The organism is Rhizobium sp. LC145 (genome assembly GCF_001005825.1).
GTDB lineage: Bacteria > Pseudomonadota > Alphaproteobacteria > Rhizobiales > Rhizobiaceae > Neorhizobium.
Genome location: NZ_LBHV01000002.1, coordinates 514,094 through 629,436, shown reverse-complemented (window position 1 = coordinate 629,436; position 115,343 = coordinate 514,094). Strand labels below are relative to the sequence as shown.

The window sequence follows — 115,343 nt, the reverse complement described above, 5'->3', positions numbered from 1 at the left end:
TGAGAATCGAAGTCGTCATACCCTGTCCTCCCTTGGCGGCCACGCCTCCTCGCGTGGCCCGTTGACGTTCATACTGCCAGTGCGCGGTCCCTCGCGTTGCAGATATGTGCCGTAAGGCACCAGACCGCATCCTCTATCGATCGGCTTTCGATCGCTTCGAGAACCAAAAGATGTTCCTTCATGACGGGTCCCACCCGGCCCTCGATGCGGAAACGCTCCTGATTGATCAGCCGCATCTTGATCGAGTTGACCCTATAGGCATTGGAGATGATCGAATTGCCCATGGCATCGATGAACGCATCATGCATCCCCCAGTCCGTCACCTGGGCGCGCTGTTCCAGTTCGGCCGAGGGGCCGGCGGCGGCAAGCTCCTCGGCGATATCGCGGTGCTGCTTCAACAGACGCTGCACTTCGGCGTCGCTTGCATTGCGGGTGAAGAGCGCCACCGCCTCCTTTTCGAGAATCAGGCGGAACTGGAATGCCTCCCGGATGAGGTGAATATCGATATGGGCGATCTGCAGTCCGCGCTGGGGCACGGTCTTGATCAACCCCTCGGCCTCAAGCCTCGGAATGAGTTCACGGATGGCCCCGAGTGTCAGGCCGGTCAGCTCGACAAGACGGCGCTGGGAGATGAACTGGCCGGGACGCACATCCCGCGCCAGCAGGTGGCGCGTGAAGCTTTCATACGCCTTTTCCCTCAATCTCACCTGCTCGCCGGCTTCATCCACGCGATGCGCTCCTATTTGACCTTAGGCCGCCTTGGGCGAGAACGCCTTTTCGAAGGAGCGCGCAATCCGCTCGCGTCCTTCGGATGGAATCGTTACCAGAGGCGGCCTCACATTCAGCCATACTTGGTTGCCGCTTGCTTGGGCAACCAGGGCCTTGACGGCCGGCGTCACGGGGAGGGTCAGGAGCTCCTCGACCAGGCTGATGACGCGCTCGTCGTCCCGGCCGTCGACCGCCATGGCGCCGATCTCCCGCGGGAATATGTTGGCCATTCCCGAAATGGCGCCCTGCCCACCGAGACGCGTGCCCTGCGCCAGATGGCGCTCGTCCCCAATGAGGATGGTGAGGTCGCCATGCTCCTTGAGCAGTCGTTCCGTATAGGGCCAGTCGCCACCTGAATCCTTCACCCCGGCAACTGCCGTGGGAAAGGCGTTGCGCAGGCGGCCGACCAGTTCCACGGAGATCCCGACCATCGTCACCGAGGGGATGTTGTAGAGGATGATGTCGCGCGCCTTGGCGCCGAGCAGGGCGAACACTTTCGAATACCATTCGAAGACGCCGTCGTCGGCGACGTTCTTGAAATAGGATGGCGGAGCCAGAAGAATATTGCGCACTCCGGCGTCCAGCGCCTGGGCGGCCTGTTCGGCCGCGTCGTGCGCGGCATCGACCAGAACGCCGACGACCAATCTTTCCGGCGCTATGCCGGCATGGGCGAACGCCTCCAAAGTCGAAGCGCGTTCCCTGTTGCCGATCGAGCTGCCTTCACCCGTGGTGCCGAACAGCGTGATGCTATCGCAGCCGGCTTCCAGGCAACGCTTCGCATGCTCCGTCATGAGGGGCAGGACGATCTCGCCCCCATCATCAAAAGGGGTCGTAAGTGCTGCCGATAGGCCGAATCTCGTTTTCAATGCCCGCTCCTCCCAACTGACATCGTCACCCTATATCACTAACATGTTAGCTGTAAACAGGCATAATGTCGGAGGTGGCGACAGCGTCAGGCGCTCTTGCCGTACCTCCTGCTCGCGCCGAGAAGCCGCTGGGAATAGGGATGCGTGATGGTGCCTTTCCGGAGATTCTCGATATCAGTCTCCTCCACCACCTCGCCGGCTTCCATGATCGCGATGCGCGAGCACATGTGCGAGACGACAGCGAGATCATGGCTGACGAGCAGGTAGGTAAGACCACGCTCCGTGCGCAGATCCTGCAGGAGATTGAGAATTTCCGCCTGGACCGAAACGTCGAGCGCCGAGGTCGGCTCATCGAGCAACAGGATCGCTGGATTGAGAACGAGTGCACGAGCGATGGCGACGCGCTGCCGTTGGCCGCCCGATAATTGATGTGGGAAACGGTAGCTCAGCACCGGATCGAGGCCGACCGCCTGCAGGGCATCATCAAGGCTCGTCGATTTTGCCGAAATACCCTGATTGCGTAGAGGCTCCTTAAGCTGGGAGCGGATCGTCTTGCGAGGGTGCAAGGAGCCATATGGATCCTGAAACACCATCTGAACCTGGCGGAAGAATGAACGCTCCCGCCGATGGTCCAATATCTTGCCGTCCAGCTTGATCTGCCCTTCGTAATTCGGGTTGAGGCCTGAGATCGCACGCAGGACCGTCGACTTGCCGCAACCGGATTCCCCGACCAGGCCGAATGCCATGCCTGGCTCGATGGCGAGATTGAAATTGCTGACGACCGGCTTCTTGCCCGCACCAAAACGTATCGTGAGGTTTTCGACTTCGATCATGCGCGCGTCTCCGTGGCGGTATCGTCCAGCCAGGAGCGCTCACGCTTCAAGACCGGCAGCCGGGCAGGGGGCTCCTCGATCGATGGAAGCGATGCAAGCAGGCCCTGCGTATAGGGGTGTTTCGCGTTCACGAGGTTTCTCGCCTCCAAGGTCTCGACGATCCGTCCCGCATACATGATGAGCACGCGATCGCAGAAATGCCGAACCAGGTTGAGGTCGTGGCTGATGAAGATCAGGCCGAGATTGCGCCGTTCGACGAGCTCTTCCAATAGGCCCAGCACCTCGAGCCGAACGGTGACATCGAGAGCCGAAGTTGGCTCGTCGGCGATCAGAACATCGGGTTCGGCGATCAGCATCATCGCGATCATGACGCGTTGGCCCATGCCGCCCGATATTTCATGCGGGTAAAGCCGTGCTACTCGTTCGGGATCGCGGATCTGTACCGCGGTTAACATCGACAGCGTTTGCTCGGCCGCTTGCTTCGCGCTCGCCTTGGGAGCATGCAGACGGTAGGTTTCTGCAATCTGTTCGCCGATGCGCATGACGGGATTGAGCGAGTATTTGGGATCTTGAAGGATCAATCCGATCTGTCGCCCGCGCACGGTCATCATCTTCTGCTCGCTGGCGCTCAACAGGTCCACGTCCTTGAACATCATTCGTTCGGCCGTGACCTTCGCGGTCGGGGGCAACAGTTTCATGATCGCGCGGCCGACGGTGGACTTGCCCGATCCGGATTCGCCGACGATCCCGAGTTTCTCCTGGCCGAGAGTAAAACTTACGCCGCGCACGGCTTTCACCGCGCCGCCGCCGAAGGCGATCTCCAGATTGCGGATATCGATGAGTGAATCTGTCATTCGCCACCCCTTGGATCGAGTACGTCGCGAAGGGCGTCGCCGACGAGGTTGAAGGCTAGGCTGACGAGCGCAATAGCGATACCGGGCGCCGCGATGACCCAGGGGCTGTCCAGCATGAATTCACGACCGGTGGCGGCCATGGCGCCCCATTCCGGCCATGGCGGCTGCGCGCCGAGGCCGAGAAAGCCAAGGCCAGCGGCCGTGATAATGATCCCGGCCATGTTCAGGGTCACACGCACGATTACCGACGGAATGCACATCGGCAGGATGTGACGGGTGATGATGGCCATGGATGACGCGCCCTGCAGGCGGACGGCTGCGATGAAGTCGGCATTGCGCAGGCTGAGCGTTTCGGCACGCGCGAGCCTGGCGATCGGCGGCCAGGCCGTCAGTGAAATCGCGATGATCGCATTGGTGATGCCGGGACCGAGGGCGGCGGCAAAACCGAGCGCCAGTACCAGGCCTGGGAAGGACAGGAAGATATCGGTGATGCGCATCAATATCTCGTCGACGACTCCGCCGAAATACCCTGAACAGGTGCCGATCAAAAGGCCGATCGGGGCGACGATCACGGTGACGAGGATGATGATGTAGAGCGTCGTGCGCGCGCCATAGATGATGCGTGCAAAGACGTCGCGACCGAAATTGTCGGTGCCGAGCCAATGCTCCGCCGATGGAGGCGCCAATCGGCTCGCCATATCCTGGACGATCGGGTCGTATTGCGTCAGCACCGGTGCGGCAACGGCCACGAGTATGAGCAGAATGATGACCGCCAGGCCGACGAGGCCGAGCGGATGCAGCCGGAACTTGAGCCAGCCCTGGTAGAACTGCTGGACGGACGATTGAAACAAACCCTCGGGTTCGGGCGCCAGCAGCCATTGGCGAAAGCCGCCAGGCTCGGAACGGTTCGTCTGTTCGATCGGAATTGTCATCTTGTCACCGTGTCCTCGGATCGAGAATGCGATAGAGCACGTCTGAAATCATGTTGATGGTCAAAAAGACGGCGCCGATGGTCAGCACCGCACCCATCACCACATTCATGTCATTCATCTGAAGACCACGTGTGAGATATTGCCCGAGCCCCGGCCATCCGAAGACGGTCTCGATCAGAACGGCTCCCTCCAGTAGGCCGCCGAAGGTCAGCGCCATGATCGTGAGCAACTGGACGCGGATATTCCTGAAGGCATGCCGCCACACGACCTGGCGTCGCCCAAGCCCCTTCGCCTTGGCTGTGAGGATGTATTCCTGTCCCAACTGCTCCAGCATGAACGAGCGCGACATGCGGCTGATATAGGCGACGGAATAATAGCCGAGGATGGATCCTGGCAGGATGATGTGGCTGAGCGCATTCCTGAAGACCTCCCACTGGCCCTGAAGGGCCGAGTCGATCAGCAGAAAGCCGGTAACCGGGGTGACGAGGCCTTCGTAGAACACGTCGATGCGTCCGGAAGCTCCGACCAGGCGAAGTTTCGCGTAAAAGATGAACAGAGCCATCAGTCCGGTCCAGAAGATCGGGATGGAATGTCCGGCCAACGCCAGAATGCGGACGATATGGTCGATGATCGAGCCACGGCGGACCGCGGCGATGATGCCAAGCGGAACGCCTACCACGATGCCGACGACCATGGCGACCAGGGCAAGCTCGATGGTTGCGGGAAAAATGGTCAGGAGATCGCTGAGGATCGGCTGGCCGGTGGTCGTCGATCTGCCGAGATCGCCGGTTGCCACGTTGCGCACATAGGTCAGGAACTGCATCCAGATCGGCTGGTCGAGGCCTAGTTCTCTGTAGACGCGGTCATAGACCTCCTTGCTGACCTCGGCTCCCGTGATGGCGAGGACGGGATCGGCCGGGAGCAGCCGTCCCATGGAGAAGGTCAGGAAGAGGAGCCCGAGCAGCGTGGTGACGATCGCCACCACGCGCCCTGCCAGGCGTCGCAACGTTATCAGGATCGGGTGTGGCGACGCCGCTGCGAAGGCGTCGATGTTCCGGTTCGGATCCCGTTCCGATTGGAGATCGGCGCTTGCCACGTCGCTTACTCCTTCGTCACGTCATGCCAACGCGTCGACCATGTCGTATGGCCTTGGTAACCTTTGACATTGGCGCGCATGACATAGGGGTCGGTGCGCTGGAAGAAGATCATCAGCGGTGAATTCATGCCGCCGTAGATGGTGTCGATCTTCTTGAAGATCTCCGTGCGTTTGGCGGTGTCGCGTTCCTTCATCGACTGGTCGACCAGCCCGTTGAGCTCATCCACCTTCATTGCCGTGCGCCAGAGATAATAGCTGCCAAGGCGGGCCTCATCGCTGTTGTCCGGGTTATAGGCATATTGCGTCGCCACCGCGAAAGGGTCGGGAAGGCGGGCACCGGAATTGCCGAGCAGGACTTCGTATTTCCGCTCGCGGAAGGCCGGCGTGAACTCGCCCGGCACGAGATCGAGCTCTATGCCTGCGGCTCGCGCGCTGGCCTGCAGGGCCTCGGCGAAGGGCAGGGTCGGAGCGCCGGACGGATTGAGCACCTTTTTCAGCCCATTCGGATAGCCCGCTTCAGCCAAGAGCTGCTTGGCCTTGGCCGGATCGTAATTGTACCGATCGACCACCTCGGTCGGAGCTCCGATCATGCCGCGCGGGATCATCGACTGCCAGGGGAAGCCGGTATAGCGCATGATATTGTCGGCAATGGCCTTCCAGTCGAAAGCGTGCTGGAAGGCTTCGCGGACCTTGGGCTTCTGAAGATCGGGGTCTTTCTGGTTGAGGGCGACGTAGTAGAAACCGAGGCCCGGAACACTGTCGATAACGATATCCTCGCTCTTGGAAAGCGCATCGAGATCGCCGCTGGCGAGATAATGTCCGACGTCGACGTCGCCGGCTTCGAGCTGTAGGCGAAGATTGCCCGATTCCGGGATATGGCGGGCAACGACGCGCGCCATTTCCGGCTTGCCGCCCCAGTAATCCGGCTGGGCGTTGAAGATTGCAACGTCGTTCGGGCGCCACTGGGCGAGCGTGAACGGGCCGCTGCCGGCGGAATTGGCCGACAGCCAGGCGCCGCCGAAATCGCCATTGGCCTCATGTGACATCGCCGTCTTCTTGTCCACGATGCCGATCGAGGAACCGGCGAGCGAATAGAGAACCAGGTCGCTGCTGACCGGCTGCGGCAGCTCGATTTCCAGCGTATGATCGTCCTTTGCCCGAACCAGCTGATCGACGTTTTCAGGCGTAAAGCCCCAGAGCGCGATATCGGTCGAGCCGACCTGGCCCATCTTGATGACGCGCTGGATGGACCAGGCGGCATCTTCCGCGGTGACCTTGTTTCCGCTCTGAAAGACCGCATCATCGCGCAGGGTGAGGGTGATGAGCTTGCCGTCCTCCGAAACCTTCCATTCGGTGGCAAGCATCGGCTTCAGCGTCTGCAGGTCGTCCGGCGAGAGCTGGACGAGATTGTCATAGAGGTTGGAAATCAGCTCGGAAACGGTACGGGCATTGTTCTGCGCCGGGTCGAGCGTGCGGATGCCCGTCAGGTTGGTGCCGATCACCAGCATATTGGGCGGGGAAGCCGCCCATGACGGCAGGGCGGTGAACATGGCGGCGGTGACCGCAAGTGTTGCGAATAGGTTCTTCAGCATCGTTAAGACCTCCCAATCTTATCGCGCGGCCATCACCGCGCATTCATGCTCATTCATGCGAATATGCGAACCTGAAAGGTTCTCAGCCGCTCGCTCCTACGGCTGCCTCTCGAACGTGTCCGGTCTCCTCCCATCCCTTGAGCAGGGCAAACAGCTCCTTACGGTCCTCCGCATCGAGCCGTGGCAGGCCGGGAACGCGAACGGGACCGACATCAAGGCCTGAATGCGTGACCGCTTCCTTGACGACGGTGACGTTCGCGCCATTGCGGAACTTCGTCCGCATCCGTTCGAAGGGCTCGATCTGGTTGACGATCGCGCGCGCCGTTTCGTAATCGCCGCTCGCCAGTGCGCGGTGCACGGCAAGCGATAGATGAGGGGCGACATTGACGAGGCCGGATGTGAAACCCCGCGCCCCGGCCGACGTGAAGCTGGGCGCCCAGCTTTCGGCAAGGCCACAGACGAACAGGGCGCCGGCAGGGTCAGATGCGGCGATTGCGCGCGAGAGAAGCATCAGGTCCGGCGTGGCAAACTTGATGCCGGCGATATTGGCATGGCCTGCCAGACGGACCATGTCGGGAACGCTGAAGCCGTCGGCGCGCACATAGGCGACCAGCGGCAATGACGAGGCATCGGCGAGATTGCGGAAATAGTCGATCTGGGCGGCCGGCGCCGCAAACGGATCGACCGGCTGATGCGCCATGACCGCCGTTGCGCCCATGGAAGCGGCATCCTTGGCCATGGAGATCGCTTCGCGCAGGGATCGGCCGATGGCCGCGGTGACCGGGGCTCTGCCGCTCACGCCGGATATGGCAGCCTCGAAAACCTTGCGGATTTCGCTCGGCGTCAGGGCATAGAACTCGCCCGTGTTTCCGGCGGCGACGATGTTGTGGATGCCGGCAGCCGCCACGCGGGCATAGACCGCTGATGTGACCCGCGGATCGACCTCGCCGTCCGCATCATAGGCTGTCACGGGAACGCCCGACACACCCGTGAGTGCCTGACGAAGATTTGCGATACTCATGTTCATTCCCCTCCCGATCGAACTCAGACGCCTTGGAACATGCGGGCCCGAGCGTTCAATATGTGCGCCTTCATCGCCTGGTAGGCCTCGGTTTCCTGTCGTGCGAATATCGCCTCGACGATCACCGCATGCTCGTCCTGGACGCTGCGTATCTGGTCCGGCGTCCGCTTGAGGCTGAGGCTGCGGGTTACCGAATGGCCGATGGCAAAGTGTGGGCGGAACCACTCCCTTACCGTTATGTGGAACTGGTTGTCCGTCGCTCTTGCGATCGCGTCATGCAGCGCCTGATCCTCTTCCGCCCCAAGCTTGCCGCTCCGCAGACACTGCTCGATCGCTGACAGGGCAGCGCTTATCCGGTCCTTGTCGGCAGGCTGCCAGTTTCGCGCCGCCAGCAGTGCGGCCTCGGCTTCCAGCCCTGCGCGGAACTCGAAGAACCGCTGGACATCGGCAAGCGAGCCGACCGGCACCATGGTGAGCATGGAGGAGTCCGGCCGTTGCCTGACATAGGAACCGGATCCCTTCTGCGACACGACCAGACCATCCGCCCTCAGACGCTCGAGCGCTTCGCGGACCACGGGTCTGGAAGCCCCGAAGGTCTCGGCAAGCCTGGCTTCTGCCGGCAGTCTCTCGTTTACCGGAAAACTTCCGTCGACGATCATTCCCACGATCTTTTCGTAGATGATGTCGCTGAAGCGCGTTGCGGCCCTGCCCATGTCGGTGCCGGTTGCCAGTCTCATGATCGTCCCTTCTGCTGCCGGTTGCGGCGGAATTTCTGCATCCGATTTCTCGCCTGGCAGTCGGGAGGCAGGTGTCGCCCGGTTCTTAACTTTCGGGCATGAGGGCTACTAAATCTGTTAATATCTGTCAACTCTTGTAATTATCTGAGAACGTGTCTATCGTTCTTCGTGACGTCGAGGAGGGCGTTGCGCGGCGGTTTGGGAGCCGTCGTCATTGATCAAAGGACGTCCGTCCTTTCGGTCCAATATGGGGAGGAAATCAATGCGCGATGAAATCTTGTCTCGCGGCGTGACACGCCGCGCGGTGCTCGGCGGCATGGCTGGCGTGGCGGCGCTGTCCCTTGCCGGGCGTGCGGCCGCGGCCGGCGGCGAAGCGCCGGCCTTGGCGCAGCTTGCCAAGGAGGGAAAGCTGCCTCCGCTTGCGGAGCGCCTGCCGAAAAAGCCGATGATCGTGACGCCCTACGAGAAAGTGGGGACCTATGGCGGAACGCTGCGGCGCGGGCTGAGGGGGTCATCGGACCATAACGGCATCCTGCGCATGGTGGGCAATCAGGGGCTGGTGCGCTGGAACATGGACTTCACGGAAGTCCTGCCTAATCTGGCCGAGCGCTGGGAAACGAACGAAGACGCATCGCAATTCACCTTCCATCTGATCCAGGGCGTGCGCTGGTCGGACGGTCATCCGTTCACCGCCGACGATGTCGTCTTCGCCATCGAGGATGTCGTCAAGAACAACGAGCTTTACAGCGCGCCGCCGGCCCAGATCGTGGTGGCCGGCAAGCCGGTCGTGGTCGAGAAGATGGATGACTACACCGTCAAATTCACCTTCGCGGCGGCCAATGCGCTCTACCTCGAAAACCTGGCCACTCCGCTCGGCCAGCACCCGACGCTGTTTGCCAAACACTACTGCAGCAAGTTCCTGCCGAAGTATAATTCCAATCTCGATGCGGACGTGAAGGCAGCGGGCGCCGCTGGCTGGACGGAACTTTTCCGCGCCAAGTGCGGCGACATCGAGATCCCGTCGCGCTGGAGCAATGTCGAGAAGCCGACGCTCGATCCCTGGGTGGTCAAGGAACCCTATTCCGGCGGCGCGACCCGCGTCGTCATGGAACGTAATCCCTATTTCTGGCAGGTCGATACCGAAGGCAATCAGCTTCCCTATATCGACGAACTCAACTTCGGCATTTCGCAGGACGTCGAGTCGCTGATGCTCAACGTCATTTCCGGCAAGATCGACATTCAGGAACGGCATATCAACAGCCTTGCGAACAAGCCGACTCTTTCCCAGAACATGGAGAAAGGCGACTACCGGCTGTTATCGCTGGTGCCGTCGGCGGCCCAGCAATGCTCGCTTTATCTGAACATGACCCACAAGGATCCGGAGCTGCGAAAGATATTCGCGGACAAGTCCTTCCGTCAGGCGCTGTCGATCGGCATTAACCGCCAGGAGATCATCGACATCATCTATTTCGCGCAGAGCGAAGGTTATCAGACCGGGCCGCGCCCGGGGCATCCGTGGTATCACGAGCAACTGGCCCGCCAGTTCACCGAATACGATCCGGACAAGGCGAATGCCATGCTCGACCAGATCGGGCTGGACAAGAAGAACGGCAACGGCATCCGCCTTCGCTCGGACGGGCAGCCCATATTCTTCGCGATCGACGTCATCCCGACGCTTTATCCGGATCTTGTCGACGTGTTGGAGCTTGTTAAGTCGCATTGGACGCAGATCGGCATCGACATCAAGGTCAATACGATCGAGCGCGCCCTCTACTATACCCGTGGCGATGACAATGCCCATGATGCGCAGGTCTGGCCTGGTCCGGGAGGGCTCGATCCGATGCTCGATCCGCGCGACTATTTCGCCTTCCATCCGCAAGGCTCGCGCTACGCCATACCCTGGACGCTCTGGTACACTTCAAATGGCAAGGAGGGCGAGGAACCGCCCGAAAGCCAGAAGACGCGCATGAAGCTCTTCGACGAGGCCCGCTCCACCGCCGATCTCGACAAGCGCGGGGCGATCATGAAGCAGATCTTCGATCTTGCCGCGGAAGACTTCGAGGTCATGGGGATTTGCATGGCCGTCGGCGGCTTCGGCGTCATCCGCAACAATCTCCGCAATGTGCCGGAGAAACAGCCGGATAGTTGGTCCTGGCCAAACCCGGGTCCGGCACTCCCGCAGCAGTTCACCTTCACAAGTTGATCTTGTTCACGGGCGCCGTCGCAACAACAGTGGCGGCGCCCGTGAAGTCCGTTGCGGCCCGTCGAGCAGGCCTCCTGGTCCCGTTTGATGCGCCGTGCAAACCTGAATGCGGGTGTGCCCATGCTGAAATTCATCATCAAGCGACTTCTGTGGATGATACCGTCGCTGTTTGCCGTGAGCTTCCTGGCTTTCGTGCTGATCCAGCTTCCGCCCGGCGACTTCGTCACGACGTACATAGCCACGCTTGCCTCATCCAACGAGGTTGTCGACCAGAACACCGCGGCACAATTGCGCGAACGTTTCGGGCTCGATCAGCCGATGCTGGTGCAGTATCTCAAATGGATATGGGGCATCGTCACGAGCGGCGATTTCGGCATCTCCTTCGAATGGCAGCAGCCCGTTTCCGGCCTCATCTGGGAGCGCATGGCGCTTACCCTCGTCCTGGCGGTGGCAAGCCTACTCGCGACATGGGCCATCGCCTTGCCGATCGGCGTCTACTCCGCCGTGAAGAAATACTCGATCGGCGATTATGCATTCACTGCCTTCACCTTCTTCGGCCTGTCCATTCCGTCCTTCTTGCTGGCGCTGGTGCTGATGTACGTCGCTGCCGTCGAATTCGGACAGGATGTCGGCGGTCTCTTTTCCCCTGAATACGAAACGGCTTCCTGGAGCATCGGAAAGATGTTCGATCTGCTTACGCATTTGTGGCTGCCGGTGGCGATCCTGGCGGTTTCCTCCACGGCAAGCCTGATCCGCGTCATGCGCGCCAACATGCTGGACGAGCTGCCGAAACCCTATGTCACGACGGCGCGGGCCAAGGGACTGTCGGAATTCCGGCTGCTGACGAAATACCCGCTGCGCATCGCGCTCAACCCGTTCATTTCGACGATCGCCTGGCTGTTGCCGAACCTGATCTCGGGTTCGGTGGTCGTGGCGATCGTCCTCAACCTGCCGACAGCGGCACCTCTGCTGCTGCAGTCGCTGATGGCGCAGGACATGTACCTTGCCGGTGCCTTCGTTCTCCTGATCTGTGCGCTCACCCTCATCGGCTCGCTCATCAGCGACATTCTGCTTGCGCTGGTCGATCCGCGCATCCGGCTCGAATAGGAGGGCATCCGATGGTCGACGTCTCCATTGCCAATATCCGTCCCGATCGCGCTGCCGTCGCCTCGCAATGGCAGCTCATCTGGTGGGCCTTCAAACGACACAAGCTCGCCATGGCGGCGCTGGTCGTCACGGTTGCCATGTATGTCGTGGCCCTGGTGCCCGGTTTTTTCGCCATCAACGATCCGACCGCGCAGAATGCCCGCGCGACCTTCCACCCGCCCCAGAAGATCCATTTCTTCGATACGTCGAATGGCATCGAGTTCGGGCCGCACTACTATCCGATGCGGCTGACGCGCGATCCGAACACGCTTGCCGCGATCTATATCGAGGACACGTCGAGGAAGGTTCCGGTCACCTTCTTCGGGCGCGGCTACACCTATTCGGTGCTCGGTCTGTTTGAAACCGACATCCATCTCGTCGCATCCGCCGACAAGGCGAGGCCTCTCTTCCTGTTCGGGGCCGATCGCCTTGGTCGCGACGTCTACAGCCGCGTTGTGCAAGGCGCCCAGGTGTCGCTTTCCATCGGTCTCGTCGGCGTCTGCCTGTCGCTGCTGCTCGGCATCGTTCTCGGCGGCATTTCCGGCTATTACGGCGGTCGCATCGATTTCGTCATGCAGCGGGTGATCGATTTCGTGCTGTCGCTGCCGACCATTCCGATCTGGCTCGCGCTTGCTGCGGCCCTTCCGCAAGGTTGGCCGGCGACGCTGCAATACCTGATGATCACCATCATCCTGTCCTTCACCGGCTGGGCGCAGCTCGCCCGCGTCGTGCGCGGGCGCTTTTTGTCGCTGAGGACGGAGGAATTCGTCGCTGCAGCCCGCCTCGACGGGGTGCCCGAAAGCCGCATCATTTTCCGGCATATGCTGCCGAGCTTCTCGAGCCACGTCATCGCCTCCGTCACCCTCGCCGTGCCGGCGATGATCCTTGCGGAAACGTCGCTTTCCTTCCTCGGTCTTGGCCTGCAGCCTCCGACCATCTCCTGGGGCGTGCTGTTGCGCGAGGCGCAGAACATCCGTTCGATTGCGACTGCGCCATGGCTTTTCATGCCGGGGCTCGCCGTCGTTATTGCCGTCATGGCGCTCAATCTCCTCGGTGATGGTCTGCGCGACGCAGCCGATCCCTACAATAAATGAGGTGCCGATGACCGATATCCTCACCCTTGCGCCGCGCAAGCCGCTGCTCGAAGTCAAGAACCTGGTGACGGAATTCCCGTTGCGCACCGGCATCTTCAAGGCGGTCGACGATCTCTCCTTTTCCATCGAGCCCGGCAAGACGCTTTGCGTCGTGGGAGAAAGCGGGTCGGGCAAATCCGTAACCGCCCGATCCATCCTGCAGATCATCGATGCTCCCGGCCGCATCGCCTCAGGCTCGATCATGCTCAATCGTCAGGACGGCACCTCGCTCGATCTGGCCAAACTCGATCCGCGGGGAAAGGCGATCCGCTCGGTTCGGGGACGGGACATCGCCATGATCTTTCAGGAGCCGATGTCGTCGCTTTCGCCGGTCCATACCGTCGGCGATCAGATTACGGAGGTACTTCGCCTGCATCTGAACATGAGCAAGGCGGAGGCGCGCAAGGAGGCTATCTCCCTGCTGCGCCAGGTCGAGATTCCCAATCCGGACAAGGCGATCGATCGCTACGCCTTCCAATATTCCGGCGGCATGCGTCAACGCGCGATGATCGCCATGGCACTGGCTTGCAAGCCCCAGCTTCTCATCGCCGATGAGCCCACCACGGCGCTGGACGTCACGACGCAGGCGGAGATCCTCGATCTCATTTCGCGGCTCCAGAAGGCACATGGCATGGCCGTGCTGTTCATCACCCACGACATGGGCGTGGTCGCCCAGATCGCTGACGACGTTCTGGTGATGCATCATGGGGTGGCCAAGGAATACGGACCGGTGGATGAGATCTTCCATGCGCCGAAGGATCCCTATACGCGCATGCTGATAGGCTCGGTGCTGAAGCTGGAGCAGAAGGCCGAAATCCGCCTCGCCCGACCGCCGCTTGATACCAGCGCAGAGCCGATCCTCGACATTCGTGGGCTTTCCATGCAGTTCGGCGACATGAAGGCGCTGGACGAGGTGTCCATTTCGCTGCTCCCCGGCGAGACACTCGGCATCGTCGGCGAAAGCGGCTCAGGCAAGACCACCATGGGCCGCTCGATCATGCGGCTTTACGACCCGACCGCCGGTGAAATTCGCTACCGCCGGTCCGATGGCAAGACCATCGATCTTGCCAGGATCGAAGGTGCGGAGTTGAAAACGGCACGCCGCGAGCTGCGCATGGTCTTCCAGGACCCGTTCGGCTCGCTCAACCCGCGCATGACGGTTTCCCAGGTGATCGGGGAGCCATTGCTGGTCAACGGCGTCGCTAGGGGCAAGGAACTCGACGAGCGCGTCTGCCATCTCATGGAGCAGGTAGGCCTCGACCCGGCCACGCGCGAGCGTTATCCACATGCCTTCTCGGGCGGCCAGCGCCAGCGCATCGGCATAGCGCGCGCAATCACCCTCAATCCGCGCATCATCGTCGCGGACGAGGCGACGTCCGCGCTCGACGTTTCCGTGCGCTTCCAGGTGCTCGATCTCCTGATGCGTCTGCAGGATGAGCTCGGCCTCGCCTACATCTTCATTAGCCATGACATCGGCGTCATCCGCTATATGTGCGACCGCGTTGGCGTCATGTATCGCGGCAAACTGGTGGAGGTGGGCGAGGCGGACAAGGTCTGCAACGCGCCGGATCATGCCTACACCCAGGCGCTCATCTCGGCCATTCCGCGACCTGATCCTCGGGACCGCGATCGTTCACGGCGGTTCCGTTACGTCGAACCCGCCGCGCCGAACGTGGCAGCCATCACGAATGGAGGAGCAGCACGATGAAGATCACCGGTATCCGAACGTTTCTGATGCGGGCGGGAGCTCCGGACGTGGGCGCACGGCAAGGGGTGCCGCTTTCCAAGGCCGAGCAGCCGTTTGCAGGAACCCGCAACTGGCTATTTCTTAAGATCGAGACCGACGAAGGCATTACCGGCGTCGGGGAGTGCTCGGGCTGGCCGCGCGTGATCGAAACCGCGATCAAGGACCTCGCACCGCTCTTGATCGGGGAAGATCCGCTCCACACGGAAAAGATCTGGCAGAAGATGCAGGTGGCGATGATGGGGCATGGCATGCTCGGCACGGTCGGCGGAGGCGCCATGACCGGCATCGACATGGCGCTGTGGGACATCAAGGGCAAGGCGCTCGGCGTCCCCGTCTGGATGCTGCTCGGCGGCAAGCTGCGCGATCGCATCCCGATCTATTCGCATGCCAATTCCGTCGAACGGGCGCGAGAGCTCAGGCAGCGCGGCATTAAGGCGATCAAGTGCAGCGGTCTTGCCGATCCGGTGGAAAAGGTTGCCATGCTGCGCGAAGGTTTGGGCGACGACATGGATATCGCCATAGACCTGCACGGCCCGCCATGGCTGACGCCGGCCGACGCCGCGCGGCTGACGCGGGCGCTTGAACCCTATGATCTGCTCTGGGTGGAGGAGCCGCTGGCGCCGGAAAACCTCGAGGGTTACCGCCGCATCCGCGATGCCGCTCAGGTGCCGCTGGCAGCGGGCGAGCGCGCCTCGACGATCTTCGGCGAACGCCAGCTCATCGAGGAGGAACTCGTCGACGTCATCCAACCCGATACGGGTCGAGCAGGTGGCCTCACCCAAATGAAGAAGATCGCCGCCATGGCGGAAGCCCATCACATCCAGATGGCTCCGCATTCCGGCTCGCTCGGTCCGGTGGCGGAATATGCCGCCCTGCATCTGATGGCTTCAATCCCCAACGCGCTGATGCTGGAACGGCTCGACGATGATTGGGAAGGCCGGCAGCTCACGATCGTGCCGCATCCTGTGCAGCAGGATGGGTCGCTCGCCGTGCCGGACACGCCTGGACTCGGCTGCGATATCGACGAGGAATTCGTCGCCCGTTTTCCGAGCGAAGGCAATATCCCGATCCCGGCGCCGGAAACCGCAGGCTCCCATCGCGAGCGCCTCTATGTGCAGATGCGCCTGTCGCGGCGCAGCTACTTCAATCCCTAGAAATCTGGGCAAACCACAAAAACTGACTATCTGAGGATAATTGAAAATGAAGATCGATCGGATGCGGGTTTTCATGACCCGCGACAAGGACCGCCCGCGTGTCATCCTCGCCCTCGATACCGACGACGGGCTGACGGGGTGGGGCGAATGCTACAATCACGGTCCCGACAAGGCCCTGCCGCCTCTGCTCGACTATCTCTATGCATTCATTGCCGGCCAGGATCCGACCCGCATCGACTATCTGATCAATCTGCTGATCCAGCAAAGCCGCTTCCCCCCGGGGGCGCTCGGCCTTGCCGCTATCTCCGCCCTTGATCATTGCCTATGGGATCTTGCGGCAAAGGCTGCCAATGTTCCCGTCTACAAACTGCTGGGTGGCGAGGTTCGCGATCGCGTCAAGGTCTATGCGGGCGTATATACGGCACCGGACGCACCTGCTGCCCGAGACGAATTCGATCGGCTCAACGCGGATTGGGGCTTCACGGCCTTCAAGCTCAGCCCTTGGCGGATCGATATGCATGCCCATCGTTGGGGCAATGTCGTGAAGGCCTCGGCCGATTATTTCCGGTCGCTGCGCGAAACCGTCCGGGACGATTATGAGATCGCCTTCGATGCCCATGCCAAGATATTCGAGCCGGCGGCTGCCCGCCAGCTCGGCAACGCGCTTGCGCCCTATGATCCGCTCTTCTTCGAAGAACCGCTGCGTCCGGAAAACATCGAAGCCTGGGGTGATCTGAAGCAGGGTTTGAACTGCACGCTGGCAACCGGCGAGTCGCTTTACAGCCGCTATGAATTCCTGCGCCTATTGCAGGTGAAGGGCGCGGACCTGATCCAGCCCGACATCTGCGTCGTGGGCGGCATCAGCGAAATGCGTCGCATTGCGACGCTGGCCGAGGCCTTCTTCGTCGGCGTGGCGCCGCACAATCCCATGGGGCCGTTGGCAACGGCCGTCAATGTCCACTTTTCCGCCGCCACGCAGAATTTCAAGATCCTCGAATATCGTCTGCCCGTCGGCCAGGGCTATGTCTATGGCGGCACCGAGGTGGAGAAACGCATCGATGCAACCCGCTATGTCGCCGATCCCTATCTGCCGAAGGACGGCTATCTGGAGCTGAGGCCCGATCGGCCCGGCTGGGGCGTTGAAATGGACGAAAAGGCGATGAACGAGGACGGTTATGTGCATTGGCAGCGACGCGTGCCGAAGCGGCCGGACGGATCGTATGCCTTCGCCTGAGGGCTTGGTCGTTCTGGAAAACGGCCCGCTGACCGCCGTCTTTCAACCGAAAGCCGGCGGTCGAATGCTTCGCCTTTCACACAGGGATCACGGCGAGGTCCTCGTTCCCCTGGGAACGGATCCTTTCGATCCCCTTTACTGGCCGAAGGGTGGTGCCTATCCCCTTTTCCCGTTCCACAACAAGCTCGAAGGCGGAACCTTCAGCTTCGAGGAAAGAGCGTTCCAGGTGATGCCGCATCCCACGAGCCCGCCGGATGCCCTTCACGGTCCGGCTCACCGGCGGCCATGGTGCGTGACAGCGCATGAGCGGACGTCGTTGACGATGGTGCTGGACTATGCGGCGGATGACGACTGGCCGTTTGATTTCCGGGCGGAGCAGAGTTTCACGCTTGACAGCGCCGGCCTTGCCCTTCGGCTTTCGCTTCAGAACAAGGCGAAGGCAACGATGCCGGCCGGTTTCGGATGGCATCCCTATTTCGCGGCGGACTTGTCGCGCCCGGTTTTTTGCGACGCGCTTGTGGAGCACGCGAGCGATCGTGCCAGCCTTCCGACGCACGAGACAAGACCATATGCTGCGGAATGCAAGCTCTTGGCAGGCGAATTCACGCGGCATTTTTCAGGAGCCCGAAGTGCGGACGTTCTTGTCGATTGCGGTCTCATCGTGCGGATGAATTGGCAATCGCCACTGGATTATCTCGTTGTCCATCGCATGCCGACCTATCTGTGCCTTGAGCCGGTCTCGCATCTTGGCGGCGCCCTCCGCTATCCGGACAGCGAGAAGAAAGCTTTCGGCTTGGCCGCGCTCACTCCGGGTGCGTTCATCCAAGCCGATGTAGCGATGTCGATTCGCAAGGCAGACTGACGGCAGCAGCCATGGGCGAGCGGGAGCGCCTGTGCGTTCAATTTTTCGACTGAAGCGCTGTTGTTTCGCGCATGACCAGGTGGGTCTCAAGCACATAGCGCACATCGCGGACGGCGCGTGATTGCAGCATGTCCAGGAGCAGGAATACGGCAACCCGACCGGCCTCCATCGAGCGGTTCGAAACAGAGGTGAGTGCTGGATAGGTAACGGCACCGAGCACGTCGTCGCAGCCGATCACGCTAAAATCTAAGGGTACTGAAATGCTCTTTTCCGCCAGCCCTGCAAGTACGCCCTGCGCCGTCAGGTCGTCGAAGGCGACCGCCGCCGTGGCGCCGGTGGCGAGGATGGCGCCCACCGCGTTGCGGCCGGAATTATAACTAGGCAGCACCGCAGGCACGGTTTCGACTGCGACCCCGAGGCCGGAGGCGGCCGCACGCATGGCCGAACGCCGCTGCTTGTTGGACCAGGAGGTCGAAGGGCCGCTCACATAGGCGATCTTGCGATGGCCGAGCTTGACGAGATGCTCGACCGCTTCCCGCACACCCGAACCGCTATCGATCAGCACACGCGGGATCCCGTCGAGATCGCGGTTGATCAGCACGAGCGGCAGCTTGCCGGCATGGGCGCGGATGCGTTCGTCGGAAAGCCGGGAGGAGGCCAGCACGAGGCCTTCCACCTGGCCCGCGAACCGGCCGACGAGTTTGTCTTCCTGCTTAGGGTTCTCCTCGGTATTGCCGAGGAAGATACAGAAATCCGAACGGTCGGCTTCGAGCTGGGCCGCCTGGATCATCGGCGGAAAGAACGGATTGGCGATATCCGGCACGATCAGCCCGATATTGCCGTGCCGGCCGGTGCTGAGGGCGCGCGCCGTATGGTTCGGCACATAGCCCATTGCCTCGGCGGCTTTCATGATCCGCTCCACCGTTTCCGGGCTCAGCATGTCCGGCCGGGTGAAAGCGCGCGAGACGCTGGAACGCGCCACCCCGGCCGCTTCCGCGACCTGGCTGATGGTGACGCCCTTGGTCCGCTTGATCATGGATTCTGGAAACTCGCCCTTTTTTGCTTCGACTACCACGAATTCCACGGAACCTTCAATTTAAGTTGGCACTTTGAGACGGAAGACTGCCATTCATCCACTTGACATGCAACCGGTTGCATGGAACTCTTTCACCAATAGAAAAATGGGGATCTGCAACGGGGCGCGGCGAAGCCGTCCGATCTCCCCGCATGCGCCATGGAGACTGCGTTGAACCTCGCAACCACCCTTCGTCCTTCGCCAAGCACACGGCGGATCTTCGACCGGCTCGTGGTCGAAAGCTTTGCCACACGGGCTAAGATGGGGGCGGCCGCGGCGGCGGATATCGCGGCTGCACTTGCCGAGCGTCTCGGCAAACAAGCCAATGTTCGAATGGTATTTGCGGCAGCACCCAGCCAGGCGGATATGCTTGCCGCCCTTTGCGCGGTACCGGGCATTGAGTGGAACCGCGTCACCGCTTTTCATATGGACGAATATATCGGCCTTTCGCCGTCCTCACCGGCCCGGTTCGGCAATTGGCTGGACGTGCATGTCTTCGGCAAGCTGCCTTTTGCCGCCGTCCACCGCATCAAGCCGGAGCCGGATGCGATGGCAGAGATCCGTCGCTATTCTGATCTTCTGAACGCGGCGCCGATCGATTTTGTCTGCCTCGGCATCGGCGTCAACGGGCATGTCGCTTTCAATGATCCGCCCGTTGCCGATTTTTCCGATCCCCTAGACGTCAAGATCGTCGAGCTTGATGAAACCTGCCGTCAGCAGCAGGTCCATGACGACTGTTTCCCGGATCTTGCATCCGTGCCCCATGAGGCAATCACACTGACGGTGCCGCGACTGCTTCGGGCGAGCCGTTTGTTCTGCGTGGTGCCGGGCATCGTCAAACGTGATGCTGTTCGCAATGCGCTCTACGGCCCGCTCAGCACCGACTGCCCGGCAAGCGCTCTGCGTACTCACGCCGCCTGCACTCTCTATATCGACAAGGGGTCCGATCCCGATGCCTGAACTTGAAGCCCCTGGGCCTGTCATCGATGCGGATGCGCTCTGCGAAGGTTATTTCGCCTCCACCCAGGCCTTGATGCGGCGGGTGCTGGAGGAGGAAAAGGCTTCGCTCGATCAGGCGGCCCTAAAGCTGGCCGGGCAAATCGCCGCCGACCGGCTCGTGCATATCTACGGGCCTGGCGGCCATTCCAATCTGGCCTCGCAGGAAGTCTTCTTCCGCGCCGGCGGGCTGATGCATATCAGCGCGATCCTCGACGAGGGCACGCTGCTTTCCAACGGCGCGCTGCGCTCCATGGCGATCGAGCGCACGCCCGGTTACGGCAAGGTGGTCATCGCTAACCAGCGGCTCGGCGAAACCGACCTGCTCATCCTGGTGAATGCCTACGGCATCAATGCGGCACTGATCGATGCGGCTTTGGAGGCGCGCCGGCGCGGCACGTTTCTCATTGGCGTCAGCTCTCGCCTGCACGCCTCGAGCACGTCGCCGGAACACCCCGCGCGCCATCCGACCAGGCAGAACCTGCACGACATCGTCGATATAGCCATCGATACAAAGGTACCGGTCGGCGATGCGGTGGTAACGGCGCCGGGGATGAACGAGAACATTGCGGCGATCTCCACCTTCGCCAATGCCTTCACGCTGAACTGCCTCGTCATCCGCACGGTCGCCAAGCTCGTGGAACGCGGCGTCGAGCCGCCCGTCTGGCGCAGCGGCAATGCGCCAGGCGGAGACGAGGCGAACAATCGCTTCATCGCTGATTTCCAAGGCCGGGTGAGGGCGCTCTGATGACGACCGTCGACGGTATCGATCCGCGCACCGGCAAAGGTATTGCGATCGACATCGCCGAGGGCAAAATTGCCGCTGTTCGTGCGGCCGAAAATACAAGCGCTCATTTTCTCTCACCGGGGCTGATCGACCTGCAGATCAACGGTTTCCGGGGCTTCGATCTCAATGACGGCGAAGTTACGCCGAACGTCATGCTGTCGCTCTGCGAGGAGTTGCTGAGTGTCGGCGTAACCGTATGGCTGCCAACCATCATCACCGCGTCGGAAGCGTCGATCCTCCAGACGCTGGAGGCGATCGGCAAGATCCGCGCCGGGCATCGGCTGATCGCTGAGATGGTACCGGGCGTGCATGTCGAGGGACCATCGATCTGCGACAGGGATGGTCCGCGCGGCGCCCATCCGCAAAAGCATGTCCGGCCACCCTCGATTGCGGAATTCGATCGCTGGCAGAGGGCTTCCGGCGATCTCGTTTCGATGGTGACCATCGCACCGGAGCATGAGGGCAGCATTGACTATATCCGTGCCTTGACTAAGCGCGGGGTGCATGTGGCGCTTGGCCATACGGCGGCGACGCCCGGGCAGATTCACGCAGCCGCGGAGGCGGGTGCGGTGCTCTCGACGCATCTCGGCAACGGGGCTGCGGCCATGCTGCCGCGTCACCCGAATTTCATTTGGGCGCAACTTGCCGATGACCGTCTGATGGCGAGCTTCATCGCCGACGGCTGGCATCTGCCGCCGGATACGTTCAAGGCCATGTTGCGGGCCAAGGGCATGGAAAGGGCAATCCTCGTTTCCGACATGGTAGCGCTTGCCGGCATGCCGCGGGGCCTCTACGAACAACCGGTCGGCGGACAGGTCGAGGTTTCGCCGGAAGGGCGCATCAGTATTGCCGGCACGCCCTATCTCGCCGGCGCCAGCTTGCCCCTTTCCGCCAATGTGGCGATCGCCGCTGAGATGGCCGGCTTATCCCTGGCCGACGCCTTGCTTCTGGCAACACGAAATCCCGGCCGCTTCGTGGGCAGACGAGGGCGGCTGGAGGTGGGCGCGCGGGCGGATATCATCCGTTTCGATTGGTCGCAGGGCGATCGCGAAATCAGGGTTCGCGAAGCCTGGGTCCATGGCGAGAAGGCGTTTTGCGCATGATTGAAGCCGGGGCAGCCGTCGTCGATATCACGCCGCCGCCGGGGCTCTTGATGTCCGGTTTCGCCGCCCGCAGCCTGCCCGCAAAAGGTATCCATGATACGCTGACGGCACGCGCGGTGGTAATCGGAGATACGGCTGTCGTCGTGGCCGACGTGATCGGCATCGATGCCGGCATGAGCGCGCGCATCCGTGAGCGCTGCATGCTCCCTGCCGAAAACGTGGTCGTCGCGGCACTCCACAATCATGGCGGGCCGGTTTCCATGACCGGCAGGCTCAGTATGGCTGCCGATCCGACCTACCTGGAGCGGCTGGAGGATGCGTGTGTGGCGGCGATCGACAAGGCCGCCGCAGCCCGCCGGCCGGCCAGGGCGGCGGCGGGGCAGGGGAGCGACCCGGGGGTAGCGCGCAACCGGCGTCATCCCGGCGGACCGGTGGACGCTTCCCTGCCGACGCTGCGTATTCGCGACGAACGGGGTGACATGATCGCCGTTATAACGGCCTATGCCTGCCATCCGGTGGTGCTTGCCGCCGACAATCTTCTATGGACGGCGGACTATCCGCATTTCGTGCGCCACGCGCTGGAGGAAGCCTATCCCGGCGCGGTCGCTCTCTTCATGACCGGCTGCGTCGGTGACGCCAATACCGGCCATTCGGCCCACGCATCCATCACGCTCGCCGCCAGTGCGGGCCGGACCTATGAGGCCGCCGAGCGGATCGGCCGCAAGATTGCCGAAGCAGTCCTCGCGACCTCGGAGACCCTCGCATCGGAAACCGTCAATGCGCGAAACGGCACCGTTGCGCTGAGCTTCCGGCGACGGGAGACGGATACTCCGCAAATCCTCGAAAAGCGCTGGCGGGAGGAGGTCTTGGTCGCCGAACCCGCACGCAAAAATCTGCTCGGCTACTGGGCCGACTGGGCGCGCGATATCGCTCCCATCGAGCCGGAGCCGCTTGCCGCGCGAGTGACGGTGCTCGATTGGGGCGGCGTTCCGATCGTGGCGCTGCCAGGCGAGATTTTTGCCCAAACGGCTCTGTCGATCCGCGCAGCACTCGGCCCGGAAAGACCCGCCTTTGTCATCGGCTTTGCCGATGACAATCCGGGCTATATCCCGCCCGCCGGTGAGTTTACCCATGGCGGCTATGAAGTCGACGAAGCGCACCGCTACTATGGTCTGGCCGCGAGCTTCGCGCCCGGCTCGGCCGAAGCGCTTGCCGCCTGTGCGATCGAACTGGCAAACGACAGCGGAGGAGGCGTGAAGCGGTAGAATCCGCGACGAGCAAGACTGATCCGATGCTTGACACGCAACCGGTTGCATGAGAGCTTTTTATCAATAACAAGAGGGAACAGGGCCATGAAAAACGTATCAGTGAAAAACAGGATTTCCACCCGTGGGCGGCTTCTGGGTATGGCATTCGGCGCCGCTATGCTTTCCGGCCTCTCTTCCGCTTCTGCGCAAACGCTGACGGTGTGGAGCGGCTATCCGGAAATGGCGCCGTTTTACGAACATGTTGCCCAAGGCCTGAAGGCCAGCCATCCGGATCTCGAAGTGAAGGTCGAGGCGATTGCGCTGCGCGAGCATGAAAAGCGCGTAGCGCTCGGCCTGACGGGTGGCCAGGAAGGTATCACCGTCATCGAGCTTTCCGGCTCGACCGCCACCCGCTATCTTGAAAACGGCCTCCTGCCGGAAGCGCCGGATGATGTCGCGGCCTTCGTCACGGATCCGCAGAACTTCGACACGTTCTTCCGTGACACAGCAAGTTACGACGGCACTGTCTATGGTGTGCCGCTCTTCCGCGGCCAGGGTGCACTCTATTACAACACCGACATGTTCAAGGCCGCCGGCCTCACCGAGCCCCCGAAAACCATGGAGGACTATTCCAGATATGCCGAGAAGCTGACGCAGCGCGACGGTTCCGGCAAGGCGACGGTTTCCGGCTGGAGCCTGCGCCTTTCCGGTGGCGGTCAGGGCATTGCCGAAAAATTCTGGATCAATATGCATCAGTATGGTGGGGCGATCCTGGTGCCCGCCGGCGATGGCAAGTGGAAGGCGGATTTCGCCAACGAGGCTGGTCGCAAGGCGCTGAAACAGTATCTCGAAAACATCTACACATTGAAGACCGTCACGCCGGAAATGCCTGCCGATGCCGATGCTTTCGAGCGCGGCCAGACCGCCATGTTCATCCGTGAATCCTGGGTGATCGGCGATATCGCCAAGAAGGCGCCCGATCTGAAATACGCAACCGCGCCGCTGCCGAAGGGCTCGATCGCGCTGCCGACCAATCTCTATGTCGCTGGCGATGATGCCGATATCGGCTGGGAATTCGCCCAGGCGGCCAATTCGCCGGAAAATCTCGTCTGGCTGCTTGAGAACGTTGGCTGGCTGCCGAACCGATCGGGCGTCGATTATTCGAGCGTTACGACCAAGCAGCCGGCCTTTGCCGCTTTCGTCAATTATCCGCAGGGCTACGAGTTCTTCACGCTGCCGTCGATCGGCCCGATAGAGGAGATCCTGACCCGCGTCGCGGCCCAGCTCGTGGTCGCCTTCGGTGACGCCTCGATGGCTAGCGACGATGCCAAGATCGACGCTTTCCTGAAGAAGGCGAGCGACGAAGTGAACACCATCCTCGATCGCGAAGGCTTGGCTGCGAAATAATCCGCCATAAGCCTCGCCAATCGCATCTGCCCGGGGCATCGTTCGTCCCGGGCTCTCCGAGGATCAGGGTCGACCCGCTTCGCGGCCGAACCCGCTTATCTACAGGCCATGACATAATGCTGAAGCGCAAAAGATTTATCTTTGCGATCCTCGCGATCCTGCCGACGCTGGCGATCTTCGGCTATGTGCGGCTTTATCCAATCGCCGATACGCTGAGGCTCAGCCTTTTCAAATGGGATATTCTGTCCAGGAACAAGCCGTTCATCGGGCTTGCCAATTTTCGCGAGCTGATGGGCGATCACCTGTTCCTTGATGCGCTTGTCAACACAACGATCATCGCCTTCGGCGTGCTTCTGCTGACCATCCCCATGGCATTGGTCATTGCCGCTTTGATCTTCCATCGCACGCGCTCGAGGATGGCCGGCTTCTATGAGACAGCCGTATTCATCCCGCATGTCGTCTCGCTGGTGCCGGCTGCCATGGCTTGGAAGTGGATCTTCGATGCCCGGCTCGGGCCGCTCAACGCGCTTTTGAATTTCTTCGGAATTCCGGCGCAGAACTGGCTGTTCGACCCGGTACTGTCTGTCATCTGCATCATCGTCCTCTGCTCCTGGCAGGCGCTGGGTTACGCGGTGCTGATCTACATCGTCGGCTTCAAGAACCTGCCGGTTTCGCTTTATGAGGCGGCCAAGCTCGATGGTGCTTCCGGTCCGCAGAGTTTCTGGTTCTTGTCGATCCCGATGCTCAAACCGATCACGCTTTACGTCTCGGTCGTAACGCTGGTCTCCGGCTTCAACGTCTACGCCCAGGCCTTCGTGCTGGCATCGGATGCTCAAGGCGCGCCGGGAAGGCAGGTGCGTGTGCTGGTTCTCGACATGCTGGAAAACAGCTTCCGCAACTATCGCGTTGGTTACGCCGCATCTGAAGCGGTGGTGCTGCTGGTCATCGTGCTGGTGTTGACGCTCATCCAGTTCTCGATGCTGCGGGAAAGGGGCAGGATATGACCGCCGAAATCGCGACCGTCGATATCGGACCGACTGCGGACGAACTTGCCGAGGGCCGCCGCCTGCGCCGCAGAAAGCGCCTGACCAATCTCGCGATCGATGTCTTTCTTGTCATCGTCTCTCTTCTGATGCTGCTACCGCTCGTGTTCCTGGTGGCGAATGCCTTCAAGACGCCCGCCGAAATGCTCGCCTGGCCGCCGACCATCCTCCCTCGTGACCCGACGCTTGCCAATTTCTCGGCGGTGCTTGGCGAAACGCCGCTCATCCGCTGGATTGGCAACAGCCTCGCCTTTGCGGTGCTCTCGACCGTCGCGATCGTCGCGACCTCGGCGATTGCCGGTTATATCTTCGGGAAATTCCGCTTCGGAACCTTGAACCTCATCTTCGCGCTGTTTCTCGCGACCGCGATCGTGCCCTTCGAGGTCTACATGATCCCGCTCTATTTCCAGGCAAAAAGCCTCGGCATCCTGAATTCCGTCTGGGGCCTGCTGCTCGGTTACCTGGTGATGAGCTTCGGCATTTTCCTGATCCGTCAGAACGTCATCCATTCGATCCCCGATGAGCTTTTGGAGGCGGCGCGCATCGATGGCGCCGGCGAGTTCTGGATCTTCCTGCATATCGTCCTGCCGCTCCTGCGCGGAGCGCTCGGTGCGCTGGCAGTGCTTGCCTTCTTCCAGGCTTGGACCGCGTTTGCCTGGCCGATGATCGTCGCGACCACGCGGACGAGCTACACGATCGAGGTGGGGCTGGCGCTTTTCCAGACAGGCTTCACGGTCGATCTTGGCCGCTTGAGCGCCGCCTCCGCCACTGTGCTCATTCCGTCGATCCTGCTCTTCGTCATCCTGCGCCGCAATTTCGTGCAGGGCGTCGCCAGCACCGGCCTCAAGGAGTGACGGCGATGGAGTTTATCGAGGAGGCGCGCACCACCTATGCCGCGGCCAACGCGGGAACACTCTATTGGATGTTGCAGCGGCGGGTGCTCGGCGGTGGGTTTTTGAATACCAAGCAGAACAGTGTAACGTTGAGGGATTATGGGACGCAGGACGGCGTACGCGGGCCTGATTATACCTATGGCTGGATCCAGGGCAGGGCCCTTGAATCCCTTGTTGCCCATGCGGAATTCTTCGAGCGGGAGTTGCCGCCGCTCGCCGTCAAGCTCGATATCGCGGGCCGCCGTCTTTACGATCTGCTCGCCGCTCTTCAGCAATCGGATGGCCATGCCTATTTCTGCTACGATCGTGACATGGTGCCGGTTTATGCGGACGAGGCCGGCGTCTTGCGCAAGCAGGAAATGCCGGCGGTGATCTATACCTATTCCGACGCCTTCGTGGCGAAGGGACTAGTGGCCGCGGCGAGCCGCTACGGTCTGCCAGGCGTGGCCGACCATCTTGCCTATCTCGCACAGGTCGTGGCGTCGATCGGTAACGGTCGTTTCCAGATGGACGAGCGCCGGCCTCTGTCGCTCGAAAATCTCGCCACCCAGGCGGACGATTTCGGGCCGCGCATGATCCTTTTAGGCGCAGCAGGCATGCTGAAACGCTTTGGTCACACGGCCCATCTTGCCTTTGCCGATCGCTTCATCGCTCACGTCATTGACCGGCATTACGATGCCGGAACCGACCTGCTCCGCAATGTGCCGGGCGAAGATGCCTGCAATGTCGGCCACGGCATCGAGTTCGTCGGCTTCGCGCTTGACTATCTCGACGGCAATGCCGAGCCAGCGCTGATCGAGACGCTGGAGCGCATTTTAGTTTCGTCCTTCAAGAAAGGCTTCGTCGGACCGGGCATCGCGCTTACGGTATCGATCGCGTCCGGTAGGCCGCTGAGCCCCTATTGTCCGTGGTGGTCGCTGCCGGAGACGATCCGCGCCGCAGCCCTTTGTCATCAGCGCACGGGCAGTGCCGAGAGCCTGGGGGTCTGGAAGGCGGCGCATGCGGTGTTCTTTGAGGGCTATTGGCGTGGCACCCCGCCGATCGCCTACCAGACCATGTCGAAGGACGGACCGGTCGACTTCGTGCCTGCCACACCGGATCTCGACCCCGGTTATCACACTGGCCTCAGCTTGCTCGCAGCCATCCATGCGGCCGATCGGCTCAAGCCCCAATCACACGCTATTTCGGGATAGTTTCATGGCTTCCGTTGAGATTCAGAACGTCCGCAAGGCTTATGGTGCTTTCGAAACCATCAAGGGGGTTTCTGTGGATGTACCGGACGGCGCCTTTGTCGTGCTGGTCGGCCCCTCGGGTTGCGGCAAGTCCACACTGCTTAGGATGATTGCCGGACTGGAAGAAATCACCGGCGGCACGATCCGCATCGATGGCCGCGTCATTAACGAGGTCGAGCCGAAGAACCGCGACATCGCCATGGTCTTCCAGAACTATGCGCTTTATCCGCATATGACGATCGCCGAGAACATGGGCTTCTCGCTCAGGCTTGCGAAGAAATCCAAGGAGGAGATCGCCTCGCGAGTGGCGGATGCGGCACGTATCTTAGGCTTGACCGACTACCTGCAGCGTTACCCGAAGCAGCTTTCGGGCGGCCAGCGCCAGCGCGTCGCCATGGGACGCGCCATCGTGCGTAACCCTAAGGTCTTCCTGTTCGACGAGCCGCTATCGAATCTTGATGCCAAGCTGCGCGTACAGATGCGCGCGGAGTTGAAGGACATCCACGCTCGCATCCGGACGACGACGGTCTACGTCACCCATGATCAGATCGAGGCCATGACAATGGCCGACCGGATCGTGGTGATGCGGGACGGCATCGTCGAGCAGGTCGGCGCGCCGCTGGAGCTTTACGACAAGCCGGCCAACATGTTCGTCGCAAGCTTCATCGGTTCGCCTTCGATGAATTTTCTCTCGGCCAAGGTTTCGGAGGACCACAAATCGGTGGTGACGGAGAACGGCGTTCGGCTGCCGCTGGGAGCCGAAGCCTCCGCTGCGCCCGGTACAGCGGTGACCTACGGCATCCGGCCGGAGCACTTGACGATTGCGGCCCCCGGCGAGGGCATTCCGATAACGGTTACCAATATCGAGCCGACCGGCTCGGAAACCTTCGTGCAGGGCGCGGTGGACGGCCAGAAGATTTCTGTGCAGCTTCGCGAGCGTCTCTTCATCAAGACCGGCGACGTACTTAACCTGACGCTTGCATCCGCCAACAGCCATCTCTTTGAATCCGTCACAGGCCAACGGCTCTGAGAGGGCAAGGACATGGCAGATGCGCCGACGCGAGGCGTCGGCGCATCTAGCGTCAAAGTCGTCAGGCGCCAGTGTCTTGCAGATAACGCTCGGCAAGCCGTGCCCACATCGCCGCTCCTGTCGTGAGGCTGCCATCGGCAAAGTCGTATTTCGGGCTGTGGAGGATCGCCGAATCCACGCCATTGCCGAGCCGTAGGAAACTGCCGGGCTTGTGCTCGAGGAAATAGGCGAAATCCTCACTGCCCGGGATGAGATGGCAGGTGGAGACCCTGTCCGACCCGACGAGCTCCTCCGCGACGGTGCGGGCAAAGGCGGTCTCGGCTTCCGAATTGACGACCACTGGATAGCCGCGCTCGTAATTTATCTCGATCGTCGCCCCGAAACCTTCGGCAACCGATTGGGCGAGCCTGGTGATCCGCTCCTGCAGGAGGTCGCGAACCTTTGGCTCGAAGGAGCGGACGCTGAGCGCCATCCGGGCATATTCCGGAATGACGTTGACGGCTTCGCCGGCGTGTATGGTGCCGACCGTCACGACGGCGGTCTGCGTTGGGTCGACATTGCGCGAAACGACGGTCTGCAGCGCGACCACGAGGTTGCAGGCAACCACGACCGGATCGATCGTCAGATGGGGACGCGAGGCATGGCCGCCCTTGCCCTTGATGGTAATGTTGACCGTATCGGAGGAAGCCATCATCGGGCCGGAGCGCAGGAGCAGTGTGCCTTCGGGAGCGCCCGGATGGTTATGCAGGCCGAAGATGGCATCGAAGGGAAAACGCTCGAAAAGGCCGTCGGCGATCATTTTCTGAGCACCGCTTGGCTTGCCCGCCTCTTCGGCAGGCTGGAAGATCAATGTCACCGTGCCGTTGAAGCGGCGTGTGCGCGACAGATATTCGGCCGCGCCGAGAAGCACCGTCGTATGTCCATCGTGGCCGCAGGCGTGCATCTTGCCCGGAGCCTTGCTGGCATAGGCAAACCCCGTTTCTTCCAGGATCGGTAGCGCGTCCATGTCGGCGCGAATGGCGATCCCCTTGCTTCCTGTGCCGGCGCTAAGGCGCGCGACCACGCCATGGCCACCGACATTGCGTGTGACGTCCCAGCCCCAGCCTTCGAGCTTCTCGGCGACGAAAAGCGCCGTTTCGGCTTCCTCGAAGGAAAGCTCGGGATGGGCGTGCAGATACTGCCGGGTCGCCTTCAGCTCGGCTTCCATGGCATCAAAATCGGAGACGCGGGCGTAGAGATTGTCTTGCGAGGGCATTGGAGGTCCAGACGTTTCGAAATCAAAAAAGACCCCGGCCTTTGGAGCCGGGGCAAGGTGGGGAGTTTATAGGAAGCGCGACAGGAAGGCCTGGGTGCGCGGATGCTGCGGATTGCCGATCACATCCTCAGGCTTGCCCATTTCGACGATCTTGCCGCCATCCATGAAGACCACCCGGTCGGCGGCTTCGCGGGCAAACCCGATTTCGTGGGTGACGACGATCATGGTCAGGCCCTGCTTGGCAAGATCCCGCATGGTCGAAAGCACTTCGCCAACGAGTTCGGGATCGAGTGCCGAGGTCGGCTCGTCGAACAGCATAAGCTTCGGCTTGATCGCCAGCGCCCGGGCGATCGCCACACGCTGCTGCTGGCCGCCGGAGAGCTGGCGGGGATAGGCGTTTGCCTTTTCCGACAGGCCGACGCGCTGCAGAAGCTGCCTAGCATTTTCGATCGCATCCTTGCGACTTATCCCGTGGACGCCGACGGGCGCCTCGATGATGTTCTGCAGCACCGTCATATGCGGGTAGAGATTGAACTGCTGGAACACCATGCCGATCTTGCGGCGCTGGCGGGCAATGCCGTTTGGAGAAAGTTTTTCCAGCCGGTCGTTGCGGACCCGGTAGCCGATCTGTTCGCCATCCACCTCGATATAGCCCTTCTGGATGGCTTCGAGATGGTTGATGCAGCGCAGGAAGGTCGATTTGCCCGAACCGGAAGGCCCTAGGATGACCACTACCTCGCCTGGCATGACGTCGAGGTCGATGCCCTTCAGCACCTCGAGCTGGTCGAAGGCCTTATGGACGTCCCGGGCCTGGACGAGAGGCTTTGCGTTCTCGCCCTTTGTATTCACGGCTGCGATCAATGGCTTGCCTCCTCTGTGGCGGCGGCAGGCTTGGTAGCACCGCCGTTGCGGCGGTCGCTACGCCCGTAATAGGCTTCGATATAGCTCTGGCCGACATTGAGGATCGACGTGATGAGCAGATACCAGATGACGGCAACCATCAGCATCGGGATGATCTCGAAGGTGCGGTTATAGATCGACTGCACCGAATAGAGCAGGTCGGCCATGGCGATGACGCTGACGAGCGAGGTGGCCTTGATCATGCTGATCAGCTGGTTGCCGGTCGGCGGCACGATGGAGCGCATGGCCTGGGGAATGATGATCCGCCGCAGTGCACGCGCCTTGGTCATGCCGAAGGCTTCCGCCGTTTCGGATTGGCCGCGATCGACGGAAAGCAGGCCGCCGCGGATGATCTCTGCCATGTAGGCCGCTTCGTTGAGCGCAAGTCCGACGATCGCCGCCGTCATTGGCGTGATTACCGAATTGGTATCCCAGCTTGCCAGTGTCGGGCCGAAGGGAATGGCGATCGACAGCTGCGGGAACAGGGTCGACATGTTGTACCAGAAGATCAGCTGGACCAGCAGCGGCGTGCCGCGGAAGAACCAGATGAACAGTGAGGCGAACGAACTGGCCAGCCGGTCGTTCGACATGCGGGCGATGGCGATCAGCAGGCCAAGGATGACGCCGAGCACCATGGCAACGACGGTCAGGCCGAGGCTGACGTAAAGGCCCTGGATGACGGTCGGGTCGAAGAAATACTGGGCGACGACCGGCCAGCCGAAATTCTCGTTGTTGGAGACGATCCAGCCGAAATCGACGACGATGATCGCGACGATCAGCCAGAGGGCGAGACGACCGAAGCGGAATGGCGCATGGGCCGTCGCCACATCGCGGAAGTCCGCAGCGCCAGGAGGCGCTGCGCGTGTTACGGTCGGCTGGCTCATTTCGGCAACTGGCCCCCGAGATTGATACCCGGCTCCTTGAGCATGTTGTTCTCAAGGCCCCACTTCTTCATGATCGCGGCATAGGTGCCGTTGTCCATCAGAACCTTGATGGCGTCCTGAAGGACCGGACCGAGCGGCGAACCTTTTGGGACGACGGCGCCCTGATAGAGGTCGTCGAAGCCGTTCTTCTGGCCGACGCCGGTCAGTTCCAGCTGGCCATTGGCCTGCGATACGAAATAGGTGAGCGGCGCCTGGGAGGAGAAGAAGGCGTCGGCGCGCCTCGAGCGGACCGCCAGAATGGAGCTCGGCTGATCCGTATAGGACTGAACCTCGATGGGATCCTTGCCGTCGGCCTTGCATTTTTCTGCCTGCACCTGGATCACCCGCTCGGCCGAGCCGCCGGCCATGACGGCGATGCGGTTGCCGCAAGCGGTATCCAGCGATGTTATGCCCTTGGGATTGCCCTTCTGCACCGCGAAGACGACGAATTCCTGAACCCAATCCACGAAATCATTGGCTTCTTCACGGCTCTTGAAGTCGCCGACCGGCCCGAAGGCGAACTGGTAGCGGCCGGAATTGACGCCGGCCAGCAGTGCCGGAAGGCCGCCGACGGTCGCATGCTCGATCTTGACGCCGAGCACCTGCCCGAGCGCGTCGGTAAGATCGGCGCTGGCGCCGGTCATCTCGGTGCCGGTGACGATCTCATAGGGAGGAAAGGAGCCGTTGTTGACCGAGATCATCTTGCCTTCGGTGCGGACATTTTCGGGTAGGCGCGCGCGCAATTCCTCGTTGACCGAGAGCTTCGGGATGGCCGCATCCTGTGCAAGCGCGGGGCTTGCGAGCAAGAGGCCGATGAAGGCGGCGGAAACGATCGATTTCGATGGCATTGGTATTCCCCTTTTTGGTTCTGCCAGCTGGTTCATTCAATGGCGAAGGATAGAGGTGTCACCCGGCTTTCGCGTGCCAGGGAAAGAGTTCGGCGGGCGTCAACCGTCTCGGAAGGATCTTCTGCTCGAAAAGCTCGGTGGCGAAGTCGCCGATCATCTTCTCGTTTGCCTCCAACCCGCTGATATTCCAGGATGGGGGCAGATCGGAGGCACAACGACGTAGCTCGTCGATCATCCAGGGCGTGGTGTCCGCGTATTTCTCGCGCTTCTCCAGCCAGACGCGCTGTGACTCATCGATGAGGGCGCTGAGCTCGTCCATGATCCACGGATGCTCCGACACGATCTCGGCCTTGAAGCCGATCAGGTGCATGCCCGGCACATAGCCGACCTCGTTGAAATAGGTAACTTCGGCCGCGCGGAAATCGTCGAGCACTTGGCGAAACGGAGAATCCTGATCGAAAAAGCCCTTTGGCATGAACGGGGTGAAGACGGCATCCAGTCCCCCGTCCAGCAGCAGGTCGGCCATCGGGCGCTCGCCGGGCGCGGCCTCGATGCGGCCCGGCCGACCGAAACCGTCAAGACGATCGGTGACGGGATGCGCTTCCGTCAGGCGTCCCGCATACCACATGGCATCTTCTACGCCGACCCCTTCGCGGCGCACCGCCGCACGGGTCCAGGTATTTCCGGAATCGCGCCAGCCGGTGACGCCGATCTTCTTCCCGGCAAGGTCCGAAAGCTTGCGGATCGGGCTTTCCTTGGTGGTGATGATGCAGCGATGGCGGAAGCCGCGCATGACGAAGTTCGGCATGCCGACAACGCTTTCATCACCATCGTGGCGCAGCTGGGAATAGCGGCTGAAGGACATTTCCGCCGCGTCATGCGCTTCGTCCTTGGCGATATTGGAGACGAGTGTCCCGACGCGATCGACCTCTATGTCGAGCCGGGGCGAGGAGACGTCTCCGAGAACCAGCGGGGTCATATAATCCCAATCACGGAGGGCCAGGCGAAGCTTCACAGTCATGCGGAAAATACTCACAAAAATCTTTGACGGGCCGGAAGCTAAATGTTCAAAAATTGAAGCACAAATGTTATTACGTTATTGAACATTTAACATGCTAGAAAATGAGCGACACCATCGAAGCCTCTTGGTTTGCCGAAAAAATAGCCAATCGTACCATTCGCGGAATCGCGTTGGGAACAAGGGCGCTCATTCGCGCCGGAGCCCTGCCGATCGGCACTCGGCTGCCGCCCATTCGGGATATCGCCTATGAAATGCGGGTCAGCCCGGCGACCATTTCTGAAGCCTGGAGCGAACTCAGGCGCCAGAAAATCATCACCGGCCGCGGCCGGAACGGCACCTGGGTCAGTGGCGACCGTTTCGTCGCCAAGCCGGAACGGCTTGCAAGTTCGGGCAATTATGGGCCCGGAGCGCTTGATCTTACCAAGGCCGTGCCCGACGCCACGCTTCTGCCGGGGCTTGCTGAGGCGATGGCCTACGGCGCTTCCGTCCAGAACCTCAACAGTTATGAGCGTAGCCGCATCGTAAAGGAGCTGGAGGAGGTCGTCTCGCCGCGATGGCCCTATTCGGCAGAAGCGTTTCTCGCCACCAACGGCGGTTACAATGCCGTCTATACGGCCCTGCATGCCCTGGTTTCACCAGGCGCCCCCGTTGCCATCGAGCATCCGACGGCAATGCGGCTTCTTGATATTCTCGAAGATCTCGGCGCGAGGATCATACCGGTGGCCTGCGATGAAGAGGGGCCTTTGCCCTCCTCGCTAAGCGGTGCGCTGCAGCAGCGCCCGACCGTGTTTCTCTTTCAGCCACGACTTCATTCCGTCACAGGCACCACGGTCAGCCCCCGCCGTCTCGATCTGCTTGGAGATATTCTGGCGGGAAGCGACGCATTGATCATCGAGGATGACGGCACAGGTGACATTTCCGCCATGCCGCCCATCTCGTTGGGAAGCCGATTCCCGGAGCGCACCGTCCACATCGTTTCCTACTCCAAGACGCTCGGTCCGGACCTTCGCCTTGCCGTGCTTTCCAGTTCGCCCGCCATCGTCGATCAGATACAATCCTATCGCAGTTTCAGCGCCGGCTGGACCAGCCGTATCCTGCAGGCGGCCGGCGCGTGGCTGCTGCGCGATCCGTCAACGCAGCAGGTGATCGCCGAGGCCCGCGATATCTATCAGAAGCGACGTGACGGCCTTGCGCAGGCGCTCGCGCACAAGGGTATCCATATACCGCCCGGCAGCGGGCTCTGCCTGTGGGTTCCGGTTGCGTCGGAACAGTATGCCATGGTGACGCTTGCCGCGCGCAATATCGCGGTCAATCCGGGCAGTAAGTTCTCCATCATGCAGAGCAACCATATACGCGTGGCGACCGCCACGCTTTCAAGCCGCTGCGAGGAGGTGGCCGATGCAATCGCCCTTGCCAATACTCTTTAGGTGAGCTCTCGGCAAAGTGTCGTCACGCCGTTCCGTCGACCAGAATGAACCTCTGGCCGCGTGAGCAGGTCTCGATCCGGGCCGAAACCCTGTAGACCTCACGCAGCATTTCCGGGGTGATGACGGTCGCGGTGGAGCCGCTCATGGCCATCTCGCCATCCGCGATCACGATTGTGTTCTCGCAGTAGCGCAGGACATGGTTGAGGTCGTGCAGCGCGATGAGGACGATCATGCCGCTTTCCCGGGCAAGCCGGGAGATGAAGTCCAAAACCTCCACCTGGCGGTGCAGATCGAGCGCGGAGGTCGGCTCATCCATCAGCAGGATTTCTGGTTTCCGCACCAGTGCCTGCGCGAGCGAGACAAGCTGCCGCTGGCCGCCCGAAAGCTCGCCGAGCCCGCGGAATGCGAGGTTCTCGATCCGCAAGGCCTTCAATATGGCATCGATCTCGAAAAGCTCGTCGTCATGGACGCGCCAACCGCTGCCCTGTTTGGAAGCCAGCAGGATGGATTCATAGACCGTCAGCACGGCGTTGGCGCCGGTATCTTGCGGCATATAGCATATGGTGCGGTCGCCGCCTGCGGCATTCGAGAGCTGTACCAGTCCGGGGCCGGAAATGAGGCCGGCGATCCGTTTGAACAGCGTGGACTTGCCGGCCGCATTGGGGCCGATGATGGCGGTTAGGCTACCGCTCTGCAGCATGTCGATGCTGACGTTCGAAAGGACGGTGGTGCGCCCGTAGGATGCGCCGACTTGCCTAAGCGCGAGGGTTACCATGCGCGCCTCCTGTTGCTGAAGATGAGCACGAAGAAGAAGGGCACGCCGACAAGCGCGGTTATCACCCCGATGGGCAGGACGGCGCCGGGAATGAGCATCTTGCTGACCACGGACGTGACGGAAAGGAGAAGGGCGCCACAGATCACCGAGCCCGGCAGGAAGAAGCGTTGGTCTTCGCCCACGACCATGCGTGCGATATGCGGCCCCACGAGCCCGACAAAGCCGATCGTTCCGACGAACGAGACCGGAATGGCCGCCAGCAAGCTGACGGTCAACATGGTCTGCAGCCGAAGGCGTCGCACGTTGACACCCATACTGGCCGCCTTGTCGTCTCCCAGGCGCAGCGCCGTCAGTGCCCAGGCGTTTTTCATGAACAGCGGAACCGTGAGGAGGAGGATGGCTCCGGTGATGTAGACTTTCGGCCAGGTCGCCTTGGTCAGGCTTCCCATGGTCCAGAACACCACGGCGGCAAGCGCCTGTTCCGAGGCCAGATATTCGAGGAGTGAGAGCGCCGCGTTGAAGGTGAAGACCAGAGCGATGCCGAGCAGGACGATGGTTTCGACTGTGACGCCGCGCATCGTCGAGGCGAAATGAATGAAGAGCGCCGCGACCATCGCCATGAGGAAGGCATTCAGCGGGACCATATATTGCACGGCGCCGGGGAAGAGCGCCACTCCGCCGACCAGCGCCAAGGCCGCGCCGAAACTGGCGGCCGCCGAGATGCCGAGCGTGAACGGGCTTGCCAGCGGATTGGACAGGATGGTCTGCATCTGCGCGCCGGCGACCGACAGGGACGCGCCGACCGTGACTGCCATCAATGCAATCGGCATGCGGATATCCCAGATGACGACGCGAAGCTGGTTACCCGCCGCTGCGGGATCGAAGAGTGCGGAAAGCACCTGCGACAAGGGGTAGTTCGCGGGACCGAGCGCCATATCGACGGCGATGCTGACACAGAGCGCGACAAGGAGGCCGACGAGGATCAGGATTCTTCTTGCCGCAAGGGCGCGATACCGATCGCGACCGGCCGTCTCGAAGACTGCTTCCGTTGTCGAAGCCATCAGTTCAATCCCTTATCGAGAGAAACGAAGTAACCCGGCTTGTAAGTGACGGGAAGGAATTTCTCGTGAAATTCCTGGAATGTCTGCTGGGGATCCATATCGGCAAAAAGATCGGGATGGAACCACTTGGCGAATTGCTGGATCGGATAAAATTCGTATGGCGCGCCATAGAATTGATGCCAGACTGCATGAACCTGACCGGTCTTCACAGCCTGCAGTTCAGGAAAGGGCATGCGCGTCATCAGCTTTGCCAGCCGCTCTCGAGCAAGCGCCAAATCGGCGCCTCTCCCAACGGGAACGAACTGGTTGATGTCGGACTCCGCCGCCCAGTTGGAGCCGGTAACGATCACCTGATCGGGATCGGAGACGACCAGTTGCTCGGGGTTCAGATCACCGAAGGTGGTCTTGATGACATCGGCAGCAATGTTGTGGCCGCCGGCCTGCTCGACCATTGCACCGAAATTGACCGGACCGAAGGTGCGGCAGCAATTGTTCTCGCCCGAAATGCCTGGGGCACGTTCGATGAAGACCCTGGGCCGCTTCAGGTCCTTGATCGCGGCGAGCCGATCAGTGACCCGCGCAATCTCGGCACGGCGGTAGGCAATGAATTCCCTTGCGCGCTCCTCCGCGCCGAAAAGGCGGCCTAGAATTTCGATGGAGGTCTCGCTGTTCCTCTCCGGATCAAGACGGAAATCGAGGTAGACGACTTTGATCCCCGCTGCCGCCGCCTTTTCCTCGAAACCGCTTTCCTCTGCAGCTTTCTGCGCCTCGAGATTGAGCGTGATGACATCCGGCGAAAGCGCGATAGCCGCCTCCAAGCTGAAATCGCCTTGGGGTACATAGCCGAAACGCGGCAGGTTCTCGATCTCCGGAAAGCGTTCGAGATAGGCTGCGTAGCTGTCCGGGTCCTTCTTGATCAGGTCGTCGCGCCAGCCCACCACCGTCTCGAAGGTCTTGTCTCCCTTGAGGGCGGCAATGACATGGATCTGACGCGCTTCGCCGACGATAACGCCCTTGGCCGGCAGGTCGATTTCGACTTTTCGGCCGGCGACGTCGGTGATCTCCGCCGCCATGACAGGTCCCGCGGCGAGCGAGAGCAGGAGGACGGCAATGCGATGGAACGCGACAAACCGCATGAAGGGGCCTTTCAAAAGATAATCCGGCAGGTCCGGAAGTGGTGATCCTGGGCCTGTTCACGGGAAATTCCGGCCGGCGGATATGACGCCGGCCGGATGCTCTTAATGATCCGCCTTCAGCGAGACGAAGTAGCCGGATTTGTATTCAAGCGGCAGGAAACGGGCGTGCAGTTCCTTGAAGGTCGCTTCGGGATCGAGATCCTTGAACAGATCCGGATGCAGCCACTTGGCGATCTCCTGGATGGCGACGAACTGATACGGATTGTTGTAGAATTGATGCCAGATCGCGTGGACGTTACCCTCGTTCACGGCCTTGACGCCGGTGAATGCGGGACGTTTTGTGAGGTTTTCCAGTTTGCGGCGCGCTTCGCCGATATCCGCGCCGTAACCGACGCCGACCCAATCGCCGCCCGGTACATAGGCCTCCCACTTTCCGCCCGTGACGATGATCTGGTCGGGATTGGCCGCGATGACCTGTTCCGGATTGACCGTGCCGAAAGTGCCCGGAATGATATCCTTGGCCATGTTGATGCCGCCGGCGATCTCGACCATCTTGCCGAAATTCTCGTCGCCGAAGGACATGCAGCAATCTTCGGAATAGCCGCCGGCGCGCTCGACGAAGACGACGGGCCTTTCCGGATTATTCTTCTCAAGGACATCGGTCACGCGGTTGATGCTGTCGGCGCGGAACTTGATGAATTCCTCGGCAATCTCTTCGCGGGCCAACAACTTGCCCATGATGCGCATGCTCGGCTCGGTGTTTTCCATCGGCTTCTCGCGGAAATCGACATAAACGAGCGGAATGCCTACCTTGCCGAGTTTCTCGATGTAACCGGCTTCTTCGGTCGCTGTCTTCGCGTCGATGTTCATCAGGATGACATCGGGCTTCAGCGCCACGGCCTGCTCGATATCGAAAGTGCCGTCCTTCATTCCGCCGAAAGTCGGCAGCTTGGCGATTTCGGGATATTTCGCGAGATAGGCCTCGTAGGTTTCCGGGTCGGCCTTGGGCAGGTCGTCGCGCCAGCCGACCACGTGCTCGAACGGAGCTTCCTTGTCGAGCGCGGCCAGGAAGTAGATCTGCCGACCTTCGCCCAAAATGATGTTCTTGACCGGGACGTTGACCTCCACGTCACGACCTGTCACGTCCTTCAATGTGATCTTGTCGGCCAGAGCCGGCCATACGGCGGACAGAAGGAGACCTGTAGCAAGGAAGGCGGCTTTGCCTGTGATGCGCATCGAAATCGCTCCGTGGAAATTCCGCGGGCTCTATTATTTTATGATTGCACTGGTCAAGTTTTATCTTTTAGAGCAATTCGAAACTAAACCTGCCACGACTTCGTAAGGACGAGAAACATGGACATGCCCGGCCGGAATTATGATCTTCGCGATGAGATCAAAGCCTATTGGTCGGCGCGCGCGGCGACATTCGATCTGTCGCCGGGGCATGAGATTTTTTCCGAGGAGGAGCGGCAGGCCTGGCATGCGCTGGTGCTGAAACATCTGGGTGCGGGCGAAGGGCGCAAGGCACTCGATCTCGCCAGCGGGACGGGGGTCGTGTCGCACCTGATGGACGAGCTTGGCTACAAGGTTACGGGCCTGGACTGGTCGGAAGCGATGCTGGAACGCGCCGGCGGCAAGGCCAGGACACGCGGCCGGGATATTCGCTTTCGAATGGGGGACGCGGAAAACACCATGGAGCCCGACGCGACCTACGATGCCGTCGTCACCCGGCATCTTGTTTGGACATTGGTGGATCCCGCTGCCTGTTTTCGCGAATGGCTGCGGGTCCTGAAACCGGGTGGACGGCTGCTGATCATCGATGGCGATTTCGTCAATGCTGGTCCCGGCGAAAGGTTCGTGAAACGGATGGCCTCTCTTTTGGAGAGGATGGGGATCGTCAAGCCGGATGCTCAGCACGCGCCACAGGAACTGGCGGAGAGCCACAGAAGCATACTTTCCCGCGTATATTTTTCCGATGGCGCGCGCGCCGAGGCCGTGGCGGCGCTTCTGAATGCGGCCGGATTCGAGCCGGTCGCGATCGACACCGATCTCAAGCACATTCACAAGACGCAGGCCAGGAACTGGTCCTATTTCAAGGCGCTTGCCCGGGGAATGCAGCACCGATACGCTATCTGCGCCACAAAGCCCAAGCTTGACTAGCGATCGAGATCGAAAGCCGGAATCCTTGAGCCTTTTGCGCGGAAAAGGCTTTCCAGTTCGGCCATATCCGGGCGGGCAGGGGGAGCGTGCAACACCTGGGAGACAGCTTCGCCGTTCGGTAGTACCATTGCTGCGGTGAAAAGCATTGTCGTCCCGGGGCCGATCTCACCGCGCAATTGCGGCAGCAATGTCTTTGCGTGGATGAGGTTGGTATTGGCGATGGGACTTATCGCGCAGCCCATCCGCCTGTTGCTCGGCGCAAGATCGAGGATTGCACTTACATCGGCCTGTCCATGCCACACGGCTCGACCTTCGCCCTGTTCCGGCCGGTCGAGATTGAAATCGGCCCGCTCTATCGGAAATCCGCCTTCCGCGGTTTCGAGCTTACGGGGGGTGACCACGCGATGGATCCGGATATGCCAGGGGTTTGCCGGCACGAGCCAGGTCTCGACAACCACGTCGTCCCACGGGCGCCAGCGGGAGTAGAGCCTGTCCTCGGCGATCAGGGCCTCTTCCAGCGTCTCCCGCATGCGGAAGTGAACGCCGTTGTCGGATAGTCCCAGCATGCCATCGAAACCTGCCGCGGCGAAGTTCCGGTCGTCCGCCTCGATGTTGAATGCGTAGCGGGTGGAATAGACAAATTTGGAATATTTCTCGTTTGCGCCACGCATCTTATCGTGCTGCTGCCCGCAGGACAGGATGATGACGTTTCCGGGCGTGTGCATGGCGACCATGCCGGGTTGCTTGAGCGCGACAGGCTGCGAAAACTGCGGCTGCGGCGCTTCCTCAGCCGTCCAGAACGGATGGTTCTCGGCAAGGGCGAGCGGAAGGAAGAACTTGAGCGCCCAATAGGGCGAGCCCGGGGAATTATAGCTCTCGCTCATCAGGAGGTTCGGATAGCCGTAGCCGATCGAGAGCACCCCGTCGCGGTCGGCAATCGGCATTTGCGCCCACCATCGGATATGGCGCATGTAATAGCCCTTGATTTCGGACCATGGCAGCGCCTCGACATCGGCAAAGGCCAGTGCTCCCCAGAAGCCGCCGGCCGCAAAGCGGTAGGTCTGGCTCCGCCCGAAGGCAAGGGCCGCGCCATCCGGCCCGAACCAGTGACGGATATCCTTTGCGAAGATCCGGGCACGATCCCGGAAACGGTTTCTGCGGGCCTCGTCTCGCGAGGCCAGCACCGCATAGATCAGGCCGTAAAAATGCATGGCGAAGGGAATGTAGTGATCGACCCGCCGAACCGGGCCGTCGCGATACCACCCCTCGCCGAGGTCGAAAGTCTCCAGTTCGTCAAGATAGGCCGTGGTCTTGCGGTGATCGAATTCGATGCTGACCCGTTCCAGCCCGAGATCGATCAACACGCGGAAGAATTTCCAATTGTTGTCGACGAATTCTTTTTCTCGGGCCGCCAAGAGATAGGCGGCGACCATCTTCTTCTGACCGTCGGTTAACGGGTCCCAGATATGTTCAGGCACCATGGCCAGCGCAAAGCCGATGGCCGCCAGCTCCACCAGGCGCTGATTGCGGTCGGCGAGATCGCCCCAGTATTCGGGATGTGCGGCATCCGTCCCGTTTGCCAGCCCGCGTCGATAGATATCCCAATGCGGAAAATCGCCCCCGCCTGCGACCAGCGGGACAATCCCCCAGAGTGGGCGGGCAAATCCCTCCAGATCCGCCGCGGCCCGGTCGAAAATCGCGCCGGTTGCGCCCAGGCGTACCCTGGCGCCGCCCTCGGAGAAATAGGGCAAAAGCGGCCTGAAGAGGTCGATGACGGCCTTCGAAAGATCTTCTCGTGTCCTTAGGGGATTGCCGAAGAGAGGATTGGCTTGGGCAGGATCGTATATCATCATCGAAACTCAAATGCTGCGAAACAGGATCGGTCGCGGGCAAAAGCATGCCCGCGACCGTCGACGTGTCGTGGAGGCTACTTGATGGCCTTCACGCCTTCGGCCATTTCCTTCAACCCGTCTTCAATGGAAATGTTGTCCGTCATGATCGAGTCATGCGCACGATTGAGCACGACCTCGATTTTCGCGGCATTCGGATCGACAGCCATCTCCAGGTAGGATTTCCCGGCCTTCAGCGCCTCCTTGCTGGTTTCATCCTGCGGGAAACCGGGCAGGGAAGCGATCTTCGCACTCACGTCGTCGGTGCGAAGGGCGGGAAAGGTGCCTGTGGCGGCGATGACTTCTGCGCCTTCCGGTCCGGCGGCGAACTTGATGAAATCGAGCGCGGCTTCCTTGTGCTCGGAATTCGCGTTGACCGAGAGACCGGAGATCTGCGCGGCTGTCGTGCCGGCCGCGACACCATCTGGATGCGGGAACTTCACGATACCCCAGTTCTTGCTCTTGGATTCACCCGAGGCAACCTTGGCGATCTGTGTGCCGACGAACCAGGTTCCCATCGGCAGCATGCCGACCGTGCTGTTGAAGAAATATGCCGAATAATGCGTATTCGACGTCTTGAGGGAGGCGTAGGACGGAATGGCCCCATCTTCCTGCAAGGCCAGAGCCCGTTCGTACCAAGGCTTCAGGAAGTCGTATTCGCCCTCAACGAGCGTGTGTTTGCCGTCCAGAATACCGGGCAGCTGAACGGTGGAGCGCCAGGTATGCAGCAGCGCCCCATAGGTCTTGTTGGCGCCCATGCCGCCCGTGAGCTTGCCGGCGATCTCGTCGAACTGCGCCCAGGTCATGTCGTTCGTCGGATAGGCTACGCCGGCCTTGTCGAAGATGTCCTTGTTGTAATAGACGACCCAGAAATCCGACCGGAATGGCAGGGAATAGATCTTGCCGTCGATCGTCAGTTCCTCGATCAGCCCGCCATAGCCAGCCGGATCGATTTTCTGCTCTGTCATGAAGGCGCTGAGATCGGTGATATTGCCGGCGCGCACCAGGTTGGCGTAGCCGGGAACATCCTTGACGGTGACGATATCGATGTCCTTCGAGCCGCCGGTCAGCTGTGTCGAGATCATCTGCTGATAATCCTGCGAGCCGAGATCGACAGGTTCGAATTTCACATTGGGGTGCTTGGCCTGATAGGCCTCGATCAGAGGCTTGTAATAGGCGACCTTGTCCCAGTCCCAGAGCGCCCATCTGAGCGTTACGGGTTCGCCCGATTGGGCGAATGCAGTGTTTGCGGTGGTTGCCGCCAAGGCCAATCCGGCCAGGGCGAATTTCACCGACCTCCCAAGATGATCCAGATACATTTCAAACTCTCCTTCCCTTGAGTTTTTGATTTAGACGCTTTGCGAAGCATTACGGGCATGCGGCTCGCTGTCCTGCTGGGTTGCCAGAACCATTGTCGCCGCGCGATGGACGGCGAAGGTGACCGCGAACATTCCAAGTGAGAAATTGACCGTTGCCGGCATGAAGACCGACACCGGATAGAAGGCGATGTGGACGAGCCAGAGGGCTATGGCAAAAGCCAGGGCGCCGAGTGCGGGCAGCGGGCGGACGATCGAAGCGAGTGCCGCAAGGCGCAACATCTTCAATGCGGGAAGATCGCGCATCACCATCAGCACCAGCAGGTGGCACGCGACGACCGTGACGAAGACGATCATGACGAGGCTGATAGTGAGCGGCACCGTCAGGAGAAGATTGTCCCTTGCGCTTGCTGCGTAGGCAATGACGGCATAGCCCCAGATGCCGAAAACGGCGGCAAATGCGACCCCCCAGGCCGTGGCGCGCCAGAAATAGCGGACAAGGGCCTCCAGGAAATCGCGCAGCAGGTATGTGTTCCTATCCTCGGTGAAGGCGACGCAGACGCGGGCCATCGCCACCAGTGCCGCGGGAAGCGTCACGACGAACATGGCGGTGAGCAGGAACAGGATGTTGAGCTTCACCATTTCCCACCATTCGCGGGCGAAAATCGCGGCAAAAAGGGCAAGGCCAGTTTTCTTCGGCGCATCCTTGGGGATGCCCGTCCCTTCCTTCGTCCACATATCCTGCAGCCACTGCATGGCCGTCTCCCCGGCGATCGTCTCAATACAAGATCGAGCGCTCCGTTTCCGTGTCGAAAAGCTGCACATTGGTCACGTCCGCGACCAGCTTGACTTCGTCGCCGAGGCCCGCCCTGAAGCGAGGAGAGACGCGGGCGATAAGGCTGCGTCCACCGGCAACCATATTCAGATGCACTTCCGAGCCCATGGGTTCGGCGAGTTCCACGACGGCCTTGAAGGGCGCCAGGTTTTCCAGCGGTATATCGCCAGGCGGCAGCTCGTGGAAATTTTCAGGCCGGATGCCGAGCACCAGCTCGCGCCCCTCGTAGGGTGCAATGCGGCTTTTATCGAAATGGGCCGGAAGCGGCAGTTCACGGCCGTCGAAAACGGCGAAGAAACGGTCGTCCCGGCGATGAATGACGGATGGCAGCATGTTCATCTGCGGGGCCCCGATGAAGCCGGCGACGAACATGTTGATCGGACGGTCGTAGAGGTTTTGCGGCGTATCGACCTGCTGGATATGGCCGTCCTTCATCACCACGATCCGGTCTGCCATGGTCATGGCTTCCACCTGATCGTGGGTGACATAGATGAAAGTCGCATCCAGGCGCTTGTGCAGCTTGGTGATCTCGGCACGCATCGTCCCGCGCAACTTGGCATCGAGATTGGAAAGCGGCTCGTCGAGCAGAAAGACTGCGGGATTGCGCACCATGGCGCGGCCGAGCGCGACGCGCTGGCGCTGCCCGCCGGAAAGAGCCTTCGGCTTGCGGTTCAAGAGATGCGTGATGTCGAGAACCCGTGCGGCGTCCTGGACCTGCTTGTCGATGACATCCCTGGGGGCTTTGCGCAGATGCAGGCCGAATGCCATGTTCTTGTACACTGTCATGTGCGGATAGAGGGCATAATTCTGGAAGACCATGGCGATGTCGCGATCCTTGGAGGGGACCTCGTTCATGAGATCCCCTCCGATCTTGAGCTCTCCCCCGGAAATTTCCTCGAGGCCCGCGATCATGCGCAATGTCGTCGATTTGCCGCAGCCCGACGGCCCCACCAGGATGATGAATTCCTTGTCGGCGATCTCGAGATCGATGTCGTGAACGACCGTGAGAGCGCCGTAGGTCTTGTTCAGTTTCTTGAGCGAAATGCTGGCCATCGGTCCTCTCACCAGTAGGAAGACCAATTACGCGAAAGGCGCGTCAAAGCTTCCATGTAATAGTAATCTCCCCAGGAGACGCATTCATCGACGCCCTCGCCGCGGCAGGTGTTGAGCGGCGATTTCTTCGAATAGGTACCGTGCAGGACGAGGCCATTGGAGATGGCCGGGTCCTTGACGGCGTAGTGCTCGGCGAGGCTCTTCATCATGCGGCGGGCCAGTTCGCGGTAGCGCGCGGCGGCTTGAGGCTCGACGAGTTCGGCCATCTCCAGAAGCCCGCAAGCGACGATGGATGCGGATGAGCTGTCGCGGGGTTCCCCGTCCTGATCCGAGAAGATGAGGTCCCAATAGGGCACCATGTCCGCCGGAAGCCGGTTCAGATAGAAGGCGAGCAGCCGGTCGAAGGTCCGGCGGTATTCCTCGATCCGCTCGTAGCGGTAGGAAAACGCCATTCCGGCAATGCCCCAGGCCTGTCCGCGCGCCCAGAAGCTTTCGTCGCTGTATCCCTGCTTGGTGACGCCCCGCACCGGTGCCCCCGTCACGGGGTCCATGTAGAAGGTGTGATAGGTGGAATCGTCGGGGCGAACGGAATTCGCAAGCGTGGTGCGCGCATGGATGAGCGCGATGTCGCGGTACTTCGGGTCACCGGTCTCGCGGCTCGCCCAGTAGAGGAGCGGCAGGTTGAGCAGGCAGTCGATGATGAAGCGATATTCTTCGGCGACGCCCTTGCGGCCCCAGGCCTGGATGAATTGGCCGATCGGCTGAAAGCGTTCGATGAGTTGGTCGGCCGCCAGAATCGCGGCCCTGCGGCCGTCCTCGTCTCCGACAAGCTTCCAGGCCGCGATGCAGGAGGGCGAATAGAGAAAGCCCATGTCATGGTGATCGGTCTCGATGCGGTTTTCGATCCGATGCAAGAAGCTCTGGACCTGAATCTGCGCTGAGTATTGGAAGACCTTGTCGCCGGTGTGCTCGAAGGCGAGCCAGATCTCTCCCGGCCAGAAGCCCGCCGTCCATTGGTCGTTGGCAACGGCCGGATAGAAGTTGCCGATGCTCGAATGGTTCTGCGAGGCATGGGTGAACTGCGGAAGGTTTCGACGGACCTGCTCGACGGCAAGATCGAGCGCAGCCTTCACCTCGGTATCGGTGATCGGTTGAGGGGTGAAGGACGAGACTGCATTCATGGACTTAACCCTTGAGCCCCGTCGAGGCGACACCCTCGACGAAGAACCGCTGGAGTGACAGGAAGACGATCAGGACCGGAATGAGCGCCACGACCGATGCGGCCATGATCAATCCGTATTCGGCCGAATACTGCGCAATGAACATGCGCAAGCCGATCTGGATCGTCTTCAGCTCGGTTTTGGTCAGATAGATCATCGGGCCGAGGAAGTCGTTCCAGGTGGTGACGAAGGTGAAGATCGTCAGTGTCGAGAGAGCCGGTTTCGACAGCGGCAGCATGATGCTGGCCCATATCTGATACTCGTTCATGCCGTCGATGCGGGCGGCCTCGCAGAGTTCAGTCGGGATCGACATGTAGAACTGCCGCATGAGGAACACCCCGAAGGCGGTGAAGGCCTGCAGGCAGATCAGTGCCAGATGCGTGTTGTTGAGGCCGAACTCGCGCATCAGCAGGAACTGCGGCACCATATAGACCTGCCAGGGCATGGCGATTGTGGCGATGTAGCCGAGAAACAGCGCGTTCTTGTAGGGGAAGTTGAGCTTCGCGAAGGCATAGGCCGCAAAGCTCGAGGTCAGGAGCTGCAGGACCGTGACAATGATTGTCAGCTTCGACGTATTGTAGATGAACAGTGCGAGCGGAATCTTGGTCCAGATATCCACGTAGTTCTGCCATCTGGGCTCCGACGGAATCCATTCGATCGGGAAGACGAAGACGTCACGGCTGAGTTTGAGCGAGGCTGAAAGCATCCAGGCGAAGGGCATCAGCATCACGACGGTGATGGCGATGACCAGGGCGTAGATGGCGACTGTCTTTGCGGTGATTCGGCGTCCGGCGATTCTCACGATCTCAATCCTCCCTCTGGCGGCGGAACTGGACGATGGTGACGGCCAGAACCAGGAAGAAGAGAACCAGTGCGACCATGCTGGAATAGCCGAGATCCCAGGAGATGAAGGCCTCGTTATAGATATGATAGACGAGGACAAGCGTCGATGTGCCGGGCCCGCCTTGGGTGATCATGTAGATCTGATCGAATACCTTGAAGGACTGGATGGTCAGCATCACCGTGACGAAGAAGGTGGTCGGGCCAAGCTGGGGCACGGTGACATAGAGGAACTTCTGCCAGGAATTCGCTCCATCGAGATCAGCCGCTTCATAGAGCTCGGAATTGATGCCCTGCAGCCCGGCCAGATAGATGACCATGTAATAGCCCATGTTCTTCCAGATGCCGAAGAGGATGACCGTGACCATGGCCCAATGACGGTCGGCGGCCCAACCGGGCATGTCCTTCGGATCGACGCCGAGCGTGTAGAGAATCATGTTCACCGGACCCATCTCCGGATTGAAGATCATGTTCCAGACGACCGCGACGGCCACCAGCGAGGCTACATAGGGGAAGAACATGGCGGTGCGGAAAAAATCCCGCCCGAATATCTTCTGATTGAGGAGGATAGCCAGGCCGAGCGCGCAGGCGAGCGTCGCGGGCACCGATACGACCGTATAGATGACCGTGTTCCAGAAGGCTGAAATGAACGCCTTGTCTTCGAAAAGGCGCCAGAAATTATCGAGGCCTGCAAAGGTTATCGCGTTGGAGCCGTCCCAATGCATGAAGGCCAATACGAAGGCGAAGAGGATGGGGCCAAGCGTGAAGACGGCAAAGCCGATGAAATTCGGCGCAATGAAGGAATAGGCGATCAGTGCGTCTTGGATTTTCCGGCGACGCCTGGACAGAATCTTGACCTTCCGGGCCGGGATTGCCGGCGTGCGGTCCGTTGCGATGGCCGAATTGGATATGGACACCGATACCTTTCCTCCCAGCTTGGCGTACTGCCCCTTACGGTCCGGAGCCCGAAGCCTCCGCACGTTGGAGCCGACGACCGTGGCGTCCGCTCCCGCCTCCTGGTGACCACATAGCATATATCGCGCATTGGTCAAACAAGTTCTGAATAGATCATACGAATGTTATAGAAATTGCCGAAGACGTATGATAGGTGAGCATCAAAGCCGATGCCGCCATCGCTTTTTCGGCGCGGGGAGAGGATATGTTCAGCGAGATTGCGGGCAACCTGCCGAAGGTTCTGAGGGATTTCATCCCAGGGGCTGCCTTTTCGGATCGCGCCAGTTGGAGTGCCGTTTCGGAACCGCTGCGCGATCTCGTCGTCACGGATGCGGAGGCAAGCCTTTCGCGGCCTTGGCCCGTCATCATGGCCTCCGATTATCGGGAATACGTTTCATCGGGCAATCGATCGCGATTTGAAGGTCTCTATTTTACGCGCCGTCGCATGCTCAACGATCTGGTGCTCGGCGAAATGCTCGAGGGCGAGGGGAGGTTCCTGGCTGCGATCGTGGATGGGATTTTCCTGATCGCGGAGGAAAGCGGCTGGCAACTTCCGGCGCATAATGGCTATGAGAGAGGCGGCCCCCGCTTGCCTCTTCCCGATAATTCGCGGCCTGTCATCGATCTCTTCGCGGCCGAAACCGCCGCGCAACTGGCGACCCTTGCCGCGTTGCTGCGCGATCAGCTCGATGCGATCAGTCCGCAGATCGTCACCCGTATCGAGCGCGAGGTCGAAAGCCGTATCTTTACGCCCTATCTCGGCCGACATTTCTGGTGGATGGGCCGCGGCGACGAGAGGATGAACAACTGGACCGCTTGGATCACCCAGAATGTCCTGCTTTCGGCCTTCTGCCTCAACACCGATCAGGCGCTGCGTCGAAAAATCCTCGTAAAAGCGCTAGGCAGCCTCGATGCCTTCCTGAAGGATTATGCCGAGGACGGGGCCTGTGAGGAAGGTGTCGTCTATTATCGTCACGCAGCGCTTTGCCTGCATGGTGCGATGATCATTTTGGACGCCGCAGCCCCGGGCGTATTCGCGCGCCTCCTATCGGAGCCCAAAATCCGCAACATGGCCGAATACATTCTCAACATGCATGTGGCGGGCCGCTACTATTTCAATTTTGCGGATTCCTCGGCAGTTGTCGAACCCTGTAGCATACGCGAATACCTGTTCGGGAAGGCGGTCGGTTCGGAAGCACTGGTCGCTTTTGCCGCGGCCGACAGGGCCCATAGTGACAGCCCGCATTTGCCGAAGGAATGGAACCTCTGGTACCGCGTGCAGGAATTGCTGGCCGATCCAACGATCGCCATGGCCGAGCCGCGGCAGACAAATAAACGGGATATCTTCTACCCTGGGATCGGTTTGTTCATCGCCCGCGACGAGCGCTTCGCGCTTGCCGTGAAAGGCGGCCACAACGGTGAAAGCCACAACCACAACGATGTCGGCAGCGTGACGCTCTATAAGAACGGACGCCCCTTGCTGATCGACGTGGGGGTGGAGACCTATACCGCCAAGACTTTTTCACCCCGCCGGTATGAGATCTGGACGATGCAGTCGGCGTTTCACAATCTCCCGACCTTCGGCGGGGTGATGCAGTCGGCCGGCGCGGAGTTTGCCGCCCGCGATGTCGAGACGGATTTTAGGCCCGAAGAAGCCCGCATGTCGCTCGATATCGCCGGCGCTTATCCGCCGGAAGCCAAGGTGCGCAGCTATCGACGCACCGTCACGCTTCGACGGGGCCGTGAGGTTGAAATCATCGATATTCATGAGGGGGATTTGCCGGTGGTCCTCTCGCTGATGACATGCGCAGCGCCGGCGGTCGCTATGGGCGGGATCGATCTTCCCGATCTCGGAAGAATTCTGCTGGATGGTGCGGGAGAGGTCGAGATCGAGCCGATCGATATCGAAGATGCCCGGCTTCGGCTCTCATGGCCGGCCCGGATTTACCGGCTGCGCATCCCCTTCACGAAGAACTACCTGAAAATGCGGATCGTCTGAGGAGGACGAGGATGGAATTGACGTTGAAGGTTGTGAACGCCAATGGTGCTGTCTTGGCCAGCGCGACAGGAGGGAGCGAGACCTTGCTCGTCTATCGCCGGGTGTATGACGAGGGCGACCGGCTTGTGGTAGAGGCGTCGGAAGCCGGGCATGTGGTCCTCGCATTGGACGACGCGATCAGCCCGGCGGTTGTCTACCTGAAGGGGCGGTCCTATTCGCTGGCCATACCCTTCGGAGACAAGCGCGCCTCCTATTCTCCACGTGCTTTTAGTGGCGATATCCACCGGCTCTATGTGCGTAAGGCGCGGCGGGACGAGATCGAGTTGCGGCGCAACCTCGCTCTCAACCCCTGGGACGATCACGCCAATGGAACGCTTTTTCCGCATGCGACGGCGAATGTCGAAACCCGAGGCGAGGCGGCATTTGCCGCGCGCAACGCCATCGATGGAGAAAAGGCCAACGACAATCATGGGTTCTGGCCCTATACGAGCTGGGGCATCAATCGCGATCCGCAGGCGGCCTTGACGGTTGAGTTCGGCCGTCCCGTGCAGGTGGACGAGATCGTTTTTTATCTAAGGGCGGATTTCCCGCATGATTCCTGGTGGGAGAAGGCAAGCGTCACGTTTTCCGACGGCCAGACCTCCTGTTTTGCCCTTGCGAAGTCGGGTGCTGCGCAGTGCGTTTCCGTGGAGCCGCGCACCGTGGAATGGATCAGGCTGCATAACCTGATCAAGGCCGAAGATCCGTCGCCGTTTCCGGCTTTGACGCAAATCGAGGTGTGGGGGAAAGAGTTGAAGCGAGAGGCTGGCTGATCGCCGACAAGCGGTGGCGCCGTCGGCTCAGCTGGAAAAGGCGCGAAAATCCTTCAGCATATCCCGATAGCGGAGCTGACTGCCTCTCAGATGATCGCGCATCGCATGGCGCGCGGCGTCCTCGTTCCGGTCCGAAATCGCCATCACGATCGCTTCGTGCTCCTTATGGATCATTCGTCGGTAAGCGGTCTGTTCAGCAGCGCGTGATTCGGGCACTACCCTGGAATGTGGAATGGCAGCGGGGCCATGAGATTCGAGGAACTGACCGAATAGCGGGTTGTTCGTGGCTTCGGCAATCGCGACGTGAAGCGCCAGATCCGCGTCGCGGATGGATCTGTCATCCTCGATGCATTTAAGGATGTTACGGTGGCATTCGAATATAGCCTCTTCCTGCGCCGGTGAGCGCCGCAGGGCTGCAAGCCCCGCAGCTTCGATCTCCACAGGCGTCCGGATCTCGAGAACCTCCAAATCCGAGGAAACGCGCGCTCTGTCGATCTTTCGCCCCGAAACGGAAGGGCTTACCTCGCCGCCGAGGACAAAGATCCCAGCACCTTGGCGTACCTCCACAAGCCCATCGGAGCGAAGGGCCGCCACCGCCTCGCGGATCACGGTCCGGCTGACGCGATGGGTTTCGGTGAGCTCGACCTCGCTCGGAAGCTTGTCGCCCGGCGAATACTGCCCGCTCGATATAGCCTGCCGGAGGCTTTCCCCGACTTGTGAGACCAGCGATCCAGGACCTCTGCTGCGATCCTTCACTTGCATAGCCACGCTTCCATACCCTCGCATCGGCTTGAATGAAGCATGCATGAGCATGCTATCCTGATTCATCACATGTATGACAAATAGCCCCTTCTTTCAACGGACGAGTTTGAAGGAAGCTATCGCGCAGCAGATGGGGCTCTAGATGCGAGGAAGGCTATTGCGGCGCTTCCGCACAGGATCGCGCCAATGCCGATCGCCAAGTGGAAATCGGTGATCGTATTGGCTCCGTCTGGCGCGAGTATCCCCAGCAAGCCGCCCGCGATCGCGAAGGAAAGCGCCGAGGCGACCGGCCGTGATACTGCTGCGATGGCGGTGGCGTGGCCGGCCTGTTCGGGTGCCGTGTCGGCGACGGTCAGAACCGCATGGCCGGTGAAATAGATGGATCGGATCAGGCCGTTGACAAAAAGCAGCGCGACGATGAGCAAGGCCGGCGTGCTCGGCAGGAGCGTCGCCTTGATGGCGACGCCGAGGCCGGCCAGAAGGGCAGAATAGATCATCGCCCGACGAAAACCGAAGCGCCTGAACAAAGGCGCGACGATGAATTTTGCTGCAAGCGCGCCGATCGCCCCCGAAAAGACGAGGAGGCCGGACTGGAAAGCGCTCATTCCGAAGCCAAGCTGCAGCATCAATGCGGTGAGATAGGGAAGGGCGGCGCAGCCCATCAGCATCAGGGTGGTGCCGATCGTCGTTGCCCGGAAGGTGTGTTCGCGAAAGACTGTGAGATCGAGGATGGCGTTTGGCGAGATTCGGGCATGTAGGACGTAGATCGCTCCGGCTCCCACCCCGAGCGCGATGCATGCCAGTCCGAACCATATCGGCAGCACCGGCATGCTGATCAGCGAAGCGCCGAAAACGAGGCCGGACAGGCTGATGGCGACGAGGAGGAGGCCAATCAGGTCAAGGCGCCGGGTCGGGAGCCGGACCGGGTCCGGCATGAAACGCGTCATCAGGACGATGCCGGCCAGCGCAGCGGGAAGATTGACGAGAAAGATCCACTGCCATGCGACGAATGTGGTGAGAAAGCCGCCAAGCGGCGGCCCCAACATCGGAGCGACGGTCGGCGGGATCGTCAGCCAGGACGTCGCGCCGACGAGATCCTTGGCGGGGGTGATGCGGAAAAGCGCCAGGCGGGCGACGGGAGCCATAAAAGCGGCTCCCGCACCCTCCACGAACCGGGCGCAGACGAAATGGGCAAGCGATTGCGATACGGCGCATCCGAGCGAGCCGAGCATGAAAAGCGCGATCGAGAACCGAAGCACGTTCCGGCAACCGTATCTGTCGGCAAGCCAGGCGCTCATGGGAACGAACATCGCCATTGCGACATAATAGGCGGTGAAGGCGAGCTTCAGCGCCACCGAGGTCGTGCCGATATCGGTGGCGATCGCCGGCAGGGAGGTGGATATGACCGTGGCGTCCATGCTTTCCATGAACAAAGCCACCGACAAGATGAGCGGGACGCGAGGCAAGGGAAAACCGAATGAGGACAGGTGACCTTTGTTGTTGCTTGTCTGCTGTATTTCGTCAAGTCAGATGATGTTTTTGATATTGGTATGATGACCACAATGCCGGCGACTGCTTGCGGTTTCAGCCTGTGCGCGACGGGGCGTTTTAAATGACCCGAGCGAGCCGCGCGGTAACCATTTGTTAACCATGTTTCGCGTACATCGGTGGCAAGGAAAAATTAACACAGATGACCAAAGTGCTAACTGACAGCCGTTCCATCCGCATCAAGGGCCGCTCGTTTCTGGCGGTCGTTCTTTCTCCGGAGCATCCGCTCGACGACTGGATTGCCCGGCTTGACGACCTGGCAGCTCGATCCGCCGGTTTCTTCCTCGGCAGGCCGGTCGTTCTCGACGTGTCCGAGATCGACATCGACCGGCCGCAGTTGAAAAGCCTGATCGCCGAACTCGGCAAGCGCAATGTGGCCATCATGGGTATCGAGGGCGGGCGGGCATCGCTCTTCGAGCCGGGAATGCCCCCTTCCATGAAGGGCGGCAGGCCTGCGGCCGATGTCGAGGTCCCGTCGGCGGAGGTGGGCGCGGACGCCAAGTCGCCGGCCTCCAGCCGCAAGGAACCGCCGCCCCCGCCCGCTGAACCGGCTGTTGTTGCGGTAAGAGCGTTCCCCTCCATGGTGGTGCGTGAACCCGTGCGTTCCGGCCAATCGGTCATCTTCCCGGAAGGCGATGTCACCGTCATCGGCTCGGTCGCTTCGGGAGCGGAAATCATCGCTGGCGGTTCGGTCCACATTTACGGGACGCTGAGGGGCAGGGCGCTTGCCGGCTCGGTCGGCAACTCTTCGGCACGCATCTTCTGCCGCAAGCTGGAAGCCGAACTCCTGGCGATCGACGGAATTTACAAAACGGCCGAAGACCTGGCCCCCAATCTTCGCGGCAAAGCTGTCCAGCTCTGGCTCGAAGGCGATGCGATTATGGCAGAGACACTCGTCTGAGCCCCCGGCGCTCAGCACACAGGAGAGCAAAATGGCGAAAGTAATCGTAGTCACATCCGGTAAGGGCGGCGTCGGCAAGACAACGTCGAGTGCCGCCATCGGAGCAGCCCTGGCTCAGAGGAACGAAAAGACCGTTGTCGTCGATTTCGATGTCGGGCTGCGCAATCTCGACCTCGTCATGGGCGCCGAGCGGCGGGTCGTCTATGACCTCGTCAACGTCATCCAGGGCGAAGCCAAGCTGCCGCAGGCGCTGATCCGCGACAAGCGGCTGGACACGCTCTTCCTCCTGCCGGCTTCTCAGACCCGCGACAAGGACAGCCTCACACCGGAAGGCGTTGAGCGCGTCATGAACGAGCTGAAGCGGCATTTCGACTGGATCATCTGCGACAGCCCGGCCGGCATCGAGCGTGGTGCGACCCTTGCGATGCGCCACGCCGACATGGCCGTCATCGTTACCAATCCGGAAGTCTCCTCGGTTCGCGATTCCGACCGCATCATCGGCCTGCTCGATGCCAAGACCGCGAAGGCGGAACGGGGCGAACGGGTCGAAAAGCACCTGTTGCTCACCCGCTACGATGCAAATCGCGCGGAACGGGGTGACATGCTGAAGGTGGACGATGTGCTGGAGATTCTCTCCATTCCGCTTCTCGGCATTATCCCGGAGAGCATGGACGTCCTGCGGGCCTCCAATATCGGGGCGCCGGTGACGCTTGCCGATGCACGCAGCGTACCGGCAATGGCCTATCACGATGCGGCGCGGCGCCTGGCGGGTGAAGCCGTACCGATGACCATACCTGGCGAGAAGCGCGGCCTTTTCGGCAAGATATTCGGACGGAGGGCAGCATGAGCATCTTCAGTTTCTTCAAACGGCAGAATTCGGCGCCGACGGCGCGTGAACGTCTGCAGGTGTTGCTCGCCCATGAGCGGGCCTCGGTCGGCCATTCGGATCTGGTCAGTCTTCTGCGCGAGGAAATCCTTGCCGTCATCACCAAGCATGTGCAGGTGGACGGCGACAAGGTCACCGTCAAGATGGATCGTGGCGAGCAGGTGTCGATCCTCGAGATCGATGTCGAAATCCCGCTAAACGCGGGCGCGCGCGCGGCCTGAACGAGCTCCGGGATATTTACCATTGGCTTCGCCGTTACGGACGGCGGAGCCATGCGGTTTATGGCCGTGTGCCGTTCAAATTTTTTGAGCGCTCTATTTCTTGAGTGTTAATTGAAAGTTTTTATTGCCCGCGGCGCGAAGCTCCGCTATTGAACTGGCGTCATTGACCGGCTCGCCCGGTCACGTAAGCGTTAACGTCACCCAACGCGTATGATCGAACGGCTGTGCGGCTTCGATCTGCGCGACTGTGTCCTGCAGGTCGCGCCCGAAGCTGCGAAAGGACACGGATGGACAATATTTCGCTTCAAACCCCACCAGCGCCCGTCATCGAACGCGTCCGCCACGAATTGAAAAGGCGGTCCCTGACCGTCACGCATATCGAGGATGTCACGCCCAACATGAAGCGCATCATGCTGACCGGGGACAGCCTCGTCGATTTCGTCAGCCTTGCGCCTGATGATCATGTGAAGATCTTCGTGCCCGTGGAAGACGGTTCCGAGGAACATCGCGATTATACGCCGCGCCTGTATGACAATGCGGCGCGCACGCTGACCATCGATTTCGCCCTTCACGAGGCGGGCCCGGTGACCCAGTGGGCGATCGGCGCCCGTCCGGGCGATGCATTGACCGTAGGCGGGCCGCGTGGCTCCGCCGTCGTTTCGCCAACCGTAAGACAGTGGCTTTTAATCGGTGATGAGACTGCATTGCCCGCGATCGGTCGCAGGATCGAGGAGAGTGGCCCGGAAACGGAGATCACCGTCATCGCGGCGGTTGCGGGACCTGCGGAAGAACAGGAATTCAAGACAAAGGCGCAGGTGACTTGCCACTGGATTCATCGGCCGCTTTGCGAGGCGACGGATGTTGCAAGGCTGCTGGATCAGCTCCGCCGCACGGAGATCAAGCCGGAGATCTTCGTGTGGATCGCGGCCGAAGCCTCCGTCGTGCGCGCATTGCGTGTCCATCTGATGGAACGAGGCTTACCAACCGGCTGGCTGAAGGCCTCCGGCTATTGGGTAAAGGGCAAGGCCGATGCGACGGAGAAATTCGAATAGCTGGCAGACACGGTCCGACCAGAATCGGCAATCGGCGACCGGCGTCGGAGAAGCCATCCACGATATTCTCCTGGCTGTGTGACGGCAAGGATTGGACGTTCGGCGATACCATCGGCTCCGGCAGTTGGTCGGGGCCGCCCCTTTTGCCATGACGAGTTGCCGATTAGGCAGTGCGACGGCTATCTATGCAATGCGTGCATGGGTGTGCTGATTGTTTGGCACTGCAAGTTAGGCCATGTGCATAGTATATACAGTGCATCGAAGCAAACGGGCGCCGAAGACTGGCAGCCGGCTTCGAAGCCCAAGGAAAGGGGACCGTTATGAATATCGCACGTTCGTTCAACAATTGGCGCAAGTATCGTCAGACTGTCGCAGAACTCGGCCGTATGTCGAGCCGTGAGCTGCAGGATCTCGGTATCGAACGCGGCAGAATCCATGCCGTTGCTCGTGCTGCGGCCGGCTTCTGATATCGACTTCTGACAGCCAATTACGAAGCGCTCCGCCAAGATAAGCGGGGCGTTTTTGTTTTGTGGGGTTATTTGGGCTTTGATTGTCCGGAGCGCTCAAGAGATATTCGAGATGTGCATAGCTGCCCTGTAAATTCGTGCCTAGGAATTGAGCCCGGACCCAGGTAACTATCAATCCAACGAAGCGATGTACCTCCTCCCACAGAGCTTCGTGTTCGCGAAGAACCTACTCCTCCTCCCAGGGTTTTTCGCGGGGAACAGCGGCTCTCCTCCTCCCATGCCGCTGTTCGGACAGTTTGAAAAAGCCTGCCGCACCTCCTCCCGCGGCAGGCTTTTTCATTTCTGACCGGGAGGCTGGTCATTTCATCGAGATAAATTGCGACCTGTCGCCGCTCATCCCATGGATTCGAAGCGGTCGAAAATATCCTCATCGCCCATCTGTCCGCCCTTCAGCATCAGGCTCATGCCATCCCGGAAAGCGTCGTCGCTTCGCCCGACAGAAATGGTAACGCCGGGGGAGATTTGGCCACCATAAGCAAGCCCCCAGAGACCGAGAGACTGGGCAACGTGGCTCGACGTATCGCCTCCAGCGGCAATCAGGCGGCGTACCGGAACCTCCTTCAGAAGTCGATCGACGAAGCACCCCGTCATTCGTGCGAGCCGGGCATCCGCGCCGATCATTGCGAAAGGATCTTCCGGCGCCGTCGTCATGAGCACATTGCGCCCGTTGCGAAGGATCGGAGCTATCTCTCCGGCAAGGTGCTCGCGATAGGCGTCTTCATCGATGAAACGCCCCGCATCGGCTTTGATGCAGGTAAATGCGCGCGCGGCTTCGACCTGCCGGCGCGTCAGCGGCGACAGGGAGCCTGTAACCGCCAAAACCGGACCCTCGGTGCTTCCTAGGGGGTGCCCCCTCGAAACGATTGGCTGATCGTTGTAAACAGCTTCCGCCACGCTGCTTGCGCCGACAATCAGAAAAGAGCCCCTGCGCGCGCGGCGCTTCAGTTCTTGCCCGATCGCGATCACATGATCGTCGCTCAGCGCGTCCAGCAGGATATCGTATTCCGAATCTACCTCGATTTCCCGGCCGTCGAACGTCGTCCACGGCACGAGCGCGATTTCTCTGGCGCCGAGTGCTTGGAAATGTCTGCGCAGATCGGCTTCAGCCATCGGGGTCGATGGATGCCGGCTCATCGTCGGATGCCGATCGAGGCGGTAGATCTCTCCGCCTGATCCGGCAGAGGCGAAAAGATTGCCGAAGGCGCAGAACCGTCCGAGCGAGGGTTGTCCGCCGAGGACGATAGCCTGCGTCTGGCTGCAGGAGCCTCGCAGCACTTCCATCGCCACGACGATGTTTCCGATATCGGGGGCGCTGTCGAAGGTCGAGCAGCATTTGTAATGCAGAACGCGCACGCCGATATCGGCGAAAAACCGCCCGACGGGTTCCAGTTCCTCTCGCATCTGGGCCGAGGTCATGGCGCGGGCTGAGCCAGCAATGCCGATCGCCTGAAGGCTGCCGATCTCATCGAGATGGCGCTCCGACGGAGGGCCGAGAAAGAGGAATGACTTAACCCCGCGGATGGAGAGGGCCGCGAGTGTATCCGTCGCGCCGGTGAAGTCATCACCATACCAACCGTAGAACGGCTTCGATATCTCGCCTCTCATGCAACCTTCCCGAAAAAATCGAGCGCCTTGCGGAGGGGCTGCGATGTCTTGGCGGCGTCTTCGAGCGTCTGTTTTTCCCGCATGGCGCGGAAGGCTGCCCGAATGCTTTCAATGCCCTCCGTCGGCCCGCCCGGATGTCCCATGATGCCGCCGCCGGCCATGAACAGGAAGTCGTCGCCGCCGACTGCTTTCCAGGTCGCCGGTACGGTGCCGGCCCATTGTCCCGAGGAGAATGCCGGCAGCACGCGATCGTCCGATTGGTCATCGAGTGGTGTCAGGCAAAGCGCCGTGCTTTCTATGACTTCACCGTTCTCCTGTGCGAATTTTCCGTCAAGTCCATGGACGTGCATGTGATCCACGCCGGCAAGCCGCCACAGCGTTTGATAGGCGGAAAAGGATATGCCGAGCACATCGCAGCGCGACAGCGCGCCGAAGCCGTTGCGATGGCCGTGCAGCACGAGATCGGTCGAGCGGCGAAGCGTCTCGACGGCGGAAAAGCCGCACCAGTTCAGATTGGCCATGATGCAGGTGCCGCCTTGACGCGCGACGAGATCGGCGTTGCGTCGCATCGCATCCGTCTCGTCCGTGATGTTGAAGGCGATCATCACGCGACGGCCAAGTTTGTCCTCGGCTCGCTTGACGGCCGCCATGACGGACGTAATCCGCTCCGAAAGTGGCGCGTGAGCCGGGTTGGCGGCAATCTCATCGTCCTTGATGAAATCGATGCCGGCGTTGCAAAGCCGCTCGACCAGCCTGCCGATCTCCGCGGCCGATAGGCCGACATTGGGCTTGATGATGGAGCCGATCATGGGCCGGCCTGTGACGCCCGCAAGCCGTCGCGTTCCGACGATACCCTGTCTAGGCATGGCATATTGGCGGCGCCAGGATGGGGGAAGCGTAATGCTTTCCAGCCTGAGACCCGTTACCTCGCCGAGATCGTAGAGATTGCCGGCCGCTGTCGAGGCGAGCGCGGCGAGATTGACGCCGATATTTGCGATCGGGAACCGGAGCTTGATCCGCGCTCTGAGGGGGCGGTTCGTTACGCCGCGACGATGGAGCCAGGCGCTCGGCAGCGTGGGCGTCTCCACCTCGCCGAGGTCATCGATCCCGATCACCTCGGCTCCTGCGCGCGCGCGCAAGTCGTCGGTCTCCCCCTCGACCTTGGTGAAGGTGCCGCAGGACTGTTCACCAGCCATGATATCCGCGACCTTCGCTAATGGCAGCGGCGTCTCGATCAGGTAGTCCGCCTCGAAATGCGTATCCGTCACCGCCAGCCCTCAGATCTTGGAAAGGTCGGGAAAGGGACGCACCGGGTTCTTGCCGTCCCAGCTTTCGGAGGCCTTCCGAATGGCATCGAACATGCGTCCCTTGGGCCCCGCGACCTCGGAGAGTTCTATTACCGTGCCGGGATGGTAATGGGTGTCGAAATAGACGAAACGGCCGTTTTCGCCTACTTCACCGCTCATGACCGTCTTAAAACCCTCTTTCGTAATGCGCTCGAGATCGGAATCGAAACTGTCGGTCCAGTAGGCGACGTGCTGGAGGCCCCGATGGCCGGCCTCGCGGAAGTCGCGATACATGGACGGCACGTCGTTGCGGGTCTGGATCAGCTCGATCTGCAATTCGCCGGAATTGGCGAGCGCCACCGAATTATGCGGAGCGTGGCTTTCCCCGCGATAGCGATAGTTCACGATCGGAACCCGTTCATTGTAGAAGAAGGGGCCGACGCCCAGAACGCGGGTCCAATAGTCCATTGCCGCTTCGATATCGTCAACGACGTATCCCGCCTGGCGGATCTTTCCGAAAAAACGACTCATTTGATGTCTTTGTGTCTTCATGATTGATGTATTTTGATGCGGCGGCGAACATCGCCGCCGCTTTGGGAATATCAGGCCAGAGTGCCGACGACGCTTTCCAGCGCCCCCCAGGCCTCGTCGCCGAATTCCTTGCTCCATTTCGCGTAAAAGCCGTTTTCCTTGAGCTTGGCTCGAAAGCTGTCGGTTTCCACGGTATTGAAGGCAAGCCCAGTCTTTTCGAGGTCCGACTGGACGCTCGAGTTCAGCGTCCTGATATCCTCGCGCTGCTTGAGCCCGGCTTCATTGATGGCGCGGGCGACCACATCCTTGACATCGTCCGGAAGGCCCGACCATTGCCGGCCGTTGGCAATGAACCAATACCCGTCCCATATGTGGTTCGTCAGGGCGCAATTCTTCTGAACCTCGTAGATCTTGGAGACCTGAATGATCGGCAGAGGATTTTCCTGGGCGTCCACCACTTTGGTTTGCAGCGCGGAGTAGACCTCGCTAAACTGTAGGCTGGTCGGCGACGCTCCGAGCGCCGAGAACATATCGATGCTGAGCGGGCTCACCGGCACGCGGATCTTCAACCCCGCCATGGAATCGGCATTCGCGATGGGGTCGCCGCTCGTGGTCGTCTGGCGGAACCCGTTGTCCCACATGGTCTCCAGGGCATAAAGACGCGCATCCGCCACCTTGCTGCGGACGAGCGCGCCCACGGGCCCGTCCATGGCCTTCCAGACCTGATCGTAATCCTTGAAAGCAAAGCCGACCGCATTGAGAGCCGCGGTCGGCACGAGGGTCGCAATGACCAGGGAGGAGGGCGTAAAGAAGGTCAGGGCGCCACTGCGCACCTGGGATAGCATGTCCGTATCCCCGCCGAGCTGGTTGGCCGGAAAGATCATCATCTCCACTCGGCCATCGGTTTCCTTGGCGATCCGGTCGGCCGCTTCCTTGGCGCGGATATTCAGCGGATGGCTGAGCGGCAGGTTGTTGCCGTAGCGGAGCTGGATTTCGGCCGCACGCGCGAAGCGCGGAACGGAAAACGCCATGCCCACGGCAGGTGCGGCGGCCATGCCCTTTAAGAGGGTGCGGCGGTCAAGTGTCATCGTCATTTTTACCTCCCCATAAGAAAGTCACTTCCCAAGCCGGAAATTCGATCATATGAATGATGAAGTCAAACACGATTTCTGATGTAATTTGATGCGATCATATGCTTGAAACGCCTCTCGACACGACTGAGAAGAGCCGCCGGCCGACCATTGTGGACGTGGCACGGCATGCCGGGGTCTCGACCGCGACCGTCGATCGTGTGCTGAACGGGCGGCAGGGGGTCCGTGCACCGACGGTCCATAGGGTGATGAAATCCGCCGCGGAACTCGGCTATGTCGATGAGGGTGATTTGAATCCGGCGGAGCCCCGCAGGCTTGCCAACATCTCCTTTCTCTTGCCAGCCGGCACCAACCGCTATCTTACGCATCTGGGTCGATCGATCGTCGACCAGGCGCCCTTGTTCGAAAAGCACGGCATCAAGCCGACAGTCGAATACATCAAGAGCTTCAATCCGGAGATTCTGGCGGCCGCGCTGCAAAGGCATGGTCGCTCGGCCGATGGCGTCGCCTTCATGGCGCTCGAACATCCGGCCGTGCGCGAGGCGGTGAACCGATTGGCCGACAAAGGCGTGCCGACCGTTACCCTGATATCGGACATCGCCAATGCCCAGCGCGTCGCCTATCTCGGGCTCGACAATCGCTCGACCGGGCGGCTTGCCGGCTATCTGATCGCCCGCTTCGTCGGCAAGGCGCCTGCAAAGGTGGCGATGATCGCCGGCAGCCTCAGCTATCGCGCCCATGAAGAACGCGAGATGGGTTTTCTGCATGTGCTGAAGGAAAGCTATCCGCATATCGAGGTCGTGGGCATTCGCGAGGGGCACGACGACGAGACCATGAACTATCGGCAGATGCGCATGCTGCTGAGCCAGCATCCGGATCTTGCCGGCATCTACAATATCGGCGGCGGCGCCAGCGGCGTCGGCAAGGCCATCAAGGACGCACGGCGTGAGCATTCGCTCGTCTTTGTCGGCCACGGGCTGACGCCCGATACGCGGGCTTTCCTGATCGACGGCACGATGGATGCGGTCATCACCCAAAACCCCAGCGACACGATCGGCCGGGTCGCACGCGTATTTCAAAACCTGCGCGATGGGCGTCCGGCGGATGAGGATGTGGCGCCACTGCGCAGCGAAGTGATTTTCCGGGAGAACCTGCCGTGAACTGGGCAGGAGTCCATCGATAGTTGAGTTTCAGGAGACGGCGGAACCGCAAGGCGGGCGTCGGGGAGGGTATGCCATGACGATGAATACAGACGCCGTGAGCGATCTTGCGGCAACAGAACTCGAGCAGCCGGTACGCGGCTCGGTGTGGATGCGGCCGATAGAGATGACCTGCGCGGCCTTGCTCACTTTCATCATCGCGATCCTGCTGATCGGGGTCATCGCGCGTTATGTATTCTCGTCGCCGATCATCTGGGGAGACGAGACGGCATCCATCGCTTTTCTCTGGCTGGCAATGCTGGGTGCGGCAATTGCCATCGATCGTCATGAGCATCTGCGGTTGACGGTGTTTCTCAACCTCCTCAGCGAACGCAGCCAAAAATTCGTCACCACTCTCGGGCTCCTGCTGACAGCCGTTTTCCTTGGCAGTCTTCTCTATCCGGCGGTCGAATATGCGATCGAGGAAAGCTACGTCACCTCGGCCGCTCTCATGATCCCCATGAGCTGGCGTGCGTCGGCCCTTCCCGTCGGACTTGCCATGATGTTGGCCATGGTACTCCTTCACGGCGTTCGTCTCGGCAATGTCAGAATGCTGCTCGCTGCGGCGGCGGTGATCGGCGGGGTGGCAGGCGCGTTCTGGGCTTTGACACCCGCGCTCCAAATGCTCGGAAATTGGAATATCGTCCTCTTCCTGGTATTTGGCGTCGGCGCGCTGCTGATCATGGGTGTTCCGATCGCCTTCTGCTTCGGGCTCGGCGCGCTTTCATTCCTGACCTTCGCAAGCAATGTGCCGATCTTTGTGATCGTCGGCCGCATGGACGAGGGCATGTCGAGCATCATTCTACTCTCGGTACCGATCTTCGTGCTGCTCGGCTGCATTCTCGATGCCACCGGCATGGGCAAGGCGATCGTCGAATTCCTGGCCTCGCTGCTCGGGCATGTGCGCGCCGGCATGTCCTATGTGCTGCTCGGCTCCCTCTTTCTGGTGTCGGGCATCTCCGGTTCGAAGGTCTCCGACATGGCGACGGTTGCGCCGGCCTTGTTTCCGGAGATGAAGCGGCGTGGCCATAAGCCGCCGGAAATGATCGCGCTTCTGGCGACCGGGGCGGCGATGGCCGAGACCGTGCCACCATCGATCGTGCTGATCGTCTTGGGTTCGGCAGCGGGCGTTTCGATCGCCGGGCTGTTCACCGCCGGTTTTGCCATCGCCATGGTGCTGCTCTTGGTGCTGGCAGTACTCGCCCGTTTCAAGTCCCGGCATGAATCCATGGCGGGCGTGAAGCGTGCGTCCTTCGTAACCATCCGCAAGGCTGCCTTGGTCGCCGCGCCGGCTCTGCTGCTACCCTTCCTGATCCGCAGTGCGGTTGGCGGTGGCGTGGCGACGGCGACCGAAGTCTCCACGATCGCTGTCGTCTATGCGCTCATCATCGGCGCAGTGCTTTACGGAGGCATAGGATTTCGCAGGCTTTATTCCATGCTGGTGGAAACCGCAGCCCTTTCCGGCGCGATCCTCATCATCCTGGGCTGCGCTTCCGCGATGGCCTGGGCACTGACACAGACCGGCTTTGCCTTCCAGCTTGCGCAAGCGGTTACCGATCTGCCGGGTGGCTGGCTCTCGTTCATGGCGGTGACGATCGCGATCTTCATGGTGCTCGGCTGCGTGCTGGAAGGCCTGCCGGCTATCGTGCTGATGGCGCCGATCATGTTCCCGATCGCCAAGACGCTCGGTATCAACGATGTGCACTATTCCATGGTCGTGGTGACGGCGATGAACATCGGCCTCATCGCGCCGCCGATCGGCATCGGTTTCTACATTGCCTGCAAGATCGGCGCCGTTTCGCCGGACGAGGCCATGAAGGCGATCTGGCCCTATATCGGCGCGCTCCTGATCGGGCTCGTTCTGATCGCGGTCTTTCCGATCCTGTCGACGGCCTTCCTATGATCGGGCGACAGGTTCGTCCGCACGGGCCGAAGCCACGAGCGAGGCGCGGATGCGACGCTTGCCGACTTCAATGACATGACGCATGGCTGCGATCGCCCTTTCCGGATCGCGAGAGGCGATCGCGTGGACAATGCGCAGATGGTTGGTCGCAACCTCGTCGATCTTCTCAGGCGAGGCGGCGGGCGATGAAAGCTGGAAGGAAATGGCAAGCGCGGCTTCGATCAGCGCGCTTGCAGCCCGCATGAACGGGTTGCCGGACATGTGAGCGATCGCCAGATGGAATTCGAGATCGACCTTGGCGACCGTTTCGGGCGTATGGGAAAGATCGTCGAACCGGGCGGCGATCGCGTAAAGTGTCACGATATCGTCGCTTGTCGCCCGCAGGGCGGCGGCGGCCGCCGCAGCGGGCTCCAATGCCATGCGCATTTCCGCAAGATGCTCGATGAACTCGAAATCGAGCCCCGCCTCGCAACGCCAGCTCAAGACGTCCGAATCAAAGAAATTCCAGCTCGCGCGGTCGAGAACGCGCGTGCCGACCTTAGCTTTCGGTTCGACCAGGCGCTTGGCGGCGAGCGTCTTCATGGTTTCGCGCAGCACAGTCCGCGAGACACCGAAGCGGGCGGAAAGCTCGGCGTCGCCAGGAAGCAGGGAGCCCTCGGGGATCTTTCCAGAGACGATGGCACTGCCCAGCTCGGCCACGACATGAGCATGGCTGTTCCTGCGCTTGCGCCCTGTGATTGTCGTCTCCAGAAGTCCCATTATGCCACCAAACGTCCCTCGGCCATGCGCCTGTTTGAATACCAGATGATTCCCCGCTGCAAGACAATGAAGGCGAACAGCAGGACGCCGATCACGATCTTCGTCCACCAGGAGGACAGGGTTCCATCGAATACTATATAGGTCTGGATCAAGCCCTGGATGAGAATTCCCACGAAAGTGCCCGCCACGAGCCCTGTGCCCCCGGTCAGGAGCGTGCCGCCGATGACGACGGCGGCAATCGCGTCGAGTTCGACGCCAACCGTCGCCAGCGAATAGCCGGAGGATGTGTAAAGGGTATAGGCGATGCCGGAAAGCCCCGACAGAAAACCGGAAAGCGCATAGATGCCGATCGTGGTCGGACCGACCGGTACTCCCATCAGCTCGGCCGATTGCTGGTTGCCGCCGAGCGCGTAAACGTTCGCGCCGAAGCGGGTGCGGCCGGCGATGAAGGCGCCGATGATGAAGACCGCAAGCATCAGCATGGCCATGGCGGTCAGCCGCCCGCCGCCGGGGAAGCGGAAATAGAAGCCCTGGATGGCATCTATCATGGGATGCGAGATCGGCACCGATTCCGTCGAGATCAGATAGGCCGCGCCGCGGGCCAGGAACATGCCGGCGAGCGTCACCACGAAGGGCGGGATGGCGAGAAAGCGGATCATCGCACCCATCAGGCTGCCGAAAAGCGTGGAGATCACCAGCGCCGCTGCAAACGCCACCAGCGGATGAATTCCGAGCGAGCCGACCATCACCGCGACGAAGACGCTGGTAAAGGCGATGACCGAACCGATCGAAAGATCGATGCCGCCTGAAAGAATGACGAAGGTCATGCCGACCGCCGCGATGCCGAGAAAGGCATTATCGGTCAATAGGTTGCCGATCACGCGCGTCGACAGCATGTTCGGGAATTGTATCACGCACAAAATATAGGCGATGACGAAGATCGCGAGCGTGGCGGCGAACGGGAGATTGCGGCTGTGGATCATCGTGCCGTTCCTTCCGCCTTGGCGGCCGTGGTCTGCCGGCGCGCAGGTCTCAAAAAGCCAAGAAGACTCATGATTGCCGGTGATTGAAGCGTGAGGACCACGATGATGATTCCGGCCTTGATGATGAGATTGAACTCGGGCGGAAAGCCCGAAACCAGGATTCCGGTGTTGATCGACTGGATGATGAGCGCACCGATGAGAGAGGCGAGAATGGAGAAGCGCCCGCCATTGAGAGACGTCCCGCCGATGACGACGGCAAGGATCGCGTCCAGCTCCAGCCAGAGGCCGGCATTATTGGCGTCGGCGCCACGGATATCGGCGGTGACGATGAGACCGGCGACGGCTGCCATGATGCCGGAAACCGCATAGACGAAGAAGAGCAGGAAGCGCGCGCGGATACCGGCAAGCGTTGCAGCCCGGCGATTGATGCCCGTCGCCTCGATCAGGAAGCCGAGCGCGGAATTGCGCACCAGCAGGCCGATCAGCAATGCGGCACCGACCCAGATGAGGACCGGGATCGGAACGCCGGCAAGCGAGCCGGAGCCGATCGCGGCAAAGTCGTCATTGTTGAAGGTAAGGATGACGCCCTCGGTAATGAGCTGGGCGATGCCGCGACCTGCAACCATCAGGATAAGCGTTGCGATGATCGGCTGGATATCGAGAACCGCGACAAGCAGCCCGTTCCAGAGCCCGCAGGCGAGCCCGACACTCAGAGATACGAGGATCACATAGGGGAGGGGATAGCCGTTGCTGATAAGCGTGGCGGCTACCGCGCCGCAGATCGCGATGACCGCGCCAATCGAAAGATCGATGCCGCGGGTCGCGATGACGAGTGTCATGCCGATTGCCAGAAGCGCCACCGGTGCGGCGCGCACCAGGACGTCGATCAGGCTGCCGTAAAGCCTGCCATTCTGAAACGAGACGTTGAGAAAGCCCGGCGCTATCGCCGTGATCGCGGCGAGAATGACCGCCAGCGCTATGATCTGAGGGGCGATGCGCCTGATGCGCCTTGCGATACGGTTGATCATGCGGCCTCCGGGGTCGTAGGCGTCGCGATCGCGTGCATGATGTTATCGGCGGTCACTTCGTTGCCTCTCAGTTCGGCAACATGCCGCCGGTCGGAAAGCACGACCACTCGATGGGCGATTGCCGTCAGTTCCTCGATTTCGGAAGAGATGACGATAAGCGACATGCCGTCGGCGCAGAGCTTGCCGATCATCTTGAGGATTTCCGCATGCGCGCCGATATCGATACCGCGGGTGGGTTCGTCGAGGATGAGGAGGCGTGGGTCGGTGGCCAGCCAGCGGGCCAGGATGGCTTTCTGCTGATTGCCGCCGGAAAGGAATTTTATAGGTCGGTTGGCATCCGCGGGGCGGATATCGAGGGACTTGATGAAGCGTTCCGCAAGAGCGGCCTTCTGGCGGGAAGAGAGCGGCTTTGCCCATCCCTGGCGCGCCTGCAGGGCAAGTGCGATGTTATCGGCCACGGAAAAATCACCGATGATCCCGTCTGACTTCCGCTCTTCCGGGCAGAAACCAAAACCCTTGGAGATCGCCGCTTCCGGCGAGGTGAGCTTCACCTCGGCATCGTCGACGCTCACCGTGCCGCTGTCGGCCCGATCGATACCGAAGAGGAGAAAGGCGGTCTCGGTGCGGCCGGAGCCGAGGAGGCCGGCAATGCCCACCACCTCGCCGGGGCGGATTTCGAGATCGAAAGGCGCGACACTGCCGCGCTTGCCGTATCCTGAAAATCGGATCGGCGCCGCGCCGGGTGCTAGCGTTTCATCGCTCGCTTGCTGTTCGCGAGTGATGTGCTGCAGCTCGCGGCCGAGCATCATCGAGATCAGCTCCATGCGCGGAAGACCCGAGATATCGCGGCTGCCGACCAGCCGGCCATTGCGCAGAACGGTGACACGGTCGGCGATCGCGTAAACCTGATTGAGGAAATGGGTGATGATGATGATGCCGAGCCCTTCGTCCCGAAGCTGCCGCAATACGGCGAACACCATCTCCACTTCATGCGTATCGAGGCTGGCGGTCGGTTCGTCGAGTACCAGAACCTTGCCGGAGAGATCGACGGCGCGGGCAATCGCGACGATCTGCCGGACGGCGACAGAGTAGGAGGAGAGCAGGGCATCCACGTCGATGTCGAGACCGTAGCGCTGTAACAGAGCTCGGGCGCGGCGGCTCATCTCGCGCCGATTGACGAGGCCGAGACGGCGCGGCTGCCGGCCGAGGAAGAGATTTTCGGCGACCGTCAGGTTCTCGAGGAGGTTGACCTCCTGGTAGACGGTGCCGATTCCGAGCGTCTGGGCCTCGCCGACATTTCCCGGCGCAACGTCCGCGCCATCGAGGTGAATCGTCCCGCGATCGCGGGTGTAGACGCCGGTGAAAATCTTGATGAGCGTGGATTTTCCCGCACCGTTTTCACCGAGCAGCGCATGGATCTCTCCGCGCTTCAGGCTGAAATCAACGCTGTCGAGCGCGGCGATGCCGAGGAAGCTTTTGCCGATCCCACGCGCTTCCAGGAGGGATTGGAATTCCGACATGATCAATTCCCGCATTTGTCTGAGAAACCGGAGCGACAGTTCATATCGCTCCGGTCGTTGTGCCCGGGTCTGGTCCCGGGCAGCGGGAGATCAGTAGCCGAGGCCTTTCTTCGCCTCATAGACCTTCATCGGGTCGTCAGCGGCGGTGTAGAGCTTCGATTCGGTCTGGATCCACTTCGGCGGTTCCTTCTTGTCCTTCAAATAGGCGTCGAGGGCGTCGAATGCCGGGCCGGCCATGTTCGGCGTCAGCTCGACGGTGGCATTGGCCTCGCCGTCCGCCATTGCCTTGAAGATGTCCGGAACCGCGTCGATCGAGACGATCTTGATGTCCGAGCCAGGCTTCAGGCCAGCTTCCTTGATCGCCTGGATGGCGCCGACGGCCATGTCGTCGTTATGGGCATAGACCGCACAGATATCCTTGCCGCCGCCCTCGGCCTTGATGAAGCTTTCCATCACTTCCTTACCCTTGGTGCGGGTGAAGTCGCCGGTCTGCGAGCGCGCGATCTTGATATTGGCATGCGAGGCGATCCCTTCCTCGAAGCCCTTCTTGCGGTTGATGGCAGGCGAAGAGCCCGTCGTGCCTTGAAGCTCGACGACCTTGCAATCCTTGTCGCCGACTTCCTTGGCAAGCCATTCGCCGGCGACCTTGCCTTCATGCACCTGGTCGGAGGTGACGGCCGTGAGATAAAGATCGTCCGGCGCCTCGATCTGGCGGTCGAGCAGGATGACCGGGATATTCTCCTCCTTGGCTTCCTTCAAAACGGCATCCCAGCCGGTGGCGACCACCGGCGCGATCAGGATCGCGTCGACGCCCTGCGCGATGAAGCCGCGCACGGCCTTGATCTGGTTTTCCTGTTTCTGCTGGGCGTCGGCGAACTTCAGATCGACGCCGCGCTTTTCGGCTTCCTGCTTGGTAACGGTCGTCTCAGCGGCGCGCCAGCCGGATTCGGAACCGATCTGCGAAAAACCGACTGTAAGTGATTGCGCGGAAACGCTTGAAGCCATGCAAGTGGCGAACGCCACGGTGAGCGTCGCAAGTGCCTTTCTCATCTTTAATCCTCCCAGAGATGAAATAGCAATAACGTCGAGCAGAATGAGCATATCGTATTACTTTTGCAAGCGATATTTCCTTCAGTTTTTTCATCTCGCCGAAGTGCGCTTTAAAAGAAACTGAAATAAGCCGTTGAAACTGAATAATTATTTTTGCGATAGCTTAGCTATGAGGTGCGCGAGCCTCGCCTTTCGCCAGCTTGACAATGAAGGCAGCAATCCAATAGTGCTATTTTATATCCGCTGCAGCCAGCAGGCGTCGGCGGGAGGAGCGCGGGGCGACGTCCCGTTGGAAAAACAACGTTTTGCAGGTCGATTTCTAATGCTGCGAATTCTTCAGGTACTGGATGGCGCCGGCGCGACGAAGGTCGTCGCCTGGGATGGGCAAGGGGTGGCGCGTGTCGTCAATGGCGTTTCCTCCACTTATGATCTTGCCATGCAGGCGATCGCGGCCGGGCAATCGCTCGCCGGAAAGATCGCCGCACTGGGGCAGGCCGATGAGATCGATCTGAAGAGGGCGACGGACGAGGGGCGGCTTGCCCTGCCGGTTTCCCATCCCGATCCGGCGCATTTCATCGTCGCGGGGACGGGCCTCACGCATCTCGGCTCGGCAGATGGCCGCGACAAGATGCACAAAGCTGCTCAGTCGGCTGAAAAGCCCACCGATTCCATGCGCATGTTCCTGATGGGCGTCGAAGGTGGCAAGCCGAAGCCCGGCGAGGAGGGCGTGCAGCCCGAGTGGTTCTACAAGGGTGATGGTTCCCAACTGCGGCCGACCGGCGCCGATCTCGTTTCTCCCGCCTTCGCGCTCGACGGTGGCGAGGAGCCAGAGCTTGCCGGCATTTATATTATAGGGCCGGACGGTACGCCGTTTCGCCTCGGCTTCTGTCTTGCCAACGAATTCTCCGACCATGTGACGGAGAAGGGCAACTACCTCTGGCTCGCCCATTCCAAGCTGCGCCAGGCGGCGCTTGGGCCCGAGCTTCTGGTCGGCGATCTTCCGGACCATGTCGAGGGTACCTCGCGTGTTCGCCGCGGCAATGAGGTAATCTTCGAAAAGCCGTTTCTGTCGGGCGAGGCGAACATGTCGCACACGATCGCCAATCTGGAGCATCATAACTTCAAATATGACCTCTTCCGCCGTCCAGGCGACCTGCATGTGCACTTCTTCGGCACGGCGACCCTCTCCTTCTCGGAAGGCATCAAGACCGAGCCGGGCGACGTCTTCGAAATTTCGGCTGCACCCTTCAAGCTGCCGCTCGTCAACAAGCTTACGGTAGCGGCTGCGACCTCCGTCGCGGTGCGCAAGCTTTGAGGAGCGAAGCCATGGCGCCCATCCGTCTTGCCATTGTCGGTCTTGGGAAGATCGCGAGGGATCAGCATCTCGCCGCAATCGAGGCCACTGAAGGGGTCGAGCTGGTTGCCGTGGCAAGCCGCAATGCGTCGCTGGAAGGTGTTCCGAGCTTTCACGATATTTCGGAACTGTTGGCTTCCGACATCAAGATAGGCGCGGTGTCGCTCTGTACGCCGCCGCAGGGCCGTTTCGCCCTGGCGAAAGCGGCGCTCGACGCGGGCAAGCACGTGATGCTTGAAAAGCCGCCCGGCGCGACGATTTCGGAAGTCTTCGCGCTCGACGCGCAGGCGCAGGCGAAGGGCCTCAGCCTCTTTTCCACCTGGCACTCGCGTTCGGCTGCAGCCGTTGAGCCGGCACGCGCACTTTTGGCCGAGCGCACGATCCGCAAGGTTCATGTGGAGTGGAAGGAAGACGTTCGCCACTGGCATCCGGGTCAGGATTGGATCTGGGAACCGGGCGGCCTCGGCGTCTTCGATCCCGGTATCAACGCGCTGTCCATCGTCACGCGCATCATGCCGGAAAGTTTCCACCTCGTTCGTTCCGACCTGTCCTTCCCCGAAAATCGGGCCGCCCCGATCGCGGCAAACCTTGCATTCGAAACCGCGTCAGGCTTGCCTGTAACGGCGGAGTTCGACTGGCGGCAGACCGGTCCGCAGACCTGGGATATCCGCGTCGAGACCGACGAGGGCCCGGTGGTGCTGACCCATGGCGGCAGCCGGCTTTCGGTTGACGGCAAGGACCAGATCGTCGAAGAAGATCGCGAATACCGCAATCTCTATCGGCATTTCGTCTCGCTTGTCGGCGAGCGCCGTAGCGATGCGGATTTTTCACCGCTCGTCCATGTGGCCGACGCTTTTATGCTCGGCCGCCGCCATGTCGTCGAGGCGTTCGACGACTGACGCCCCTTATCTACCCGCTATCACGAGACCGAGACCGATGAGCAATTCAGAGAACCTGCCTTCAACCGAGATCGCCGAAACGAACGCGAAGCGCGGAGAAGTGCGCAAGCTGCGCTCGCGCGCATGGTTCGACAATCCGGCCAATGCCGACATGACGGCGCTCTATCTCGAGCGCTACATGAACTTCGGCCTCAGCCAGGCCGAATTACAGTCGGACCGGCCGATCATCGGCATCGCCCAGACAGGTTCGGATCTCTCCCCGTGCAACCGGCATCACCTTGAGCTTGCCAAGCGCCTGCGTGAGGGGATCCGCGAAGCGGGTGGCATCGCCATCGAGTTTCCGGTTCATCCGATCCAAGAGACAGGAAAGCGCCCGACCGCCGGTCTCGACCGCAATCTTGCCTATCTCGGCCTCGTGGAAGTGCTCTACGGCTATCCGCTCGACGGCGTTGTGCTGACGATTGGTTGCGACAAGACCACGCCGGCCTGTCTCATGGCGGCGGCCACCGTCAACATTCCCGCGATCGCGCTCTCCGTCGGCCCCATGCTGAACGGCTGGTTCCGCGGCGAACGCACCGGTTCCGGCACCATCGTCTGGAAGGCTCGTGAACTTCTCGCCAAGGGCGAGATCGACTATGCCGGCTTCGTGAAGCTCGTTGCCTCGTCGGCGCCGTCCACCGGCTACTGCAACACCATGGGCACGGCCACCACCATGAACTCGCTTGCCGAAGCGCTCGGCATGCAGCTTCCCGGTTCCGCCGCCATCCCGGCGCCTTATCGCGACCGTCAGGAGGTTTCCTACCTGACCGGTCTCAGGATCGTGGAAATGGTGAAAGAGGACCTGAAGCCCTCCGACATCATGACGAGGGAAGCCTTCATCAATGCCATCCGCGTCAATTCGGCGATCGGCGGCTCGACCAATGCCCCGATCCACCTGAACGGCCTCGCGCGCCACATGGGCGTCGAGCTCAGCGTAGACGACTGGCAGAAGTACGGCGAAGAGGTTCCGCTGCTCGTCAACCTGCAGCCGGCCGGCGAATATCTCGGCGAGGACTACTATCACGCCGGCGGCGTTCCGGCCGTCGTCAACCAGCTCATGGGCCAGGGCCTCATCCATGAGGACGCCATGACGGTGAACGGCAAGACGATCGGCGAGAATTGCCGCGGCGCTATCATCGAGGACGAGAAGGTCATTCGTCCTTACGAGCAGCCGCTCAAGGAGCGCGCGGGCTTCCGCGTGCTGCGCGGCAACCTGTTCTCCTCGGCGATCATGAAGACCAGCGTCATTTCGCCGGAGTTCCGTAACCGCTATCTCTCGAATCCGAACGATCCGGATGCCTTCGAGGGCCGTGCCGTGGTGTTCGACGGACCGGAGGATTACCACAAGCGTATCGACGATCCGTCGCTCGGTATCGACGCCAACACCGTCCTCTTCATGCGCGGGGCCGGCCCGATCGGCTATCCGGGCGCGGCGGAAGTCGTGAACATGCGCGCGCCCGACTACCTGCTCAAGGAAGGCGTCACGTCGCTGCCCTGCATTGGCGATGGCCGCCAGTCGGGCACGTCCGGCAGCCCTTCGATCCTCAACGCCTCGCCCGAAGCGGCGGCCGGCGGCGGGCTTGCGCTGCTCAAGACCGGCGACCGCGTCCGCATCGATGTCGGCCGTGGCAAGGCGGACATCCTGATCTCGGACGAGGAGCTTTCCGCGCGTCGCAAGGAACTTGAGGCGCAGGGCGGTTATCATTATCCGAAGCATCAGACGCCGTGGCAGGAAATCCAGCGCGGCATCGTCAGCCAGATGGAGACGGGCGCGGTTCTCGAGCCCGCCGTGAAATACCAGCGGATCGCACAGACGGAAGGAATTCCGCGCGACAACCACTGAGTTGGAAAAAGGCGGTGGCAGAAGCGGCCGCCTATAACTCGGCAGGCTCAGAGGGAGCCGAGCCAAAAGGAGGAGAAGTCATGAAACTGCTGAAATATCTGACGGCCGCAGCAATGCTGGCCTCGGCGGCTCTGGCAATGCCGGCCGCCGCGCAGGACAAGGGTCTGGTCGGCGTCGCGATGCCCACCAAGTCCTCGGCTCGCTGGATCGCCGATGGCGACAATATGGTGAAGGTGCTGCAGGAGCGCGGCTACCAGACCGATCTCCAGTACGCGGAAGACGATATTCCGAACCAGCTGTCGCAGATCGAGAACATGATCACCAAGGGTGCCAAGGTGCTCGTGGTTGCATCGATCGACGGCACGACGCTGTCCGACGTGCTGCAGCAGGCAGCCGATCAGGGTATCAAGGTCATCGCCTATGACCGCCTGATCCGCGATACGCCGAATGTCGACTACTACGCCACCTTCGACAACTTCCAGGTCGGCGTGCTGCAGGCGCAGTCGATCGTGAAGGCACTCAAGGCCGATACTGAAGCAGGCCCCTTCAACATCGAGCTCTTCGGTGGCTCGCCGGACGACAACAATGCCTACTTCTTCTACGATGGCGCGATGAGCGTGCTGCAGCCGCTGATCGACAAGGGCACCCTCGTCGTCGGCAGTGGTCAGACCGGCATGGATAAGGTTGCTACCCTTCGCTGGGACCCGGCAACTGCGCAGGCCCGTATGGATGCTATCCTTTCGTCGACCTATTCCGATAAGAAACTGGATGCCGTTCTGTCTCCTTATGACGGTCTCTCGATCGGTATCCTGTCTTCGCTGAAGGGCGTCGGCTACGGCTCTGGCGACATGCCGATGCCGTACGTTTCCGGTCAGGATGCTGAAGTCCCGTCGGTCAAGTCGATCATCGCGGGCGAGCAGGGTTCCACCATCTTCAAGGACACCCGCGATCTCGCCAAGGTGACGGTCGACATGGTCGATGCCGTGATGAGCGGCAAGGAGCCGGAGGTTAACGACACCAAGACCTACAACAACGGTGTCAAAGTCGTCCCGTCCTACCTGCTGAAGCCGGTCGCTATCGACAAGACCAACTGGCAGACGCTCGTCGAAGCTGGTTACTACACCGAAGACCAGCTGAAGTAATTTTGAAAGGCCGCGCGGTTTAAGGACCGCGCGGCCCATTTTCTGTTGGGAGTGGGTCATGCTTGATCCCGTATTATCTGCGGTGGAAAAACCGCCCATTCTCGAAATGCGCGGCATTTCGAAGAGCTTCGGCGCCGTCAAGGCGCTTTCGGACGTCAGCTTCACCGTCAAGGAAGGCGAGATCCACGCGCTCGTTGGCGAAAACGGCGCCGGAAAGTCGACCCTGATGAAGGTTCTATCGGGTGTCCACCCGCATGGCGCCTATGAGGGCTCCATCCTTTTCGACGGTGAAGAGCGTCGTTTCCGCGACATCAACGATTCCGAAAAGCTCGGCATCATCATCATCCATCAGGAGCTCGCGCTCATTCCGCTGATGTCGATCGCCGAGAACATCTTTCTCGCCAATGCGCCGTCAAAATTCGGCGTGATCGACCGCGATATCCGCTACGTCCGCACCAAGGAATTGCTTGCAAAGGTTGGCCTCACCGAGGCACCGGAAACGCTGATTACCAATCTCGGCGTCGGCAAGCAGCAGCTGGTCGAGATCGCCAAGGCCTTGTCCAAGGACGTGCGCCTCCTGATCCTCGATGAGCCGACTGCGTCGCTCAACGAAACAGACAGTGCGGCATTGCTTGAGCTCTTGAAGGAGTTCCGCCGCCACGGCATCACCTCGATCATGATCAGCCACAAGCTGAACGAGATTACCGAGGTCGCCGACCGCATCACCGTCCTGCGCGATGGCAAGACAGTTGGCACGCTTGATTGCCACGAAGGCGCAGTCGACGAGGACGAGATCGTGCGCCGCATGGTCGATCGTGATCTCGAAAGCCGCTATCCGAAGCGCACGCCGAAGATCGGCGACGTGATCTTCGAGGTCGAGAACTGGTCCGTACACCATCCGCAGCATGTGCATCGCAAGGTCGTCAAGAATGTTTCGATGAAGGTCCGTGCCGGCGAAGTCGTCGGCATTTCCGGCCTTATGGGGGCAGGGCGCACCGAGTTTGCCATGAGCGTATTCGGCAAGGCCTGGGGCCGCGATATTTCCGGCACGGTCAAGATCCACGGCAAGGAAGTCGATACGTCGAATGTCCACCGCGCCATCAAGGCAGGGCTGGCCTATGTCACGGAAGACCGAAAGCAGCTGGGGCTGATTCTTGCGGAAGACATCCGCAAGAATATCTCGCTTGCTCATCTGGGCGGTGTATCGACCGGCGGCGTGATAGACGACATCAAGGAAATGAAGGTGGCACAGGAATTCCGCACCCGTATGCGGATCCGCAGCCACAACGTCTATCAGGAAACCGGCAAGCTTTCTGGCGGCAACCAGCAGAAGGTTGTGCTGTCGAAATGGCTGTTCACAGGTCCGGATATCCTGATCCTCGACGAGCCGACGCGTGGCATCGATGTCGGCGCCAAATACGAAATCTATTCCATCATCAACGAACTTGCGGATGCCGGTAAAGCTGTCATCGTGATCTCGTCGGAAATGCCTGAGCTCATTGGCACCTGCGACAGGATCATGGTCATGCACGAAGGCGAATTCGTCGGCGAAGTCGCCGGCGAAGAGGCAACGCAGGAAAATATCATGCGCGCCATCATGCGCCGCAAGGGGAATTAATCATGAGCACTCCACAGGAAGCAATTTCAGCTCCCAAGAGGGGGACCGGTTTCTGGAAGGACAATCTTCGCGATTACGGCATGCTGATCTCGCTGGTTGTGATCGTCATCTTCTTCCAGATCGCCACCGGCGGTATTCTACTCAGGCCGCTCAACGTCACCAATATCGTGCTGCAAAACAGCTATATCGTCATCATGGCGCTCGGCATGCTGATGGTGATCGTGACGGGCCATATCGACCTGTCCGTCGGCTCCGTCGCCGGCTTCATCGGCGGTCTCGCCGGCCTGCTGATGGTCAGATGGGGCGTCAATCTGCCAGCTGCCATCTTCATCTGCCTGGCTGTCGGCGGCTTGATCGGCGCCATTCAGGGCTATTTCGTCGCCTATTTCAAGATACCGTCGTTCATCGTGACGCTTGCGGGCATGCTGGTCTTCCGCGGTTTCATGATCGCCATTCTCGGCAGCCAGGCGATCGGGCCGTTCCCGCCGATCTTCCAGAAGCTGTCCTCCGGTTATGTGGCCGAGCTGATCTCCGCGGGTACCGGTTTTTACGCGACCTCGTTCATCGTCGGCCTGATCCTCGCTGCCTTCCTGATCTGGCAGAACTTCAAAAACCGCTCGCGGCGCATTGCACATGATGTGGAAAGCGAGCCTTTCGGCTTCTTCGTCGCCAAGAACATTCTCGTCTTTGCTGCGATCGCTTACGTCGCCTACCTGATTTCTTCGCATCGTGGTCTGCCCAACGTTCTGATCATCATGGCGGTGCTGATCGTTGCCTACGGCTTCTTCACCAATCGCACCATCATCGGCAGGCAGATCTATGCCGTTGGCGGCAATGCCCGCGCAGCGGAGCTTTCCGGCATCAAGGCCACGCGTCTGGTATTCTGGACCTTCGTCAACATGGGCGTGCTGGCGGCTCTCGCGGGTCTCGTCGTTGCCGCCCGCTTGAACAGTGCCACGCCGAAGGCCGGCACGGGCTTTGAGCTCGACGTTATCGCCGCCTGCTTCATTGGTGGTGCATCCGCCTATGGCGGCGTCGGCAAGGTGACGGGTGCCGTCATCGGCGCGTTCCTGATGGGCGTGATGAACAACGGCATGTCGATCCTCGGTATCGGCATCGACTACCAGCAGGTCATCAAGGGCTTGGTGCTGCTCGGCGCCGTCTGCGTCGACGTCTATAACCAAAGGCGATAAGCAGCGCGCTTGAACGGTTGAATGCGGCCGGCTGAAAAGCCGGCCGTTGTTTTTGCGGTCTTCAGATCGAGATTTTAGCAAGCTCGCCCTGAACCCTGAGCAGGGCCGGGAGATATTTTTTGGCGATCTCCTGCATCGGTTCCTGGTTTGCAGGAAGGCCGACATTGAGCGCTGCGATGGTCTGGCCACGGGCGTCGAAGAGCGGGACCGCCAGCGATCGCAGGCCGATTTCCACCTCCTGATCGATCTGCGCATAACCCCGCGCTCGCGTTGCCGCGAGCTCGCGCATCAGCGCTTCGATATCTGTCAGTGTCTTCTCCGTTCTTGCGATGAGCGGTTTGGCTGAAAGGATCTGCCGCGCCCTTTGCTCGTCGAGCGCAGCAAGCAGCACCCGTCCCATGGATGTGCAATAGGCCGGAAGCCTGGAGCCTGGCATGAGCGCAATGGACATGACCCGCTGCTGGGCCGCGCGGGCAACATAGACGATCTCCCCTTCGTCAAGGATGGAGACGGAGGTGCTCTGACCGATTTCCTGCGAAAGCCGGTCGAGCCATGGCTGCACGAGCCGCGGCAGCGGCATTGTGGCGAGACAGCCCGTACCCAGTCTCAAGACGCGCGGTGTGATCGTGAAGAATTTGCCGTCGTAATCCGCATAGCCGAGTTCGGCCAACGTCAGTAGGCAACGCCGGGCCGTCGCTCGGTCCAACCCGGCAATTTCGGCGGTTTCGGAGATGCTGAGACGCGGGCGCTCGGCGCTGAAGGCTTCTATGACCTTCAAGCCCTTGGCGAGGCTCCCCATCATGTCGCGCTCTTTCATCTGCGTGGCTGCCTTTTTGTGCGATATTCGAACAAAGTACATATAGCGCACAAATTGATTGCCGTCGATGATCCTCCGCCGTATTTCTGAGCTTGTGGACTGCGCGGCTTGGCAGGCCATAAATGGGAGAAGACCAGATGGACAAAACAATCGGGAGCCTGGCGGAAGCTGTGGCCGGCATAGGTGATGGTGCCACGATCATGATCGGCGGCTTCGGCGGCTCCGGCGCCCCGATCGAACTCATCCATGCCTTGATCGACAGGGGACCTAAGGGGCTCACGGTCATCAACAACAACGCGGGCAATGGCCGGATCGGCATCGCGGCGATGATCGACGCCGGCATGGTCCAGAAGATGATCTGCTCCTTCCCCCGTTCCTCCGATCCGCGCGCCTTCACGGAAAAATACCTCGCCGGCGAGATCGAGCTTGAATTGGTTCCACAGGGGACGCTTGCAGAACGCATACGCGCCGGCGGCGCCGGCATCCCAGCCTTCTACACGCCGACGAGCTACGGCACCGAACTTGCGGAGGGTAAACCGATCGCCGAGTTCGACGGTCGGAAATATGTGCAGGAACGTTGGCTGAAGGCCGACTTCGCGATCATCAAGGCGCATGTCGGCGATACCCACGGCAACCTCATCTACAACAAGGCGGGTCGCAATTTTAACCCGCTGATGTGCATGGCGGCGGAAAAGACGATCGTCCAGGTTTCGAAGATCGTGTCGCCGGGAGGCATAGACCCGGAGCAGGTCGTAACTCCTGGCATCTTCGTCGATCATGTCGTCGAAGTGGCCGACCCGCAGCAGGAAGAAGAACTCATCCAGGCCGGAGTGGCATACGTATGATCCCCGATACGAACGCAATCGAGACCCGAGAAGACATCAAGCTTTCCAATGCGCAGATCGCCTGGCGCGCGGCGCAGGACATCGCAGATGGCGCCTATGTCAATCTTGGCATAGGTTTTCCGGAAATGGTGGCTCGTTACCAGCCGCCGGGCCGGGAAGTGATCTTCCACACGGAAAACGGCATTTTGAACTTCGGCGAAGCGCCGCCGAAGGGCGAGGAAGACTGGGATCTGATCAATGCCGGCAAGAAGGCCGTCACGCTGAAGCCGGGTGCTGCCTTCTTCCACCATGCAGACAGCTTTGCCATGGTGCGTGGCGGTCACCTCGACGTCGCCATCCTGGGAGCCTATCAGGTGGCGCAAAACGGAGACCTCGCCAATTGGCGCGTGGGCAGCAAGGGTGTGCCGGCCGTCGGCGGTGCGATGGACCTCGTGCACGGCGCCAAACAGGTCTTCGTCATCACCGAGCATGTGGCAAAGAACGGTGAGCCGAAATTGGTGGAGAAATGCACGTTTCCACTGACCGGCGTCGGCTGCATCACGCGCGTCTATACCAGCCATGCGGTGGTGGATATCAAGGACGGCCATTTCGTGCTGCGCGAGAAGCTGCCTGCCATGACGATAGAGGAACTGCAGGCTATGACTGGTGCGCCATTACACGTGGAAGGCGCGGTGGCCGACCTCGTCGTGCCGGAGCTTTGAGGAGGACGCCATGACCGAAGCCTATATCTGCGATTATATCCGTACGCCCATCGGCCGCTTTGGTGGGTCGCTTTCCTCCGTCCGTGCCGACGATCTTGGGGCCATTCCCATCAAAGCGCTGATGGAACGCAATGCCAAGGTGGATTGGGAGGCAATCGAGGACGTCATCTTCGGCTGCGCCAATCAGGCGGGGGAGGACAACCGCAATGTCGCACGCATGTCGCTGTTACTGGCGGGTCTTCCCGTCTCCGTGACCGGAACCACGATCAACCGCCTTTGCGGCTCGGGCATGGATGCGGTGATTACCGCTGCCCGAACTATCAAATCCGGCGAAGCCGAGCTTATGATCGCTGGCGGCGTGGAGAGCATGAGCCGCGCGCCGTTCGTCATGCCGAAGGCAGAAACTGCCTTTTCGCGCAATGCGGAGATCTACGACACGACGATCGGCTGGCGTTTCATCAACCCGCTGATGAAGAAGCAATATGGCGTGGATTCCATGCCGGAGACGGGCGAGAACGTCGCGGAAGACTTCAAGGTGAGCCGCGAAGACCAGGATGAATTTGCCCTTCGTAGTCAGGCGAAGGCCGCCGCCGCACAGGCAAACGGTCGTCTGGCGAGGGAAATGACTTCTGTGACGATCCCGCAGCGCAAGGGCGATCCGGTCGTGGTCGAGAAGGACGAACATCCGCGCGTAACGACGATCGAGGCGCTGGGCAAATTAGGTACGCCCTTCAAGAGGGAGGGCGGTACGGTGACGGCGGGCAATGCCTCCGGTGTCAATGATGGCGCCGCCGCACTCATCATCGCCTCGGAAGCCGCGGCAAGGAAGCACGGTCTGACGCCGATCGCGCGTATCCTTGGTGGTGCGACGGCAGGCGTCCCTCCACGGATCATGGGTATTGGCCCGGCACCGGCCTCACAGAAACTGATGGCGCGCCTCGGGCTTACGCAGGGCCGGTTCGACGTGATCGAACTCAACGAGGCCTTCGCCAGCCAGGGCCTCGCCACGCTGCGCCAGCTCGGCATTGCCGACGATGACGTTCGCGTCAACAAGAACGGCGGCGCGATCGCGCTCGGCCATCCACTCGGCATGTCGGGCGCTCGCATCACCGGCACGGCCGCACTCGAACTGCAGCTTTCCGGCGGCAGGTTCGCACTCGCCACCATGTGCATCGGCGTTGGTCAAGGCATCTCGATCGCGCTCGAACGGGTGTAAACCAAGGACGGCCGGCACCCGCCGCCCTGTGAAAGGCGGCGGGCATCTCTAGACGCATCAATCGTCGTCGGAGGAGGAGTTCGAGCTCGAATTGCTGGATGAGTTGGACGAGCTGTTCGAGCTGGAATTACTCGAAGAGTTCGAATTGCTATTGGAACTCGAATTACTGGACGAATTGGAATTGCTGTTGGAGCTTGAATTGGAGTTCGAGTCGCTCGACGAATTCGACGAGCTGTTCGAATTCCGGTTCGAACTGGAGTTCGACCAGCCTTTCCGGCCATCATCCCGACTACGACGGGAAGAGGCATAGGTTGCCTTGCCGCTGTGGAACGATTTGTCGAGGAAGCGCGTGAGCGGATCATCGGCATTGGCCGGTGCGGGAGTCACGCCCCCTAGTGCCAGAAAAGCACTCAACATTGCGATGACTTTTTTCATGGTGTTTCTCCTTCAATAACAGCCGTTTGCCGGCCGCAAAGGAGAAACGGCGTGAAGTCGCATTTATTCCAAAATATTTAAAATATTTCAGTAGTTTATCGATGTTTTCTCACAGGCGAGCGCCGTCGCCGGTTTCGTATCCCGGTGACGGTGTCAGATGCATTTTCCTGATGGCGTTATCGCTGGGCGCGCGCGAACTTTCTATACCAGCCATCCGAAGCGAGCGTCTTGCGGAAGATCGTCTTTCGAACCACCTCTTCCTGCCCGCTTTCGGCGCGGATCTCGGCCGACAGATCAGACGTTTCGCGGCGGAAGGGGATGATCTGCACGATCGGGGTGCCACGTTCCAGCACATGCAGGCCGTCCTCCCCCGTGGCGAAGAAGGGAAAATGAATTTCGGACTGGTAGCTATCCGTATCGACAATACCGGCGACGATCTCGAATACTCCGTTCGGCCGATTGAGCGGCGGCACGAAAAGGCAACTCCAGCCGGGTGGCGTGCGGATGGTCCAATAGTTGTGAAACTTGCAGGGCGGTAGCGGCTCGCGGGGATTTCCGGCGACCTGATGGCTCGCGTGATTGCTGACCATGGTGCGATCGAAATCCCAGCCGCATTTCACCGTACTGCCGCTATCGGCGATTTCCATCCGCACCGTTGCGGCAAGACCGATCACCCAGCCGGCAGTCATGGCGTCCAGAAACGGCATGCAGCGCTTTACGGTGAGCCCACTGTCATTGGGCGAGACGTGATCTTCGCTGACGGGTGGCAGCTTGCGGAACCAGGTGGGCAGGGCAGTTTTTGCCTGCACGGGCGCAGGGATCACGCCCTCGTCCTCCTTGCGGCAGAGGAAGGTTATCATCGGCTGCGGCTTTTTCAGCAGAGAGAGCTTCATCGCGGTCTCCTCACATGTTCAATGATGAGGGAAACGGCAGGGAGTTGAGATTATTCCCGTGGATATGTAAATTTTCAGCGAAGGGCAGCGAGCGCCGCCCGCTCTTCCTCAGGGGTGAGCGGGGCGCCTGCGTGGATGGAAGAAAGATAGGCGTCGATCGTTTCCTGGGCGGAAGCCGTGGTATAGCCCTCCGCATGCGGAGCAGACAATGCCAGCCGGGTTACCCACGTACCGGCTTCGCGGCATGCAATCGAGACCGTACTTACGCCGTGACGCACGCGTTCGTATTCTCGGCAGAGATCACCATGCTCGTCCCGGAAACTGGCAACCACACGCAGCGTTTCATTTGAGCCGCTGAGCGTCACGTCATTCCCCGAAGTTTCACGGTCGAGCGCAGCGGCAAGTGCAGCATCGGTGCCCGCTCCTGTGACGCCGATTTCTCGCCCGAGCATGAACCCCCCAAAACCTGCAATGACAGCCACCAGCGATGCGGCGATCGGAATGAGCCAGGGACGATGAATGGGCCGCGACGGCGCCGTTTGTTTCTGGCGGAATGCGATGACCTTCCTCTCCAGCCCGTCTTCAACCGGCCCGGCCTTTTCAGCCATGCGCCTGACGGAGGTTAGAAGCGCTTCGGGAACCGGTTCATGAATCAGCGGCTTCAGCGCAGAGGCGACTGTGGCCCGGCTGTCGAGAAAGACAGCAAGGCGGGCAGCGAGGGCTTCATCGGTTTCGAGAGCGGCTTCAAGCCGGGCGGTGGTCTCATCGCCTAGCTCGCCATCGGCATAAGCCATCAATGTCTCGTCGTCGAATTCCGGTTGTTTCATGCTACGCCGCCTTTCATGCCTGACGAACGTTTTCCTTCGATGCTTATTCCCATCAGATCGGCGAGATTCTTGCGGGCTCGCGCAAGGCGACTCATCACCGTACCGATCGGAATTGACAGGACCTCGGCGGTATCGCGATAGCTCAACTCCTCGACGCATACGAGGACCAGAACTTCCCGTTGTTCTTCCGGAAGCTTTTGAAGCGCTTCGGTGACCTCCAGAAGAGCCATGCGGGCATCCGAGGCTGCTTCGCCGGAAGGAGTGGAGACCTCACTCGCCTGGTCGAGATCCTCCTGCGGTCCGGCCGTCTTGGCGCGCCGCAGGTGGTCGATCCAGAGGTTCCGGAGAATTCTGAACAGCCACGCGTCGAAGCGGGTGCCCGCCACGAAAGTGTCCGCCGCGGCAATCGCGCGCTCGCAGGTGGATTGCACCAGATCGTCGGCAAGCTCACGCGAATGGCAGAGCGAAATCGCGAACCGCCGAAGATTCGGCAGAAAGGCGACCAGCCGTTCGGGCACGGTGAGCATATCGTTCGTCATCGGAAATCTTTGGCACGGCGCGGAATATTCTGTCGAGTCATCCGTCTACTCGCAGTAGCATGGAACGCGTTAGCGCCGCATGAATCGACATGATCTCAATCGGAGATGGTGAAATGACCTGTTCGCTTGCAAGCTTTGCCAGCCGGTTGGCCGCACTCCTCTGCCTCATTCTTGCAGGGGAACTGGCGCTGCCTGCTGCCCAACACATCGGCTTTTCCGGCGCCTCCGCCGCCTATGCGGATGACGATGACGATGATGGGGGAGACGATGATGACGGCGGAGACGGCGACCGGTACTACCGCGATGATGACGATGATAGGCGCAGGGACATCCGCTCGCTATGGCGTGCACCTAGGCGTGAATCACGGCCGGCCCCGGTCCGGCGCCGGGTCGTCGTTCCCGATCGAGCCCCGAACGAAATCGCTGCGCTCGGACTGGACGAAGCGTCGATCGCCAGCCTGGTGCAGACCGGCTTTGCGGTGGACGATCGCCAGCAGATTGCGCTTGTCGGGAGCGAACTTGTGCGGCTGACAATCCCACAGGGCATGACGCTCGATGCTGCTCGTCAGATGGTCGCGACGCAGGCTCCTTCAGCGTCGGTGGATTTCAACCATTACTACAGGCCCGAACAGGATGGCTCATCGGCTTGCGGCAAGAGTGGCTGCGCGTTGGTGCGGTACATGGTTGGGTGGCCGGTCGAACCAGGCAAAAGCCATACTTGCGTCGCCCCGCAGCCGATCGGCCTCGTCGATACGGCCATCAACGCGGATCATGCCGCTTTCGACAGCGCCCGCATAGAGGTGATCCGTCTCGGTAAAGAGAGCTTGCCCCGATCGGGCGAGCAGCATGGCACGGCGGTCGCCGCACTTCTCGTCGGCTCGCCCGAAGGCCGAACCCCCGGATTGCTTCCCTCATCCGAACTCATCGCTGTTGATGCCTTTCACCGCTTCGGCAATACGACCGATATCGCCAGCGCATATGATCTCGTGCGAGCGCTGGATCTTCTTGCTCGGCGTGGGGTGAGGGTGGTCAATCTGAGCCTTACGGGCCCGCCGAACCTGCTGCTCGAGCAAGCGGTCCGTACCTCGGTCGGGCAGGGTGCCATCCTGATCGCTGCCGCCGGCAATGATGGCCCCAATGCAAAACCGGTTTATCCTGCAGCCTATGAAGATGTGATTGCTGTCACCGCGGTGGATCGCGCGCGAAACCCCTATCGCCGCGCGGTGCGCGGGCCGCATATCGATATCGCCGCTCCAGGCGTCGGTGTCTGGACAGCGGCTTCGATCTCCGGTGCGCGGCAAAAGAGCGGCACATCATTTGCCGCTCCATTCGTTACCGCGGCTGCTGCGGTCCTGCGGGCCACCCGCCCGGAACTCACCTCGCGGGAGATCGAGACGGAATTGATGCGAAGCGCTGCGGACATGGGAGCGCCAGGCAAGGATGTGATTTATGGATGGGGACTTCTGAGCGCTGCTACTCTGTGCGCGAGATAGCCAAAGCTCGTCTCGACCGGCCGCACGTCGATAATATTGTCTCGGAATTAGGAGGAAACGCGTCTAGATCGTGACCGCGTTGACGAGCAGCCATACCGGAAAGCCCGCAACCATGATTGCGGCCACCCAGGCCATGAGCATCTTGATAAGGTAAGCGTCCCACTCGAAAAACACGGCTCGTCCCCTCGCACGCACTGTCCGCCAATCGATACATGCGGCCTGCGGAGAGTCGAGTGCATACATGCAACATCGCCAGAATTAAAAGTCAGATCTCCGGCGGTTGCTGTCGCCATCGGCTGGAACAACATTGCTGGCTCCCTGTTCGTCTTTCAGTTCCATTGGAAGGAGAACTACATGAAAAAGATCGTTGTCATGGCCGCCATGCTGGCGGCAACATCAGCTCTTGCGCAATCCGCGGCGGAAAAATCCGGCGTGAACACGCTGATGGGCGTGGCTCCCAAGACCGAGGATTTCGTGAAGGAGGCGGCATCGAGCGATATGTTCGAAATTGAATCGAGCAAACTCGCGGCCGAACGTAGTGATGCCGCGACGAAAACTTTCGCGCAGCAGATGATCCAGGATCATCAGAAGACGACGGCCGAGCTCAAGCAATTGGTTGACGGCGAAAAGGTGAATGCGGCCCTACCGACAGCCATGACGACGGCTCACCAGGAATTGCTCGACAAGTTGAACAGTCTGCAGGGCGACGAGTTTACCCAGCAATATCGATCGGACCAGGTCGAGGCGCATGAGGAAGCTGTGGACTTGTTCAAGCGCTACGGCGAAGAAGGTGAAAACGCGGAGCTCAAGTCCTGGGCCGCCAGCAAGGTCTCGGCACTGGAGCACCATCTTCAAATGGCGAAAGAGCTCAATGAATAGCTCGAAAGATATTCGGCAAGCGAAGCCGGGAGAATGACCGGGGCTTTCGCCCCGGTCTTTCAGCTCTTATTTCTTTGCAGCCTGGGCCGCATACATGTAGCTGTCGTAGCTATATTCGGCGACACGGAACCATTCGAAGGATTCATCGCGGAACTTTTTCCAGCCAGGATAGATCTTCGCCCAAGCCGGGTGCTTCTCGGCATATTCGCCGTAGAGTTCGAATGCTGCCTTGTAGGCGGCATCCATCACGTCGCGGGGTAGAGGACGCAACTTCACGCCCTTGCCCACAAGCGATCGGATCGCCGTCGTGTTCTTGACGTCGTAGAGCGCCTGCATGTTGACGTTGGCCGCCTTGCAGGCCGTGTCGAGAGCCGCCTTGTAGGCTTCCGGCAGGCTTTCATACTGCGCCTTGTTGATGAAGAAGTGGATCGTCAACCCGCCTTCCCAATATGCCGGATAGTAGTAGTTCGGGGCGATCTGATAGAAGCCGAGCTTCTCATCGTCATAGGGTCCGATCCATTCGGCCGCATCTATCGTCCCACGCTCCAGCGCCGGGTAGATGTCGCCGCCCGGTAGCTGCTGCGGGACGACGCCGAGGCGCGACATCACCTCGCCGGCGACACCGGCAATACGCATCTTAACGCCCTGGAGGTCGGCCGCGCTCTTGATCTCCTTGCGGAACCAGCCGCCCATCTGAGCGCCCGTGGCACCGCCCGGAATGCCGACGACGCCATAGTCGGCCAGGAACTCGTTATAGGCTTCGTTGCCGCCCCCATGATAGAGCCAGGCGTTCTGCTGACGTCCGTTGAGACCGAAGGGGATTGTGGAGCCGATCGCGAACGTCGGATCCTTTCCGGTGAAATAGTAGCCGCAGGTGTGAGCCAGTTCGACGGTGTTGGCCTTCACTGCATCGATCGCCTGAGCACCGGGAACCAGTTCGCCGGCCTGGAAGACCTGGATCTGGAACTTGCCCTCGGTGATTTTGGAAAGCGCCTCGGCCATGACGACGGCGCCGCCGTAGATCGTGTCGAGGTTGTTGGGAAAGCCGGATGTCAGGCGCCAGCGGAGCGTGGGAAGCTCCTGGGCGATGGCCGGGGCGGCAAGCGAGGCGCCGGCCGCCGTGGCGGCGCCTGCAAGCGCGCCCTTCGTCAGGAAGCCGCGACGGCTTAATGTATCGGTCATGTCTGTCCTCCTCATTTGGGTTGGATCACGGTCAAGTGCCTTGGCCGGATAATGGCCACGCCCGTGATGTCGGGCGCGGATTTGTCGATCAGGGGCTGTTTGCGCCCGACTGGGGTGCTCCGAAACTCGGGGTGGGAGAACCGAAATCCGGTGTGGGCGAGCCGAATGCCGGCGGCGGTATCTCGCCTTCCGAGGGTTCGGCGCCGAAAGGCGGTGCGGGCGTGCCGAACGGGTTGCCTCCGTCTTCGCCCGGCATCGGCACATTGAGCTCGATGGTGGCCGGATCGACGGCAGTTTGACCGGACTTATAGTGCGTCACCAGCTGCGGGAAGGTGATCACCAGGGCCACCATGACGAGCTGTATGGCCAGATAGGGGAGGGCTCCCATGTAGATCTGCCCGGAAGTGACCGGCTGGATGGTCTGGCCGGTCACCCTGTCCTTATAGGCCCGGTTGGGAGCGACAGAGCGCAGGTAGAACAGCGAGAAGCCGAACGGCGGGGGCATGAACGAGGGCTGCATGTTGATCGCCAGCATCACGCCGAACCAGATGAGGGCGATCCCAAGGCTGTCCGCGACCGGGGCCAGTAGCGGAATGATGATGAAGGCGAGCTCGAAATAATCCAGGAAGAAGGCCAGGAAGAAGACGAGCAGGTTGGCGACGATCAGAAAGCCGACTTCGCCGCCGGGGATGGACGTCATCAGGTGCTCTACCCAGATATGGCCGTTCACGCCGTAAAAGGTGAGTGAGAAAACGCGAGCGCCGAGAAGGATGAAGATGACGAAGGAGGAAAGCTTCACGGTCGCGTAGAGCGCCGACTTGATCATGGCAATGGTTAGCCGGCGATTGATCGCAGCAAGCGCCAGCGCGCCGACGGCCCCCATAGCGCCGCCTTCCGTCGGTGTTGCCAGACCGATGAAAATCGTGCCGAGCACCAGGAAGATCAGCACCAGCGGCGGCACGAGGGAAATGATCACGCGCTGAAAGAGCTTCCAGCCCTTGAGTGTCCTCGCTTCCAGCGGAAGTGCCGGCACGCTTGCGGGCTGGATCAGAGACATCAGGATGATGTAGCCGGCATAGGCGGCGACCAGCAGAAGACCGGGAACGAGCGCGCCCTTGTACATGTCGCCGACCGAGCGGCCGAGCTGGTCGGCGAGGATGATCAGGACGAGGCTGGGTGGGATGATCTGCGCGAGCGTTCCGGAAGCGGCGATGGTGCCTGAAGCGACTTTCCGGTCATAGCCGTAGCGGAGCATGATGGGCAGCGAGATCAAACCCATGGAGATGACGGAGGCTGCGACCACGCCCGTCGTTGCGGCAAGAATGGCGCCGACGAAGATGACGGCGAAGGCGAGACCACCTCGAACCGGCCCGAAAAGCTGCCCGATCGTGTCGAGTAGATCCTCGGCCATCCCGCTTCTCTCCAGGATCAGACCCATGAAGGTGAAGAAGGGGATAGCAAGCAGGGTCTCGTTCGACATCTGCCCGAATATCCGGTCCGGGATCGCGCCGAACAGATTGGCCGGCAGGAGGCCCATTTCGATGCCGACGAACCCGAAGACAAAACCCACGAAGGCAAGGGCAAAGGCGACCGGATAGCCGATGAGCAGCACCACGATCAGCGACAGGAACATGATCGGTGCGAGATTTTCCGCGAAGAAAGCAAACATCTATGGAATTCCCTCAAAGGGCCTTGGCTTCGGCATCGGCGAGCGCCACCGAGTCCGGCAGATCGCCCCGCAGGATCGCGATGCGCTTGATGAGTTCGGAAAGGCCCTGCAAGGCGAGAAGACCGAACCCGAGCGGAATCATCGCCCAGACCGGCCAGAGGATAAGGCCCCCTGTATTGTTCGAAACTTCACCGGTCGAAAATTTCTCGATCACCGTCGGCCAGGATAGGTAGATGGTGACCAGACAAAACGGGAAGAGGAAGAAGATCGTACCGAGAATTTCAACCCAAAGCTGTGCCTTGCGTGGCAGATTGCCGTAAACGAGATCCACTCTCACATGCTCGCTGGACAGAAGCGTATAGGCGGCGGCAACCAGGAAGGCGGCGGAGAAGAGGTACCACTGCGCTTCGAGCCAGGCGTTGGAGCTGAGATTGAAAAGCTTGCGTGTGGTGGCGTTTACCGCGCTGATGATAATGGCCAGCAGCAGCAGCCAGGATACGGCCTTGCCAAAAAACGTATTGATCGCGTCGATCGCGCGCGAGAGCGATAACAGCCCTGTCATGAAATATCCTCCCCGATGGCCGCTTGGACGACCGTCGGATTGGACCTACGTGCTGCGGACTTGCCTCACAATATAGCTGCGAAGGCAAAAGGAATGCGGCTACCCACTTCTGGGTATGCCGATCACGCTTCGGCGATCAGGCCTCGCTCCAGCGCGAAACGCGTCAGTCCTGCCGTTGTCGAAATACCCAGTTTCTTCTTGATGCTCTTGCGATGGGTCTCGACCGTAAACGCCGAAATCGCCAAGACCGTCGCGATCTCCTTGTTGCTTTGCCCCGCGGCAAGGAGGATCAGGATTTCCCGCTCGCGCGAGGTGAGGGGAAGGATCGCCGCGTCCTCGGATTCCCGCCGCTGAAGGAGGGCCTCCGGAACACCGGAGGAGAAATAGGTGCCTCCCCCTGCGACAGTCTCGATCGCAGCGACGATCTCTTCGTTCGGTACGTCCTTGAGGACATAGCCCGCAGCGCCCTGGAGGACGGATGCCGAGATGTATTCCCGGCTGTCATGCATCGAGAGCATGAGGATCTTCGCATCGGGAACTTCGCGCTTGAACAGCTCGATCGCGTCTATTCCGTTCAGTTGCGGCATATTGATATCCATCAGCACGACGGTGGGGCGCGTGCGCGCCGCCAGCTCCAATCCCTGCCTGGCGAGATGCGCCGTGCCGACAACCATGATATGCGCGAAGGTCTCCAGCACGGCCTTCAGACCCTCGAGCACGAGCGGGTGGTTGTCTATGAGGAGGACCTTAATCTTTTCGCGCTCGCTCATGCGGCCTCGCGGGAGATGATTTTGCCGAGATTGGCTGATTTTGGAAGCATCGCGGTCAGGACGGTGCCTTCGCCGGTCGATTTCGCCAGCAGCACGCCGCCGAAATGGGCAAGACGCTCCTGCATGTTTCTAAGCCCAAGCCCGCCCGATCTCGAACCGTTTCGTCTGGAAGACTCGTCGAAGCCTATTCCGTCGTCCGAGATCGTCATCCTCACACGCCCTTTCGTGCTCCAGATGCTGATTTCCACCTTCGTCGCACCGGAGTGACGCTCGACATTCGTCAGCGCCTCCTGGGCGATACGATAAAGCGCCGTGTTCGCTTCCGGATTCAGCACTTCCCTCGAGGTGGATTCGATCCTCGTTTCTATACCTGTCCGTTCCGTGAACTGCTCTCCGAGCGAGGTGAGCGCGGCGGTCAGTCCCAGGTCGTCCAGCATGCGCGGTCTGAGCTGATGGGAAAGATTACGCACTTCCTTGATTGCCCCGTTCAGGGCCTCGATGCCCCGGTCGATCGCCATGCCAGCTTCCTCGCCCTTGGCGCTGACCTTCCTGCTGGCAAGGTCGAGCACGTAACGGACACCGATGAGGTTTTGGGAAATTCCGTCGTGAAGCTCCCTTGCGAGCCGCATCCGTTCCTCTTCCTGGGCGTCAACGATGCGTTGCGTCAACTGTTTCAGCTTGCCGTCGGCCATCCGGCGCTCGTGAAGGGTGATCCACAGGCCCGTGGCAAAGACGATCAGCACCGAAGGAACGGCGATCAGCATCACGATCAAGAATGTTCGGCGGATGTTGTCGCGCAGGTCGGCCTTCGCCGCCGCTGTCTGCGCGAAGACGTCGTCAAGATAGACCCCGGTGCCGATCATCCACCGCCATTTGTCCAGGCCTACGGCGAATGAAAGCTTGTCCGCCATCTCGCCGGTCGAGGGCTTTTCCCACTTGTACTGGTGGAGCCCACCGCCGGCTTCGGCCTTTTCGATGAGGTTGGCGATTACCCTGTCGCCGTCAGGATCCACGAGATTCAGCCAATTGTGTCCGGGTCGGAACGTCTGGCGGGGATGCACGACATTGTTGCCGTTATAGTCGTAGACGAAGAAATAACCGTCCTGGCCATAATCAAGGGAAGTCAGGATGCGCTGGACTTCCTCTTTGGCCGCATCGTCGTTTTCCCCAGCCGACTGATATACCTCGGCGATCGCGGAAAGTGCGAGATTCGTCAGGTTCAGAAGCTCGGTCTCCTTGGCCTTCAGCATGTTCCGCTCGAACGTGTCTATGCTCGTCTGGACGAGTGTCGCGGACTGCCATGTGATGAAGGCGGTGATCGTCAGGATAGCGATTATCAGCGGAACGATGGCCAGGGCAACGATCTGATGACGCAGGTGCACGGGCGGCTGCCTTCTGTTTCTTGGAAACTGCCCCTTCTTATCTTCGGAAATACTCTCGCGCTCAAGCGCTCCTTACGTCGCCGTCATCCGATGGCGGCCGATTGGCAGCATGATAGGTCGGCCGGAGAGAGGGTCGGCGATGATGCGGCTTTCGAGGCCGAAGACATGGCGCACGTTCTCTTCCGTCAGCACGTCTTCCGGCTTGCCGCAAACATGCAGCCGCCCTCCCGCCATCGCGACGAGGTAATCGGCGTAACGCGCGGCAAGGTTCAGGTCATGCAGAACCATCACGATCGTGGTCCCACGCGTCTGATTGAGGTCGGTGAGCAGATCAAGCACCTCGATCTGATGGCTGATGTCGAGGAATGTCGTCGGCTCGTCCAGCAGCAGAAGATCGGTCCGCTGAGCAAGCGCCATGGCGATCCAGACACGCTGGCGCTGGCCGCCGGATAGTTCATCCACGGGGCGGCTGGCCAATGCCGCGGTCTTGGTTGCCTCCAGGGCGGCCGCCACGGCTTCGTCATCGCCGCGGGTCCAGCGGGACAGCACGCCGTGATGAGGGTGACGCCCGCGGCTGACGAGATCGGCGACAATGATTCCCTCGGGCGCGATAGGGGACTGGGGCAACAGACCCAGCGTGCGCGCCAACTGCCGCGGCGGCATGCGATGGATCGACTTGCCGTCCAGCAGGACATGGCCCTGGCGCGGCGACAAGAGCCGTGACATTGCCCGTAAAAGGGTGGATTTGCCGCAGGCATTGGCGCCGACGATGGTGGTGATCCGGCCGGGCGGCACCTCCAGGTCCAGCCCCTCGAGGATAACCGTGTCGCCATATCCGGCCGAAAGCTGGCTGGCGGTCAGGGTATGGGCGGTCATAGGGAACCTCCGCTTCGGTTGACGCGAATGATGAGGTAGATCAGGTAAGGCGCTCCCAATGCGCCGGTGACGACGCCCACGGGGTAGCGGCTGGGCAGCAGGAACTGGCCGACATAATCTCCGAGCAGCACCAGCAGGGCCCCGACCAAAGCAGAGGGGATCAGCAAAGATCCGTTTCCGCCGATGATGCGGGCGGCGATCGATCCGGAAAGGAAAGCCACGAAGGAGATCGGGCCGGTCACGGCCGTCGCGACCGCGATCATGCCGACCGCAGTGACCATCACGACAATACGGGTGAGGGCGACGTTGGTGCCCAGCGCTGCGGCGGTATCGTCCCCGAGTTTCAAAGTGTCGAGATCGCGGGCGCGGCTTAACAAAAGCCCGCCAAAGACCGCAAGCGACAACAATACCGGGACAGCCTGATCGAGCCGCGCGCCGTTGACGCTGCCGGTCAGCCAGCGCATCGCCTCCTGCAGGTTCCAGGCGGGGGCCTGGGAAAGGGTGTAGGAGATGAAGCTTTCCAAGATGGCAGCCACACCAATCCCAACAAGGATCAGCCGGGTGCCTGCGACGCCATTGCGGAAGGAGAGCGCATAAATCAGGAGCGCTACGCTCAATCCCGCGATTACGGCGAAGACGGACACAGCGGAGCCGTTCAACGACAGCACAACGATGGCAAAGACCGCCGCTGCGCTGGCGCCGAGATTGATGCCGATGATATCCGGGCTGGCAAGCGGGTTGCGCAGCATGATCTGGAATGCAGCTCCCCCGAGCCCGAAACTGAGCCCTGCCAACAGCGACAGGACCGCGCGGGGTAGGCGTAGTTGCCGGACGGTGAAGGCGGCGCCCGGTACGTCCTCACCCAGCAGCACACGCATGACGTCGCCGGGCGGCGTATAGTTCTGGCCGATCACCAGCGTCAGCGCGAAGATTGCTGCAAGCAGGATCAGCAGAAGCGCGATCACCAGACGGCGCCTATGCGCGCGGCTGCGGCGGCCATGGATGACGATATCGACGGGTAGAGACTGTATCATCAAAGGTCACGAACCCGCTGGCGTCTGACGATCCAGATGAAGAACGGTGCGCCGACAAAGGCGGTGACTATGCCAACCTCAAGTTCGTTCGGACGGGCGATGATGCGGCCGACGATATCGGAGGCGAGCAGCAGGCAAGCGCCGGCCAATGCGGAGAACGGCAATAGCCAGCGATGATCGACCCCGACAAGCAGGCGGCAGAGATGCGGCACGATCAGCCCGACGAAACCGATCGGCCCGCAAACCGCGGTGGTCGCGCCGCATAGAAGGATCGCACTGAGTGCTGCCATTGCGCGCGCCAACTCGACACGCTCCCCTAACCCGGCTGCGAGTTCGTCGCCCAGTGCAAGCGTGTTCAGCTTTTGCGCCGACATCAACGCAAGCAGGAAGCCCGCCGCGAGGAAAGGTGATACATGCGAGACGGCATTGAAGGTCGCCCCTCCGACCCCACCGATCTGCCAGGAGCGGATGCCGCCCGCGATATCGGCGCGAGGCAAAACGACGGCAAGGACAAGTGACGAGAAGGCGACAGACGTCGCCACTCCGGCCAGCGCCAGTTTCAGCGGCGTCGCGCCGCCGCGGCCGAGCGAGCCGATGGTATAGACGAAGATGGCCGAGACACCGGCTCCCAGCACCGCCGTCCAGATATAGGCGTTGGCCGAGGCGATATTGAACCAGACGACCCCGATAACGACGGCCAGCGAGGCGCCGAGATTGACGCCCAAGATCCCGGGATCGGCGAGCGGATTGCGGGTCACCCCCTGCATGATCGCTCCCGCAAGCCCGAGCGCCGCGCCGGCCAGCCCTGCAAGCAGGGTTCGCGGGATGCGCGCGGCCACCGCCGCTTGATCGATGCTGTCGACCTTGCCTTCGAGCGCAGTCATGATGTCGCCCCATCCGACGGAGCGCGTGCCGACTGCGACCGACAGAGCGAGCAGGACGCCGACACTCGCGACCACCGCAAGCAGCCACAGCAGCCTGAGCCCGCTTGCCCGATAGGAAGGGGCCCGTGCCGAGGGTATGGTGCGCACCATCATTCGTTTCTTGCGGCAGCTTTGGCCAGTAGATCCACGTAACCGTTCAAAACCCATGGAATCGACAGTGGCGTCGGATTGGCCGCCGTACCCAGCGGATCGCGGCCGAGCATGACCACCGCGTCATGCTTGACGGCAGGCATCCGCGACATCAGAGGATCGGTGGCCAGCGCGGCGCGCAAATCCTGGCCTCCATAGGTCACGACTATGTCCACATCGTCGAAGGCATCGATCCGTTCGGCGCTGATCGCGCCCGAATATTGTCCCGGCTTCGATGCTTCGATCACGCTCTGCGGCGAGCCAAGTCCCAGATCCTGAAAGAATTTTACCCGCGTGTCGTTGGTCGTGTAGAAATTGACGATGCTAAGGTTGGAAGTGTCCAGATGAGTGATGAACATCGCCGACTTGCCCTTGAGTTCGGGGTGCCTGCCGACAGCTTCGGCGATTTCACCCTCGATCCGCTTGATCAACGCATCGCCCTCGGCCGCCATGCCGAGCCCGGCACTGTTGAAACGGATCATCTCGCGCCAGTCGGTCCCCCAGGCGGATGAGGGATAGGCGACGACCGGAGCGATCTGGCTGAGCGTGTCGTAATCCGATTGGCTCAACCCGGAATAGGAGGCCAGGATCACATCGGGCCGGGTCGCGGCGACCGCCTCGAAATCGATGCCGTCGCCTTCATCGAAAAGCACCGGCTTTCCGGCCCCGAGTTCTGCAAGCTTTTCCGCAACCCATGGCAGAAACCCGTCGCCATCATCGTCGCCGAAGTTGGCTGCGGCGATTCCGACGGGAACGATACCGAGCGCCAGTGGCACTTCGTGGTTCGCCCAGGCGACGGTCGCTACCCGTTGAGGCTTCTTGGTGATGGTCGTCGTACCGAGCGCATGCTTGATGGTGATGGGGTAAGAGGTGGTTTCATCTGCCCATGCCCCGCCGAAGCCCGCAATTATGAGGCATATCGCGGCCAATGGCACGGGAGAACGAAAGAACCGCAGCATCGGCAAGCCCTCCATGGTTTGAAGTGGACTTTCCGTTTCAGGTTTATCATGCAACGTCAACTCCGATGCCCGCGCATCACCTAAAGCGCGGCGAAGTTTCCGTAGATTTGTACAAAAACGGGGAAATCTACAATACTGGACAAATCGTCTCAAGTTAGTGGAGAGGCGAGGGGCATGAAATCCATCTGACGGGACCGGCAGTCCAAGGGAGATCTCGGACGTATCGGGCCCGCAGATGCGCGCGGTGATGCTTCCCGGCAAGCCTTTAGACAATGCCGGTGCTCATCATTGCCGAGTGCCTGCGACAGCAACATCAGTTTGGAATTGATCTATGGACATCGAAAAAGCAGGCGGCAAGAACAGGCAGACACTGGCGGGTTGCCGGAGAGCGGTACTTCTCGGCTGCACGGCGCTCGTCGCCTTCGCGCCGGTTTCCTTGCGGGCTCAGGAGGCCGAAGATACGGGTGCCGGCACCGTCCTCGAGACGATTACCGTTGAAGGTGCCGCTCGCGACGACGATGCGAATTCGATTGTCGCGACGCGCAGCACAGGCGCCGGCAAAATGCCCACGGACATCCTTGAAACGCCTGCATCCGTCTCGGTCATCACTTCCAAGGAAATCGAGGAGCGTGGCGCCACCAGCATCGAGCAGGTCGTGCAATATACCGCCGGCGTGGTGACCGACTTCTACGGTTCGGATGATCGTTATGACTATTTCGACATCCGCGGCTTCACCCCTTACACATATCGCGACGGCCTGGCCATCGGCAGGACTTTCGGTGGAGTTCGCGAAGAGCCTTACGCCTATGAGCGCATCGAGGTGCTGAAGGGCACCAGTTCCGCAGGCTTCGGGGCGTCCGAACCCGGCGGCTCGGTGAACTATGTTACAAAGCTGCCAAAGAGCGAACGCTTCGGCGAAGCCTACGTCACCGGCGGCTCCTTCAATCACAAGGAAGTCGGCCTGGATTTCGGTGACAACATCACCGCAGACGACACCCTGTCCTATCGCCTGACCGGCAAGCTTCAGGGCGCGGACGCCGAATACGACTATTCGCGGGATGACGAGAAGTTCATCATGGGCGGCCTGACATGGCGCCCCACCGATGTGACCAGCCTTTCATTCGTCTTCGATCATCTGAACAAGGATGGCGTTCCCGGCAGCGGTGGCCACCCGCTCGGCACGGACTTTGACAGGGATCGCTTCTTCGGAGAGCCGGACTATTATTTCAGAACAACAAACCGCAATTCGTACAGCCTCATGTTCGACCATGATTTCGGCAATGGGTTGAGCTTCGGTTCCAACGCCCGCTACAGCAGGTCACGCGATGCGTTCGGCGGCGCCTATCTCTCCACGACGCGGACCGATGGTTCTAACCTGGCCGACCGTTATTATTTCGGCAGCGACAAGTCGACCGAGCAGTTCATCATCGATGCGAATCTGATTTACGAAACGAGCATCGACAATGTCGACAGCCGCACGCTTGCCGGTATCGAATACAACAATTTCAATTCGCAAAATTACGGCCTTTATATTCCTGGCGCTCCTGCCATCAACTGGGAGAACCCGATTTATTCGGGAGGCCCCATCTCGACGGCGCCTAATTCCGGAACGAGAAACGACCAGAAGACCAAGGCAATCTATCTGCAGCAGGATCTGACCTTCTCCGACAGGCTGACCGCAAGCGTCGGCCTGCGCAATGACTGGCTTGATCTGAGCGAAACGGACCTGTTCTCGGGCGCCACGCAGGCGAATGACCACAGCGAGTTCACCAAGCGGTTCGGTTTGAGCTACAAGATCACCGAGGAACTGGCGGCCTATGCAAGCTATGCCGAATCCGCGGCACCTCCTGGTATCGGGAGCGATCCCACGACCGGCAAGCAGTATGAAGCCGGCATTAAGTATCGGCCGGATGCATTCCCTGCTTTGTTCACCGCTTCCGTCTACGACCTGACGAAGGGGAACATTACCGTCTATGACAGCGTCTCGTATCTGCCGACATCGGTCGAAAAAGTCCGGCATCGCGGCATCGAGCTTGAGGCCAAGGCCGAGCTGTCGGACAATATCAGCCTGATCGCAGCCTATAGCTATATCGATTCCAAGATCGAAGAGCCGGGCGGAGCAAACGATGGCAACCGTCTCATGCGCGTTCCCAAGCAGTTGGCTTCGGTATGGGGCACCTATACGCTGCCAGGCAACGGCATGCGCGGGGACATGACCTTCGGGATCGGGGCTCGTTACACGGATTCCTATTATATGAACATCGGCAACACGACATCTTCGGACAGCGCCGTCGTTTTCGATGCTGCCTTCACCTACAAGATTCAGGAGAACACGACGTTCCAATTGAACGTCAGCAACCTGTTCAACGAGAAGCATGTCGCCAGTCAGGATAGCGGCGGGATCTACTATAATCCCGGTCGCGCGATTTACGCGACGCTGCGCCAGACTTGGTGAGACAATTATTCCGCCCGCAGCATCTGCGGGCGGAATAATCCTTCGTTGTCAGAGAATCCGCTGTAGACGGCGCCAGGCGGCGGGCGTTTCTCCCGCGATCTGCCGGAAGGCCTTCGTCAGGTGGGCCTGATCGGAGAACCCGAGCTGGGCCGCGATGTCGGCCACGGTAAGATCGCTTTCCGACAGCAGCTTTTGGGCAAGCTCGATACGCCTTCCGAGCTGCCATTGCAGCGGCGTCTTGCCTGTCGTCTGCTTGAAGACATTGGCAAACCAGCTTTCCGACAAGCCGACGGTCCCGGCCATTTCGGCGACAGTGAGGCGGCAATCGGGGCGGTCGTTGACGCGCGAGATGAGTTTCTTCATCTGCGCCTGTGTCAGCCTGCCATTCGCCGGCTCTGCGCCATGTTCCGGGATATCGAGAAGGCCGGCAACGATGCTGCCCACAAGGCTTTCGGCAAATACCGGATGTTTGGAGGGGTTTGAAACTTCATCGACCACCAGGCTCGCAAGCGTCTCGATGGCCGGAACATCCTGGATTTCCACTGGACGGCGCAAGGCTGCAAGCGCGGCTGATGTTCCCACCGAAGGTGATAGAAACCTTAAGAGCCGGTCCTTGTGCAAATGCAGGTCGAGATGCGAGAAACGATGCGAGGACGTGAAATTCGTCCACAGGGGAACGCCAGCGGGCACGTAGAGCGCGCGGGTCATCGGCCGGTCATGTTCACCGAAACCTCCCTCCCGGTTGGACATCCGGATATGAGGCGACACGTCGTTGAAGAAAATCACGATCCGCGGGTCAGGTGACAGGTAGTAGGCCTTTGCCCCGGATTGACCTTCTGCATCCCAGAAAACGCTCATGACACCGTCGAGGCCGCGCCATTTAACCGGAGCGATCGGCCGAATGCCTTCCGTATAGCAGGTCATGGAGTGCCGGTAGTTCACGGTCGCAATCCGTCCGTGCCTAAGGTGGCGGAGGGTATCGATACCGGTAAAACATTGCGATGGAACATGTGGTCAGTTCCCTCAACGGCATTTAGGAGATCATGGCCGTGCATTCGGCCTGCCAGCCATTAAACTTGAGACTGAGTAGCATGTTTGTTTTTTATGGCAAGGCAATTTGCGACCGTGCCGATCCGAATGCCACCAAGGCCCCCATCAGCCCTCGGCGTTCCCTCCCGCAGAGGTGGGAAGAGTGACGTAGCTAAGGACGAATTGCTTTATGTGATCCAGCCGTTCCAATCGGGCCTCTTCGCTAAGAAGATTTCTCCCGAAGATTGCCGAGAGCGTGTAGTTGTTCGAGAGATAGAAGTACGATAACGCCGCGATAGAGATGTATAGCTGGATCGGGTCGATATTCTTCTTGAATGTGCCTTCTTCCTCTCCGCGCTTGAGAATAGACCCCAACATCGAGACAAGGGGGGAGTTGAGGTTCCGGATGTTTGGCAGCGTCTGTATGTGCCGTGCCCGATGCAAGTTCTCGCTGTTGAGAAAGGTGATGAATTCCGGGTTCTTGACGTAGTAATTCCAGGTGAATTCGGCCAGACGGCATACTGCTTCCGAAGGATCAAGTTCTGTCAAATGGAGTTCGGATTCCGCCTTGCGGATCTTTGCATAGGCGTCGGCGAGGACCTCCGTATACAACCGTTCTTTGTTGTCGAAGTAATAGAAGATCAATTTCTTGTCGATGTTCGCCCGCTCGGCAATTCGCGCCATGCGTGCGCCGCCGAGCCCGTGCTCGGCAAACTCAAGCCCGGCCACTTCGAGAATTAGTCTCTTCGATCGATCGGCATCGCGGAATTTCGTGAAGGCGTCCGCCTGCATTGCGTCCTCTGAACCGGATGCGTTCAATTTACCTCGCGCCATTGGGCGTCAGCCTTTCACTAAAATAGAGCCGGTCACGGGATTTTCGTCGGAGCGCTCGATTCCGACCGCAGGCCGCGTCCTCAAATAACTTTCCCAAATCCACTATAGTCCAGACATTGAGGACGACCAGTGAGCAAGTTGTGCGTTCGCGTCGCTCCCGCACGAGCCCTGTTTCGCAGATCAGAATTGCGAAGCAAAGGAAGGCTTGGAGAGCGCGTGGATGTTCCGGTTCCCGATCGTCCAGATCTGGTCCTGCGACATTCCTGCCGTGTCGAATGATCGAAGGGTCTCTCGGACGAGATACGAGCCGCCCTCGGCGTCGAACGGGAAATCGGTGGCGAAGACCACATGATCGAGGCCGAAGAAGTCGATGCCGCACCGAAGCGCGCCGGCCGCTCCCGACAGGGAGGTGTCGCCATAGAATGCCTTGAAATACTTCGATATGGGGTGCTTCAGGTCGTTTGGGAGCAGGTGCGCATCGGAAGGGGGCGTTCGTGCTCCCATCTCAAGGCCTAGACCTTGCTCGATGCGTCCGGAGAAGAACGGGATCATGCCGCCCATATGATGGGTGATGATCCTGAGATGGGGATGGCGGTCGAACAGACCCGAAAGCGCGAGCCGTGACATCGCGACGGTCGATTCGTAAGGCCAACCAAAGCACCACCAGATCTCGAACTTGGACTTCTCCTCCGTGGGATAATCGGGCGTCGGCCCCTTGATCGGATGGAGCCAGATCGGCCGACCTGTGGCGGCGAGTGCGGCCCAGATGCCGGAGAACCGTTCATGATCGAGAGCGGTTCCCCTGACATGCGTAGGCAGCTGAAATCCGATCGCCCCGAGCTGGATCGCTCTTTCGATTTCAACGACCGCCGCGTTCTCGTTCGTCATCGCAATTCCTGCAACGAAGTAGGGGAAACGGTCCGGAAAGAGCTGCACCAATTTCGCCAGACCGTCGTTCATGAGCCGGGCCAGGGCTGTCGCCTCCTGGGCATCGGCGATCTCGTCGAAGGCAGGCATCGAGGGGGTCAGGACCTGCTGATAGCCTCCGAACTTGTCCATCAACCTGAACCGTTCATTGAGATCGAACAGAGGCTTCAGACTTACCCAGCGCTTGAGCGGCCCGGATGCGGACGAAACGGACTTGATCTTTTCAAAGTACTCCTCTGGGAAGATATGCGTCCATCCATCGATCAGGCTCGAAACCTCTTTCAGTCCGGGAACCAACGTCACGTCTCCTTGCGGTTTGGCAGCGCGCCGATCGGCTTCATCAATGGGAGCGGACGATCTGACGGCGGTGATGGATGTGGGCTCCGCTAGGGCTGCGACCCTCACAGCGATGAATTCAAATAATTCACCGGATGATGAATTGTCAACTTGCCAAACGCGCTGACGTCTGTAATAGAATTGGCAATTCTCCATTCGGTGAATTAAATTCTAAGGCAACTTTGAAGGACGGGCGTCCGACGAAACGGGGAGGCTAACCGTGGCTAATGACAGGAAGATCGGTATCGTAATGCACGGCGTGACGGGCCGGATGGGGATGAACCAGCATCTCATCCGTTCGGTGTTGGCGATCAGAAACCAGGGCGGGTTGGTTTTATCTGATGGCAGTCGGGTCGTGCCGGATCCGATCATCGTCGGCCGCGACGGCGCGAAGATCGAGCGTCTTGCCAAGGCTCACAATGTGGAGCGCTGGACCACCGACCTCGATAGTGCCCTGGCCGATCCCTATAACGAGATCTTCTTCGACGCTGCTTCCACCAAACTTCGTCCGACGCTTCTGCGCAAGGCCATCGACGCTGGCAAGCATGTCTACTGCGAAAAGCCTATCTCCGAGGGGCTCGAAGAAGCCATCGAGATCGCAAAATACGCGAAGGCAAGGGGTGTGAAAAACGGCATCGTCCACGACAAACTCGATCTTCCCGGGCTGGTCAAGTTGAAGCGCCTGCGCGACAGCGGTTTTTTCGGCAAGATACTCTCGGTAAAAGGAGAGTTCGGCTACTGGGTGTTCGAAGGCGACTATCTCCCGGCGCAGCGCCCGAGCTGGAACTATCGGGCGGCAGACGGCGGCGGCATGGTCTCCGACATGCTTTGCCACTGGCGCTACGTCCTCGACAACGTCATCGCTCCCGTCAGGTCGGTGAGCTGCACGACGGCAACCCACATCGATAGGCGTTGGGATGAAGCCGGGAAAGAATACAAGGCTACCGCGGACGACGCTGCCTACGCAACGTTCATGCTCGAAGGCGATATCGTCGCTCACATCAATTCGAGCTGGTGCACCCGCGTCCGTCGCGACGATCTTGTGACTTTTCAGATCGACGGCACCCACGGCTCAGCCGTCGCCGGCCTCCACAAGTGCTACAGCCAGCATCGCGTCAACACGCCGAAGCCCGTCTGGAATCCGGACGTTCCGCAGCCGCTCAACTTCTACGAATCCTGGGAGGAGGTTCCGGATAATGTGCCGCTTGATAACGGTTTTAAGGTCCAGTGGGAGCAGTTCCTCCGCCATGTTCTGGAAGGCTCTGAATGGCGCTACACGTTCGCTGAGGGCGCGAAGGGGGTCCAGCTTGCCGAAGCAGGATACAAAAGTGCTCGCGAACGGCGCTGGATCGATCTCGAAGACCTGGGGCTGTGACGATGGCTTCGGTTATCCTTCCTACAAGAGATGGTGGGCTCGAGACTTTTGAGATCGGCCCCGCCGTTGCGGCCGCCCAGGGAGGCGCATGGAACCGCACCGCCTATGCGGCTGCGCATGTGGTCGTCGATCCCTATGCCGACAATGATCCATGGCTGGATTGTGCGGTTGACTGGGATAGGACACTGGCGTTTCGCGAACATCTATGGTCCAAGGGCTTCGGTGTCGCCGAAGCCATGGACACCGCGCAGCGCGGCATGGGCATGGACTGGCCAACCTCGCTCGAACTCATCAAGCGGAGTGTCTCGCTGGCAAAGTCGGGCGGCCATCTGATTGCCTGCGGTGCCGGAACCGATCACTTAGCGCCGTCGGATGCTTCTAGCCTCGACGACGTGATTGGCGCTTATGAAAAGCAATGCGAGGCTGTCGAGGCGGCAGGTGGTCGGATCATCCTCATGGCGTCGCGCGCCCTTGCCAAGGTTGCGAAGTCTCCGGAAGACTACGGCACAGTCTACGGCCGCATACTGGGATCGCTCAAGGAGCCTGCCATCCTCCATTGGCTCGGCGAGATGTTCGACCCCGCGCTCGAAGGTTACTGGGGTGACCGCGACCACATGGCGGCCATGGACACCTGTCTCGGCGTCATCGCCGACAATGCGTCCAAAGTCGACGGTATCAAGATCTCCCTGCTCTCGGCGGAGAAGGAAGTCTCAATGCGCCGTCGGCTCCCAAAGGGCGTACGGATGTATACCGGTGACGACTTCAACTATCCGGAACTGATCGCGGGAGACGAGCAGGGCTACAGCCACGCTCTTCTCGGCATCTTCGATCCAATCGCGACCGCCGCTGCCCAGGCGCTCAGCGCGCTGAACAGGGGTGACATGGCGGCCTATAATTCGGCCTTCGATCCGACGGTTCCGCTCTCCCGGCATATCTTCAAGGCTCCCACCCGCTTCTACAAGACCGGCGTCGTGTTCATGGCATATCTGAACGGGCACCAGGATCACTTCACCATGCTCGGAGGTCAGCAGAGCACGCGATCAGCCCAGCATCTTGCCGACATCGTGCGCCTGGCAAGCAAGGCAGGCCTGTTCGATGTCCCCGATCGCGCGGCCACCCGCGCGGCTCGTGTGTTCGCAACCTATGGGATCGGGATCTGACATGCTCGCGGCACAACATCTTTCCCTCAACACCGCGACCGTCCGGTCGCAGTGGAACCTCCGCCAGGCGATCGAAGGCTGCGCCCGGCACGGCTTCGGCGGCATCTCGCCATGGCGCGACAAGCTTGACGAGCTTGGCGCAGAAACGGCGGCAAGGTTGATCCGCGATGCGGGCCTCTCCGTGTCGGGACTTTGCCGCGGAGGCTGGTACACCATCGCGAACCCGCTCGATCAGAAGGCGATCGACGACAACAAGAAGGCGATCGACGACGCGGCAACCATCGGCGCGGAGTGCTTGGTCATGGTCGTCGGCGGTATGGTCCCCGGATCAAAGGACATCGCTGGAGCCAGGCAGATCGTCGAGGAGGGGCTCGCCAGGTCGCTGGAATATGCCCGTACCTGTGGTGTCAAGATTGCCATCGAGCCTCTGCATCCAATGTATGCCGCAGACCGCGCCTGTGTGAACACCATGCGCCAGGCACTCGATATCTGCGACAGGCTCGGCCCTGGAATCGGAGTGGCCGTCGACGTCTATCACGTCTGGTGGGACCCCGAAGTCGAGGCGCAGATCGACAGGGCAGGGCCCGAGCGCCTCATGGCCTTTCACATCTGCGATTGGCTGGTACCGACCACGGATCTCCTGCTTGACCGCGGCATGATGGGCGACGGGATTATCGATATTCCGAGGCTGAGATCGCGTGTCGAAGCCAACGGCTTCAAGGGCCTCAACGAGGTGGAGATATTCTCCACGAACAACTGGTGGAAGCGAGACGCCGACGAAGTGATGCGCACGATCGTCGATAGGGCAGTCGGCTGCTGACATATGTCTGGAGGGCGATACGAGAATTGGGCGCTACGGATCAGAGAACGGGAACTGATCCCTCGCGCGGATTTCACACCGGATCATTCAAATTGAAGGCGCGACTTATTGACTTTCGACGCAAATTTTTTCATTAATTCCCTAGATGGTGAATTAGTGAATCCGCCGAATTGCTGATCCCATACGGCTTGGCCGCGGCATGCCTGGGTTAGGGGACGCGGTATCTAGAACGCCAGAAAAGACAGAGTTCACAGACCCGACTGGCCGGCACCACAGAGCTCTCTAGAGGAGGAGAATGCGTGATGCGTCGTACCCACCAAACGGAAATCCGGAGGCCACGCTGATGCGTTCGATCAACTCTCCGATCGTGAGACCGGTGCTGCTGGTCCTCTTTCTGGTCCTCGTCTGGGATCTTGCCATTCGTCTATTCGACATCCCCGCCTATCTCATTCCGGCGCCGATCGATGTCGCGGTACAGATGTATGCGCAATGGCCCATGCTGCTGGCAGAGACCATTCCCACGCTGCAGGCGACGATCGGAGGCTTTCTGCTCTCCGTGGTGATCGGTGTGCCGCTCGCAATGCTCATTGCCTATTCCAGGACGATCGAGAGCTATGTCTATCCCCTGCTCGTCTTCTCGCAGAGCATTCCGAAGGTCGCGATCGCACCCCTATTCGTTGTCTGGTTCGGCTTTGGCCTCTTCCCGAAGGTCATCGTGGCATTCCTGCTCGGCTTCTTCCCGATCGTGGTATCCACCGTGCTCGGCTTCAAGTCGCTGGAATCCGACATGATCGATTTGGCCAAGTCCATGGGCAGTACCAAGCTGAAGATGTTCTACAAGATCAGCTTGCCGAACGCGCTGCCGGCGATCTTCGCGAGCATGAAGGTCTCCATCACGCTCGCAGTCGTCGGAGCAGTCGTCGGCGAGTTCGTGGGCTCGAATTCAGGGATCGGCTACGTGCTTCAGCGGGCGAACGGCAACTTCGATCTGCCTCTGATGTTCTCCGCGCTGATCATCCTGTCGCTCATGGGCGTGCTGCTCTTCGTGATTATCGACATCGCCGAGAAGCTGATGCTGCCGTGGCACATTTCCAACCGCTTGGCCACCGCCGGCGCGCATTAGAAGAATTCATCAAGGAGGAGGAAAGTCTGATGAAAATTTCTGCCCTGTTTCTCGGCGCAGCCGTCGCCGTCGCCAGTACCTTGTCACAACCGAATCTGGCCGTTGCGCAGGAGGCCGAGAAGGTCACGTTGATGCTCAACTGGTATGTCACGGGCCTGCATTCGCCAATCATTCTCGGCAAGGAGAAAGGGTTCTTCAAGGAGGAGGGCGTCGACCTTGAGATCCAGGAAGGCCGCGGCTCCGGCCCCACAGTTCAGGCAGTCGCGGCCGGCAACGTCACCATGGGCTTCGCCGACCTGACGACTATGATGGCGCTTGCAGTCAAAGGCGCCCCGGTCATCTCCATCGGCTCGGCGCTTCAGCGCAGCCCGTTCGCCGTCATCAGCCTCAAGGAGAAAGGCATCGATACTCCGGAGAAGGTGAAGGGGCTCACGATCGCCATGACAGCCGGGGACTCTCCGTCCCAATCCTGGCCTCTTTTCCTTGAGAAGAACAATCTCAAGGCGGGTGATTTCAAGACGGTCAACGGTGATGCCAAGACCAAGGTCAACTCCGTCATTACCGGCCAGGCCGATGCCCTTCTCGGCTTCGCGACCGACCAGGGCACGCAGATCGAAGCGGCCACCGGCAAGCCGGTCACGAACATGCTGTTCGCGGACTTCGGCGTCAACAGCATCGGATCATCGTTCATCGTGAACACCGAGACCGTCGAGGAAACCCCCGAGCTCCTTAGGAAGTTCATGCGTGCGGCTACGAAGTCGTTCGAATATGCGTCCGAGCATCCACAGGAAGCCGTTGACGCAGTCCACAAGGCGTATCCGAATTCCGGCACGCCGGAGAGCCTGATGACTGGGTTACAGACCGCCATCCCGCTCTTCAAGGCCAAGGGGACTGAGAACCTGCGGCCGTTGCGCGTTACGAATGCGCAGGTCGAAGAGACCATCGCAACGATGATCGCGGTCGGTACACTCCAGGCATCAGACAAAGATGTCGGCAAGTACTACACCGATGCCTTCCTTCCGTGAGGTGTCGGCATGAGATCGCTCCGCGCATCCGAGGAAATGATGACAAATAGGTTCCCGAAGCAAGTGGACAGATCGACCCTCATCCAGTTGAACGGGGTCACGAAGAAATTCGGCTCCTTCGAGGCTCTCAAACCCATCGATCTCTCGATCAGGGAAGGGGAGTTCGTGTCGGTCGTAGGCCCGTCGGGCTGCGGCAAGAGCACGCTCCTTAAGCTGGTCGCGGGACTTGCGCCAATTTCTGACGGCGAGCTTCTGCTCGCTGGAAAGAAGATTTCGGGTCCTCAGACCGATGTCGGCATCGTGTTCCAAAGCTCGGTGCTTCTGGCCTGGCGGAACATCATCGACAACATCCTCCTCCAGGCGGAGATGCGCAACATGAACAAGGCGGAGGCGCGTTCACGCGCCGAAGCCCTGATCGCGATGGCTGGCCTGCAGGGCTTCGAGAAGAAGTATCCGTGGCAGCTTTCCGGCGGCATGCAGCAGCGCGCATCGATCTGCCGTGCGCTGCTCCATGACCCGCAGGTGCTCCTCATGGACGAGCCTTTCGGCGCGCTGGACGCGATGACGCGCGAGAAGATGAACGTGGAGCTGCAGCGGATCTGGCTCGAATCGAGAAAGACGGTTCTGCTGATCACGCATAGCATACCCGAAGCCGTGTACCTATCGGACCGGGTGGTCGTCATGAGCGAGCGACCCGGCTCCATCGCAGCGATCTACGACATCGATCTGCCGAGGCCGCGGGACCTGAGCGTCATGGCATCGACGCAGTTCGCCTCGTACACCAAGACAATCCGCCAGCATTTCTACGCTCAGGGCTCCCTCGACGACCACTAGCAGCGGGGCACGGAAGGGCTCCCATCTGCGCCGCAAAGGCAACTCGCTTCGGAACGAGGAGGTTCTATAGACACGATGGAAATGCCTCGCCAGAACGAGGCGCTCAAGTGCGCGACGTCCGGGCTGTGGAAAAGGTCGTCGGTCATGGCCGATGACCGGGAACATCCACTTCCATCCAACTAAAAACTTCGCGGCAGTGCCCCTAGGCGCGTGGGTGGCTTTGTCCTGGCCTGCGGTGAACGAATACCCCAGTGTCAACGGGGTCACCTTTTCAGCAGGCACCTTACGACATCGGGGCCGAGTGCGCGTTCGAGTGCTTTGACACCGTTCATGGGCAGTCTCGACAAGCCGCTAACGATGCCCTCCTTCCACGCGTCCCGCGCTCCCAGGCTTCTTCCCAGGCATCGCCAACTCGTCATTGTGGCGCCTCTCCGTGAGAGCTTCAAAGAGCAAGGCGGCTTGCGTTAGGTCTTTGTCGGCCTTCACACGGTCCAGCGCGTCCGAGTGCAGCGGCTCTCTGGGCGGCAAATTCCGCCACCGCGTTTTCGCAGTGCATCGTCGACGTAAGAAGCTATCTCCTACTCACCTCACCTCGTGGTTATAAGTCTCTGCCAAAACCTTATAACGGAGCGGTAGCGCGCGGACGACCATTCCGCTGGAGGACAGTTCGCCAAGCCTGGTGAAACTTCGGAGAGTCGTGAATCGCATCGATGCGGGTTTCGTCTTCACAGTCTTGACGAAAAGCGTGCGGGATTCTTGGCGCCAATCACCCCTTCAGGTGAATGCCGAACAAGTACGCCCTCATCCAGCGCACGGCAGGAAATGTGCCGCTCGTCGAGGTCTGCTGTCGGCACAGCCGTGGCCGACAAGCGTCGTGAGGAAGAGCGTGGAAGGATTGGCAGAACATCATTGCAAAAAGGCTCGAATGACCAGGCCGACCGCTGTGACCGTACCAACGCCAGCCAACCACAGTCCAATGAACCACGCTGTCTTGCGGAAGCTGGTATTCATCAATGATAGCCCTCTCCATGATCAACCTTGCCTCTGAACACCCAGTAGGCGTAACCCGTATAGGCCAGGATCGTCGGCACGAGCACTGCAGCGCCAACCAATAGGAACTTGAGAGAGCTTTCCGGCGCTGCGGCATCCTTGATCGTTAGAACGCCGGGGATCATATATGGATAGAAGCTGATCCCAAGTCCTGTGAAGCTCAATACGAATAAGCCGAGCGCCGCCAGGAAAGGCTGTAGGTGCTTGTCGTGGGTGAGCCCATGCCAGAGCGCAATGGCGCAGACCGCCAGCAGCAGCGGAACGAAGGACGAAAAGAAGGCGGTGGGCCAGCGGAACCAGCGCTCGAAGTACATCTCGTTGATGAACGGCGTCCACAGCGATACGATGCCGATGAGCGCGAGAAGCAGGAGACTCAGAGGCCTAGCAAGCTTGGCAGATCGAGCTTGGATGTCTCCGCTGGTCTTGAGATTGAGCCAGGTAACGCCAAGGAGCGCGTAACCGACAAGAACCGCGACGCCGGTCAACACCGAGAAGGGGGTCAACCAATCCCACCATCCTCCCGCATACTGCCTGCCGCTCACGGTGATTCCCTGTACAAGAGCGCCAAGGGCGATACCCTGCATCAGAGCCGCGACGCTTGAACCTATCCAGAAACCAAAGTCCCACAGGTGGGACTCGTGATGGGTTCGCCAGCGGAACTCGAATGCCACGCCCCGGAAAATCAGGCTGATAAGCATCAGGATGATCGGCATGTAGAGGGCCGGAAGGATAATTGCGTAGGCGAGCGGAAAGACCGCCATCAATCCTCCACCGCCGAGTACCAGCCACGTCTCGTTGCCATCCCAGACGGGCGCGATCGTGTTGGTCATGACGTCCCGATCCCGACGGTTGCGGAAGAAGGGAAAGACGATGCCGATGCCGAGGTCGAAGCCGTCCAGCACGACATACGCCAGTACCGCGAAGGCGATGATGCCGGCCCAGATGAACGAGAGATCAATGTCCATAATGTCCTCCTTACGGATGATCCTGGGCAGGTCCCGGAGTGATGCCCGCAGTGCGGATTGGACCTGCCTCCAACTCGTGGTCTTCAAGCGGAGTCGGCGACCTGCGCATCAGCTTCAGGAGGTAGTAGACGCCTGCGCCGAACACGATGAAGTAGACGAGGATGAAGGTTAGAAGCGACGCGCCTACGGCTGGGGCCGAGACAGGCGACAGGCTCTCGGCTGTTCGCAGGTGGCCGTAGACGGTCCATGGCTGTCGTCCGACTTCAGTCGTGTACCAGCCGGCGAGGACGGCGACGAAGCCCGAACCTCCCATGGCGACCGCCATACGGTGAAGCCACGGCGTGTCGTATAGTTGCCCCTTCCAACGGGCCCAGAGCGACCAAACGCCGATGCCGAGCATCAGGAACCCGATGCCTACCATGATCCTGAACGTGATGAAGGGCATGAGCGCGGGAGGACGCTGGTCACGCGGCCATTCCTTCAGCCCTTTGATCTCCCCATCAAACTCGTGCTTCAGGATCAGCGAGCCAAGCTTCGGGACTTCGAGGGAGTAGTGGGTGGTTTCGGCTTCGTCGTCGGGGATGCCGAACAAGATTAGCGGAGCACCATCTTTATGAGTCTCGTAGTGGCCCTCCATGGCGGCGATCTTGGCGGGCTGGTGCTCCAACGTATTCAAGCCATGCAGGTCGCCGGCGAGTATCTGGATCGGCGTGACAATGGCTGCCATCCACATCGCCATCGAGAACATGATCCGAGCCTGGCGATTCTCGCGATCCCTGAGGAGATGCCATGCGCCCACCGCACCGACTGCGAAGGCGGTAGTCAGGAAGGCTGCCAGCACAGTATGGGTCATCCGGTACGGGAAGGAGGGATTGAAGATGATTTGCCACCAATCTTCCGGGATGAAGACGCCATTGGCGTCGATGCTGAACCCGGCAGGAGTGTGCATCCAGCTATTGGCTGAGGTGATCCATGTGGCCGAGATTAGAGTTCCTATGGCCACCATAGCGACGGCGACCATATGGGCAACATCGCCGACTCGCTTGCGGCCGAACAGGGCGATGCCGAGGAAACCAGCTTCCAGAAAAAAGGCGGTCAGGACCTCGTAGCCCATCAGCGGCCCGATGACTGGACCAGCCTTGTCGGAGAAGGCGGACCAGTTTGTGCCAAACTGGTAGCTCATGACGATGCCGGAGACCACGCCCATGGCGAAGGTAACGGCGAAGATCGTCTTCCAGTATTCGAAGAGCCTGAGGTAGGCTTCATCGCGCTTCCAGAGCCAGAGTGCGTTCAGAACTGCCAGATAACTCGCCGTCCCGATCGAGAAGGCTGGGAAGATGAAATGGAACGAGACGGTGAACGCGAACTGGATTCGCGCAAGCATCTCTGCTTCGAGGCCCATGAAGGTCATGACGGCTCCTTGAAACGACATTGGCTCTAACCACCGCAGTACTGCCGGGGGCAGTGTCTCTGACGAAATTCGGCGGCGCTGTCCCAGAAATAGAGGCGGCTGGATCCCAGCCAACCCTGTCCGATGTCGCGCGGCCGAATGCCACGCTGTTTTGTGATCGATGGCCAGCCTCCAACTCCCTGCGGATGTCCTAGGGATCGAAGTGGGCACGCTTCTCGCTGATCTTGCTATCCTTCAGCGCCAGAAGTTGAGCCCCTACGGGACGGCGGCGTATGTAGTGCAGGATCCAGTTACGATTTTTTTTATTCGCCTGTCGGCACGGGTCGCCGACAGGCGTCCTTGGAGTCGCTACACGATTTCAATGACCGTGAAGAATTAGGAGGCCGAAATGATGAAACTTTACGGGCTGGGCCCGACGCGCTCGCTTCGTGCACGTTGGGCTCTTCAGGAGCTTGATGCGGAGTTCGAGTTCGTGCCGGTCAATATAATGGCTGGCGAGAACCGGCATCCCGACTTCCTGCGCATTAATCCCGCCGGGAAGCTTCCGGTTCTGGTCGACGGCGACTTCGTCCTCACCGAATCCGCTGCGATCGTCATGTATCTGGCCGAGAAGTATGGCGACAAAGGTCTGATGCCTGCCGACCTGAAGGAGAGGGCGCTAGTCTATCGCTGGTCGCTGTTTGGGGTCACCGAGCTCGAGCAGCCGCTATGGCGGATGGCCAAGCATGGCTTCCTGTATCCCGAGGACAAGCGGCTGCCGGAAGACATCGCTCTCGCCAAAGAGGAATTTTTGGAGATGGCGGCTGTGCTTGAGCGCCACATGGACGGGCGTGAATTTATCGTCGGGGACAAGATCACGGTCGCCGATTGTGTTACCGCCTATGTTCTGGATTGGGGCGACGAAAACGGGCTGATCGACGGCTTCCCGAATCTTAAGGCGTATCTTGAGCGAATGTATGCACGCCCCAAAGCTCCGCAGCGGATCGCCGAGGCGTTTGCAAACCTCCAGCCGGTCCCCTGAGGATCCAAATCGTATCCCTGCGCGGCGTCGTTTTGGACAATTGTCAAAGACGGCGCGCAAAGACACGAGTGCACTCAAAGTGGCAGGATTCAGTGACATCCAACATTCCATTTTGGATAAGCGGTGTTTCATAAGCCTTTGAGCTGCATTATATAATTTATAGTTCCATAAGCTATCTTATGTGATTTTTGGATGTAGAGGCTATTTAGTAATGCGACAGTTGGGCCAGTTAGAGATGCGACACCCTCGCCTCTCGACGTTCTGGTCAATGCCAACGTTGGGAGCAAGGATGACGACCTTCAGCCTGGTGGAGTGCGCCAATCAGACGCTGCAGGATCGCCTCGTGAAGGAATTACGGCTTCGCGGCATAGATACTATCGAGGCAGCCAATATCTATGCGTCAGAATTTATTGCGGATTTCAATTCCCGGTTCGGTAAACCGCCACGCAATCCGAAAGATATGCACCGGCCACTGGCCGATCATGAGAACCTTGACGGCGCCATGTGCCGCAAGGAAGTCCGCACGCTGTCGCAAGCCCTGACGCTGCGCTATGACAAGGTGCTGTTCATTCTCGATCCGACTGATCTTTCCAGATCCATGGCGGGTAAGAAGGTCGTCGTTTGCGACTATCCGGATGGCCGTCTGGAGATCATGCACGAGAGCTTTGCCCTGCCCTATAGAACCTTCGACAAGTTGCGATCGGTGCATCGATCCGAAGTCGTTGAGAACAAGCGTTTGGACGACGTGCTGTCGATCGTCGCCGAGATGCAGGCCGGACGCCAACAGCAACGTAGCAAGAGCGGCCCTCGCCGCACTGGCCAGACGGATCATATGTTTGGGATACCGGATGGCAGTAAGAGCAATGGCTATCAGAAGCGCGGTCGCAAGCCCGGTCGGCGGAAGGATTTCATGAATGATCCAGAGGTGATTGCCAAAAGGCAGAAGGCGCTGGCGAGGATGGAAGCGGCGGAATGAACGGGTGTGAACATAGTCTCAAAGCTAAAGCCCAAGGGGCGCGTCCCACTCGCGCCCGACCACGCTTGCAACCCCGACCAGCCGCATGCTCGGGCGCTGATCGGCAGAGCCAGTGTCGCGTTTCTAGCTGGCTGGCGGCGCCGCACCTCTAACCAGCTTTGACATCGGAACTAGCCAGGTGGGTTCAAGGATGAAGTGCGACTTGCGAATGGTACCAATGGTTGTCACTCGCAAGGAAGCCGCAATGAGACACATATACTCCCATGCGGGCGCTCTGTGAACTGAACATCGAGGTCGCCTGCCCTGACGTCCGGCAACACTGCTTTCCGCGGCCTGCACCCGCCCTACTTTATCCCCATGTGCAACGACCACGAACAACACGTCCGCGACCCCGACTATCAGTCGATGATGCAGGACCTCGCACTGAAGATTCCTGATCACCAGACGGAACGTGACCTGCCCGAAAAGGACGACCTCAGGAGAGGAGGCAGCGGCTAAGGCATGGCAGATGAGGTGGCAGACTGCATCGTGATCGGTGGCGGACCGGCTGGACTGACTGCGGCGATCTACCTCGCCCGCTATCATCTGTCAGTCACGGTGTTCGATGACAACACGAGCCGCGCGGCGGTTATTCCTGTCTCCCACAATCATGCAGGATTTCCGGACGGGATCAGCGGCAAGGACCTTCTCGACCGGATGCGGAAGCAGACCATCCACTATGGAGTTGCCATCCACCGCTGGAAAGTTTCAGCTCTTGAGAAGAGCGGCGCCGTGTTCACCGCACATCATGACGGCGGCGCGGTCAGCGCACGGTCCGTCCTGCTGGCAACTGGCGTAATCAACCGCCGGCCGCAAATGCCTCAGGCGCAGCACGACGAAGCTGTGGCACGGGGTCTGATCCGCTACTGCCCCGTCTGCGATGGATTCGAGGTGACCGATCGGGCAATCGGGGTGATCGGCACCGGGACGAAAGGCTACAAGGAAGCGCTGTTCCTACGCAGCTACACCCGCGACGTTACGCTGATCTCACCGGAAGGCTCGCATGAGCTATCTCCGAAGCAGGAGCGGCATCTTGCCGAGTGCGACGTACGCACGGTGTCTGGCCCTGTGGCCAAGCTCGAACTCCAGGAGGAAACGATCAGCACCGATCTAGGTGGGATGAAGCTCTGCTTCGCATCTGTATATCCGGCGCTCGGTTCCGATGTTCGCTCGGAGTTGGTGAAGGGCCTGGGAGCGAGGCGATCTGGTGACGGCTGCGTCATAGTCGATGCCCACCAGCGCTCTACGGTGCCTGGATTGTACGCTGCCGGCGACGTCGTCGTGGGACTCGACCAGATCGGTCATGCCATGGGACAAGCAGGCGTAGCCGCGACCGCGATCCGAAACGACCTGTGCGAGTTGGCCACGCTCTTACGGTGACTTCACTCGTACCTTTGAATGCTGCTACGTCCCGGCAGATCGGACCTAGCATTCCAAACCTGCGTGTCGTTCGCTT

Annotated in this window: 104 protein-coding genes and 2 pseudogenes (1 of these 106 cut by a window edge); 49 read left to right on the top strand and 57 right to left on the bottom strand. The window is 60.5% G+C overall.

Translation table 11 applies throughout. The features are described 5' to 3' along the window. From YH62_RS07615 to YH62_RS07570, 10 genes are all read right to left on the bottom strand, one after another. Positions 1 to 19, bottom strand: partial view of a sugar ABC transporter substrate-binding protein gene (locus tag YH62_RS07615; protein ID WP_046793544.1) — the 5' portion only. The gene continues 1,313 nt to the left of window position 1, outside the view; the window shows 19 of its 1,332 coding nt (coding positions 1-19); it begins with the start codon at positions 17 to 19; its stop codon lies off the left edge, out of view. Positions 20 to 68: 49 nt separating this feature from the next. Continuing rightward, positions 69 to 728, bottom strand: coding sequence for a GntR family transcriptional regulator (locus tag YH62_RS07610; protein WP_046793543.1), 660 nt, complete (start codon positions 726 to 728; stop codon positions 69 to 71). A 21-nt stretch (positions 729 to 749) separates the two neighbouring features. Further along, positions 750 to 1,634, bottom strand: a complete 885-nt coding sequence (locus YH62_RS07605; RefSeq protein ID WP_046793542.1) for a dihydrodipicolinate synthase family protein — start codon at positions 1,632 to 1,634, stop codon at positions 750 to 752. A gap of 86 nt (positions 1,635 to 1,720) precedes the next feature. Further along, entirely contained in the window at positions 1,721 to 2,467 is a 747-nt protein-coding gene (locus YH62_RS07600) for an ABC transporter ATP-binding protein (RefSeq protein ID WP_046793541.1), read from the bottom strand. Next, the gene (locus tag YH62_RS07595; RefSeq protein WP_046793540.1) at positions 2,464 to 3,321 is read right to left on the bottom strand and encodes an ABC transporter ATP-binding protein; all 858 of its coding nucleotides are present in this window, start codon (positions 3,319 to 3,321) and stop codon (positions 2,464 to 2,466) included. The genes YH62_RS07600 and YH62_RS07595 overlap by 4 nt, the downstream gene beginning before the upstream one ends. Continuing rightward, complete coding sequence (nikC, locus tag YH62_RS07590) at positions 3,318 to 4,253, bottom strand: nickel transporter permease (protein WP_046793539.1); 936 nt, start codon at positions 4,251 to 4,253, stop codon at positions 3,318 to 3,320. Before nikC ends, YH62_RS07595 begins: the two co-directional genes overlap by 4 nt. Before the next feature lie 4 nt (positions 4,254 to 4,257). After that, positions 4,258 to 5,349: an ABC transporter permease gene (locus YH62_RS07585; protein WP_046793538.1), complete on the bottom strand. Its 1,092-nt coding sequence runs from the start codon at positions 5,347 to 5,349 to the stop codon at positions 4,258 to 4,260. Between the two features lie 5 nt (positions 5,350 to 5,354). Then, positions 5,355 to 6,941, bottom strand: coding sequence for an ABC transporter substrate-binding protein (locus YH62_RS07580; RefSeq protein ID WP_046793537.1), 1,587 nt, complete (start codon positions 6,939 to 6,941; stop codon positions 5,355 to 5,357). Positions 6,942 to 7,023: 82 nt separating this feature from the next. Further along, positions 7,024 to 7,962, bottom strand: coding sequence for a dihydrodipicolinate synthase family protein (locus tag YH62_RS07575; protein ID WP_046793739.1), 939 nt, complete (start codon positions 7,960 to 7,962; stop codon positions 7,024 to 7,026). 23 nt (positions 7,963 to 7,985) lie between these two features. Then, complete coding sequence (locus YH62_RS07570) at positions 7,986 to 8,699, bottom strand: FadR/GntR family transcriptional regulator (RefSeq protein ID WP_046793536.1); 714 nt, start codon at positions 8,697 to 8,699, stop codon at positions 7,986 to 7,988. 262 nt (positions 8,700 to 8,961) lie between these two features. Between YH62_RS07570 and YH62_RS07565 the strand changes: the two genes are divergently transcribed. From YH62_RS07565 to YH62_RS07535, 7 genes are all read left to right on the top strand, one after another. Next, positions 8,962 to 10,902, top strand: a complete 1,941-nt coding sequence (locus tag YH62_RS07565; RefSeq protein ID WP_046793535.1) for an ABC transporter substrate-binding protein — start codon at positions 8,962 to 8,964, stop codon at positions 10,900 to 10,902. A gap of 120 nt (positions 10,903 to 11,022) precedes the next feature. Next, positions 11,023 to 12,009 (top strand): ABC transporter permease, encoded by a 987-nt coding sequence (locus tag YH62_RS07560; RefSeq protein ID WP_046793738.1) that lies wholly within the window; start codon positions 11,023 to 11,025, stop codon positions 12,007 to 12,009. An 11-nt stretch (positions 12,010 to 12,020) separates the two neighbouring features. Further along, positions 12,021 to 13,142 (top strand): ABC transporter permease, encoded by a 1,122-nt coding sequence (locus YH62_RS07555; RefSeq protein WP_046793534.1) that lies wholly within the window; start codon positions 12,021 to 12,023, stop codon positions 13,140 to 13,142. Between the two features lie 7 nt (positions 13,143 to 13,149). Next, the gene (locus tag YH62_RS07550) at positions 13,150 to 14,889 is read left to right on the top strand and encodes an ABC transporter ATP-binding protein (protein WP_046793533.1); all 1,740 of its coding nucleotides are present in this window, start codon (positions 13,150 to 13,152) and stop codon (positions 14,887 to 14,889) included. Further along, on the top strand, positions 14,886 to 16,082 hold the full coding sequence (locus YH62_RS07545) for a mandelate racemase/muconate lactonizing enzyme family protein (RefSeq protein WP_046793532.1): 1,197 nt from the start codon (positions 14,886 to 14,888) through the stop codon (positions 16,080 to 16,082). Before YH62_RS07550 ends, YH62_RS07545 begins: the two co-directional genes overlap by 4 nt. 46 nt (positions 16,083 to 16,128) lie before the next feature. After that, a complete protein-coding gene (locus tag YH62_RS07540; protein WP_046793531.1) occupies positions 16,129 to 17,316 on the top strand; it encodes a galactarate dehydratase in 1,188 nt (395 codons plus the stop codon). Then, complete coding sequence (locus tag YH62_RS07535; RefSeq protein WP_046793530.1) at positions 17,303 to 18,178, top strand: hypothetical protein; 876 nt, start codon at positions 17,303 to 17,305, stop codon at positions 18,176 to 18,178. The genes YH62_RS07540 and YH62_RS07535 overlap by 14 nt, the downstream gene beginning before the upstream one ends. A gap of 37 nt (positions 18,179 to 18,215) precedes the next feature. Here YH62_RS07535 and YH62_RS07530 read toward each other — a convergent pair whose 3' ends face one another. Further along, positions 18,216 to 19,214, bottom strand: a complete 999-nt coding sequence (locus tag YH62_RS07530) for a LacI family DNA-binding transcriptional regulator (RefSeq protein WP_046793737.1) — start codon at positions 19,212 to 19,214, stop codon at positions 18,216 to 18,218. Positions 19,215 to 19,424: 210 nt separating this feature from the next. Here YH62_RS07530 and YH62_RS07525 point away from each other — a divergent pair, with 210 nt between their 5' ends. The 9 genes from YH62_RS07525 to ugpC (YH62_RS07485) all read left to right on the top strand — a co-directional run bounded on the left by YH62_RS07525 (position 19,425) and on the right by ugpC (YH62_RS07485) (position 28,991). Then, positions 19,425 to 20,213 carry a 6-phosphogluconolactonase gene (locus tag YH62_RS07525; RefSeq protein WP_245282053.1) on the top strand — a complete coding sequence of 263 codons (789 nt, stop codon included), beginning with the start codon at positions 19,425 to 19,427 and terminating at the stop codon, positions 20,211 to 20,213. Further along, positions 20,206 to 20,997 carry a sugar isomerase domain-containing protein gene (locus YH62_RS07520; RefSeq protein ID WP_046793529.1) on the top strand — a complete coding sequence of 264 codons (792 nt, stop codon included), beginning with the start codon at positions 20,206 to 20,208 and terminating at the stop codon, positions 20,995 to 20,997. Before YH62_RS07525 ends, YH62_RS07520 begins: the two co-directional genes overlap by 8 nt. Beyond that, on the top strand, positions 20,997 to 22,139 hold the full coding sequence (locus YH62_RS07515; protein ID WP_046793528.1) for an amidohydrolase family protein: 1,143 nt from the start codon (positions 20,997 to 20,999) through the stop codon (positions 22,137 to 22,139). The genes YH62_RS07520 and YH62_RS07515 overlap by 1 nt, the downstream gene beginning before the upstream one ends. Continuing rightward, entirely contained in the window at positions 22,136 to 23,404 is a 1,269-nt protein-coding gene (locus YH62_RS07510; protein WP_046793527.1) for a neutral/alkaline non-lysosomal ceramidase N-terminal domain-containing protein, read from the top strand. The genes YH62_RS07515 and YH62_RS07510 overlap by 4 nt, the downstream gene beginning before the upstream one ends. An 87-nt stretch (positions 23,405 to 23,491) precedes the next feature. Then, positions 23,492 to 24,793 carry an extracellular solute-binding protein gene (locus YH62_RS07505; protein WP_046793526.1) on the top strand — a complete coding sequence of 434 codons (1,302 nt, stop codon included), beginning with the start codon at positions 23,492 to 23,494 and terminating at the stop codon, positions 24,791 to 24,793. A 116-nt stretch (positions 24,794 to 24,909) separates the two neighbouring features. Beyond that, positions 24,910 to 25,797 carry a sugar ABC transporter permease gene (locus tag YH62_RS07500; RefSeq protein WP_046793525.1) on the top strand — a complete coding sequence of 296 codons (888 nt, stop codon included), beginning with the start codon at positions 24,910 to 24,912 and terminating at the stop codon, positions 25,795 to 25,797. Further along, positions 25,794 to 26,690, top strand: a complete 897-nt coding sequence (locus YH62_RS07495; RefSeq protein WP_170986369.1) for a carbohydrate ABC transporter permease — start codon at positions 25,794 to 25,796, stop codon at positions 26,688 to 26,690. Before YH62_RS07500 ends, YH62_RS07495 begins: the two co-directional genes overlap by 4 nt. A gap of 5 nt (positions 26,691 to 26,695) precedes the next feature. Further along, positions 26,696 to 27,922, top strand: a complete 1,227-nt coding sequence (locus YH62_RS07490; protein ID WP_046793524.1) for an AGE family epimerase/isomerase — start codon at positions 26,696 to 26,698, stop codon at positions 27,920 to 27,922. A gap of 4 nt (positions 27,923 to 27,926) precedes the next feature. Beyond that, positions 27,927 to 28,991 carry a sn-glycerol-3-phosphate ABC transporter ATP-binding protein UgpC gene (ugpC, locus tag YH62_RS07485; protein ID WP_046793523.1) on the top strand — a complete coding sequence of 355 codons (1,065 nt, stop codon included), beginning with the start codon at positions 27,927 to 27,929 and terminating at the stop codon, positions 28,989 to 28,991. Between the two features lie 61 nt (positions 28,992 to 29,052). Here the strand turns inward: ugpC (YH62_RS07485) and YH62_RS07480 are convergent, their stop codons facing one another. The 5 genes from YH62_RS07480 to YH62_RS07460 form a co-directional block, all read right to left on the bottom strand. After that, positions 29,053 to 30,246, bottom strand: coding sequence for a M20 aminoacylase family protein (locus YH62_RS07480; protein ID WP_046793522.1), 1,194 nt, complete (start codon positions 30,244 to 30,246; stop codon positions 29,053 to 29,055). 66 nt (positions 30,247 to 30,312) lie between these two features. Beyond that, positions 30,313 to 31,104 (bottom strand): amino acid ABC transporter ATP-binding protein, encoded by a 792-nt coding sequence (locus YH62_RS07475; protein WP_245282066.1) that lies wholly within the window; start codon positions 31,102 to 31,104, stop codon positions 30,313 to 30,315. Then, the gene (locus tag YH62_RS07470) at positions 31,104 to 32,030 is read right to left on the bottom strand and encodes an amino acid ABC transporter permease (protein ID WP_046793521.1); all 927 of its coding nucleotides are present in this window, start codon (positions 32,028 to 32,030) and stop codon (positions 31,104 to 31,106) included. The genes YH62_RS07475 and YH62_RS07470 overlap by 1 nt, the downstream gene beginning before the upstream one ends. After that, entirely contained in the window at positions 32,027 to 32,917 is an 891-nt protein-coding gene (locus YH62_RS07465) for an ABC transporter substrate-binding protein (RefSeq protein ID WP_046793520.1), read from the bottom strand. Before YH62_RS07465 ends, YH62_RS07470 begins: the two co-directional genes overlap by 4 nt. A 58-nt stretch (positions 32,918 to 32,975) precedes the next feature. Further along, a complete protein-coding gene (locus YH62_RS07460) occupies positions 32,976 to 33,938 on the bottom strand; it encodes a nitrate ABC transporter substrate-binding protein (RefSeq protein ID WP_046793519.1) in 963 nt (320 codons plus the stop codon). A gap of 101 nt (positions 33,939 to 34,039) precedes the next feature. On the opposite strand from YH62_RS07460, the gene YH62_RS07455 reads away from it, so the two are divergent. Beyond that, entirely contained in the window at positions 34,040 to 35,365 is a 1,326-nt protein-coding gene (locus YH62_RS07455; protein WP_046793518.1) for a PLP-dependent aminotransferase family protein, read from the top strand. Positions 35,366 to 35,387: 22 nt separating this feature from the next. Here the strand turns inward: YH62_RS07455 and YH62_RS07450 are convergent, their stop codons facing one another. The 4 genes from YH62_RS07450 to YH62_RS07435 form a co-directional block, all read right to left on the bottom strand. Then, positions 35,388 to 36,140, bottom strand: a complete 753-nt coding sequence (locus tag YH62_RS07450; RefSeq protein WP_046793517.1) for an ABC transporter ATP-binding protein — start codon at positions 36,138 to 36,140, stop codon at positions 35,388 to 35,390. Then, a complete protein-coding gene (locus tag YH62_RS07445) occupies positions 36,134 to 37,201 on the bottom strand; it encodes an iron ABC transporter permease (RefSeq protein ID WP_046793516.1) in 1,068 nt (355 codons plus the stop codon). Before YH62_RS07445 ends, YH62_RS07450 begins: the two co-directional genes overlap by 7 nt. Then, the gene (locus YH62_RS07440) at positions 37,201 to 38,337 is read right to left on the bottom strand and encodes an ABC transporter substrate-binding protein (protein ID WP_046793515.1); all 1,137 of its coding nucleotides are present in this window, start codon (positions 38,335 to 38,337) and stop codon (positions 37,201 to 37,203) included. Before YH62_RS07440 ends, YH62_RS07445 begins: the two co-directional genes overlap by 1 nt. Before the next feature lie 102 nt (positions 38,338 to 38,439). After that, the gene (locus tag YH62_RS07435; RefSeq protein ID WP_046793514.1) at positions 38,440 to 39,573 is read right to left on the bottom strand and encodes an ABC transporter substrate-binding protein; all 1,134 of its coding nucleotides are present in this window, start codon (positions 39,571 to 39,573) and stop codon (positions 38,440 to 38,442) included. A gap of 117 nt (positions 39,574 to 39,690) precedes the next feature. On the opposite strand from YH62_RS07435, the gene YH62_RS07430 reads away from it, so the two are divergent. Further along, on the top strand, positions 39,691 to 40,497 hold the full coding sequence (locus tag YH62_RS07430; protein WP_046793513.1) for a class I SAM-dependent methyltransferase: 807 nt from the start codon (positions 39,691 to 39,693) through the stop codon (positions 40,495 to 40,497). Here the strand turns inward: YH62_RS07430 and YH62_RS07425 are convergent. The 7 genes from YH62_RS07425 to YH62_RS07395 form a co-directional block, all read right to left on the bottom strand. Further along, positions 40,494 to 42,347: a DUF2264 domain-containing protein gene (locus YH62_RS07425; RefSeq protein ID WP_046793733.1), complete on the bottom strand. Its 1,854-nt coding sequence runs from the start codon at positions 42,345 to 42,347 to the stop codon at positions 40,494 to 40,496. The genes YH62_RS07430 and YH62_RS07425 overlap by 4 nt on opposite strands. A 77-nt stretch (positions 42,348 to 42,424) precedes the next feature. Next, positions 42,425 to 43,705: a sugar ABC transporter substrate-binding protein gene (locus YH62_RS07420; protein WP_046793512.1), complete on the bottom strand. Its 1,281-nt coding sequence runs from the start codon at positions 43,703 to 43,705 to the stop codon at positions 42,425 to 42,427. A 30-nt stretch (positions 43,706 to 43,735) separates the two neighbouring features. Next, entirely contained in the window at positions 43,736 to 44,458 is a 723-nt protein-coding gene (locus YH62_RS07415) for a DUF624 domain-containing protein (RefSeq protein WP_046793511.1), read from the bottom strand. Between the two features lie 22 nt (positions 44,459 to 44,480). Continuing rightward, positions 44,481 to 45,590, bottom strand: coding sequence for a sn-glycerol-3-phosphate ABC transporter ATP-binding protein UgpC (gene ugpC / locus YH62_RS07410; protein WP_046793510.1), 1,110 nt, complete (start codon positions 45,588 to 45,590; stop codon positions 44,481 to 44,483). A gap of 8 nt (positions 45,591 to 45,598) precedes the next feature. Then, positions 45,599 to 46,771, bottom strand: a complete 1,173-nt coding sequence (locus YH62_RS07405; RefSeq protein ID WP_046793509.1) for a glycoside hydrolase family 88 protein — start codon at positions 46,769 to 46,771, stop codon at positions 45,599 to 45,601. Positions 46,772 to 46,775: 4 nt separating this feature from the next. Continuing rightward, complete coding sequence (locus YH62_RS07400; protein WP_046793508.1) at positions 46,776 to 47,612, bottom strand: carbohydrate ABC transporter permease; 837 nt, start codon at positions 47,610 to 47,612, stop codon at positions 46,776 to 46,778. Between the two features lie 4 nt (positions 47,613 to 47,616). After that, positions 47,617 to 48,567, bottom strand: coding sequence for a sugar ABC transporter permease (locus tag YH62_RS07395; RefSeq protein ID WP_046793507.1), 951 nt, complete (start codon positions 48,565 to 48,567; stop codon positions 47,617 to 47,619). A 242-nt stretch (positions 48,568 to 48,809) separates the two neighbouring features. Between YH62_RS07395 and YH62_RS07390 the strand changes: the two genes are divergently transcribed. Both YH62_RS07390 and YH62_RS07385 read left to right on the top strand, forming a co-directional pair. Continuing rightward, positions 48,810 to 50,603: a heparinase II/III family protein gene (locus tag YH62_RS07390; RefSeq protein ID WP_046793732.1), complete on the top strand. Its 1,794-nt coding sequence runs from the start codon at positions 48,810 to 48,812 to the stop codon at positions 50,601 to 50,603. 11 nt (positions 50,604 to 50,614) lie between these two features. Next, the gene (locus tag YH62_RS07385) at positions 50,615 to 51,415 is read left to right on the top strand and encodes a carbohydrate-binding protein (protein ID WP_046793506.1); all 801 of its coding nucleotides are present in this window, start codon (positions 50,615 to 50,617) and stop codon (positions 51,413 to 51,415) included. A gap of 27 nt (positions 51,416 to 51,442) precedes the next feature. On the opposite strand, the gene YH62_RS07380 is transcribed toward YH62_RS07385, so the two are convergent. Both YH62_RS07380 and YH62_RS07375 read right to left on the bottom strand, forming a co-directional pair. Beyond that, positions 51,443 to 52,177 (bottom strand): FadR/GntR family transcriptional regulator, encoded by a 735-nt coding sequence (locus YH62_RS07380; RefSeq protein ID WP_046793731.1) that lies wholly within the window; start codon positions 52,175 to 52,177, stop codon positions 51,443 to 51,445. A 116-nt stretch (positions 52,178 to 52,293) separates the two neighbouring features. Then, positions 52,294 to 53,616: an MFS transporter gene (locus YH62_RS07375; protein ID WP_280950048.1), complete on the bottom strand. Its 1,323-nt coding sequence runs from the start codon at positions 53,614 to 53,616 to the stop codon at positions 52,294 to 52,296. Between the two features lie 251 nt (positions 53,617 to 53,867). On the opposite strand from YH62_RS07375, the gene minC reads away from it, so the two are divergent. From minC to YH62_RS29425, 5 genes are all read left to right on the top strand, one after another. Next, positions 53,868 to 54,626 carry a septum site-determining protein MinC gene (minC, locus tag YH62_RS07370; protein ID WP_046793504.1) on the top strand — a complete coding sequence of 253 codons (759 nt, stop codon included), beginning with the start codon at positions 53,868 to 53,870 and terminating at the stop codon, positions 54,624 to 54,626. Between the two features lie 31 nt (positions 54,627 to 54,657). After that, complete coding sequence (minD, locus tag YH62_RS07365) at positions 54,658 to 55,473, top strand: septum site-determining protein MinD (RefSeq protein ID WP_046793503.1); 816 nt, start codon at positions 54,658 to 54,660, stop codon at positions 55,471 to 55,473. After that, positions 55,470 to 55,733, top strand: a complete 264-nt coding sequence (gene minE, locus YH62_RS07360) for a cell division topological specificity factor MinE (RefSeq protein ID WP_046793502.1) — start codon at positions 55,470 to 55,472, stop codon at positions 55,731 to 55,733. The genes minD and minE overlap by 4 nt, the downstream gene beginning before the upstream one ends. A gap of 287 nt (positions 55,734 to 56,020) precedes the next feature. Beyond that, positions 56,021 to 56,785 (top strand): siderophore-interacting protein, encoded by a 765-nt coding sequence (locus tag YH62_RS07355; protein WP_046793501.1) that lies wholly within the window; start codon positions 56,021 to 56,023, stop codon positions 56,783 to 56,785. 320 nt (positions 56,786 to 57,105) lie between these two features. Further along, positions 57,106 to 57,252: a DUF1127 domain-containing protein gene (locus YH62_RS29425; protein WP_082118278.1), complete on the top strand. Its 147-nt coding sequence runs from the start codon at positions 57,106 to 57,108 to the stop codon at positions 57,250 to 57,252. 393 nt (positions 57,253 to 57,645) lie between these two features. Here YH62_RS29425 and YH62_RS07350 read toward each other — a convergent pair whose 3' ends face one another. The 4 genes from YH62_RS07350 to YH62_RS07335 form a co-directional block, all read right to left on the bottom strand. Further along, entirely contained in the window at positions 57,646 to 58,917 is a 1,272-nt protein-coding gene (locus tag YH62_RS07350; RefSeq protein WP_046793500.1) for a four-carbon acid sugar kinase family protein, read from the bottom strand. Further along, positions 58,914 to 60,185 (bottom strand): RuBisCO large subunit C-terminal-like domain-containing protein, encoded by a 1,272-nt coding sequence (locus tag YH62_RS07345; protein WP_046793499.1) that lies wholly within the window; start codon positions 60,183 to 60,185, stop codon positions 58,914 to 58,916. Before YH62_RS07345 ends, YH62_RS07350 begins: the two co-directional genes overlap by 4 nt. A 9-nt stretch (positions 60,186 to 60,194) precedes the next feature. Then, on the bottom strand, positions 60,195 to 60,734 hold the full coding sequence (locus YH62_RS07340) for a VOC family protein (RefSeq protein ID WP_046793498.1): 540 nt from the start codon (positions 60,732 to 60,734) through the stop codon (positions 60,195 to 60,197). Between the two features lie 71 nt (positions 60,735 to 60,805). Continuing rightward, on the bottom strand, positions 60,806 to 61,822 hold the full coding sequence (locus tag YH62_RS07335) for a TRAP transporter substrate-binding protein (RefSeq protein WP_046793730.1): 1,017 nt from the start codon (positions 61,820 to 61,822) through the stop codon (positions 60,806 to 60,808). A gap of 104 nt (positions 61,823 to 61,926) precedes the next feature. Between YH62_RS07335 and YH62_RS07330 the strand changes: the two genes are divergently transcribed. Continuing rightward, positions 61,927 to 62,985, top strand: a complete 1,059-nt coding sequence (locus YH62_RS07330) for a LacI family DNA-binding transcriptional regulator (RefSeq protein WP_046793497.1) — start codon at positions 61,927 to 61,929, stop codon at positions 62,983 to 62,985. Positions 62,986 to 63,061: 76 nt separating this feature from the next. After that, on the top strand, positions 63,062 to 64,927 hold the full coding sequence (locus YH62_RS07325; RefSeq protein WP_046793496.1) for a TRAP transporter large permease subunit: 1,866 nt from the start codon (positions 63,062 to 63,064) through the stop codon (positions 64,925 to 64,927). On the opposite strand, the gene YH62_RS07320 is transcribed toward YH62_RS07325, so the two are convergent. The 5 genes from YH62_RS07320 to ytfQ form a co-directional block, all read right to left on the bottom strand. Beyond that, positions 64,922 to 65,686: a FadR/GntR family transcriptional regulator gene (locus YH62_RS07320; protein WP_046793495.1), complete on the bottom strand. Its 765-nt coding sequence runs from the start codon at positions 65,684 to 65,686 to the stop codon at positions 64,922 to 64,924. The genes YH62_RS07325 and YH62_RS07320 overlap by 6 nt on opposite strands. Further along, on the bottom strand, positions 65,686 to 66,669 hold the full coding sequence (gene yjfF, locus YH62_RS07315; RefSeq protein WP_082118277.1) for a galactofuranose ABC transporter, permease protein YjfF: 984 nt from the start codon (positions 66,667 to 66,669) through the stop codon (positions 65,686 to 65,688). The genes YH62_RS07320 and yjfF overlap by 1 nt, the downstream gene beginning before the upstream one ends. Further along, positions 66,666 to 67,697: an ABC transporter permease gene (locus tag YH62_RS07310; protein ID WP_046793494.1), complete on the bottom strand. Its 1,032-nt coding sequence runs from the start codon at positions 67,695 to 67,697 to the stop codon at positions 66,666 to 66,668. Before YH62_RS07310 ends, yjfF begins: the two co-directional genes overlap by 4 nt. Further along, positions 67,694 to 69,217, bottom strand: a complete 1,524-nt coding sequence (locus YH62_RS07305; RefSeq protein WP_046793728.1) for a sugar ABC transporter ATP-binding protein — start codon at positions 69,215 to 69,217, stop codon at positions 67,694 to 67,696. The genes YH62_RS07310 and YH62_RS07305 overlap by 4 nt, the downstream gene beginning before the upstream one ends. Before the next feature lie 90 nt (positions 69,218 to 69,307). Continuing rightward, the gene (ytfQ, locus tag YH62_RS07300; protein ID WP_046793493.1) at positions 69,308 to 70,267 is read right to left on the bottom strand and encodes a galactofuranose ABC transporter, galactofuranose-binding protein YtfQ; all 960 of its coding nucleotides are present in this window, start codon (positions 70,265 to 70,267) and stop codon (positions 69,308 to 69,310) included. A 322-nt stretch (positions 70,268 to 70,589) separates the two neighbouring features. On the opposite strand from ytfQ, the gene araD1 reads away from it, so the two are divergent. From araD1 to mmsB, 6 genes are all read left to right on the top strand, one after another. After that, positions 70,590 to 71,582, top strand: a complete 993-nt coding sequence (araD1, locus tag YH62_RS07295; RefSeq protein WP_046793492.1) for an AraD1 family protein — start codon at positions 70,590 to 70,592, stop codon at positions 71,580 to 71,582. An 11-nt stretch (positions 71,583 to 71,593) separates the two neighbouring features. Further along, entirely contained in the window at positions 71,594 to 72,520 is a 927-nt protein-coding gene (locus tag YH62_RS07290; RefSeq protein WP_046793491.1) for a Gfo/Idh/MocA family oxidoreductase, read from the top strand. Positions 72,521 to 72,557: 37 nt separating this feature from the next. After that, positions 72,558 to 74,402 (top strand): IlvD/Edd family dehydratase, encoded by a 1,845-nt coding sequence (locus tag YH62_RS07285; RefSeq protein WP_082118276.1) that lies wholly within the window; start codon positions 72,558 to 72,560, stop codon positions 74,400 to 74,402. Positions 74,403 to 74,482: 80 nt separating this feature from the next. Continuing rightward, entirely contained in the window at positions 74,483 to 75,544 is a 1,062-nt protein-coding gene (gene chvE / locus YH62_RS07280; protein ID WP_046793490.1) for a multiple monosaccharide ABC transporter substrate-binding protein, read from the top strand. A gap of 58 nt (positions 75,545 to 75,602) precedes the next feature. Then, positions 75,603 to 77,162 carry a multiple monosaccharide ABC transporter ATP-binding protein gene (gene mmsA / locus YH62_RS07275; protein ID WP_046793489.1) on the top strand — a complete coding sequence of 520 codons (1,560 nt, stop codon included), beginning with the start codon at positions 75,603 to 75,605 and terminating at the stop codon, positions 77,160 to 77,162. Between the two features lie 2 nt (positions 77,163 to 77,164). Continuing rightward, positions 77,165 to 78,355 carry a multiple monosaccharide ABC transporter permease gene (gene mmsB / locus YH62_RS07270; protein ID WP_046793488.1) on the top strand — a complete coding sequence of 397 codons (1,191 nt, stop codon included), beginning with the start codon at positions 77,165 to 77,167 and terminating at the stop codon, positions 78,353 to 78,355. Positions 78,356 to 78,416: 61 nt separating this feature from the next. Here the strand turns inward: mmsB and YH62_RS07265 are convergent, their stop codons facing one another. Next, a complete protein-coding gene (locus tag YH62_RS07265; RefSeq protein WP_046793726.1) occupies positions 78,417 to 79,172 on the bottom strand; it encodes an IclR family transcriptional regulator in 756 nt (251 codons plus the stop codon). Between the two features lie 137 nt (positions 79,173 to 79,309). Here YH62_RS07265 and YH62_RS07260 point away from each other — a divergent pair, with 137 nt between their 5' ends. The 4 genes from YH62_RS07260 to YH62_RS30050 all read left to right on the top strand — a co-directional run bounded on the left by YH62_RS07260 (position 79,310) and on the right by YH62_RS30050 (position 82,244). Then, positions 79,310 to 80,017 carry a 3-oxoacid CoA-transferase subunit A gene (locus tag YH62_RS07260; RefSeq protein WP_046793487.1) on the top strand — a complete coding sequence of 236 codons (708 nt, stop codon included), beginning with the start codon at positions 79,310 to 79,312 and terminating at the stop codon, positions 80,015 to 80,017. Next, positions 80,014 to 80,718, top strand: a complete 705-nt coding sequence (locus tag YH62_RS07255) for a CoA transferase subunit B (RefSeq protein ID WP_046793486.1) — start codon at positions 80,014 to 80,016, stop codon at positions 80,716 to 80,718. Before YH62_RS07260 ends, YH62_RS07255 begins: the two co-directional genes overlap by 4 nt. Positions 80,719 to 80,728: 10 nt before the next feature. Then, the gene (gene pcaF, locus YH62_RS07250; RefSeq protein ID WP_046793485.1) at positions 80,729 to 81,934 is read left to right on the top strand and encodes a 3-oxoadipyl-CoA thiolase; all 1,206 of its coding nucleotides are present in this window, start codon (positions 80,729 to 80,731) and stop codon (positions 81,932 to 81,934) included. A 91-nt stretch (positions 81,935 to 82,025) separates the two neighbouring features. Further along, complete coding sequence (locus YH62_RS30050; protein WP_156176935.1) at positions 82,026 to 82,244, top strand: hypothetical protein; 219 nt, start codon at positions 82,026 to 82,028, stop codon at positions 82,242 to 82,244. Positions 82,245 to 82,545: 301 nt separating this feature from the next. Here YH62_RS30050 and YH62_RS07240 read toward each other — a convergent pair whose 3' ends face one another. From YH62_RS07240 to YH62_RS07230, 3 genes are all read right to left on the bottom strand, one after another. Then, positions 82,546 to 83,262 (bottom strand): DUF6065 family protein, encoded by a 717-nt coding sequence (locus YH62_RS07240; RefSeq protein ID WP_046793484.1) that lies wholly within the window; start codon positions 83,260 to 83,262, stop codon positions 82,546 to 82,548. Positions 83,263 to 83,336: 74 nt separating this feature from the next. After that, positions 83,337 to 84,089 carry a hypothetical protein gene (locus tag YH62_RS07235; protein WP_046793483.1) on the bottom strand — a complete coding sequence of 251 codons (753 nt, stop codon included), beginning with the start codon at positions 84,087 to 84,089 and terminating at the stop codon, positions 83,337 to 83,339. Continuing rightward, entirely contained in the window at positions 84,086 to 84,628 is a 543-nt protein-coding gene (locus YH62_RS07230) for an RNA polymerase sigma factor (protein WP_046793482.1), read from the bottom strand. Before YH62_RS07230 ends, YH62_RS07235 begins: the two co-directional genes overlap by 4 nt. Positions 84,629 to 84,741: 113 nt before the next feature. On the opposite strand from YH62_RS07230, the gene YH62_RS07225 reads away from it, so the two are divergent. Both YH62_RS07225 and YH62_RS07220 read left to right on the top strand, forming a co-directional pair. Beyond that, on the top strand, positions 84,742 to 86,121 hold the full coding sequence (locus tag YH62_RS07225) for a S8 family serine peptidase (RefSeq protein WP_046793481.1): 1,380 nt from the start codon (positions 84,742 to 84,744) through the stop codon (positions 86,119 to 86,121). A 354-nt stretch (positions 86,122 to 86,475) separates the two neighbouring features. Then, entirely contained in the window at positions 86,476 to 87,000 is a 525-nt protein-coding gene (locus YH62_RS07220; protein ID WP_046793480.1) for a DUF4142 domain-containing protein, read from the top strand. Positions 87,001 to 87,066: 66 nt separating this feature from the next. Here YH62_RS07220 and YH62_RS07215 read toward each other — a convergent pair whose 3' ends face one another. The 9 genes from YH62_RS07215 to YH62_RS07175 form a co-directional block, all read right to left on the bottom strand. Beyond that, positions 87,067 to 88,182 carry a TRAP transporter substrate-binding protein gene (locus tag YH62_RS07215; RefSeq protein ID WP_046793479.1) on the bottom strand — a complete coding sequence of 372 codons (1,116 nt, stop codon included), beginning with the start codon at positions 88,180 to 88,182 and terminating at the stop codon, positions 87,067 to 87,069. Between the two features lie 88 nt (positions 88,183 to 88,270). Continuing rightward, complete coding sequence (locus tag YH62_RS07210; protein ID WP_046793478.1) at positions 88,271 to 89,851, bottom strand: TRAP transporter large permease subunit; 1,581 nt, start codon at positions 89,849 to 89,851, stop codon at positions 88,271 to 88,273. A 13-nt stretch (positions 89,852 to 89,864) separates the two neighbouring features. Further along, positions 89,865 to 90,413: a TRAP transporter small permease subunit gene (locus YH62_RS07205; protein ID WP_046793477.1), complete on the bottom strand. Its 549-nt coding sequence runs from the start codon at positions 90,411 to 90,413 to the stop codon at positions 89,865 to 89,867. 122 nt (positions 90,414 to 90,535) lie between these two features. Beyond that, a complete protein-coding gene (locus tag YH62_RS07200) occupies positions 90,536 to 91,183 on the bottom strand; it encodes a response regulator transcription factor (RefSeq protein ID WP_046793476.1) in 648 nt (215 codons plus the stop codon). Next, a complete protein-coding gene (locus YH62_RS07195) occupies positions 91,180 to 92,565 on the bottom strand; it encodes a cache domain-containing protein (RefSeq protein WP_046793475.1) in 1,386 nt (461 codons plus the stop codon). The genes YH62_RS07200 and YH62_RS07195 overlap by 4 nt, the downstream gene beginning before the upstream one ends. A 72-nt stretch (positions 92,566 to 92,637) precedes the next feature. Continuing rightward, complete coding sequence (locus YH62_RS07190) at positions 92,638 to 93,441, bottom strand: ABC transporter ATP-binding protein (protein WP_046793474.1); 804 nt, start codon at positions 93,439 to 93,441, stop codon at positions 92,638 to 92,640. Beyond that, entirely contained in the window at positions 93,438 to 94,475 is a 1,038-nt protein-coding gene (locus tag YH62_RS07185) for an iron ABC transporter permease (protein WP_046793473.1), read from the bottom strand. Before YH62_RS07185 ends, YH62_RS07190 begins: the two co-directional genes overlap by 4 nt. After that, entirely contained in the window at positions 94,475 to 95,512 is a 1,038-nt protein-coding gene (locus YH62_RS07180; protein WP_137326741.1) for an iron ABC transporter permease, read from the bottom strand. The genes YH62_RS07185 and YH62_RS07180 overlap by 1 nt, the downstream gene beginning before the upstream one ends. Further along, on the bottom strand, positions 95,509 to 96,507 hold the full coding sequence (locus YH62_RS07175) for an iron-siderophore ABC transporter substrate-binding protein (RefSeq protein ID WP_046793723.1): 999 nt from the start codon (positions 96,505 to 96,507) through the stop codon (positions 95,509 to 95,511). Before YH62_RS07175 ends, YH62_RS07180 begins: the two co-directional genes overlap by 4 nt. A 331-nt stretch (positions 96,508 to 96,838) precedes the next feature. Between YH62_RS07175 and YH62_RS07170 the strand changes: the two genes are divergently transcribed. Next, complete coding sequence (locus YH62_RS07170) at positions 96,839 to 98,962, top strand: TonB-dependent siderophore receptor (protein WP_046793472.1); 2,124 nt, start codon at positions 96,839 to 96,841, stop codon at positions 98,960 to 98,962. Positions 98,963 to 99,010: 48 nt separating this feature from the next. Here the strand turns inward: YH62_RS07170 and YH62_RS07165 are convergent, their stop codons facing one another. From YH62_RS07165 to YH62_RS07155, 3 genes are all read right to left on the bottom strand, one after another. After that, the gene (locus YH62_RS07165) at positions 99,011 to 99,904 is read right to left on the bottom strand and encodes an AraC family transcriptional regulator (RefSeq protein ID WP_210166217.1); all 894 of its coding nucleotides are present in this window, start codon (positions 99,902 to 99,904) and stop codon (positions 99,011 to 99,013) included. Between the two features lie 213 nt (positions 99,905 to 100,117). After that, positions 100,118 to 100,783 carry a TetR/AcrR family transcriptional regulator gene (locus tag YH62_RS07160; protein ID WP_046793470.1) on the bottom strand — a complete coding sequence of 222 codons (666 nt, stop codon included), beginning with the start codon at positions 100,781 to 100,783 and terminating at the stop codon, positions 100,118 to 100,120. A gap of 222 nt (positions 100,784 to 101,005) precedes the next feature. Continuing rightward, a complete protein-coding gene (locus tag YH62_RS07155; protein ID WP_170986330.1) occupies positions 101,006 to 102,055 on the bottom strand; it encodes an amidohydrolase family protein in 1,050 nt (349 codons plus the stop codon). 283 nt (positions 102,056 to 102,338) lie between these two features. Here YH62_RS07155 and YH62_RS07150 point away from each other — a divergent pair, with 283 nt between their 5' ends. From YH62_RS07150 to YH62_RS07125, 6 genes are all read left to right on the top strand, one after another. Continuing rightward, on the top strand, positions 102,339 to 103,463 hold the full coding sequence (locus YH62_RS07150) for a Gfo/Idh/MocA family oxidoreductase (protein WP_046793469.1): 1,125 nt from the start codon (positions 102,339 to 102,341) through the stop codon (positions 103,461 to 103,463). Positions 103,464 to 103,465: 2 nt separating this feature from the next. Then, positions 103,466 to 104,623 (top strand): dihydrodipicolinate synthase family protein, encoded by a 1,158-nt coding sequence (locus YH62_RS07145; RefSeq protein ID WP_137326742.1) that lies wholly within the window; start codon positions 103,466 to 103,468, stop codon positions 104,621 to 104,623. A 1-nt stretch (position 104,624) separates the two neighbouring features. Further along, positions 104,625 to 105,443, top strand: a complete 819-nt coding sequence (locus YH62_RS07140; RefSeq protein ID WP_046793467.1) for a sugar phosphate isomerase/epimerase family protein — start codon at positions 104,625 to 104,627, stop codon at positions 105,441 to 105,443. A 343-nt stretch (positions 105,444 to 105,786) separates the two neighbouring features. Further along, complete coding sequence (locus YH62_RS07135) at positions 105,787 to 106,566, top strand: ABC transporter permease (RefSeq protein WP_046793466.1); 780 nt, start codon at positions 105,787 to 105,789, stop codon at positions 106,564 to 106,566. A 29-nt stretch (positions 106,567 to 106,595) separates the two neighbouring features. Beyond that, complete coding sequence (locus tag YH62_RS07130; RefSeq protein WP_046793465.1) at positions 106,596 to 107,591, top strand: ABC transporter substrate-binding protein; 996 nt, start codon at positions 106,596 to 106,598, stop codon at positions 107,589 to 107,591. Between the two features lie 36 nt (positions 107,592 to 107,627). Then, positions 107,628 to 108,425 carry an ABC transporter ATP-binding protein gene (locus YH62_RS07125; RefSeq protein ID WP_245282065.1) on the top strand — a complete coding sequence of 266 codons (798 nt, stop codon included), beginning with the start codon at positions 107,628 to 107,630 and terminating at the stop codon, positions 108,423 to 108,425. A 263-nt stretch (positions 108,426 to 108,688) separates the two neighbouring features. Here YH62_RS07125 and YH62_RS30745 read toward each other — a convergent pair. The 3 genes and pseudogenes from YH62_RS30745 to YH62_RS07115 form a co-directional block, all read right to left on the bottom strand. Beyond that, positions 108,689 to 108,929, bottom strand: a pseudogene (locus YH62_RS30745) (GSU2403 family nucleotidyltransferase fold protein); the annotation flags it as partial. A gap of 506 nt (positions 108,930 to 109,435) precedes the next feature. Next, positions 109,436 to 110,440 carry a cytochrome d ubiquinol oxidase subunit II gene (cydB, locus tag YH62_RS07120; protein ID WP_046793464.1) on the bottom strand — a complete coding sequence of 335 codons (1,005 nt, stop codon included), beginning with the start codon at positions 110,438 to 110,440 and terminating at the stop codon, positions 109,436 to 109,438. 10 nt (positions 110,441 to 110,450) lie between these two features. Then, complete coding sequence (locus YH62_RS07115) at positions 110,451 to 111,851, bottom strand: cytochrome ubiquinol oxidase subunit I (protein ID WP_280950043.1); 1,401 nt, start codon at positions 111,849 to 111,851, stop codon at positions 110,451 to 110,453. A 388-nt stretch (positions 111,852 to 112,239) separates the two neighbouring features. Between YH62_RS07115 and YH62_RS07105 the strand changes: the two genes are divergently transcribed. The 3 genes and pseudogenes from YH62_RS07105 (at position 112,240) to YH62_RS07095 (ending at position 115,267) form a co-directional block, all read left to right on the top strand. Further along, positions 112,240 to 112,872, top strand: a complete 633-nt coding sequence (locus tag YH62_RS07105) for a glutathione S-transferase family protein (protein WP_082118272.1) — start codon at positions 112,240 to 112,242, stop codon at positions 112,870 to 112,872. 307 nt (positions 112,873 to 113,179) lie between these two features. Beyond that, positions 113,180 to 113,848, top strand: a pseudogene (locus YH62_RS07100) (ISNCY family transposase); the annotation flags it as partial. A 501-nt stretch (positions 113,849 to 114,349) separates the two neighbouring features. Then, positions 114,350 to 115,267, top strand: coding sequence for an NAD(P)/FAD-dependent oxidoreductase (locus YH62_RS07095; protein WP_046793461.1), 918 nt, complete (start codon positions 114,350 to 114,352; stop codon positions 115,265 to 115,267). The last annotated feature ends 76 nt before the right edge of the window (positions 115,268 to 115,343 follow it).

Bases quoted from the DNA above. Each gene is read 5' to 3' on its own strand.
- minC (WP_046793504.1), top strand. From the start codon at position 53,868: ATGACCAAAGTGCTAACTGACAGCCGTTCCATCCGCATCAAGGGCCGC.
- YH62_RS07115 (WP_280950043.1), bottom strand. From the start codon at position 111,851: ATGACCTTCATGGGCCTCGAAGCAGAGATGCTTGCGCGAATCCAGTTC.
- YH62_RS07570 (WP_046793536.1), bottom strand. From the start codon at position 8,699: ATGAGACTGGCAACCGGCACCGACATGGGCAGGGCCGCAACGCGCTTC.
- YH62_RS07495 (WP_170986369.1), top strand. From the start codon at position 25,794: ATGACCGCCGAAATCGCGACCGTCGATATCGGACCGACTGCGGACGAA.
- YH62_RS07550 (WP_046793533.1), top strand. From the start codon at position 13,150: ATGACCGATATCCTCACCCTTGCGCCGCGCAAGCCGCTGCTCGAAGTC.
- YH62_RS07290 (WP_046793491.1), top strand. From the start codon at position 71,594: ATGGCGCCCATCCGTCTTGCCATTGTCGGTCTTGGGAAGATCGCGAGG.
- YH62_RS07530 (WP_046793737.1), bottom strand. From the start codon at position 19,214: ATGATCAAGCGGACCAAGGGCGTCACCATCAGCCAGGTCGCGGAAGCG.
- YH62_RS07130 (WP_046793465.1), top strand. From the start codon at position 106,596: ATGAAAATTTCTGCCCTGTTTCTCGGCGCAGCCGTCGCCGTCGCCAGT.
- YH62_RS07405 (WP_046793509.1), bottom strand. From the start codon at position 46,771: ATGAATGCAGTCTCGTCCTTCACCCCTCAACCGATCACCGATACCGAG.
- YH62_RS07450 (WP_046793517.1), bottom strand. From the start codon at position 36,140: ATGGTAACCCTCGCGCTTAGGCAAGTCGGCGCATCCTACGGGCGCACC.
- chvE (WP_046793490.1), top strand. From the start codon at position 74,483: ATGAAACTGCTGAAATATCTGACGGCCGCAGCAATGCTGGCCTCGGCG.
- YH62_RS07505 (WP_046793526.1), top strand. From the start codon at position 23,492: ATGAAAAACGTATCAGTGAAAAACAGGATTTCCACCCGTGGGCGGCTT.
- YH62_RS07320 (WP_046793495.1), bottom strand. From the start codon at position 65,686: ATGGGACTTCTGGAGACGACAATCACAGGGCGCAAGCGCAGGAACAGC.
- YH62_RS07145 (WP_137326742.1), top strand. From the start codon at position 103,466: ATGGCTTCGGTTATCCTTCCTACAAGAGATGGTGGGCTCGAGACTTTT.
- YH62_RS07430 (WP_046793513.1), top strand. From the start codon at position 39,691: ATGGACATGCCCGGCCGGAATTATGATCTTCGCGATGAGATCAAAGCC.
- YH62_RS07160 (WP_046793470.1), bottom strand. From the start codon at position 100,783: ATGCAGGCGGACGCCTTCACGAAATTCCGCGATGCCGATCGATCGAAG.
- YH62_RS07305 (WP_046793728.1), bottom strand. From the start codon at position 69,217: ATGTCGGAATTCCAATCCCTCCTGGAAGCGCGTGGGATCGGCAAAAGC.
- YH62_RS07335 (WP_046793730.1), bottom strand. From the start codon at position 61,822: ATGACACTTGACCGCCGCACCCTCTTAAAGGGCATGGCCGCCGCACCT.
- YH62_RS07380 (WP_046793731.1), bottom strand. From the start codon at position 52,177: ATGCAAGTGAAGGATCGCAGCAGAGGTCCTGGATCGCTGGTCTCACAA.
- YH62_RS07355 (WP_046793501.1), top strand. From the start codon at position 56,021: ATGGACAATATTTCGCTTCAAACCCCACCAGCGCCCGTCATCGAACGC.
- ugpC (WP_046793510.1), bottom strand. From the start codon at position 45,590: ATGGCCAGCATTTCGCTCAAGAAACTGAACAAGACCTACGGCGCTCTC.
- araD1 (WP_046793492.1), top strand. From the start codon at position 70,590: ATGCTGCGAATTCTTCAGGTACTGGATGGCGCCGGCGCGACGAAGGTC.
- YH62_RS07105 (WP_082118272.1), top strand. From the start codon at position 112,240: ATGATGAAACTTTACGGGCTGGGCCCGACGCGCTCGCTTCGTGCACGT.
- YH62_RS07565 (WP_046793535.1), top strand. From the start codon at position 8,962: ATGCGCGATGAAATCTTGTCTCGCGGCGTGACACGCCGCGCGGTGCTC.
- YH62_RS07220 (WP_046793480.1), top strand. From the start codon at position 86,476: ATGAAAAAGATCGTTGTCATGGCCGCCATGCTGGCGGCAACATCAGCT.
- mmsA (WP_046793489.1), top strand. From the start codon at position 75,603: ATGCTTGATCCCGTATTATCTGCGGTGGAAAAACCGCCCATTCTCGAA.
- YH62_RS07230 (WP_046793482.1), bottom strand. From the start codon at position 84,628: ATGACGAACGATATGCTCACCGTGCCCGAACGGCTGGTCGCCTTTCTG.
- YH62_RS07170 (WP_046793472.1), top strand. From the start codon at position 96,839: ATGGACATCGAAAAAGCAGGCGGCAAGAACAGGCAGACACTGGCGGGT.
- YH62_RS07215 (WP_046793479.1), bottom strand. From the start codon at position 88,182: ATGACCGATACATTAAGCCGTCGCGGCTTCCTGACGAAGGGCGCGCTT.
- YH62_RS07440 (WP_046793515.1), bottom strand. From the start codon at position 38,337: ATGCGGTTTGTCGCGTTCCATCGCATTGCCGTCCTCCTGCTCTCGCTC.
- minD (WP_046793503.1), top strand. From the start codon at position 54,658: ATGGCGAAAGTAATCGTAGTCACATCCGGTAAGGGCGGCGTCGGCAAG.
- YH62_RS07150 (WP_046793469.1), top strand. From the start codon at position 102,339: ATGCACGGCGTGACGGGCCGGATGGGGATGAACCAGCATCTCATCCGT.
- YH62_RS07225 (WP_046793481.1), top strand. From the start codon at position 84,742: ATGACCTGTTCGCTTGCAAGCTTTGCCAGCCGGTTGGCCGCACTCCTC.
- YH62_RS07310 (WP_046793494.1), bottom strand. From the start codon at position 67,697: ATGATCAACCGTATCGCAAGGCGCATCAGGCGCATCGCCCCTCAGATC.
- YH62_RS07465 (WP_046793520.1), bottom strand. From the start codon at position 32,917: ATGCCATCGAAATCGATCGTTTCCGCCGCCTTCATCGGCCTCTTGCTC.
- YH62_RS07340 (WP_046793498.1), bottom strand. From the start codon at position 60,734: ATGAGTCGTTTTTTCGGAAAGATCCGCCAGGCGGGATACGTCGTTGAC.
- YH62_RS07255 (WP_046793486.1), top strand. From the start codon at position 80,014: ATGATCCCCGATACGAACGCAATCGAGACCCGAGAAGACATCAAGCTT.
- YH62_RS07600 (WP_046793541.1), bottom strand. From the start codon at position 2,467: ATGATCGAAGTCGAAAACCTCACGATACGTTTTGGTGCGGGCAAGAAG.
- YH62_RS07510 (WP_046793527.1), top strand. From the start codon at position 22,136: ATGATTGAAGCCGGGGCAGCCGTCGTCGATATCACGCCGCCGCCGGGG.
- YH62_RS07385 (WP_046793506.1), top strand. From the start codon at position 50,615: ATGGAATTGACGTTGAAGGTTGTGAACGCCAATGGTGCTGTCTTGGCC.
- cydB (WP_046793464.1), bottom strand. From the start codon at position 110,440: ATGGACATTGATCTCTCGTTCATCTGGGCCGGCATCATCGCCTTCGCG.
- YH62_RS07285 (WP_082118276.1), top strand. From the start codon at position 72,558: ATGAGCAATTCAGAGAACCTGCCTTCAACCGAGATCGCCGAAACGAAC.
- YH62_RS07175 (WP_046793723.1), bottom strand. From the start codon at position 96,507: ATGCTGCGGTTCTTTCGTTCTCCCGTGCCATTGGCCGCGATATGCCTC.
- ytfQ (WP_046793493.1), bottom strand. From the start codon at position 70,267: ATGAGAAAGGCACTTGCGACGCTCACCGTGGCGTTCGCCACTTGCATG.
- YH62_RS07240 (WP_046793484.1), bottom strand. From the start codon at position 83,262: ATGAAGCTCTCTCTGCTGAAAAAGCCGCAGCCGATGATAACCTTCCTC.
- YH62_RS07260 (WP_046793487.1), top strand. From the start codon at position 79,310: ATGGACAAAACAATCGGGAGCCTGGCGGAAGCTGTGGCCGGCATAGGT.
- YH62_RS07500 (WP_046793525.1), top strand. From the start codon at position 24,910: ATGCTGAAGCGCAAAAGATTTATCTTTGCGATCCTCGCGATCCTGCCG.
- nikC (WP_046793539.1), bottom strand. From the start codon at position 4,253: ATGACAATTCCGATCGAACAGACGAACCGTTCCGAGCCTGGCGGCTTT.
- YH62_RS07205 (WP_046793477.1), bottom strand. From the start codon at position 90,413: ATGACAGGGCTGTTATCGCTCTCGCGCGCGATCGACGCGATCAATACG.
- YH62_RS07545 (WP_046793532.1), top strand. From the start codon at position 14,886: ATGAAGATCACCGGTATCCGAACGTTTCTGATGCGGGCGGGAGCTCCG.
- YH62_RS07330 (WP_046793497.1), top strand. From the start codon at position 61,927: ATGCTTGAAACGCCTCTCGACACGACTGAGAAGAGCCGCCGGCCGACC.
- YH62_RS07420 (WP_046793512.1), bottom strand. From the start codon at position 43,705: ATGTATCTGGATCATCTTGGGAGGTCGGTGAAATTCGCCCTGGCCGGA.
- YH62_RS07445 (WP_046793516.1), bottom strand. From the start codon at position 37,201: ATGGCTTCGACAACGGAAGCAGTCTTCGAGACGGCCGGTCGCGATCGG.
- YH62_RS07415 (WP_046793511.1), bottom strand. From the start codon at position 44,458: ATGCAGTGGCTGCAGGATATGTGGACGAAGGAAGGGACGGGCATCCCC.
- ugpC (WP_046793523.1), top strand. From the start codon at position 27,927: ATGGCTTCCGTTGAGATTCAGAACGTCCGCAAGGCTTATGGTGCTTTC.
- YH62_RS07390 (WP_046793732.1), top strand. From the start codon at position 48,810: ATGTTCAGCGAGATTGCGGGCAACCTGCCGAAGGTTCTGAGGGATTTC.
- YH62_RS07235 (WP_046793483.1), bottom strand. From the start codon at position 84,089: ATGAAACAACCGGAATTCGACGACGAGACATTGATGGCTTATGCCGAT.
- YH62_RS07470 (WP_046793521.1), bottom strand. From the start codon at position 32,030: ATGAGCCAGCCGACCGTAACACGCGCAGCGCCTCCTGGCGCTGCGGAC.
- YH62_RS07520 (WP_046793529.1), top strand. From the start codon at position 20,206: ATGCCTGAACTTGAAGCCCCTGGGCCTGTCATCGATGCGGATGCGCTC.
- YH62_RS07540 (WP_046793531.1), top strand. From the start codon at position 16,129: ATGAAGATCGATCGGATGCGGGTTTTCATGACCCGCGACAAGGACCGC.
- YH62_RS07140 (WP_046793467.1), top strand. From the start codon at position 104,625: ATGCTCGCGGCACAACATCTTTCCCTCAACACCGCGACCGTCCGGTCG.
- YH62_RS07555 (WP_046793534.1), top strand. From the start codon at position 12,021: ATGGTCGACGTCTCCATTGCCAATATCCGTCCCGATCGCGCTGCCGTC.
- YH62_RS07210 (WP_046793478.1), bottom strand. From the start codon at position 89,851: ATGTTTGCTTTCTTCGCGGAAAATCTCGCACCGATCATGTTCCTGTCG.
- YH62_RS07325 (WP_046793496.1), top strand. From the start codon at position 63,062: ATGACGATGAATACAGACGCCGTGAGCGATCTTGCGGCAACAGAACTC.
- YH62_RS07135 (WP_046793466.1), top strand. From the start codon at position 105,787: ATGCGTTCGATCAACTCTCCGATCGTGAGACCGGTGCTGCTGGTCCTC.
- minE (WP_046793502.1), top strand. From the start codon at position 55,470: ATGAGCATCTTCAGTTTCTTCAAACGGCAGAATTCGGCGCCGACGGCG.
- YH62_RS07460 (WP_046793519.1), bottom strand. From the start codon at position 33,938: ATGACTGTGAAGCTTCGCCTGGCCCTCCGTGATTGGGATTATATGACC.
- YH62_RS07560 (WP_046793738.1), top strand. From the start codon at position 11,023: ATGCTGAAATTCATCATCAAGCGACTTCTGTGGATGATACCGTCGCTG.
- YH62_RS07515 (WP_046793528.1), top strand. From the start codon at position 20,997: ATGACGACCGTCGACGGTATCGATCCGCGCACCGGCAAAGGTATTGCG.
- pcaF (WP_046793485.1), top strand. From the start codon at position 80,729: ATGACCGAAGCCTATATCTGCGATTATATCCGTACGCCCATCGGCCGC.
- YH62_RS07435 (WP_046793514.1), bottom strand. From the start codon at position 39,573: ATGCGCATCACAGGCAAAGCCGCCTTCCTTGCTACAGGTCTCCTTCTG.
- YH62_RS07575 (WP_046793739.1), bottom strand. From the start codon at position 7,962: ATGAGTATCGCAAATCTTCGTCAGGCACTCACGGGTGTGTCGGGCGTT.
- YH62_RS07190 (WP_046793474.1), bottom strand. From the start codon at position 93,441: ATGACCGCCCATACCCTGACCGCCAGCCAGCTTTCGGCCGGATATGGC.
- YH62_RS07265 (WP_046793726.1), bottom strand. From the start codon at position 79,172: ATGAAAGAGCGCGACATGATGGGGAGCCTCGCCAAGGGCTTGAAGGTC.
- yjfF (WP_082118277.1), bottom strand. From the start codon at position 66,669: ATGATCCACAGCCGCAATCTCCCGTTCGCCGCCACGCTCGCGATCTTC.
- YH62_RS07095 (WP_046793461.1), top strand. From the start codon at position 114,350: ATGGCAGATGAGGTGGCAGACTGCATCGTGATCGGTGGCGGACCGGCT.
- mmsB (WP_046793488.1), top strand. From the start codon at position 77,165: ATGAGCACTCCACAGGAAGCAATTTCAGCTCCCAAGAGGGGGACCGGT.
- YH62_RS07480 (WP_046793522.1), bottom strand. From the start codon at position 30,246: ATGCCCTCGCAAGACAATCTCTACGCCCGCGTCTCCGATTTTGATGCC.
- YH62_RS07125 (WP_245282065.1), top strand. From the start codon at position 107,628: ATGATGACAAATAGGTTCCCGAAGCAAGTGGACAGATCGACCCTCATC.
- YH62_RS07490 (WP_046793524.1), top strand. From the start codon at position 26,696: ATGGAGTTTATCGAGGAGGCGCGCACCACCTATGCCGCGGCCAACGCG.
- YH62_RS07455 (WP_046793518.1), top strand. From the start codon at position 34,040: ATGAGCGACACCATCGAAGCCTCTTGGTTTGCCGAAAAAATAGCCAAT.
- YH62_RS07180 (WP_137326741.1), bottom strand. From the start codon at position 95,512: ATGATGGTGCGCACCATACCCTCGGCACGGGCCCCTTCCTATCGGGCA.
- YH62_RS07350 (WP_046793500.1), bottom strand. From the start codon at position 58,917: ATGAGAGGCGAGATATCGAAGCCGTTCTACGGTTGGTATGGTGATGAC.
- YH62_RS07425 (WP_046793733.1), bottom strand. From the start codon at position 42,347: ATGATATACGATCCTGCCCAAGCCAATCCTCTCTTCGGCAATCCCCTA.
- YH62_RS07580 (WP_046793537.1), bottom strand. From the start codon at position 6,941: ATGCTGAAGAACCTATTCGCAACACTTGCGGTCACCGCCGCCATGTTC.
- YH62_RS07535 (WP_046793530.1), top strand. From the start codon at position 17,303: ATGCCTTCGCCTGAGGGCTTGGTCGTTCTGGAAAACGGCCCGCTGACC.
- YH62_RS07200 (WP_046793476.1), bottom strand. From the start codon at position 91,183: ATGAGCGAGCGCGAAAAGATTAAGGTCCTCCTCATAGACAACCACCCG.
- YH62_RS07185 (WP_046793473.1), bottom strand. From the start codon at position 94,475: ATGATACAGTCTCTACCCGTCGATATCGTCATCCATGGCCGCCGCAGC.
- YH62_RS07595 (WP_046793540.1), bottom strand. From the start codon at position 3,321: ATGACAGATTCACTCATCGATATCCGCAATCTGGAGATCGCCTTCGGC.
- YH62_RS29425 (WP_082118278.1), top strand. From the start codon at position 57,106: ATGAATATCGCACGTTCGTTCAACAATTGGCGCAAGTATCGTCAGACT.